A 100,029-nucleotide genomic window follows, 5' to 3' on the forward strand; every position below is an offset into this window, starting at 1 on the left:
AGCTCCAGCAGGAGCGTCGAGCGAAGCTGAAGCTCGAAGAAGTTCTGGCCTCGCAGAGCAAGAGAACCCTCGACACAGCCTTTCAGCGGGTCAGCGGCGATCTATCAACCGCTTTGAAGAAGCTGGAAGCAGAAAAATCCAAGGCAGATGAGGAGGTCAAAAAGTTTGAAGACCCTGATCGTCTGGCTCAAGTTCGCAAGTATTTTTCGTCGCAGGTCTCGAGTTTGTCCAACTTGGTCGATGTCCCTACGGACGAGCAGATCGGCGATCCCAAACCTGGGGCGCGTGCTCAGTCAGGAGGAAGCTCCGCGCCTCGCTCCATGTTGGCTGTGCACCTGGCCATGCTTGCGACGAACGCTGAATGGGGGGACTCCCCGCTCTTTCCATTTGTTGTCGATACCCCTCAGCAGTCGGGTCAGGACGATCCCAATCTGACAAAGATGGTCGAGGGTTTGGGAAGGGCTGCAGGGGTTCACCATCAAGTCATATTGGCCGCCGAACGCCTGCCTGAGAGTGCACAACTGGGGGACTTCCATACTGTCGGACTTACACAAAAAAGAGGGATTCTCTCCAAGGAATCTTTTGACGAGGCCGTGGCACGGCTCCAAGGGCCTCTGGTCGCATTGCGAGAGAGCCTAAAGCCTGTGGTCGAAGCCGTGTGAAGAATGGGGTTGGTATGCAATCGATAGCTAGCGTGGTTATGCGATGACCGAGCTGCGGTCTGGATGAGCATATGCAAGAGCCACCGAATGAGGTCGACGAGTAGGTATGGTATTGGGCTATGAGCTTCGGAAGGAAGCATTGCGCCTAGGGCTTCACCAACTGAATTGCCCCGGTCTATCTAGACACTTTTGAGCCAACGTCCGGAAACGGATGCAACGGACCCTGGCAAGGCAAAGCCGAATGTCTCAGATCAGCCTGAAGCAGCTTGCAGCTGCTATTTCTCGTCGCTACGTTCTATTCGCTTGGCACTGAGGCGTGGTCTACGCGTTAAAAATAGCATTACGCATCACCGGCGGTGTGCCGCTCTTCACGCAGTCTTTCTTGCTGCAGATGCAGACAATTTAGCCAATTCGCTCGAATCGAAAGCCTCCCTCCTTGATGTGCACATCAAAGTACAAGCCGTGGGATGCGGCAGCCATCAGACCCGCATGGAGGCGTTCAGGAACATTGAAGTATCGATATACCCCGCCACTGACAAACTCGATCTCAAGAGTTTGGGCGGGAAGGCTGTATCCAACTGCTTGAATGCTAGAGGAAGTGACCGCTGCTCGGATCATAGAGTGGCACCAGTTGATCGATGAATGGCCATCTTACAGATGGCGACTTACTTCTATCTGTCCCGTCGCGTGAAGGCCACGGCCCTTGTTGAACGAACCCCAAACAACTAGACCGTGGGCCCGAACCTGCACAGCAAGTGTCCGTTGTTGTCCGGCACATGCACCCCCTTTGAATTCAGACGATCAAGAGTTCTCCATTCAAAAGGACCAGAGTCCGTAATATCTTTCGCTGACGAAAAAAATTTATAGCCTAATCATTGCACCGCGGGTGCAATCTGATTTCTAACAAATGTCTCTAGCGCGATGGAGACGAGTATGAGCGCCCTACTCGTAGCTTGGTTTCTTACTGGGATTCCAGGACACCAGCAACATCATCTGACGGCCTCTCTAGCCAAGTTAAAAGGCGTCCAAGCACATAGCTTGGACGCCTCATTACTAGGGATTACCGTCTTCCCCAAGACGAGCACAACAAAGCACTCAGTAGGCACGCCATCCGTTGTCAGTCTTGCGCATCATGGCCTTGCCGGTCATGTCAATGTCATTGATATCGAGCCATCCGTCAGAGGAGTCAGCTCCGAGACCAATATTGAGTGTTTGCCGGCCGTGAAATCCGCTGACAGGCGCCACATCCTTGATGGTCTCTTCGCATCCTGCTAAGTAGTACTGGCTGATCTTGTATGAGACGTTCCCGGCAACTTTGGCTTGGCGCATGAACTCCTCTTTTTTCTTCTCTATTTCTCGGCCCTCACGCTGCAGGTCGGCAAACTCCTGATTGCGCCTTTCCGCCAGTGCTGCGCTAGAGCGTGTGAGGATGTCATCGATGGAAGAGTTGAAAGACTGCAGCATCTTTTTCTCTTTCTCATAAGTACCCGCCAACGACTTGTACTCCGACGGGTTTTTCAGGGCAAGGGTGTACGAATACTCCACCACATGGACATCAGCCAAAGTCGAATGCGGATAGCCATTGGTCTTCTTGGCGTTGGTGATTTTGATGTTCTTGCAGCCCTGGATCTTGGACTCCAGAAGAGCTTTTACATCCGAGGTTTCTGGGATTTTGCTGGCGCCACAAGCAGCAAGGCTCAAGACAGACAGCGATACGAGGACGAGTACTTTCATTTTTTCCCCAATTGTTGAAGTAAATATTTGCTGATAGATCGCCCTCAGGCGTACATACCGAAGTTGACCAAGAAGCAGACGATCCAGACAATGAAATAAGCAATGCTCTGCTTCGTTGCTTTTGCGCGTTGGTAGAGATAGACCGGAACAATCCACAGCCAGCCTTTGAACTTGCTGGTGTTGTGACCCGCCTTCGTGAGAAGCTTTTCATCAAAAATGGCCAGGGCAATGTTTAAAAACAAGGTCACGAACCAGAGCGTTCCGTTATTCATGGCGCTCTCCACAGCGGAGTCATCACCTCTATAGACAATCTCTGCCAGGCCCCACTCAAGGAATCCCCCAAGCAGGGGCGCAAAGGCCAGGGTCCACACCACTTTGTTTTTGATGTGCTCGCCGGAAAGCGGCGGCGGGCTTGTCATGTCCAGGTGCACCCGCAAATCGGTGTTCTGGACGGCGGTCCAATCGGCAAAGCCCTGCTTCCACACGGGCGTGCTGCCCGAGAGTGTGGATGCGCGTATGAGCTGAGCGATGGCCTCTTCTGTCACTGGGCCTTTTTTCTGACCGTTATCTTCATAGAACCACTGGATAGGTTCTGCTTGAGATGCACTCATGTTTTTTCCCTCAGGGATTGATGTGAAATGAATTGCAGCTGGGCTGCATACGCAGGCCAGTTCCAACAAAGACACGGCAGCCCTCCTAGCCTGCCGATATAGAGCTCGCACCATATGTGAAGCAAACTCATCATATATAAACGAGAGAAAGTCCAATGGGTTGACCACCCGACCCACAATTGCAGTGCCAGAGCCAAGAATCACGCCATATGTGATGCAAACTCCGTAGATACAAATGTATCAGAAACAGATGCTTGGAGGGATGTCAGCCAAACCTACTCCCCCCTCACATCTGCCCGATCCCGAGAACCTGCGCGATGTTCTCGCCTATTGGATTCGGCTCAAGCGCGTCGACAAGGGATGGTCGCAAGAGAGGTTAGCCATGGAGTGCGAGCTGGACCGCACCTACGTCTCGGCAGTGGAGCGATCTCGTTGGAACGTTTCGCTCTCCAACATCGAGCGCATGGCGCAAGCCTTGCAGGTGGAGCCATGGACACTGCTTAAGCCACCAACCGAATCGCCACGCGCGAAGTAGTTTCTTTTAGCAAGCAGCGAGGGATGCATCGGCTGCAGGCCCGGCAGTTATGCAGCCAGTCAATCGCCCGTGCATGACTTCACCATCGACACTGCAGATCTTCCAGCTCCCATCGGGCAGTGCATGCGCTCTGGCCCCAAACCCGCTACCCCATGGCGCAGGCCAATGCGGTCCGACCACCAGCAGCGCAGACAAGCCGTTATCTCCTACCCGCGCTTCTGTACCCACCATCCAGACCCAGCGCACGCGAGAGGGAACAGATGGTCTTGCAGTTGCTTCAAAACGCAGTAAGGCGCACCCTTGCTTCTCTATCGTTGCGACCAGTTCGTCGATAAAGCGACCAGGAGGTCCTTCAGCCTCATCGGTATTCAACTCCCGCGCATCGCAACTGGGTAGCAGGGCTTGCAGCATCTCACTTGGCTCAGGACACGGAGACCGCAGCTTAGGAAGCTGCGGGCTGGTGCGAGATTTTTGGCCCATGAGAGTAGAACACTGGCGCACACACCACCATGCCCCTTGCGGATCCAATTCCCGCGTCTCCCTCGAGGATGGCTCCCACAGGTCCATGGCCTTCCAGCGCCACTGCCCTGTCCTCGCTCGAACTTGAGACTCCCAGATGCTGTTAAACCGTAGCCCTGCCATATAGCGGTGCTGCAGCTGAAAGCTCGCTGCAGAGTCAGCGCCTGCATCAGTGATCGTTTGAATGACCATCACTATCTCCTTGTGCCCCACCTTCATTGCGTGGATAGAACTCCTGCAGCACGTCGCCCACTTCTTCTGCCGTTTCCTCAAAGAGGCCTTGCGCATATCCCTTGCGGGCTGCGGTATCCAGCGCTGCTTGGTTCAGGCCTGCGCGCTGCGCGCGCTCTGCCACTTCCCGCGCTTGTGCCACAGCGGCCTCCAACCCCATGCCCTCCCGCACACACAGATCCACGTAGTAGATCGCTGTACGGTGGGACTGTGTCGTGGACTTACCTCTGAGGCGCAGCTCCAGGGGTAAGTAGGCCAGCAGCCCGCCAGAGAATGCTTGCAGATACTGCATGCGAGCCATCAAGGTTCGGACGGTGTTGACGCCGGTGGTACGCAAGACGAAGGTACTGCAGTCATCACTGGGATAGTCAACATGGTCAATGCGCACATGGAAGCGCCCAAACAGCTTGCAGTTTCCCTCCATTCCTAGCGCGCAATGGTCGGGTCCTGGACAAGGGTGAGATTCCATCACGCCCTGTTTGGCCCGCTTGCAACTCTCGCCATCCCCTACACAAATGGGCCGCGCTGTCGCCCGGTCAAACATGGTGTACGACGCACGCAGATTTAAGCTTGGGTCATTGAACAAGAGCCGCACCGGAATGCTGCGCAGCTTGGGAGCGGGCAATGCCGCGTTAGCTGGCTCAACTGAAGGGATGGATCCGGGACCAGAGCCAGCCCCCGCTGCGGGATGTGCTGCAGCGGCTGCAGCAGCTGCAGATGCACCCTGCTCTTTGGCGCGTCTTGCCATCTTGCTTTGCAATGTCGGTTTGGGGCACGGTCTGCTTTTGGCTTCGTGCTCCTGCATGCCTTGCTGCGCCGCAGCCTCTGCCGCTGGAAGATCAGTGCGACTTGTACGTTGAGCCAGCTGCCCGCGCAATAGCCCATCGATGGGATGCAGCACCCAGCCGGCGCGATTTTGCACCTGGGTCGTGATGGTGAATTCATCATCCTTCTCGGGCAAGCGTTTGCCATTGCGTTCAACCATTTTGCCGATGGCAATCCGCCCCAGAACGGGCGGAGTCATCATCAGTCCATGAATCATGGTGTTCTCCTGTCATAAAAGAACAGCCCCTGCTAGATAACAGGGGCCGTAGAGTCGCGGGTGCGTTTGCTGGAGGTGTGTGCAAGATCACGTAGAGGACCATTGCTGATCGCTCACAACATCTCTTGCATCTCGTTAGTCGCCGCGCTCTCATGCCCCGGCGGTCTGCACCAGAAAGCGCCTGGAGCCAGGCTTTCGCTGCATGTAACTGGCAGCGAGGTGGGGATGGTCTTGCTGGAAGCGCGTAGCGTCAAAACTCTGGCCATCCTTGCTGCGTTTCCAGCTGATGGATCCGCTGCTAAAGCTCGCGCGTGACGCAGTCCCCATGCGCTGCTGGATCTGGTGCTTGAGCAGTGCCTCTTGCGCCTCCCAGTCACTCATCCATTGCCGGATTTCAACAAGCTGATTGAATGCATGAATTGCCGGAATATCCTCCGACAAGTCCACTGTTTCTCCGCTGTCCTGTGGGTAGAGACACCGCAGCGCTGTATCTGCGCTTTCAGAGGCATCAGCGGGCGGCTCTTCGCCCCTGTGGACCCAGCCCCAGAATTGCTCCTCCAGCGCAATGAGCTGCGCGATCATGGTCTCATCGCGCTCGATGCGGTGGACCTGCAACTCCTGACCGCCAATCAATACCGCGACGTCTGCAGCTTGTTTGCCCGTGACAGCCAGCTGGTGCATGACCTGCAGCTGGACATATTCCGGCACACCATCCCTCCAGAGCTTTGCGCCGTTGATGCCAGCCGTTTTGCACTCCAGGATCTGGACATCTGAAGCACCAACCACTTCGCGGTCAATATTGGCCAGCATCCAAGGAATGCGTGGATGGCCGAGCACGGCATTGACACGGCGCACGCGGTTCCCAGTGCGCTTGGTGTAGTGGGCGGCAACGATGGGTTCGAGCAAGGTGCCCCAGTACATGGGTGATGTCTCATCGTGGGGATCCACGGCAGGCAGCATTTCCGCCTTGCCAGTCTTGTGCATCCACAACTCGAGCTGAGACTGGTAGGGGTTGAGGCCCACTGCTGCAGCAGCGTCTGAGCTGCCGATACCCTGACGCCGGACGTCAAGCCAGGTCTCCCTGGGCATGTTTCGGGTGGACACGAGTCGCAAGGCTGGGCGGTTTGATCCATGGCCTGCGCCAGGATTGCGTTCAGGGGGATTCACAGGATCAAGCGGCTGGCCCTGTCCAGCGGGAAGAGAAGTGATTGGCATAAGAGTGCTCCATTTCCAAACATTCCCGCCAATGCACAGAAGCCCTCACCGCAATGGCGAGGGCTTCTGTGCTTGGTGCGCGGGAAGAAATTGCTGATGGTGGATGAAAAGAACTGGCAAAAGGCTGAGGTGGATGCTGAGAGTAAGGTTCTGAGCAGTGCGTCAGCCCTCGACCTGGTAGTCTCCAAAAATCCATCAAGCCACCAATTGCAGCGCGTGCTCCAATGCGCGCAGCTTGATCGCAGCGCCCTGGCCAAACCATGCACTATCGAGGCGGTTGTCCTGGCTGCGTGCGCGCCGCTCGTGATCGACATACTCGGTGATTGAACACAGTAGGCCCCAAGCAGTACCTTGGGCTGCAGACTTGGTGGCGCCCCTGCCATGGCCGTCGTAAAGCATTTGCGCCTTTTGCAAGGCACGCTCGTTGGTGAGGCCACCCTTCCCTTTGACGAGCGACGCAGATTTGTCTGAATCGCACAGCACCTTGAGGAAGAAGTTCATGGACTCATGGCTCTTGACCTTGCGCTCTGCCAGAGTGCGAATCTGGTAGATGAAGCTGTCCCACTGACCCACCGCAATACCCAACTGGCGTTTAACGGCCTGGGCATCGAAGCTGGTAGAGTGCGGCACCTTCACAGCATTCACACCGCCTTGCAGTGCAATGGCTAAGGTGTTGTTGCAGACCACACGCACCGTGGTGGGCATGGCGACCGTTGCCAAAGTACCATCGCAGGAAGTTGCCAAAAGCAGATAGCCATTGACCTGGTCATCGCCTTTGAGAGCGACTGACTTGCCAGTCCTGGCCAGTGCCCAGAACTTGCGCCCAGCCTTGAGTACGCCTGCTGTTTCGAGCTCATACCCCGCGACCTCGGTGAGATCGCGGTAGAACTCCAGCACATCGCGCGGCTGGACCACCTGGTACCGGTTGCTGACTACCGACAACGGTGCCTTGGTATCGCTGCGGTAGAGCACCTTTTGCTCTGGGTATTCCATGGGTTCGCCATACAAGGATGACGCCGCATCCTGGCCTTCAGTGGCCAGATAACGAACAGGCGTCTCCAGGATCTGCCACTGCATGCCAGCAGCTTGCGCCCAAACTTCGAGAGGCTGCTTTTGCGGGAGAGCGTGGCCCAGTTGGTGCCAAGGGGTTTGGCCGGTATAGGCCATGGTTTCGATGAGGTGGGACATGGTGGCTGACTCCTTGGTTTAAGCACGAAATGAGTGGTTGCAGTCGAGGCATTGGTGGTTCTCGAGATAGATCTCATCAACCTTCTCGCCAACGCTTCCGCCGATCTCTCGGCCGATGGCGGCACCTGCAACGATGCCTACGATGCCGCCTACAGCGGTGCCAAACACCGTGCCAGCCGGGCCAGCAACAAGTCCTACGCGCGCACCAAGTGCAGCGCCCTGTACTGCATTGGCGAAGCCCGCCGCAGTGCCTGCGATGGCGCCCACGTTCTGGCCAACTTTCTTAGCGGTGGATTTGGTTCGTGTAGAGATGGAATGGCAATGGGGACATCGGATAGTCATGAATGCTCCAGGCATAAAAAAGCGCCCCTGACAGGAAGTCAAGGGCGCTAAAGGGCAGAAGAAATGAGGATGGATGTAGGGGTAAGATCAAGGAGATCTGTTCTTGTATCTTGACAAGGATATATGACTGAGAATTTTTTGGATTCTGATCGTTGAAATCTCAGGCTTCGGGCAAACGCATGCACTCTTGCTTGATTCGCAGTCTAAGTTTTCGTCCACCCCTCCGAACTGCCAAGAACGAGTCATTACTGTTCATTCTTACCCTGGCCACCGACGCTTGCTGTAGTGTGCACTTGAGATTTCCACCCTGCATTTAATGCGCAGGTTGCCACGGCTAAACGTCAACATAATGGGTACATATTATCGAGCACTGTGAACTTGACGTGTCAAGTTAGCCTTGGTAAATACTACCAATTCGGCCTAATCACTCAGAACCTCGAAACTCAAAGTCTCGTCATCCATGAGTGGGCTCTGCAAGTCGCCCACAACGGCAAAGTACTCGAAATCAAAATTTGCTCCAGCCGATCTCGCTCAGCGACACACACTGTCGCACCCTCTTTTTACAGTCCTCTCAACAGCATAGTTTGACCGCAGCGCACTTCTTAGTCGATAGCTGCCCTTGCCTGCTGTTTCCGCCTTGCAAAGGCGGCCATCTACTATCAAGGAGGACTCATGAGAGGACAAATTCTCGTTTTCAACGAGCATAAGCAGACCGGCGTCATCGCCGCAGAAAACAGCCAACGGCTGATGTTTCCTATCAGCAATTGGCAGGATGTCGTACCGCCCGAAGCAGGCATGGCCGTTGAGTTCACCCTCAACCAGAATGGAGAACCCCAGCAGATCCAACTGGCCCTGCCGCAGCCGACAAATACTTACTCTGCTCAGCCCAAGCTAAAAGCGCAGCACCCCAAGCGTAAGCCCGTGCTCACCTTGTGGGCCCTGTTTGTCGGTTGCCTGGGCGCTCATCGCTTCTACATGGGAGCTTGGGGCTGGGGTCTGGCACAGGCGCTGGGAGTACTTATTCTTTCTGCCATCTTCGGCGCCATCCACCCGTCGCTCGGTGCTTTGCCTTACCTCGCCGTACTGGTGCTGACCTGGGTCGAAGTAGTTCGCTACATCTGGATGAGCGATGCGGCGTTCGAAACCAAACTACAGGCCTACCAAGCCAAGCGCCCCGGAGCCTTTGGATTCTTCTGGTAAGCAGAGCGGCCCATGCAGAAGCCTCCCAACCCGCCACATCAGGAGTTACCGCATTCCGGCCTAGGGATTGCTTCATTTGCCGTCAGCCTGGCTGGGAGCCTGGGGATGTTTGGCCTGGTCGTTGCGGCAACAGTCGCCGACGCCACGCAGCCCGGCAGTCTGGACACCGACACCTTGCTGGCCGGCATGATCGGCTTGCTCATGCTGATGACCGCATTGGCCCAGGTGGTCGCGTTGGGCTTAGGCATTGCCAGCCTGACGCGAGTCGGGTGCAGCAAAGTCTTTGGTGTTCTGGGCACAGTATTTGCATCCACATCCCTGCTCTGCACCCTGCTGATTTTCGTCGGTGCAGCCTTGGAAACTTGACCATGCACTTCTCTTACCCCGCTTTGTGGCGCATCGCTGCCACTCTGCTCAAACTGTTGGTATACGCCGTGGGATCTACCTCAACCCGTGCCGAGGACCTGGAAGGCCTGCTCGAACGTGGCGCCCGCTATTCGGTGCTGTCGTTTGGCAGCCGAGGATCAGGCGACCTGATCGGCTAAGCCTTTGCCAACGACTCGTTAGCAGGCAGTGTCATTATGACCAACTGTTTGCCGGACCTGCGCTGCATCGCTGAAGGCACCATTACTAAGGAACCAACTGATCGACGTACGCAAGAGCTGGAGTTCGAGCAGACGCCCGCGGGCTGGTGGCACGTCGTACGTGCACGCAACGCCTATATGCAGCCCGGCCTGCCGATGGACGAATGCGAATTAACAACCCGCCTGGGCCTCCTGAGAGTCAACGACAAACAACAGCTACTGTTCAACGGCCGCCCTGCAATGGCTGGCAATCACCGCCAACAGACAATTGCCAGACCAGAATCGCCCCCCGCAATGTCCGATGCGTCTTCCACAAGGGCACGTCTGCAGGCCTGGGGGTCAGACTTCTCGAGCCGTTGGCGCAACCAGCTGTTGGCAGTACTAGGGCAGAGCGGCCCCGACGATGCTCCCGTCACTGCACCTATGCAAGCCATGCCTGCCACACAGGCCCACAGCACGGCCGAAGCCATACAAGAGAACACTCCCCTGAGCATCGTGGCTCACTTGGAAATTAAAGACCGCGAGATGGAGCTGCTGCAGAATACTTGAGGCACCGCTTGGCCAGCCCTCTATGTGTTCCGCCCCCATCTCGGCGCTAGGTATTGCTGTCACCGCGGATTTCGGCACCTAATCGGACGTTGCGGCGAGTACGTATCTGCCCCACAACCCTGGTGCAGCGCTCGAACCCATGGTCACTATGACCAGCATTCTCGGCTCATCCGAGTCACACAAGCACAAAAGCATGCACTGATGCGAGCACACCGCTATGTTTTACGCAAAGGGCAGGCGCAAGAGATGAGTAGCGGCTTCCCTCAGTCCTGAGCCACTTTCTGTCGCTGCATGCGCCGATCCACATCGATCAGCACATCGGCGGCTTTCACATCCAGTGCCGCACACAGCCGCATCAGCATGCGCACGCTGGGGCTGTTGCGGCCCAGTTCGATAAGGGACAGGTAGTTGCGGTCCATCTGTACACGTAGCGCCAGCTCCGCCTGGCTCCAGCCGCGCTCGGTACGCAGCTTACGCAGCGCCTGTCCCAATGCCTGATCGACCACATGTTCCATGTCTCAAGAGTGCGACAGGCTGCGCCGAAGAATTCAGCATATATACTGCAAAATAAGAGATTCAAATTATTGCAACTATTTCTTTTCTGTTTCCCCTTCATTGAGACACAACCTGTCGGAGCCGATTCGTAAACTGCTTGTCAACGTCTCACAAACCACAACCGATGAAGCACCGTTCCTCTCCAGCGCCACGGCCAAAAACTGAAAAACTCGCCTGGCGCCTCAGTCACATCATTGCCCGACTGCACCAAGGCGATGTCATCGACAAACATCTATTGGCACGCGAGTTCGGCGTGGACGTCCGTACCATCGAACGCGATTTAAACGAACGCTTGGATGGCATCGCTGAACGCAATAAGGAAGGGCAGTGGCAGCTCACCCACAGCGCGCGCAGCACCATCCCAGCCAACCGGCTCACTGACTACGCCCGTTTAGCGGGCACGGATAAGCTCTTTCCAAATGCCAGCCTGAGCTATCTACTGGATCAACTCAGCCGTCCCAATACGCCGCACCCCTTGCATGTACAGCCCTTGCCAGCCGAAGACCTGAGCGCTCATCGCGCAGTCTTCGAGCAACTGGAAGTGGCCGTTCAGGCGCGCCATTCCTGCGCCTTTACCTACAAAGGCAAGGCTAGGCAAGTGGAGCCTTACCGGTTGATCTACAAGACTGGGGTTTGGTATCTGGCTGCGACCGAGACAGGTCGGCTTAAGAATTTCAGCGTGGCCCTGATCGAGTCATTACAGGTAGATAAAGGCAGCCGCTTTATCCCGATCAAGAAGCACCAAGACTACATCAATACCAAGGATGATGTGTGGTTTACCGAAGAAACCACCGAGGTGCTGCTTCGCGTGAGTTCCGAGGCTGCTCACTACTTCGCCCGCCGCCCACTGCTTCCTCAGCAGCAGCAACGCGCGGACAGCGATGGTTCATTACTGGTTACCGCCCACATTAACCACCCGCAGCAGTTGCTTCCCATCGTGCGCCATTGGTTGCCACACGTCCGCATCGTGCAACCCATGGCTTGGCATGAGACGCTGGTTGCAGGGCTGCAACAAGCCTTGACGCAATGGGGTGAAAGCACAAGCCCCCATGTGGCCTAACCATTCAACTAATCCAGAGCGCATATGGCATTTCTCATCTTTGGACTGATCGGGCTATTCCTGGTTTGCTGCCTGTTCTACGGCATTTATTCCGGCGTCGGAGCCATCGTGCGCGGCACCAATCGGTCACCCGCCGCGCTATGGCAGTCCCCACGGCCCAGCAAGCATGCGATACCGGCCGATGTGCTTCGGGCATCGCCACATCTCTTCCCCGTCGACGAGCTCAAGGCGCTCTTCGAGTTGCATCAAAAAGGCGCCTTGACACGCGAAGAGTTTGAGCTGATGAAAAAGCACATTGTTTCTGATGCTTCTCATTCGCACGGAAAGTGGACGAGCTAATAGCACACACGTCGCAGCGCACTTAAAGCTGGAATTTCAAGAATCAATAAAAGTTGCATAAGAGCGAAAAGCTGCTACTAGCCCACTCTGACGATACTTCTCTTTTCCCATTTTTTCGCCACTCTCCATCAACAGAAAGGTTCAAGCCATGCCACTTCCACTCATCATCGGCGCAGCCGCCCTAGCAGCTGCAGCGTACGGCGGCAAAAAAGGCTATGACGGCTATCAGAAACATTCCGAAGCCGACGAAATCGTCAAAAATGCTAAAGACCGCTATGCTAGAAAAAGAGCAGAGTTTGATAAGCAAGAGAGTGACACCCAATATGCGCTCAAATGGCTGGGCGAGCTTGAGCTTCAAATCGGCAAGAGCTTTGGCGATTTCAAAACCCTAGCCGATGCCTTACTCAGCAAGCTGAACACGAATCGTCAGGACAAGCTGGAAATTCACATTCCTCAGCATAAGCTGCAAAAAATTGAAGGCTACAGCTATTCCGCTATTGGTGTTCTTGGCAGCATGGCAGGTGCTGGAGCAGCCGGCGCCGCGGCCGGCTTCGCGGTTTACGGTGGTGTGATGGCACTCGGAGCTGCCTCAACCGGCACGGCCATCTCGTCCTTGGCAGGAGTGGCCGCAACCAACGCTACGCTGGCTGCTCTCGGAGGTGGATCTCTCGCAGCTGGAGGCCTTGGTATGGCTGGCGGCACAGCCATTCTTGGAGCTGCCGTTGCAGCTCCCGTATTGGCTATTGCAGGTTGGGCTTATGACAGCCATGGCGAAGAAGCGCTAAAAAATGCACGCAACGCCAGTGATCAAGTGACCAACGCCGTCAGCAAATTGAGCGCAGCCGAGGAATCCCTTAACAATACGGAGGAATGTGCACGCAAGGTCAGGCGCGGGCTGACATCTATCTATGCACAGTTCAATGGCTACTTCGACAATCTCAAGCAGCTCAATTGCTTCATCGAAGACCTCAAGGGACGCAATGTCGATGTCGACGCCGAAATCAACAAACTAGGAGATTCCATTCTCCAGATTATTGAAAACGGCTACGCACTTGCCGCCATTTTGACCGATGTCATCACCACACCTCTTTTCAAGTTGAAGGAAGTCAATGGCACTGTGGTCAGGGACGAGAACGGCGTTCCAGAAATGGCTAAGGATAGCGACGGCTCCATGATCTTGAACGTCGACGCGGTGGACAAAGCGCTAAGCCAAGCAGACACAGACGCACAAAAATTCGCGAGCGTTTGATTTTCAATAGAAAGGGGAGTTCCAAATATCCCCTTACCTAACCTTCTAGACACCATCATGCAAGCAACTGCCATAGACTTTCCTTGGGCTACCGAGCTGGAAAAAAGCGTCATTCATGCGCTCACCACCAGTTTCGGATTGGATTTTTTGCTATTCAAAGACAAGGATGGAGGTGACGTCAATACCATTCACAACGCCCGGAATGGCGTTTATGCAACTTCAGAGGAGCATGAACGCTTCCAGCAAAAAGAAGCATACGACAGAAAAAAATCGAACTTTGATAAGCATGAAAATTTCATCGCAAAAGGCAGAGAAGACAAAGCTCTACAAGAAATAGGAATTCTACAGGATGGATATACAGGAAAAATAATAGCCAATAAGAAAGGCATTCGCCACCTGGATCATGTGATTTCTGCGAAGGAAATCTATAACGATGCAGGTCGCGTATTGGCAGATTTAGATGCTGTAAACTTGGCAAGCCATGGGAGCAATTTTCAATCGACCCACGCGAGCATCAACACCTCTAAAAGCGATCTTTCGGTAGAGGACTTCCTTAGCAAGCTTCCCGAAAGAATTGAACGAGCTGAAGAGGGATTGGCGGCTGATCAAAAGCGTCTCGCGTTTATGCCACGAGATACGCCTCAACAGAGACACGAGGCGCAAGGCCTTGAGGATTCGATAAGAAAGAACGATGAAAAGATCAAGGCGCTTAAATCCGTCGATCCAGCATCTATGAGAAAAAAGGACCAAGCGGCCAGAAAAGAGTACAATAGTCAAATTAATCAAAAATATTACACCAGCAGTAAATTCTTGGGATCGGCACTTCAAGAAGCTGGCACCGCAGGAATAAAAATGGGCGTCCGGCAGATGCTCGGTCTTATCTATGCAGAACTTTGGTTCGAGCTGCGCGCAAAAATTCCTGAAATCGTGGACCGTTCGCGGAAGAGCTTCTCACTTGATGGCTTCCTTATCGACATCAAAGCAATGCTAGAAAGTTTATGGAATCGCATTCAAGCGCGTTTCCGTAGTTTCTTGACTACATTCAAGGATGGCATTTTTTCTGGCATCTTGGCCAGCGCCACAACCACTGTATTCAATATTTTTGCTACCACCAGCAAAAGTGCGGTAAAAATTATCCGTGAGATGTGGGGACAATTAGTCAAGGCGTTCAAAATACTAGCCTTCAATCCAGACAACCTGTCTGCGATTGAGCTTACCAAGGCTGTGTTACAGATTCTCTCGGCTGGTGTGGCGACCATTATCGGCTCGCTGATCTATGCAGAGCTGGTACCTTTGCTGCAATTCCCATTTGGCAACGATATCGCAGCGTTCCTCGGTGCGTTGACCACGGGCCTCATCATAGTGGGGTTGCAGTACGTACTGTTGTACAGTCCCATGATGCAGAAGCTGTGGTCTGTTGTAGATAACAGTACGTATGTCTATACGGTTCGTGAGTTTCAGGCCATCAATGCCGAGTTGGACCGATACCTGGGCGAACTCGCACGCATTGAATTCAATCTAAATGCAGAGGAGCTTACACAATTTGCACAGGAGCTGGGTACCTGCAACGACGAAATCGAACGGGGACTGATCTTAAGGGAAGAAGTGGCCAAGCGAGGTATTAAGTTACCATTCGAAATGGGCCAGTCGGTGAGCACTCGCAAGTGGCTGGGATCGCTCGCTAAGTGATTCCCGAATTTCCGTGTACCCAGTGCGGCCTGTGCTGCCAGCATGTGCACTTGAGCCATGCAACCCAGTTTCTGGACAGCGGCGATGGAACATGTAGGCACTACGATAGCTTGAGCAAAGGGTGCTCCATTTATGCCGAACGCCCGGACATTTGCCGGGTGGATCGGCAGTACGTATTGCACTACGTGCAGCAATACAGTTGGAAAGAATTTGTAGACTTGAATCTACAGGTGTGCCGTCACCTTCAGTCGACTCAGATAGTTAGCAGTACCCGAGACTTATAGCGGCCCCTCCGGCAACAGGTTGTCATCCCTGCAGTCCTACATGTTTTGTGCTCTTACGCACGTAATCGCTACAAAAGAAAAAAGCACACCAGTAGGCGATTGCCCCATGGTGTGTTGCTATCGAGATCTTACGCCCATGACAATGGCCGCCCGTGAGCATGTATTGAAACCGCACTCGGACAAATCATTCCTTCAAGTACTCAAATAAAACACAGCCGGGTAGGCCACGTTTCTTATCCACGAAGATCGTCCAAAAACTCTGACGCGGGGGCGGCGCTCGTTACAAGCAGCCTATCCCGCGCCCGTGTGCAGGCCACGTGCAAGAGGTTGCGTTCGGTGTTGTAGACATTCTTCAATGTCGGCATCGTCCGTGATTGCCTCGACGCGTTCCTGCAATGGAATCACCTCGTCATTGAAGGCCATCACAACCACCGCACGGAACTCCAACCCTTTTGCCAGGTGCATGGTGCAGACACTGGCTTGTCCATTTGTTGTCTCCACATACTCGTCAAGTACGCTGAACGGAATGTCTGCCGCTATGACGGCTGCCACCGCTGGTGAAATTTGAGGCTCTGACCTAACGAAGACGCCCAACTCGTGTGGGGCCAGTCCCTCCTTTACCCGCTCAATAAGCCATGCATTAACCGCCTTGCACTCAGCCACCTCAGACTTGAATGAACGAATGTCTGGAAATGGGCTGTTGAAGACTGAAACCGTGCCGCGACGGTCTTCGGCGATGCCGTCGACGTCTGAAACATCACGTCAAGGATATATTGCTGAAACTTTTTTATTTATGAGTCTGTTCTTGAATCCCCGGCAGTCTTTAGCCAAGCAAGGCGAAAAGACCGTCCAAGCGATGAAATCGCCATTGCCAGAAAAGCTGCACCTACAGCAACATTCGAAAGTGCCGCTTGTCAGCGTCTGAGGATTTAAAGATCCGGTACTCCATCCCGCTGGCCACCGCAATCTGCTGGGCGAAGTCCTTCTTGGCTTGTACCACGGCATCCTCGATCTGGTTATCGGCCTTCACCTCGACGATTACATACTTCAGGCTGCCGTCCGACTCTTCGCGCTGGAAGATGAAGTCGGGGTAATAGCTGCGGACCGTCCGAGAATCCGGGTCGATGTACTGGATGAAGAAGTCGGACTGGCCGTGGGTCAGCATGCCGGTGAAGTAGATTTTCTTCACGCGTTGTTCACGCAGCAGATCCCAGAACAGCCAGTTTTCCGAGCCGGAGTCGAAGCAATAGGTGTCGAGGTGGAAGCTCTTGGCGCGCTCATCGTCCTTGATTTGCGTGTCATGCATCCGCACGATCTTGTCCTTGGCCGCCGACACCTCGTAGTAGCCGTTCGGGGGCACCTTGATCAGATCAACCTCGTATTCGTCCTTCTTCTCGTACTCGTCAAGCTCAAATAGCAAGCGGAACAGGCGTGGGATGATCTCTTCGTACAGCAGCTCATTGAATTCGTTAGTGATGGCCACCAGTTCACCGGTGCCCTCCTTGGTCGCGTCGAGCAGCTCCTCGATCTCCAATGGGCTACGGTTGAGATAACGGGACACCTCAGCCACTAGCGTCATGGGTGAGAAGGTGCGCTTCTCGCGGCGAGAGGTCAGGTCAAAAGTGCGGCTACCGGAAGCGCGCGCCGCAGCGGCGGCGGTTAGGCCGTCTTGCTGTGTTTCGATCAGACGGTACTTTTCGATCAGCTCGTTCCACTTCTCCCGGTTTGCTCGTTCGGGCATCAGTTCCTGTCCATGATCCGGCTGCTTCTCGCGCATCTGGAAGAGCTTGCGCACGCGCACCAGCTTGATCTTAACCGGCGGCTCGACCGCGCGCACTTGCACACGCTCCTTCTCCTTCCCTGTTTTTTGCAGTTCGTCAGCGCTGATACGAAAGTTTTGCTGCAGCTCGTCGTTGAGCGTATTGAGATTGTCGTCAGAGAGGAATACGTGGCCGGTGTGCTGGGCCTCACCGATGGCACGCAGGCAGCGCATCGTAGCTTGGAGTACAAACACCTTGGACTTGGGCTCGCGGAACAGGCCCACGCCAAACAGCGAGCGGCAATTCCAGCCTTCGCGGCCCTTGTTGACCAGTAGAATGAATTGCTTTTCCGAGCTTTCGGTGTCCAGTCGGTTGAACTCGCGGATATCGTCGTTGGTTGTGATCTTGCTGTCGCCCACGTTCACCAGGATGCGCGAGGTCGGAATGCCGTGCCTGAGCAATGCATGCTCGACAGCGGGCTTCAACTCTTCCATCAACTCTTCCACAGTGGCTGCAAAGAAAGCCAGCTTTGGGGAGAGCCCTTCGGGCCGAAGACCGTCCGTCTCCCTCAGGAAGTTTTCGATGGCGATGTCGACAAACTCGTCGGAGCGGGTGTTAGCGTAGCCGTGCAGCGTCACCTTTTTGAGGAAGCCCTTGTCGATGGCCTCCTTCAGGCCGTAGGCGTAGATCACTTCTGGCAACACCTCGCGCCCCACGTAGGGTGTGCCGGTGTAGTTGTAGCAGGCCACCACGCGCGTGCCCGCAGCGTTCAGGCTGGCAGCCAGAACGTCGATAGTAGTGCGCAGGCTGGTGTCCGTTTCTTTGGCCCCAACGCCCATGTCCTTGGCCAGCGCCTTGCCGAAGGCGTGGTGGGCCTCGTCCACGTAGATTCCGAGCTGTTCCAGGCGGCGCAGCTTCTCGAAGCGCTGGTTGGTAGTCAGTTCGCCTTCTTCCTCTGGCTGATCGAAGTTGTAGAGGTCAGCGGCGTCGGCATAAACGCCGTTGACGGCCAGAGTTTCGCCGGTCGCGCCGAACAGCTTGGTGGCAGGCGTTTTTTCCTTGTGCTGGCGCTTGAGGATGATCTTCTGCGTGTTCGAGACAATGATGTTGAAACGCGAGCGATCCAGCGTATCCAGTGAGGTACCCGCTTCTTCGAGATAGTGAAAGCGCAGGTGCGTGGTCAGGAAGTTGGCGTACTCCGGCGGCACCACGCGGGTCAGGTCGAAGGCCTCAATTTCCTTGAGCGACTGCAGCACCGTCTTGTCTGGCGCAAACACCAGTGCGTTGTGGCAGTAATGCACGTCCTTCGGAAATTTGTTGGCCAGCAAGAACTCATAGAAGATGCAGGTCGCCATCAGGATGGTTTTGCCGGTGCCCATCGTCAGCGCGAAGATGTAGTTGGGGTAGGTGCGCGAGTTCTTGCGAATCTTCTCGAACAGCACTTTGTAGGAGTTAAGCTCCAGCTCGTCGGACTCGCCAAACTGGAACATCTCCTGTCCAGCGGTGCCGAGGAAGGAGCCGAATTTGCGGCCATCGAACTTGCCGCTCCGCTCGTACCACGCCTTGAAGATCTCCTCAACCTTGGCGTTGCCGAGAAACTCTTTCAGGAAAACGTAGGTTTCCAGCGCCTCGAACTGCGGCTGACGCAGGAAGGCCTTGGGATTCTTTTCTGGGTTGTTGAAGTCGAGGTACTTGCGCGTCAGCTCGCGGTAGCTCTGGCGCAACTTGCCCCGGTTGTCCTGGTGAAATTGCCAGAGAAAGCGGAAGAAGGCGAAGTCCAGCGACGCGCTGGCGCTGCTGGCCCCCTTGCTGTTTGCCTTGATGGCTGTGCGCTTAGTCGCCATGGCTCACGCTCCCTTCCCACGATTCAGAGAGCAGATCGGTGATCTTGATGCGGATGGTGCCCGCATCTTGGGGCACGGTGTACGCGCCCTTGACCAGACTGTTCTTACCCGGGAGGTCCACCACCGACGGTTGCAGCACCGCGCCGTCGTAGTTCCAGTCGATCAGCACTGACTCGACCAGCTCTTTCCAGTCCTCGATCGATTCCTTTTGCAGCGAGAGCTTTTGCAGCAGGTTCATCGGGTAGAACTTCGCGATAACCAGCTCGCCGTTCTCGATAACAACCTTGGCCTGCGAGTCGCGCTTGAACTCCAGATCGGCCTTGTCGCGCAAGATATCCACCACTTCCACAGCTATCTTGAAGGGCTTAGCGGCCAGCTCCAGTTGCGCGGCCAAGTCTGGCTCGTGGCCCATGCAGACGAGGGTGATCTTCTCGACTGGACGGTTTGGGGACTCATTCTGCTTGCGCTCCCAAGCCTTGTAGTCGAAGCCCGCAATCAGCTCGTTCAAGTCAGCGCGGGTGGAGATACGGTTGACGGGCATGATCTTTACCATGCGCCCGTCCTTCTCGCCGTCAAACACGGTGCTGAATTCGAGCTTCTGCACTTCCAGCGATTCGATCAGCAGCTCTTTGGCCTGAACGGGGTTGCGGAAGATGTCGTAGTTGTTGACGTTGTGAATCTCAAATCCAGTGAACACACTTTTTCCGCCAATTACGGTTTTTTGGCGAAGGCCATCAACGGAGGCAATCAAACGTTTAGTCGACGACTGAACTGCGCCCAAATTGATGTCGGCCGCAATAAACCGCCGATCAAGCTTCTGTGCGACGACCGCCGTAGTCCCGGATCCGACAAAGGTATCAAGGACGATGCCGCCAGCAGGGCATGCGGCAGTAATGATTCTCTCCAGCAACTGCTCCGGCTTTCGGGTTGGGTAATCTGATCCGCCCTTCATGCGGCCACAGTCAGTCCAGATTGTTTGCAACAGGCGGCCATTGCTCTCTTCATGAAAAAACACCTTGCAGCGGGTCGAGCCCTTTTTGGGATCGCGTAAATACAACTCTCCACGCTCCAACGCTTGATCCATCTCCTCAGGAGTCGCGTAAGTCCAAACGCGATTAGGTGATGGTCTTACTCCGCGCCATTCAAATTGCCGCTTTGGGTCCTTTCCCTTGTAGGTGGTGTTTTCCACCTTGAAACGCCTGCCAAGGTTTGCAGTCTCCTCTGAGTAGTCCAGCACTTGCCCATCATCAAGAAGTACCAGGCTATATTCGCTGAGTGCTGAATCGGAGAGATCGCTAGCAGCTGCTTGCCAGTCGTAGAACACCTTTTCCTTTTTCTTGGCAACCCAGAAGATGGTGTCATGAATAATCCCAAGCCTACTCTTGGCATCATTGTGAGGATCGGTTCTCTGCCAGATGACCTCATTCAGAAAATTTGCAGAGCCGAAAATTTCTTCTAGCAAGCAGCGAATGTGATGACTGCGGTGCCAATCGCACTGAACCCAGATGCTCCCTTCGTCTGTAAGCAACTCCCGAAGCAGAACAAGCCTCTCGTGCATGAACTGGAGGTATTCATCGTTGCTCCATAAATCTCCGTACTGCTTCTCTTCAAAAGCGGCCATGTCACCTGTCACGGTGCTACCTTGCAGGTGAATTTTTTTGCGGTAATCGGCTTTCGAGTCAAATGGCGGATCGATATAGACCATATCGACCTTGCCACGAAACTCCTTCAGCAAGTGGCTCATCACCTGCAGGTTGTCGCCCCAAAAAATCTTGTTGCGCCAGCCATCCACTTCCTCGCCGTGGACTTCCTTCAGTTGCGCCGGGTAATACTGCGTCGAAGTGAACGGACGCTTGCCGCGCCAGTTGAGCATCGGGTAGCCCTTGATCGGTTCGAACTCGTACTTTTCGACGTTGGTGGTGCTGCCATCGGGCGTGGTCAGTTGTAGGCGCTCCTGCGCGGGCGAAGTTTTGCTCATTTGTCGTTATTCCTGAATTTCCAATTTTTGTTGTCGCAGTAGGCGCGCATGTCGCAGCTCTGGCACAGCTTGGCCGGGCGTGCAGTAATGGCGTAGTCCTGCCGTTCGATGCGCTCCACGATGTCGTCAAAGCGCACGATGGTCTTGCCGATGGCGCGGTCGTCCTTGCTGAAGGAGACGTATGGGTTCCCGCCGTCCTCGCCTGTGTAATACAAATGCATCCGGCTGACCTTCTGGCCGGTGCGCTCCTCGACCAGATGGGCGTATACCTCCAGCTGACTCTGGTACTGGCGCAGTCGCTCCCGATCCTTCTCCATGTCGGGCTTCTTCTCCGACTTGAAGTCGATGATCTCGACCGTGCCCTGTTCACCGCGAATCAGGTCAACGCTGCCCTTGAGAATGTACTGATCCTTGACCAGTGAAATCTCGACCTCGGCTTCTTTGATGCGATCCCAATTGCCGTTCTCGCGCTCGTAGTAGCGCAACACGTGCAGCAGCGCTGCCTGCTGCGAGCTCGGCGCAAGGTATACGCGCTCCTTCTTCGAGAGCAGGGCGTAGTTGGCTGCGAACCAACTCTTGATGCCGTCGAAGGTGATGGTGCGCTCCTCGCCGCGCAGCACGGTTTTGTGGATGTCCTCGATGGTTTGATGCACCAAGGTACCGAACAGCATCGGGCTTTCGCGGATGGCGGCGAACTCCAGTTCCTTGAAGAAGCGGTACTGCTCGGCGCAGTTCTCGAACACGGTGATGTCCGAGGTGAACGAGTATTCGCGCTTGAGGTTGATCTGCTTGACCGCCTCGTAGGTCAGCGCCGAGAGATCAACATCGCGCCAGCTCGGCACCTCGTAGAACAGGCGATCGAAATACTTCGACGGCGATTTGCCCCGGCCTTGCTTCTCCTGCGCCGCCAGCACGAGCAGGTTCTGCGCACGCGAGAAGGCGGTGTAGAACAGCCGCCAGAAGTCGAAGTTCTTGATGTGGTCCAGAGGCTCGAAGCGTTCCTTCGAGAGGTAGTCGCCATCCTCCAGCAACACATCCAGCGCACCGTATTGCTTGCGCGGCACCGCCTCCAGCGAGCCGCACACCACCACCGGGAACTCCAGTCCCTTCGACTGGTGGACGGTAAGGAACGACACGCAACCCTTGGGCGCGTACTCGGATTCGTCTTCGTACTCGCCAATGCCGCCGTCCCGCAGAAAGCGCAGGAACTGGTTGAACAGGTCGCGGATGTTCTTTTCCAGCCACTGCGGGTTCAACACGCTAACGAAATGCAGGTACTCGAACTTGGTGAGCAGCTTGGAGAAAGTGCCGAGGTTGCGTGCCGCGCGCCCCTTGTCCACGCCCTGTGCGGCTTCTTCGGTGAGAAAGCGAGAGAACAGCGGGAATTGGAGCAGTTGGTAGAACAGGCCAGAGAAGGCGTAGTCGGTGTTCTGCGTGAGTACGGCGTGGCGCTTGGCCAGCGGGCGTGCCCAATCCAGCAGAGGCTTGTTCTCCGGCTTGCGCAGCTCGTCGGTGAAGGGCTTGAAGCAGAGCTGGTCGTAGTAGTCCCAGATGTCCAAACGCACGCCTTCCGCCCACGCACGAACCTTCGGGAACTGCGGGAACAGGAAGATCAGCGCGCCAATCATCAGGCGGACTTCCTCACGCTCGAAAAACATGTTCGAGCGGGGCGAGAACACGGGCACGCCCTCGGCTTCGAGGAAGCGCGCCAGCGCCACCACCTTGTCGTTCTTCACCGAGCGGAACAGAAAGGCGACCTGATTCCAGTCCGCCAGCTTGCCAGACGCCTTCAAGCCGTTGAGGAAGGCCAGCACCTCGGCGTGCCAGTTGGTGGTGTCGCCCTCGTCGTCGCTGGCGGCGAGCCGCACCGCCGTGGGCATGTCTGGGAAGTCGTCATCGCGCGGCAGGATCTGCTTATCGAAGCGGAAGGATCGCGTACCGTCGTCCCACACCTGCTCCTTCATCCACTCGTTGTAGAAGCGAATGATGTCCGGGTGCGAGCGGTAGTTGACGGTCAGCTTGACCTGCTTGCACTGGCCGTTGTCGAACAGCGCGGGGTACTCGAGAATGTTGCGGATGGTTGCGCCGCGAAAGCGGTACAAGCCCTGATCGTCGTCGCCGACGACGCAGAGATTCATCTTCTCGCCAGCCAACAGCAGGAGGATACGCTCCTGAATGGTGTTGGTGTCCTGGTACTCGTCTACCATCAGGTAAGACAGCTTCTCGCGCACCTGCGCCAGCACTTCGGGGTGCTTTTCCAGCAGTTGTAAGGCTTCGTACTGGATGCCGGAGAAGTCGAGCGAATTGTTCTCGTGCAGCAGCTCCTGATACTTGGCGAAGCACGCGGCCAGCGCTCGGATTTCCACTTCGGGTGCAATGGCCAGTGTCGTGACGTCGAGCGCCTCCTCGCTGACCTTGTTGAGCCACTTGAGCAGGTTTTCCGACTGTGCCCAGCGACCTGTCTGGTCGTCGCCCATGACGAGCTGGGCGTCTGGTAGTTCGCGGAAGCCCTTGATGCGCTGGTATAGGAAGTATTGCTGGTCGAATTGGTCGAACAGCGTGAAGCTGCGCTTGAGTCGGGTGTACTCGCGAAAATCCTCCAGCAGCCGCAGGCAGACGGAGTGAAAGGTGCCGAGGTACATCTCGTTCAGGTTGAACTTAATACCCAGATCGGTCAGCCGGTTGGAGATGCGCGTGGTCAGCTCGCGTGCGGCCTTGTCGGTGAAGGTAACGACAAACAGCGATTCCGGCGCGACGCCTTTCTGCGTGATGAGATAGACGATGCGCTCGACCAGCGTGAAGGTCTTGCCAGAACCGGGACCCGCGATGATGAGCACCGGCCCATCGGTGGCGAGGATGGCTTCGAGCTGCTGTGGGTTGGCCTTGGACTGAAGAGCGGCGCTGGTCATTCCGCTCCCTCGTCGTCATCCGCCATCACCTTGCCGATACTGCTGGCAATCCACTGATCCAGGTCGCCGCGACGGAAGCGCCACGTACCACCGAGCTTGAATGCCGGGAGCTTGCCGCTGGCGGCCAAGCGATAGACCGTGCGCTTACCTGCTTTCAGATAGGCGGCAACCTCGTCAATAGTAAGAATCTCGTCCGACTGGTCGCTCATCGGTTTTCCCATGTCATCTGCGGCGCTTGGTTTGATGAAACATTTTGTCATAATAGTTTATGAATGGCGAACTTGAGCAAACTTGGCACCAGAACCGGTGCCTGACCTAGAGGAACGGCCGTGCAATCGAACTACGAGGCAATTTGCGAGGAGAACCAGCGGCGCTACGGTACCGACATCGGGCGTATCGGCCCGATGCTGCTCGCCGACCGGTACGACGACCGGACACACTTCATCTTCGAACTACTCCAGAACGCGGAAGACGCCCTCGGCCGGCGCGGCGATCTGAATGGGCCTCGCAAAATCACATTTGATCTGACGCCGACGCGCTTGACGCTATCCCACTTCGGCAGGCCGTTCGATGAGGCCGATGTCCGAGGCGTATGTGGCATCGCCGAAAGCACGAAGGATAAGTTCTCAATTGGCCGGTTCGGCATCGGCTTCAAGTCGGTCTACACGTTCACCGCCCGCCCGGAGATTCACTCGGGCGACGAGGATTTTGCCATCGAGAACTACGTGCAGCCGAAACAGGCCGACCGCACGGAACGAAGGGCGGATGAAACACAGATTGTCCTGCCTCTGAAGTCGGGCGACGGCACCGCGCAGAAGGAGATCACAGCGGGCTTTCGGCATTTGGGGCCCGGCGCGCTGCTGTTCTTGCGGAACATCGAAGAGATCAATTGGAGCGTCGAACGAGGTGCGTCAGGATTCTACCTGCGCAACAGCCCAGAGGCGCTTGGCGACAACGTCCACCGCATCACCGTAATTGGCCAAGAAACCGGCAGGCCCGAGGTCGATCAGAACTGGCTGGTGTTCCACCGCAACGTGTTCTCGGCCACGCAAGAGAAGGTCGGTCGCGTGGAAGTCGCCTTCTCGCTGGTTGCGGTCAAGGATGCGCCGGGCAGCTGGTCGGTACTGCCCGTGGCAGCATCGCCTTTGGTGGTGTTCTTCCCGACCGTGGTGCCGACCCATCTTGGCTTTCTCGTGCAGGGGCCGTATCGCACGACGCCCAGCCGCGACAACATTCCTCGCGGCGAGCCGTGGAATCAGCATCTGATCAAGGAGACGTCCATCCTGCTGGTAGAGGCGATGCGCTGGATGCGTGACAATGCGATGCTGGACACATCAGCCTTGCGCTGCTTGCCACTCGACCGTGAGAAATTTCCTGCAGAGGCGATGTTTACGCCCATCTTCGAGACGGTCCGCAAGGCGTTGTTCAATGAGCCGTTGCTGCCGCGCTTCGATGGGGGCTTTGTCGCCGCCTCGCAGGCGAAACTGGCGCGGACGCAGGAGCTGCGCGAACTGTTCCGCCCGGAGCAGATTGAGGCGGTGTTCGGCTCCAAGGCAGCGGCATGGCTGACGGGTGACATCACCCCGGATCGACAGCCGGAGATTCGCACCTACCTGATGCAGGAGCTGAACGTTGCCGAGGTAACGCCAGCCACATTGGTTCCTCGCCTGACCAAGGCGTTCCTTGAAGACCAGTCCGATGACTGGGTGCGAAGGCTCTATGAGTTTCTGAGTGGCCAAGAAGCAGCTCTGCGTCGCGGCCTCGACAAGATTCCATTGATTCGCCTTGACGATGGCACTCACGTCGTCGCGCGCGAGAATGCGGTAGCCAAGGCATTCCTGCCGAGCGCCCTCAAAACTGGTTTCCCGACGATCCGACCATCGGTATGCGCATCGGCGGATGCGCGCAGCTTCCTCATTGCACTCGGCCTCACCGAACCAGATCAAGTCGATGACGTGGTGTTGAATGTGCTGCCGAAGTACCAGCAAAGCGAGGTCTCACTGGATGACTACGCTGCCGACATCGAACGAATTCGTGGGGCCTTCGGCACCGATTCTTCAGCACAGCGCGAAAAGCTCCGTCTGGCACTGCGAGACACCAGTTTTGTTGTCATTGCCGATACGGGAGATGGTCAACGGTACATCGCCAAACCGGGCGACATCTACATCGCGACCGAACGCCTTAAGCAACTTTTCGCCGGTGTTCCGGGTATCCACATCGTCAACGACGAGTACGACTGCCTGCGCGGTGAAGCGATGCGCGAACTGCTTGAAGCGTGCGGAGCATTGCGGTACCCGCGGCCAGAGAAAGCGCCTGCTGAACATCACGAGAGTGACCGGCTGAAGGAGCTTCGCATTCGCGCGGGCCATGCGGAGACTTCGGGGTATAGCGACCGCGTGGAAGACTGGACACTGCAAGGCCTTCAAGGCCTACTTGACTATCTTCCAGGACTCACGAAGGAGCAGCGCGTCGAGCGTGCCCACCTGATCTGGGAGAGCTTGGGTGACCTTGAAGAGCGGCGCGGACGAGGTATCTTCGAAGGGTCATATACGTGGTCGCACAACGGCAAATACACGACGAGCTTTCCAGCGGCATTTCTTCGCACACTTAATGAGTCAGCATGGGTACCCAGTGCGAGCGGCGAACTTATGCCACCGAGCCTCGTAATGTTCGACAGCCTGGGCTGGAAGTCCAATCCCTTCCTGCTAGCCAAGATTTTTTTCAAGCCGCCAATCATCGATCAACTTGCCAAAGAGGTAGGCATCGATCCAGCAGCTCTCGATCTGCTTAGGAAGCTCGGCATCACCAGCGTGGATGACCTAACTTCCCGGTTGGGTATCACGAATCCCCCACCGGAGTCTGAGCCAGCACCTGAATCGAAGGCCGACGCTCCGCCCGATGGAGATGTGTACGAAGGTGCGAAAGATTTGTACGGCGATGGCATGCCGGACATTCCTCCCGGCACTTCTGACCCTGATGGCGGCGACGGTGCGACGGGTGGCGCAAGGCGCGGCGGCCAAGTGGAAACTAGCACCGGGACGCCACGCGGTGGCGGGCAGGGCAACGGCGGGACACACGGCAGCTCAGGCGGCGGCCACGCCGGTGGAAGCGGCAAGGGCAGTGGCACCAGCGGCGGCGGGCAAGGGAAGCGGTCGCCTAGCTCAGCTGGCGGAAGGCCGTTCATTTCCTACCTCGGCGCTCATCCCGACGACGAGGAATCCGATCCAGATGGTCTCGATCAGGCAGCAAGAATGAAGATTGAGGATCAGGCCATCGCTCTTATCATCTCGCTCGAGCCTGGACTGAAACGCACTCCCGACGGCAACCCCGGTTTCGACCTATTCGAGGTCAACGGCAGCGGCGAGCAAGTTCGGTGGGTCGAGGTCAAATCGATGACGGGTAGTCTGGAAAACCGGCCCGTAGGACTGTCCCGCACGCAATTCGACTACGCCCGCGCGAAGGGCGACGCGTACTGGCTGTACGTGGTCGAGCACGCAACTGACCGAAAGGATGCGCGGGTGCTCAGGATCCAAAACCCCATTGCCTACGCACGGACCTTCACGTTCGACCACGGCTGGGCCCAGATCGCCCAAACGGAACCACCAAACTCGCCTCCACCGAAACCATGACCGATCTAACCCTCCTCGACACTAGTGGAGGGGGTCAGTGTCCCCAGCAAAGGCTCTGCCAGATCGTCATTGCGTCGGATGCACGCGTGTGTCTTGATCGTGCTGCTGAGCCATTCGTATTCACATAATCCACGAGCACATTGACGGCAAAAGACACCAGGTACTGGGGCTAGGCATCCTCCAGATGCAAAACCAGTGTGGCCGAGGCCATCAACGCTGGAATCTGCAGAGCAATCACCGCCAAGCACCCCACCATACCTAGGCTTTTACTTCGTGCTTCAAACGCAATTGATCCAAGTAGTCGGCCCACTGCTGGACCATTTCAAAGCGCTTTGCCAAATATTTCGTACGGTTGTAGCTTCGACCGTTGGAGTCCTTCACCATATGTGCCAGATTTGCTTCAATCGCCAAAGGATCAAGATCCAGTTGGTCAACGAGCATGGTGCGCGCACTTGCGCGGAATCCGTGCCAGCTCTGCTCAGTCCCAAATCCGAGACCATACAACGCGCTTCGCACGGAGTTATCTGACATTGGGCGCTCATGGTCACGCTGTCCGGGAAAGACGTAAAGACTACGCCCTGTCAGCTTCTGCAAGTCTCGCAGTAGCTCCACGGCTTGCGTTGGCATAGGCACTACATGCGGCTCACCGTTGGCTTTTTCCTCCACCGTTCGCTTCATCTTCGCGCTCGGAATCGTCCATGAGGCAGCATCCAAGTCGAGCTCAGTCCACTCCATCATGCGCAAGTTTCCGGGGCGTTGATAGAGCATTGGCGCCAGCAACAGCGCTGTACGGACAATCGGGCCACCCTTGTAGGCATACATAGCCCGAAGCAATTCACCAAAACGCTGCGGCTCAACAATTGCCGGGAAATTCTTGCCACGATAAGGCAGCAATCGACTTTTCAAGCCTTCCGTGATGTCCCGCTGATCCTTTCCAGCAGTTGGAAGCCAGTAACGCCATATTTGACGAACAAGCATCAGGCCTCGATCTGCCGTTTCGATAGCACCCCGCTCTTCTACTTTCTTCAGAACGGACAGGAGCTCTATTGGCTCAATGCTTTCCATTTGTCGATCACCGAGCCATGGAAATAAATCTCGTTCAAGCTGGCGCTTTGTACGTTCGGCGTGGCTGGCACTCCATGTCCCTACTTGTTTGGCGTGCCACTCCAACGCCACAACCTTGAACACGCTTCCGTCAACTGCCAAGCCCTTGAGCTTTTCCATTTTGCGAGCCAGAACCGGATCGACACCTTCCGACTTCTTCAATTTGGCAATATCTCGCGCCTTGCGAGCCGCCGTCAGGGAGACTGTCGGATAGCTGCCCAATGCAAGCTGCTTTTCCTTATTTTGGATTCGATACTTGTAGAACCACCGCTTAGAGCCATTCGGACTCACCTGCAAGTAAAGCCCTCCGGAATCAGCAAATCTCGCTTGTTTACGATCAGCAGGGCAACTGGCATTTCGGCATTGCACATCGGTCAACATGGTGTGTGAACTCACTTGGCTAGGAGGTACAACGCCTACCTGTTACGCACCCCACGGGGGTACGAGCGAGACGCCAGAAGGCCCATGTGGCATGGTTTAGCGTCAATCAGGGGGTACATATTGGCTAAAGTATATGCAAAAATATGGTTGCACCCCCACCCATACCCCCATCACCCTTCGGCTGCCAGCGAACAATAATGAACTATCGCGAACTATAAACCATTGATTTAACAAAGAAAAAAGGCGTTCACTGAACTTCAGTGAACGCCTTTGAACGTTGTGGTGGTGGAGCTGGCGGGAATTGAACCCGCGTCCGTCAGCCTTCGTCGAGCAGATCTACATGTTTAGTGTTCTGGTTTGAATCTCGCCTGCAAAGCCGCGCAGACACACGCTGCATTGCAAGCCAGTACCCTTAGATCTTGCCATCTACCAAGGTACCCGGTAGACGGCCAGCTGATGTAAATTCCCTTGCAGCCGGGAGGTATTGCTACCCCCTTGCCCAGCCCATCAACATGCTGTTGCAAGGCTCACCGGATTTAAGCGGCGAGTGCGAAACGTTCGTCGTTTGCAGTTAGTTTTTTGAACGGAGATTTACGAGCATCATTCAAGCTCGACATGCACCACACCGATCCCGAACCCACGTCGAAACCAGGACAGCCCCATGGCATCTATTTTAGGCCAGTTTCAGACGTTTCAAGAGTTCGTGTGGAGAATTGATGACATCGTCGGCTTCCCAGTGCGCGACCGACTGCTTTTCGCCCAGGTAGCCGTACACGGCTGCCACGGTATGCATGCCGGCCGCCTTGCCGGCAATGATGTCGCGCTCGTCGTCGCCGACATAGACGCAGTCCTGCGGAGCCACGCCGATGCGGCGCGCTGCTTCCAACAGCGGCTCCGGATGCGGCTTGGCATGCGGCGTCGTGTCGCCACTCACCACCGCACCGGCGCTGGCAAACAAGGCCATCTGGCGCGACAGTGGCTCGGTAAAGCGCTTGGACTTGTTGGTCACCACGCCCCAGTGCAACTGGCGCGCCACAATGCTGGCGAGCATGTCGGAGACGCCGTCGAACACGGTCGTGTCCTGCGTCATGCGGCGTTCGTAGTTCTGGAAGAACTCCTCGCGCATCGTGGGAAACTCGGCATCTTCGGGCTGCATGCCAAAGGCCACGCGCAGCATGCCCCTTGCGCCCGATCCGGCAAACGGCCGGTAGTCGGCCATCGGCAACGACGGCAAGCCCCGGGCTACCCGCATCTGGTCTGCTGCTGCGCCCAGGTCGGGTGCGCTGTCAATCAAGGTTCCGTCCAGGTCGAACAGAATGGCGCGTATCGATCTTTGCATCAGCCGGGCTTTCGGGTAGCGATCATGTAGTTGACGCTGGTGTCCTCATTGAGCCAGTAGCGCTGCGTCAGCGGATTGAACTGCAGGCCCTTGCTGTGCTGCTGCACCAGGCCGGCACTGCGGCAGTAGTGGGCCAGTTCCGAGGGACGGATGAACTTGGCAAACTCATGCGTGCCCTTGGGCAGCATTTGCAGGATGTATTCCGCACCCACAATCGCCAGCGCAAAGGCCTTGGCATTGCGGTTGATTGTGGAGAAGAACACCCATCCACCGGGTTTGACCAGGTCATGGCAGGCCTGAACCACCGATGCCGGATCGGGCACATGCTCGAGCATTTCCATGCAGGTGACGGTGTCGAAGCTCTCGGGCTGCAGCTGTGCCAGGGTTTCGACAGCGATTTCCTGGTAGCTGATATTGGGAGTCTGCGCTTCCAGTGCATGGAGCTGGGCCACGCGCAGCGCCTTGGTGGCCAGGTCGATTCCGGTCACGGTGGCGCCTTTGCGCGCCATCGAGTCACTCAGAATGCCGCCGCCGCAGCCCACATCGAGCACCTTCTGGCCATTCAGTGGGCTGATGCCATGGATCCATTCCAATCGCAGTGGATTGATCTGGTGCAAGGGTTTGAAGTCACTGTCCGGATCCCACCAGTGCATGGCGAGTTCGGAAAACTTGGCCAATTCGGCCGGATCGGCATTCACAGTCTGGTTCATGGCCTGATTGTCCACCATCTGCAGCCGGATTCGGGCATAAAAAAAGCCCCACGAATGGGGCTTTTTGCGCAGGGGCAGAAGAATTACTTCTGGGTGCCCACCACTTCGATTTCCACGCGACGGTTCTTGGCGCGGCCAGCTGCAGTCTTGTTGTCTGCCACTGGTTGCTTTTCGCCCTTGCCTTCGGTGTACACGCGGCTCTTGTCGATGCCCTTGGACACCAGGTAAGCCTTCACAGCTTCAGCGCGACGCACGGACAGCTTCTGGTTGTAAGCATCGGAACCGATGGAGTCGGTGTGACCCACAGCGATGATCACTTCCAGGTTGATGTTCTTCACCTTGGAAGCCACATCGTCCAGCTTGGCCTTGCCTTCTGGCTTCAGCACCGACTTGTCGAAGTCGAAGAATGCGTCAGCAGCGTAGGTAACCTTTTGGGTCTGAGCGACTGGAGGAGCCACTGGAGCAGGTGCAGGAGCAGCTGGAGCAACAGCAGGTGCTGGAGCAGGTGCAGGAGCAGCCTTCACCAGGGCACCGTCGCAGCCTTCAGCAGCGGTAGCAGGGGTCCAGTTAGCATCGCGCCAGCACAGTTCGTTGGTACCGTTCTTCCAGACCAACTCACCGCTGCCGTTTTGCCAGTTGTCAACAACGTTGCCGCCGTCAGCAGCCTTAATTTGTGCTCCAGCGGCGGTTGCAAGCGCTGCAGAGGCAAACAACATCGCCACTTTGTTCAGTTTCTTCATGGTTCTCCTCTTGGGGAAAAAGCCGCAGCCGCGCTGCGAATCAAGACGTCGTCAGTGACCATCACCAAAAACGTTCTTACTTATTGTGCCATAGGCGTACCGGATCGCCATAGTTATCTGTAGCGCCAACGGTAAGACAAAAGCGCTTTGGGCCTAGAATGTTGCCGACATGCAACATCAGCTTGCGCCTAAAATGCCTCTTGTACTTCGTCACCCTATGCCAGCACTATGACCCAGTTTGCTAAAGAAACATTGCCGATCAGCCTGGAAGAGGAAATGCGCCGCAGCTACCTCGATTACGCGATGAGCGTGATCGTCGGCCGGGCTCTGCCAGATGCCCGAGACGGCATGAAACCGGTGCACCGCCGGGTTCTCTATGCGATGCATGAGCTGAACAACGATTGGAACCGCCCTTATAAGAAGAGTGCGCGTATTGTCGGTGACGTCATTGGTAAGTACCACCCGCACGGTGACAGCGCGGTGTACGACACCATCGTGCGCATGGCCCAGGATTTTTCGCTGCGCCATATGCTGGTCGACGGTCAGGGTAATTTCGGGTCGGTGGACGGTGACAGTGCTGCGGCCATGCGTTATACCGAAATCCGCCTGTCCAAGATCGCCCATGAGATGCTGGCCGATATCGACAAGGAAACCGTCGACTTTGGCCCGAACTATGACGGCTCGGAGAGCGAGCCGCTGGTGCTGCCCGCGCGCGTGCCCAATCTGCTGATCAATGGATCGGCCGGTATTGCGGTGGGTATGGCCACCAATATTCCTCCGCACAACCTCAATGAAGTGGTGGATGCGTGCCTCCATCTGCTGCACCACAGCGATGCCACGGTCGATGACCTGATGGAAATCGTGCCCGCGCCCGACTTCCCCACGGCCGGCATCATCTACGGCATCAATGGCGTCAAGGAAGGCTACCGCACCGGCCGGGGCAAGGTGGTGATGCGCGCCAAGGTGCACTTTGAAGATATTGACAAGGGCCAGCGCCAGTCGATCATCGTTGACGAACTGCCCTACCAGGTCAACAAGAAGACCTTGCAGGAGCGCATGGCCGAGCTGGTGCACGAGAAGAAGATCGAAGGCATCAGCCACATCCAGGACGAGTCGGACAAGTCCGGCATGCGCCTGGTGATCGAGCTCAAGCGCGGTGAAGTACCGGAGGTGGTGCTCAACAACCTGTACAAGCAAACCCAGCTGCAGGACACCTTCGGCATGAACATGGTGGCGCTGGTCAATGGCCAGCCCAAGCTGTGCAACCTGAAGGACCTGATCAAGGTCTTCCTGGAGCACCGCCGCGAAGTGGTGACGCGCCGTACCGTCTATGAGCTGCGCAAGGCACGCGACCGTGGCCATGTGCTCGAAGGCCTGGCTGTTGCCCTGGCCAATATCGACGATTTCATCGCCATCATCCGCAACGCCCCCACCCCACCGGTGGCCAAGGCCGAGCTGATGGCCAAGAGCTGGGACAGCAAGCTGGTGCGCGAGATGCTCACCCGCACGCGCACCGATGGCGGCGTCGTCAATGCCGACGACTACCGCCCGGAAGGCCTGGAAGTGGAATTCGGCATGCAGCAGGATGGCCTCTACCGCCTGTCCGAGACGCAGGCGCAGGAAATTCTGCAGATGCGTCTGCAGCGCCTGACCGGCCTGGAGCAGGACAAGATCGTCGCCGAGTACAAGGACATCATGGCGGTCATCGAAGACCTGCTCGACATCCTGGCCAAGCCCGAACGTGTCTCGACCATCATCGGCGAAGAGCTGGTGGCCCTGAAGACCGAGTTCGGCCAGACCAAGCTGGGCGCACGCCGCAGCCAGGTGGAATACAGCGCGCAAGACCTGTCGACCGAAGACCTGATCACCCCGACCGACATGGTGGTGACCCTGTCGCATACCGGCTATATCAAGAGCCAGCCGCTGAGCGAATACCGCTCGCAAAAGCGCGGCGGGCGCGGCAAGCAGGCCACGGCGACGAAGGAAGACGACTGGATCGACCAGCTCTTCATCGCCAACACGCATGACTACCTGCTGTGCTTCTCCAACCGCGGTCGCCTGTACTGGCTCAAGGTCTGGGAAGTGCCTGCCGGCTCGCGCGGCTCGCGTGGCCGCCCCATCGTCAACATGTTCCCGCTGCAGGACGACGAGAAGATCAACGTGGTGCTGCCGCTGACCGGCGAGTACCGCAGCTTCCCGGCCGATCACTATGTCTTCATGGCCACCCGCATGGGTACCGTCAAGAAGACCTCGCTCGACGAATTCAGCAACCCGCGCAAGGCCGGCATCATTGCCGTGGGCCTCGATGATGGCGACGTGCTGATCGGCGCGGCACTGACCGAAGGCCGGCATGACGTGATGCTGTTCAGCGACGGCGGCAAGGCCGTGCGCTTTGATGAAAACGATGTCCGCCCGATGGGCCGCAATGCGCGCGGCGTGCGCGGCATGAACATCGACGAGAACCAGAACCTGATCGCGATGCTGGTCGCAGAGCAGCACCCTGCGGAAGTCGAGGCTCGCAAGGCCAAGGATGCGCTGGACAATCTGCAGATCCGCGACAAGGAGCTGCAGGACGCCCAGGCCCCGGCTGCCGATATCGAAGCACTGCGCAAGCAGATCGAAGAGGCACGCGCTGCGCTGGAAGCGGCTGACCTCGCCGCCATTGCGGCACTGGGCGAGATGCCGCGTGAGACGCTGCACAGCGTGCTGACTGCCACCGAAAACGGCTACGGCAAGCGCACCTCGATCGCCGAGTACACGCGCCACGGCCGAGGCACCAAGGGCATGATTGCGATCCAGCAGTCGGAGCGCAACGGCAAGGTCGTGGCTGCCACCCTGGTGAGCCCGGATGACCAGATCATGCTGATCACCGACACCGGCGTGCTGGTGCGCACCCGGGTGGCCGAGATCCGCGAGATGGGCCGCGCCACGCAGGGTGTCACCCTGATCGGGCTGGACGCTGGTGCCAAGCTGAGCGGCCTGCAGCGCATCGTGGAGAACGATGCACAGGCTGACGAAAACGCCGAAGCTGCCGATGGTGCAGAAGCGGCGGACGGCAACGACCTCCAGAACCCCGCAGACGGCTCCTGAGCCCCCACCGAAAAAGCCATGTTGCGACATGGCTTTTTCCTGCCCATTTTTGCTCCTTTTTTCATAGCTATCACTGCTCGCTGCGCGAGCCAACGAGGCCTTCCATGCAACGCCCCTATAACTTCTCGGCCGGTCCGGCCGCCATCCCTGAAGACGTGCTGCAGCAAGCAGCCAGCGAGATGCTGGACTGGCGCGGCAGTGGCATGAGCGTCATGGAGATGAGCCACCGGGGCAAGGAGTTCATCTCGATCTGCGAGAAGGCAGAGGCCGACTTCCGCCAGCTGTTGGCAGTGCCGCAGAACTTCCACATCCTGTTCATGCAAGGCGGTGGCCTGGCGGAAAACGCCATCGTGCCGCTGAATCTGTCGCAAGGCGGTGCGGTCGATTTTGTCGTGACCGGCAGCTGGAGCCAGAAGTCCACCAAGGAAGCGGCCAAGTTCTGTAACGCCGCCGTGGCTGCCACCGGCGAAGCCCAGGGCTTTACCCATATCCCCGACCCCGCCAGCTGGAAGCTGCGTGGCGATGCACGCTATGTGCACATCTGCAGCAACGAAACCATCAATGGCGTGGAGTTCCAGCAGCTGCCCGATCTGGCCAGCCTGGGCTGCCAGGCGCCGCTGGTGATCGACTTCTCGTCGCATGTGGCGTCGCGCACGGTGGACTGGAGCCGCGTGGGCCTGGCCTTTGGTGGTGCGCAGAAGAACCTGGGCCCGGCAGGCCTGACCCTGGTCGTCGTGCGCGATGACCTGCTCGGCCACGCGATGGCCATGTGCCCCAGCGCGTTCAACTACCGCCTGGTGGCAGACAACCAATCGATGTACAACACGCCGCCGACCTGGGGCATCTACATCGCCGGCCTGACCTTTGAATGGATCTTGCGCCAACAGGAAGGCGGCGCCAGCGGCGTTGCCGCGCTGGAGGCCCGCAACACCGCCAAGGCCGAGCTGCTCTACCAGGCCATCGATGGCTCGCAACTCTACGAGAACCGCGTCGCGCGTGACTGCCGCTCGCGCATGAATGTGCCCTTCTTCCTCAAGGACGAATCGCGCAACCAGGCTTTCCTGGATGGCGCCAAGGCGCGTGGTCTGCTGCAGCTCAAGGGCCACAAGTCCGTGGGCGGCATGCGCGCCAGCATCTACAACGCCATGCCACTGGCCGGCGTGCAGGCGCTGGTGGACTACATGCAGAGTTTTGAAAAACAAGGCTGATCCGCAGCGTCCCCGGTTTGTACCGGGAAACACTCTTACGTTATCCTTACTGGTTGGCAGCCTTCTGAGGCGCTGCCCGCACTGCACACCCAGGCCATCATGAGCACTTCACCCCAAGCGTCCCCTGAACTCGCCGCGCTGCGCGTCCAGATCGACAACCTCGACACGCAACTGCTGACCCTGCTGAACCAACGCGCACTGGTCGCCGAACGGGTGGGCGAGCTGAAAAAACGCGAAGGCACGCCCTTCTTCCGCCCGGACCGGGTCGCCCAGGTCATCCAGAAGATCGAGAACGCCAACCCCGGCCCACTGAAGGCGGCCCATGTCTCGGCCATCTGGCGTGAGATCATGTCCGCCTGCCTGGCGCTGGAGTCACCCCAGCGTGTGGCCATCCTGGGCCCAGCGGGCACCTTCTGTGAAGAGGCAGCGATCCAGTACTTCGGCGGTGCCGCCGATATCAAGTACTGCAACAGTTTTGAAGAAGTCTTCCACTCCACTGCCGCCGGCAGTGCGCAGTTTGGCGTCGTCGGTGTGGAGAACTCGAACGAAGGCGTGGTCACCCGTTCGCTGGACATGTTCCTGCATACACCCTGCCACGTCGTGGGCGAGGTGAGCCTGCTGATCCGCCACAACCTGATGCGCACGACCAACTCGCTCGATGGCATCGAGGTCGTGGCCGCGCACCCCCAGGCGCTGGCCCAGTGCCAGGGCTGGCTGTCCAAGCACCTGCCCCATGCCGAGCGCCGCCCGGTCGAGAGCAATGCCGAAGGCGCGCGCCTGGCGGCGCTGCACCCCCACATTGCCGGCATCGCCAGCGAGCGTGCCGCCCAGCAATACGGCCTGCACATCATCAGCCACGCCATCCAGGATGACGCCTACAACCGTACGCGCTTTGCCATCATCTGCCTGCCCCACACCTTGGCCACGCCAGAGCCCAGTGGCAAGGACTGCACCAGCCTGGTCGTCTCGGTACCCAACCGCCCCGGCGCCGTGCATGAGCTGCTGATGCCACTGAGCAAGCATGGCGTGTCGATGACGCGCTTCGAATCCCGCCCGGCCCGCACTGGCCAGTGGGAATACTATTTCTATATTGATCTGGACGGCCACCCGTCGCAGCCTCATGTGGCCAAGGCCCTGGAAGAGCTGCGCGGGCTGTGTGCGTTCTACAAGGTGCTCGGCGCCTACCCTGTCGGGAGTTGAATCGGTGAAAAAGTTTGAACATATGGCGCTGATCGGCTGCGGGCTGATGGGCGGCTCATTTGCCCTCGCAGCCAAACGGGCGGGGCTGGTCAAACGCATTGTCGGCTACAGCAAGTCGCCATCCACCACCAGCCGCGCGCGCCAGATGGGCGTCATCGATGAAGAGGCCAGCTCGGCCCTGCAAGCCGTCTCGGGCGCCGATCTGGTGCTGCTGGCCATCCCGGTCGCATCGACCGAGTCCACCTTGGCCAACATCAAGCACCTGATCAACCCCGACACCCTGGTGATGGATGTCGGCTCCACCAAGATGGATGTGGTGGCTGCGGCGCGCCGCGCGCTGCGCGACCGCTTTGGCTGCTTTGTGCCGGCCCACCCCATTACCGGCAAGGAAGTGTTTGGCGTCGACCATGCTGACGTCAACCTCTACCGCGATGCCCAGGTGGTGCTCACCCCGACCGAGTTGACCAAGGTGGCCCAGCTGCGCCAGGCCGAAGCCATCTGGAAAGCGATTGGCAGCCATGTCACCAGCATGGCGCCCGAGCAGCATGATGCAGCGCTGGCCGCCAGCAGCCACGCGCCGCATCTGGTGGCCATGGCCTACATCAACTCGCTGCTGTCGCAAGACGGTGCGCACCGCATGCTGTCGCTGGCCGGACCGGGTTTTCGCGATTTCACCCGCATTGCTGCGGCCGAGCCGCAGATGTGGCGCGACATCTTCCTGGCCAATCGCAGCGAGATCCTCAAGCAGATCCAGTCGCTGCAGCATATGCTGGGCAGCTACGAAGCGGCGTTGCTGACCGACGATCAGCCCGCACTGGAGCAGCTGCTGCGCGAAGCCAGCAGCACGCGCGCCCAGTGGAAGCAAGGCAAGCTCTACACCCCCGAGTCGCTCTCCAAGCACAAAACCACCGTCTGATCCGCCTACCAAAGGTGCCGGCGCAGCCGGTGGACCGATAATAGCCAGTGGCGCTGCCTGAGAACACGGGTAGCGCCACCTTCTTTTTGTGACCACTGCGCCGCCTGCACTGCAGGCCAGGCGCCACCATCCCACCGCAGAGCCCGCCATGTTCTCCACTGCATTTCTCGATATCCCCGCCTTGCAAAGCGCCCATGGTGAAGTGCAGCTGCCCGGCTCCAAGAGCATCTCCAACCGGGTGCTGCTATTGGCCGCATTGAGCGCGGGCACGACCACCATCCATGACCTGCTGGACTCCGACGACACCCAGGTGATGCTGCGCGCGCTGGAGCAACTGGGCTGCGCCGTGGTGCGCAGCACCGATCCGGCCCACCTCAACAGCTACCACATCACCGGTATTGCCGGCCAGCTGGCGCCTGCGCTGGCGGCCCGCAGCACCGCGCTGTTCCTGGGCAATGCCGGCACGGCCATGCGGCCGCTGACCGCAGCGCTGGCCCTGCTGGGCGGCCACTTCGAGATGAGCGGCGTGCCCCGCATGCACGAGCGCCCCATCGGCGACCTGGTCGATGCGCTGCGCCAGCTGGGCTGCCAGATCGACTACCTGGGCAACGACGGCTTTCCGCCGCTGCGCATCCAGCCGGTAACAGCCGCGCAGCTGCAGCTGAACACGCCCATCACCGTGCGCGGCGATGTCTCCAGCCAGTTCCTCACCGCGCTGCTGATGGCACTGCCCTTGGTGGCCACGCGCCAGGACATCGTCATTGAAGTGGCCGGCGAGCTGATCTCCAAGCCCTATATCCATATCACCCTGGAGCTGCTCAAGCGCTTTGGCATCCAGATCAAGAACGAGCAGTGGCAGCGCTTTACCGTGCTGGCCGGCAGCCGTTACCAGTCCCCGCACGAGATCCATGTCGAGGCCGATGCCTCGTCGGCCAGCTACTTCATCGCGCTGGGTGCCATTGCTGCCAGCAAGGGCAGCAAGCCCAATGCGCAGGGCGGCACCTCCACGGTGGACCGTGTCGTCAAGGTCATGGGCGTGGGCGCGCAATCCATCCAGGGCGATATCCGCTTTGTCGATGCCGCGCGCGCGATGGGCGCTGCCATCACCAGCGGCCCCAACTGGCTGGAGATCCGCCGGGGTGCCTGGCCGCTGCAGGCCATCGACATGGATTGCAACCACATCCCCGATGCGGCGATGACCTTGGCGGCAATGGCGCTGTATGCCAACGGCACCACCACCTTGCGCAATATTGCCAGCTGGCGCGTCAAGGAAACCGACCGTCTGGCGGCGATGGCCATCGAGCTGCGCAAGCTCGGCGCCGTGGTCGAAGAAGGCGCGGATTATCTGCGCATCACGCCGCCGGCCAACCGCGAGGCCTGGAAGCCCGCCAGCATCCACACCTATGACGACCACCGCGTGGCCATGTGCTTCTCGCTGGCCGCCTTCAACCCGGCCGGCCTGCCGGTGCGCATTGAAGACCCCAAGTGCGTGGCCAAGACGTTCCCCGGTTACTTCGAGGCCATGTTCTCGGCCGTGCGCGCCGTGCCCGGCTCGGTCCCGGTGATCTGCATCGACGGGCCCAGCGCCTCGGGCAAGGGCACGGTGGCCTCGGCCGTGGCACAGCAGCTGGGCTACCACCTGCTCGACTCGGGCGCGCTCTACCGCATCACCGGGCTGGCGGCCCTGCGCGCCGGCATTCCGATCGATGCCGAGCATGCCAGCCAGATTGCCGCGTTGATTTCGCAGATGGATATCCAGTTCGGCGCCGACCAGCGCGTGCGCCTCGATGGCGAGGACATCAGCCTGGCCATCCGCAGTGAAGAAGCGGGCACCAACGCCTCCCTGGTCTCCGCGCTGCCCGCCGTGCGCCAGGCGCTGGTACAGGCCCAGCACGATTTTCGCCAGCTGCCGGGCCTGGTGGCCGATGGGCGCGACATGGGCACCGTGATTTTCCCGCTGGCCCCTTTGAAGGTCTACCTGACGGCCAGTGCAGCCAAGCGCGCCGAGCGCCGCCATAAACAGTTGATTGAAAAAGGAATACCAGCTACAATAGCCGACCTTCGTGCTGACTTGGAGGCCCGCGATGCGCGCGACATGAACCGCGCCACCGCCCCCTTGCATGCAGCGCAGGATGCATTCTTGCTGGACAACTCCGAGATGAGCGTGGACAACGCGGTCGCTCAGGTGCTGTCCTGGTGGGAAAAGCGACAGCCGTTTGGCAAAGAACAGGCCTGAAGCGCCCCGCGCGCCTCGCACCTGCCTTTGGCGCCGGTGTTACCCGCCCCTGCAGCCTTCTACTGGTGGATCTAGCCGCCATGGGTTGCCGGGTTGTTTAACTTTGAACCCCGTGGTGTCACAACCACACAACCTGCACGGCCAGCCTTAAAAACGTCAGCAATGGTGCTGCCGGAAACCTGCCCGTGTCTAAGGAAATACATGTCTGAATCTTTTGCCGCCCTTTTTGAAGAGTCGTTGACACGCACCGAAATGCGTCCTGGCGAAGTGATCACTGCTGAAGTCGTGCGCGTTGAGCACAACTTCGTGGTGGTGAACGCCGGCTTGAAGTCCGAAGCCTATGTGCCAATCGACGAATTCAAGAACGACCAGGGCGAAATCGAAGTCCAAGTGGGCGACTTCGTGTCCGTGGCCATCGGTTCCATCGAAAACGGCTACGGCGACACCATCCTGTCGCGCGACACCGCCAAGCGTCTGGCTTCCTGGCTGGCCCTGGAAAAGGCGCTGGAATCGGGCGAATTCGTGACCGGCACCACCTCCGGCAAGGTCAAGGGCGGTCTGACCGTTCTGGTCAACGGCATCCGTGCCTTCCTGCCAGGCTCGCTGATCGACACCCGTCCGATCAAGGACCTGACCCCTTACGAAAACAAGACCCTGGAATTCAAGGTCATCAAGCTCGACCGCAAGCGCAACAACGTGGTGCTGAGCCGCCGCGCTGTGGTGGAAGCCTCGATGGGCGAAGAGCGCGCCAAGCTGATGGAAACCTTGAAGGAAGGCTCCATCGTTCAAGGCGTGGTCAAGAACATCACCGAATACGGTGCGTTCGTGGACCTGGGCGGTATCGACGGCCTGCTGCACATCACCGACATGGCATGGCGCCGCGTGCGTCACCCATCCGAAGTGGTGACCGCTGGCCAGGAAATCACCGCCAAGATCCTGAAGTTCGACACCGAAAAGAACCGTGTCTCGCTGGGTCTGAAGCAAATGGGCGACGATCCATGGATGGGCGTGTCGCGCCGTTATCCATCGAGCACCCGTCTGTTCGGCAAGGTCACCAACATTGCCGACTACGGCGCGTTCGTGGAACTGGAACCAGGCATCGAAGGTCTGGTGCACGTGTCCGAAATGGACTGGACCAACAAGAACGTTGCTCCTTCCAAGCTCGTGACCCTGGGCGACGAAGTCGAAGTCATGGTTCTGGAAATCGACGAAGACAAGCGTCGTATCTCCCTGGGCATGAAGCAGTGCAAGGCCAACCCATGGCAGGAATTCGCGCAGAACACCAAGCGCGGTGACCGCGTCAAGGGCCCGATCAAGTCGATCACCGACTTCGGCGTGTTCGTGGGCCTGGCCTCCGGCATCGACGGTCTGGTGCACCTGTCTGACCTGTCGTGGAACGAAACCGGCGAAGCCGCAGTTCGTAACTACAAGAAGGGCCAGGAAGTGGAAGCCATCGTGCTGGCCGTGGACGTGGACCGTGAGCGTATCTCGTTGGGCATCAAGCAGCTCGACAGCGATGCATTCACCACGTTCGCTACCGTGAACGACAAGGGCCAGATCGTGACCGGCAAGGTCAAGTCTGTGGATGCCAAGGGCGCTGAAATCGACCTGGGCGACGACATCGTCGGCTACCTGCGTGCCTCCGAAATCTCGGTGGACCGCGTGGAAGACGCACGTTCCGTGCTCAAGGAAGGCGATGAAGTGACCGCCGTGGTGACCAATGTGGATCGCAAGAGCCGCAGCATCTCCCTGTCCATCAAGCAGAAGGACCACGCTGAACAGCAAGAAACCATGGCTTCGCTGTCGCAGCAATCGTCCAAGGAAAATGCTGGTACCACCAGCCTGGGCGCACTGCTGCGCGCCAAGCTGGACGCCGACAAGTAATTGACGGCTCCGCTACCGGCTCATGCCTTGCCAGCCTTGGTATAGTCGGTAGCTTGCAGACAAGGTGGGCGCCCAGTGCGCCCACCAACGCTTTGACTATTTGATTCACGAAGATTCCACATTCGTATGACCCGATCCGATCTGATTGAAGAGCTTGCCGCTCGCTTCCACCAGCTGACACAGCGGGATGCGGAGCAGGCCGTCAAAACGATTCTGGAGGCCATCGAAGACTCGCTGGTACGCGGACAGCGCATCGAGATCCGTGGCTTTGGCAGCTTCACCATCACCCACCGCCAACCCCGCCTGGGCCGCAACCCACGCAGCGGCGAAGCCGTGCAGGTGCCCGCCAAGCGCGTCACCCATTTCAAGCCCGGCAAGGCCTTGCGCGAATCGGTGGACGACCCCAGCAACATCCTGACCTCGACCGCCAGCCCCAAGAACAACGACGAATAAGCGCTGGCTGAACCACCCGGATGGCCCATCTGCCCCAGGCAGTTAGAAGCCAAACCAACGAACGCTCCTTAAGGAGCGTTTTTTATGCCCGCCATTCCCCACGCTGCACTGATGTCACCGAGGTACCTGTGCAGCATGCTGCGGATCGGCGCCAGCGCTATGCTGCGCTATTCCACCGTCGACCTATGCCGCAGCAACACCGACCCGGCCGCCAAAACCACGATTTGGATCAAAACCTGGCCCGGCACCCCAACCGGCGCCAATGGCTGCAAGGCCTGGGCGCCTTGGGCCTGGCCGCCCAGTTGCCGGCCATCGCGCAGGCGGGTAGCGATGCCCCGCTGCCCATGGCGCCTTGGCCGGTCTCGGAGCAGCTGTTTGGCCTGGGCGTGGCCAGTGGCGAGCCCGATGCCAGCAGCGTGGTGCTGTGGACGCGGCTGCTGCCCAGTGCCAGCACACCTCTGCTGCGCCCGGTGGAGGTGCACTGGGAATTGGCCCATGATGCGCAGTTCCGCCAGATCCTGCGCCGGGGCGAGGCCATGGCCAGCCCAGACGGCGGCCACAGCGTGCATGTGCTGGCCCAGGGCCTGGAGGCCGGCCGCTGGTACTACTACCGCTTTCACTGCCAGGGCCAGACCAGTGCCACCGGCCGCACCCGCACTGCGCCTGCCGCCGGTGCTGCGGTGGCGCAGCTGCGCCTGGTCTATGCCTCCTGCCAGCGCTGGGAACATGGCTACTACGCCGCCTGGCGCCATGCCCGCGAGGACGATCCCGACCTGGTGGTCTTTCTCGGCGATTACATCTACGAATATGCCTCGCCCGCATCTGCGGCCAAGCAAAAAAGCAGCCATCTCGCGCGGCTGCAGCCGCTTGTCCATGCCGCAACACTGCAGGATTACCGCGACCGCTATGCGCTGCACAAGAGCGATCCGGATCTGCAGGCCATGCATGCCCACTGCCCCTGGCTCGTGACCTGGGACGACCACGAGGTCGAAGACAACTATGTGGGCGACTATGGCGTGGGCAAGACCCAGGCCTTTGCCGCCAAGCGCATGGCCGCGTACCAGGCGTTTTACGAGAACATGCCGCTGCGCGCCTCAGTGGCCTGCAAACAGGCGGGCCTGGCCCTGCCCCCAGCCCACACGCCGCTGTACCGCCAGCAAAGCTGGGGCGCGTTGGCCGATATGTGGGTGCTCGATGCACGCCAGTACCGCGATGCCCAGGCCTGCCGCGCAGCGACAGAAAAAAGTCCGGCCTCGGTCAAGGCCGCAGACTGCGCCGATCTGGCCCGCAACAGCCGCAGCTTTCTGGGCTGGGAGCAAGAGCGCTGGCTGGCGGCGCAGCTGGCGGGCAACCGCGCGGACAAGCCCCAGAGCCGGCGCTGGAGCGTTATCTGCCAACAAACCCTGTTGGCCGCGCGTAACTTTGCCAGCGGCCGCAGCAGCGCCGATACCTGGGATGGCTACCCCGCCGCGCGCCAGCGGCTGCTGCGCGCGGTGGCTGAGGCGCAGCTGCGCAACACCGTGCTGCTGGGGGGCGACATCCACCAGAACTATGTCTGCCGCATCCAGGACCTGGAGAGCGCCACCCCAGAGCGCGTGCTGGCCAGCGAATTCTGTGGCACTTCGATCAGCTCGCACTCCGGCACCACCCAGGCCCGGGTCGACGCCATCGTGGCCCGCAACCCCCATGTCATGCTGGCCCGCTGCGATGAACGCGGCTATGGGCTCTGCGATATCACCCCCAAACTCTGGACCACCCATCTGCGCGTCATTGACCAGCCGCAGTACGCGAACAGCGGCGCACACACCTTGGCCCGCTTTGTGGTGGAGGACCAGGTGGCTGGGCCGCAATGGGCCTGATCCTGTAGTCCTGCGCGGCCAACATTCTGCAACGTCCCAGCCGCTCTGTCCGCTACGCCTGCGGCGGCAAAGCGGTTAGCATGCCAGACATTGCCGCCACAACAAGGAGATCGCCATGCCACGACTGTCCCCGGGGTCACGCACCCGCCGCCCGCATCTACTGCCATCCCGCACGACGACCAGCCGCTGGCCGCTGTCTCTGGCAGCAGTGGCGACGGCAGCGCTGCTGGCCGCCTGCAGCAGCCAGCCCCAGCTGCAATACCAGCCCCCGTCCGCCTCTGACCAGCCCGAAGGCAGCTCTGGCTGGACCGACAAACCCGGCTGGGCCACCGAGCAGTACGCGGTAGCTGCTGCCAACCCCTTAGCCACCGATGCCGGCTACCAGGTGCTGCAGGCCGGGGGCTCGGCGATCGATGCAGCCATTGCGGTGCAACTGGTGCTGGGCCTGGTCGAGCCCCAGTCGAGCGGCATCGGTGGTGGTGCCTTCTTGCTGCATGCACAAGGCAGCCAGGTCGAAGCCTATGACGGCCGCGAGGTCGCACCGATGGCGGCCGATGAGAACCTGTTCATGCGCGATGGCAAGCCCATGGCCTTCCACGACGCCGTCGTGGGCGGCCGCTCGGTCGGCGTGCCCGGCGCCATCCGCATGCTGGAGATGGCGCACAAGGAGCATGGCAAGCTGCCCTGGGCGAGCCTGTTCGAGCCCGCCATCCGCCTGGCTACCGATGGCTTCAAGGTCAGCGCACGGCTCAACGCGCTGACTGCGCAGGAAAAGTTTCTGGGCCAGGATCCGGTGGCCAGCGGCTATTTTCTGGATGCCCATGGCAAGCCATGGCCCGTAGGCCATCTGCTGAAGAACCCCGAGTACGCCGCGGTGCTGCGCGATATCGCCCAGCACGGCTCCAAGGCCTTGCTGGAAGGCCCGGTGGCCGAGGCCATGGTGCGCAAGGTGCAAGGCCATGCCACCAACCCCGGCAAGCTCAGCCTGGCCGATCTGGCCGCCTACCAGCCCGTCAAGCGCCAGGCGCTGTGCAGCGATTACTCGCCCAGTGCCGCTGGCGCCCCGGCCAGCCAGCCCGCATCCACCCGCAGCTACCGGCTGTGCGGCTTTCCGCCCCCCAGCTCGGGCGGCATCGCGGTGGCGCAAATCCTGGGCATCATGGCCAACACGCCGGCCGGGCAAATGGGCCTGGACGCCGGCGGCCTGCCCAGTGCCGACTGGCTGCACCTCTACGCCGAGGCCTCGCGCCTGGCCTTTGCCGACCGCAACCAGTACGTTGCCGACCCGGCCTTCGTCGGCGCACCCGCCGGTGACTGGTCCAGCATGCTGCGCCCGGACTACCTGGCCCAGCGCGCCCGGCTGATTGGCGCGCGCAGCATGCAGCAAGCCCAGCCCGGGCGGCCAGGCAGCGTTCAGCTGGCCTATGCCAGCCAGCCCTACCAGCAGGAATACGGCACCAGCCACATCAGCATCGTGGACCGCTACGGCAACGCCATCGCGATGACCACGACCATCGAAGACCAGTTCGGCTCGCGCCAGATGGTCAACACTGGGCGGGGTCTGGCCGGCGGCTTCCTGCTCAACAACGAACTGACGGATTTCAGCCTGGCACCGCGAGATGCGCAGGGCCAGCCCATCGCCAACCGGGTCGAGCCCGGCAAGCGCCCGCGCTCGTCGATGGCACCCACCCTGGTGTTCGACAAGGCCACCGACCGTCTGGTGATCAGCGCCGGCAGCCCAGGCGGCGCCTGGATCATCCACTTCACCACCAAGACCTTGTACGGCATGCTCAACTGGGGCTTGATGCCGCAGCAAGCCATCAACCTGCCCAACTTCGGCAGCCTCAACGGCCCCACGGTGCTGGAGGAAAAGCGCTTCCCCGCTGCCACCGTGCAGGCCCTGCAGAACCGTGGTGCCGAAGTCAAGGAGCAGAACCTGACCAGCGGCCTGCAGGCCATCTCGCGGGGCGAAGCCCATGGCAAGTCCTGGTGGTTTGGTGGTGCTGACCCACGCCGTGAGGGCATTGTGATGGGCCAGTAAGCGGGCCGCATGGGGTGGACAACGGGCCGCTTGCGGCCCGTTGGGGTGTCTGGCCATCAAGGATCGCTACACCTGGTCACATTGGCTGCGGGCTGTGCATTGCCGGGGTTGCGAGCCGCCCTCTACAATGCGGGCTCCACGCAAGACGCAGCATCCAAGCACTACACAAGCTGCGCCAACACAGTTTCAAACCGCAGAGGGGAAAACAGATGAAAAAACTAGGCATCGGCATTGCCGCAGCCGTGGCCGTGCTGGCCGCGGGCGGAGCCACCACCGGCTACCTGGTGGGCAACCGTATCGAAGAAGGCTTTGCCACCGCCGCCAAGGAGTGGAGCAAGCCGCCGCTGCTGGTACAGGTGCAGGATTACCAGAAAGGCATCTTCTCATCGACCGCCCACACCTTGTGGACGGTGGATACCGGCGAAGAAAAGCTGCAGTTCACCGCCCAGCATGACATCAGCCACGGCCCGCTCCCGATTGCGCACCTGGCCGAAATCGTCTCCACCTTTGCGATCAATCCCGATGCCCCGCCTGAGTGGGTGGTGGCCTTCAAGGACAAGGCACCGCTGGTCTGGAAGAGCAAGGTGGGCTGGTCCAAGAGCACCCAGAACGAGGTGACCTCGCCCGCCTTCAATGGCGAATTCGGTGGTGACAAGCTCGCATTTGGCGGCTTCAAGTCCGATTTCGAGATGTCCTCCGATTTCAGCCGCATCAAGGGCGATGCATCGATGCCCAGCCTGCTGGTGCAGCCCAAGCCCGGTGAGGAAGATGACGGCCAGACCGCCGATATGCTGATGAGCGGCAACACCATGCGCTTTGACATGCACCAGCCCAAGGGCCAGGAGTTCATGGTGGGCAGCATCGAATGGGCGTTGGCCAGCCTCAAGCTCACCCCCAAGAGCGGCGAAGGCCCAGCCGAGCTTGCCGATCTGAAGCTGGCCGCAGACACCCAGCTGCAAGGCGAGGTGGTCAACACCACCATCAACACATCGATCAAGTCCTTTGTGCAGAAGGACCACAAGATCGACGACATGGTGATGGACCTGGGCCTGCACAACCTCGATGCCGGCTGGCTGAACCAGTTCACCAAGGAGTCGCAGAAGATTCAGGGCGATCCGCAAGCCATGCAGATGCTGCTGATGCAGGGCATGCAGCAGCTGCTGGCCCGCAAGCCCGAGCTGGAGGTCAAGCGCATCAGCTGGCGCACCGCCGAAGGCACGGCCGAGGTGGCCGCATCGCTGTCCTACCAGGGCGATGCCGCCAAGCCGCTCAACCCGATGACCGATTTCAAGGCGCTGCTGCGCCTGGACATGCCCAAGCCCGTGCTGCAGTCGCTCTACGCCAGCAAGGTGCGCGAGACCTATGTGCTGGAGAACGAAGGCTCGGACGACATCGATGACAAGCAGATCGACAGCGCCGTGCAGCAGGATGTGGACGCGCGCCTGGCCGGCCTGGTGGACGCGGGCTTGTTGGTGGACAACAAGGACCGCATGGCCAGCGAGCTGCAATGGACCGATGGCAAGCTGCAAGCCAATGGCAAGCCGCTGGACCAGAACGGCATGATGGGCCTGCTGTCCGCGATGCCCTGAGCGGCGGCAAACGGCGAAAATCAGCGAGGCCAGCAATGGCCACTGCAAAAGACAAGCCCGCCATCTTCCACGATGGCGGGCTTGTCTTTTGCTGCTTTGGCGACGCGGCACACGGGCCGCTGCGCCGGATTACTCGACGAACTCTTCGTCGCCGGTCAGGCTTTGCTGGCGCAATTCATCGTCCTGGCGCAGGTAGGATTTGATCAGGTCAAAAAAACTGTCGTAGAAGGTGGCTGAGCTCACGGTCTCGCTGGCCACCTTCACCATCGAATCGTTGCCGGCGGAAAAAGGCAGCGACAGCGAACCCAGGGCACCGACTCCCACGCTGGCAGAGTTGCTGCTCTTCTTGAGGTTGTAGGTGTCCTTGAGCGCCGACACAAAGCCCAGGGTCACCTTGCCGTCCTTGCTGTCGGCTGCGCAGACCACGCGAATGGTGATGATCTGGTGGTTGTCCGTGGCGGGCTGGAAGCTCTTTTGCCCCTCCACCTCTTTGCCCTTGGCCACATTGATCAGGTAGCCCTGGCTCAGCAGCGCACGGCGGGCGGCCTCGCAGGCCCGCTCGGGCGGCGCATCAAAAAGGCGCGAATAGGTGGACGACGATCCGAAGGTTTCGTGGGCTACGACGTTGTAGCGATGGCTGTCGGTGTCGCGGTCGAGGCTGCCACAACCCGAGACCGCAAGCGCCAGTGCCGCCACCAACGACCAGCCCGCCAAAGGGCGTTGAAGTTTGCAGCGGGTGGATGCAGCAAGTAAAAGTAGGTCTGAATGCTTGCCCAACATGAACGAAACGAACTCCCGAAACAACATGATGACCTGGATGACAGAGACAGGCCCAAGCGCACCACTGTAATGGATAGAGCCGGTGCAGCCTGTCAGCCAACGTCTGTATAGCACGCCCGGTGCGAAGGGCAAAGCGGCATGCTACCAGCCGTGTCCCCGGGCGCTTATAGCGGCGCTCTGGTTTACCAAATTTTGCATATTATGCGCGGCATTTGCCCAGGATGGAAAAGCACAACGCGCTATGCTTTTAAAAGCACATGCCACCACCTAGAACAACACCCATGCCCATGCCAGAACCTGCCCGCCCTACCGAGTCACCGCGCCTGCAGCGCCGCCTTTTGCTGCAGGCCGGCAGTGGCCTGGCGCTGTTGCCCTGGCTGCCCAGCGCACAGGCTGCGGCAACCGATGGCTGGCCTGCCGACTCCCGCGTTCCCGGGGGTGTGGCGCGTCTGTCGCTGGGCCCTGCGGCTGAGCGGCCGCAGGCCTATGCAGGCGATATTCCGCTGCTGGTGCTGGGCGATGCCATCGAGTGGACGGCGCTCGTCGGCATACCGCTGTCGGCCGCCACGGGCCCGGCAGAGATCAAGCTGCAAACGGCCAGCGGGCCACGCAGCATCGCTTACACCGTGCGCGACAAGAAATACAGCGAGCAGCGCCTGAAGGTTGCCCCCAAGACGGTCGACCTGTCTGCCGCCGACAATGCCCGCTATGAGCGCGAACGTGACCACCAACAAACGGTGATGGCCACGTTCAGCACGCCGCTGCCCGCGCAGATGCAACTGCCGGTGCCGGTGCCCGGCCGGCGCTCGAGCTCCTTCGGGCTGCGCCGGGTGTTCAATGGCCAGTCACGCAATCCGCACAGCGGCATGGACATCGCAGCGGCCACCGGCACGCCGGTCAAGGCGCCCATCGATGGCAAGATCATCGATGTGGGCGACTACTTCTTCAACGGCCACACCATCTGGATGGACCACGGGGGCGGCTTTCTGACGATGTACTGCCACCTGAGCGCCACCCAGGTGACCGTGGGCCAGAGCGTACGAGCCGGCGAAGTCATCGGCAAGGTCGGCGCGACCGGCCGGGTGACCGGCCCGCACCTGCACTGGGGTGTGATGCTCAACCGCAGCATGGTCGACCCTGCGCTCTTCCTGACAGCCTGACAGCCCGCCTGTGGTTATCCCAGATATCTGTGGGTCAGCATGTGGACAAGGCTCTGGACAAGATGGCAACCCATTGACTGGCTTCGATATTTTTCATGCGCCTAAGTTTTAGGCAGACACGGCTGCGACAGCCCGCATGGACTGGCTGCCAAGCGACAAGCTTGGCCTACATCCGCGCCTGCAGGCAGCCTCTACGATGGCAAGCTGAGATCGTAAACACGTTCAAGGTTTGCTTTCACCCACTGCAGCGCGCGCCCAGTGCGCTGCCTCTAATAAGGAAAACTTCATATGCAACGTTGGAAACTGATGAGCCTCAGCGCCGCGGCGGCCATGGCCCTGGCCGCCTGCAGCAGCAACCCATCGTCCACGCCTGCGGCACCTGCCCCAGGCAGCACCGCACCCGCCATGAACGCATCCTCCGCTGAAAAAACCCTGCAGGCCTACCACTGGGATCTGGAGCGTGCCGAAGACCAATCCGGCCGCCCACTGCCTGCCTTCACCGCACTGGCACCGAAGAAGGTGCTGCGCCTGGGCTTCAGCGGCGATGCCAAGACGGCGCACCGCGTGAGCATTGGCAACCTCTGCAATGTCATGGGCGCTGGCTACCAGCTCGATGGCGACAAGATCAGCATCACCAACCCGATTGGCACGATGATGGCCTGCGAGCCACCCCTGATGCAGCTGGAGCAAGCGGTGAGCGCACAGATCACGCGCGCCGAGAGCCTGCGCATCAGCCAGGACAACAACGCACCGCGCCTGACCCTGCAGTTCAACGATGGCAGCCGTTGGCTGTTGAAGTCGGTGCCCACCAACGAAACCAAATATGGTGGCGCGGGTGAGACCATGTTCTACGAAGTCGGCCCCCAGACCAAGCCATGCAACCACGGCGTTGCCAAGGGCGTGCAATGCCTGCAGGTGCGCGAGCTGCGTTATGACAGCAATGGCCGCAAAACCGTGGCCGGCGATTGGCAGCACTTCTACGGCAACATCGAAGGCTACCAACACGAACCCGGCTACAGCAATGTGCTGCGTGTGAAGCGCTACACCATTGCCAACCCGCCTGCTGATGCCTCGCGCTACGCCTACGTGCTGGACATGACCGTCGAGACCGCCAAGGCCCCTTGATGGGGCAAGCGGGTGCTGCTGACAGCGCCCGCTTACTCACCTGACATGGAGGTTTGGCAGCCCGCAGCTATCGCAGGTTAAAAGCGTCAAGCTCCATCTTCATCCCCCGCCCCCAGTCGCCCAACAGCGGTGACTGGGGGTTTGGTTTTTGCAGGCCGCATTGATGGGCGCGATGCCCGCGCACCGATGCCCCGCTTTTGGGCATGGCCTGCTTGCCGCATGGATAAGCCCAACTCTTATATAAGAGTTGGGCAGGCATGGCAGAATGGCGCCACAAACACCTATAGCCACTCAGCGGTTGCAGCAGCTGTATCTCTGCAGGCTGCGCCCCACTCCATGCCAGCGACCACTCACCCTGCCCCTCCGCCGCTGCTGCGCGACCAGCACAGCGGCTTTCTTATTTTTTTGATAGCGCGGGTCTTCGCTGTCGGCGCCACCCAGATCCAGGCCGTGGTCGTGGCCTGGCAGGTCTATGACCTCACGCGCAACCCCATGGCGCTCGCCTTTGTCGGCCTGGCGCAGTTCATTCCGATGCTGCTGCTGCTCTTGCCTGCAGGCGAGCTGATTGACCGGCTGCCGCGCAAGAAGGTGCTGGCCACCAGCTGGGCGCTGGGCAGCGTCTGCAGCGCGCTGCTGCTGTGGCTGTCGGGCCATGGCAACGCAGGGGTGGCCGGCATCTATGCGGTGCTGGTACTGTATGGCGCCACACGGGCCTTCTCAGGCCCGGCGCTGCAAAGCCTGTTGCCGCAATTGGTGCCGATGGCGCTGTTGCCCAAGGCCATCGCCACCAACAGCGTGGTGATGCGCTGCTCGGCCATTGGCGCGCCGATGCTGGGCGGGTTTTTGTATGCGGCTGGCGGGGCGGTGTGGACCTATGGCGTCTGCATGCTCGCATTTGCGATCGGCACCGGGCTGCTGCTGCGCGTCAAGGTGCTGTATGCGGCGCCCAAGGCCGCCACCGAGCCGGGCGCTGCACGCGACACGATCTGGCAGCGCTTTGGCGCGGGCATCCGCTTTATCTTTGGCCGCCCCATGGTGCTGGGCACCATCTCGCTCGACCTGTTTGCCGTGCTGCTGGGCGGCGTGGTGGCACTGCTGCCCATCTATGCCCATGAGGTGCTGCACACCGGCCCCGAGGGCCTGGGCCTGCTGCGCAGCGCCATGGCCATCGGCGAAGTTTGTGCAGGCCTTTACCTGAGCAGCCGCCCCTTTGGCACCCACGTGGGCCGCCGCATGATGCTGGCGGTGGCCGTGTTTGGCATCGCCAACCTGGTGTTCTCGCTGTCGCACTGGCTGTGGCTGTCCTGCCTGGCGCTGGCCGTCGCCGGCGCTGCCGACATGGTCAGCGTCTACGTGCGCGGCTCGCTGCTGCAATTTGCCACACCCGACAACATGCGCGGCCGGGTCAACGCGGTCAACATGCTGTTCATCGGCTCGTCCAATGAGCTAGGCGAATTCCGCGCTGGCAGCAGCGCCGCCCTGCTCGGCGCCGTGCCCGCTGCGGTGGCGGGTGGTCTGTGCTCGCTGGCGGTGGTGGCGTTGTGGACGCGGCTCTTCCCCAGCCTGTGGAAGGTGAACCGCTTCGAAGATGCGCAATATCAGTCTGCGGGCCGCTAAGACCGGGCGTTACTGGCCCCTCAGAGCGCATCGACCGGCAGCTTGAGAAAGCGCCGCCCCTGAGCATCGGCATCGGGCAGGCGGCCTGCGCGGATATTGACTTGCACCGAGGGCAGCATCAGCTGCGGCATCGCCAGGGTTGCATCGCGCGCCTCGCGCATCGCCACAAAGGCCGCCTCATCCACGCCATCGTGCACATGGATGTTGTGCGCACGCTGCTCGGCCACCGTGCTGCACCAGGCGGCAGCGCGGTCGGCTGGTGGGTAGTCATGGCAGACATACAGCCGTGTTTGCGGCGGGTACGCCAGCAACCTGCCAATGGATTGGTATAGCGCACGCGCATCACCGCCGGGAAAGTCACAGCGCGCGGTGCCCACATCGGGCATGAACAAGGTATCGCCCACAAAAATGGCTGCCACTGCACCTGCAGCCTCTACCGCATAGGCCAGGTCCGCCGGGGTATGGCCGGGCACACCGAGCGCACGAATGCGGGTTGCGCCCAGCGCCAGTACATCGCCATCGCTGAGCAGGCAGTCAAAGTCAGCGCCTTGCGGGGCAATGCAGTCTTCCATGCCGTAGATACCGCCAAATACCTTCTGCACCTGCGTGATCTGCCGGCCAATGACCACCGGCGCGGCGATGCGCACTGCCCCTGCGGGCATTCGTGTGCGCAGCCACTGCGCGGCAGACAGGTGGTCGGCATGCGCATGGGTTTCCAGCACCCAGCGCAAGGTCAGCTGCTGGGCCTGCAGGTAGTCGGCAATGCGCTGGGCCGATGCAGTGCTGGTACGGCCACTCTTGGCATCAAAGTCCCAGACCGGGTCGATGACGGCGGCCTCACCGCTGGCCGCATCGTGCAGCACATAGCTGACGGTGCCGGTCACCGCATCAAAAAAGGCCTGAACACCAAAAGAAGTGGCAGAGTGCATGGTCAAACACATTCACACAAAACAATATATCTTTTAATATAATAAAAACCACCCTGTTCGGCAAGCCCGCTGTACCAAGTCTTCTGCCCATGTCCGTAAATACCAAGGCCGCTCCCTCTCCCGACGCCATGCGCGAGGCCGCGCAGCATGCCGTCTCTGCCCTCAAGCTGCTGGGCAATGAAGACCGCTTGTTGCTGCTCTGCCACCTCAGCCAAGGCGAATGCTGCGTCAGCGATATGGAGGCGCAGTTGGGCATTCTGCAGCCTACCTTGTCGCAGCAACTGGCGGTGTTGCGGCGCGAGAACGCCGTCAGCACCCGGCGCGAGGGCAAGAACATCTTTTACCAGGTGGCCGATGCGCGCCTGCTGGCGCTGTTGCAGACGCTGTATGCACAGTACTGCCCGGCCGCCTGAAGCAGCGCCGTCAACTTCCATAAAGAAAGCCTTTCATGTCACTCGATCTGTCTGCCTTTACGCCGCTGACCGCCCTCGCCGGCGGTGCCTTGATTGGCCTGGCTGCCGTGCTGCTGCTGCTGTTCAATGGCCGCATTGCCGGCATCAGCGGCATCGTGGGCGCGCTGCTGCCACCGCGCCCCCAGCGCGGCGCCTGGCGCCTGGCCTTTGTGCTTGGCTTGCTGGCGGCCCCTTGGCTTTACCAGTGGTTTGCACCGCTGCCAGCGGCCGCCAGCCCTGCCGCTTGGCCGCTGCTGGTGCTGGCCGGCCTGCTGGTGGGCTTTGGCACGCGCCTGGGCTCGGGCTGCACCAGTGGGCATGGCGTTTGCGGGCTCTCGCGCCTGTCGCTGCGCTCCCTGGTTGCCACCTTGGTCTTCATGGCCACCGGTTTCGCGACGGTGTTTGTGGCGCGCCACGTTTTGTAAGGAGAGAACGATGACTATCCTCATGGCAGCCCTCGCAGGCCTGGTCTTTGGCCTGGGCCTGCTCGTGTCCGGCATGGCCGATCCGCAGAAGGTGCTGGGCTTTCTGGATATTGCCGGCACCTGGGACCCTTCATTGGCGCTGGTGATGGGCGGCGCAATCGCACTGGGGCTGCCCGGTTTTGCACTGGCCCGCAGGCGCAGCCGCAGCCTGCTGGGCGCGCCCATGCAATTGCCCGCGCGCCAGACAATAGATGCCCCGCTGCTGTTCGGCTCTGCGCTGTTTGGCATTGGCTGGGGCCTGGCCGGCTACTGCCCCGGCCCGGCGCTGGTGGGGACGGCGGCGGGCCTGGGTTCCGCAGCGATTTTCAGCGCGGCGATGCTAGCAGGCATGCTGTTGTACGGGCTGTGGTCAAACCGGTCTTGAAACCCGGCCACTATAAAATCCATAGCTGAACATCCCAGCACCATCGCTCCACCTTCCCCCCTCCCCGCGCTCCCATGTCTCTCGCCATCGACCCTGCTGTTGCGCATGCCCATGCCCAGGACTGCCCCCTGCCCGTGCTGTGGCGCGACGAGCACCTGGTGGCCATCTACAAACCCGCCGGCTGGCTGGTGCACCGCACGGGCCTGGATGCGGGCGAGACGCGCTTTATCGTGCAGACTTTGCGCGACCAGATCGGCCAGCATGTGTTTCCGCTGCACCGGCTCGACAAAGGCACCTGCGGCGTGCTGCTGCTGGCGCTGCATGCCGAGGCAGCCAGCCGCACGCGCAGCCAGTTTGAAAACCACCAGATGGACAAGCGCTACCTGGCCATGGTGCGCGGCTGGGCACCGCTGCATGCGGAGGTGGACCACGCACTTCGCCCCGATGACGCCCCGGAAGATGCGCCCGCGCAGCCGGCCCAAACCCGCTTTGCGCGCCTGGCCACGCTGGAGCACCCCGAGGCCTACGAGAGCCGCTTTGCCGGCACCCGCCTGTCCTTGGTGCAAGCCGAGCCGCATACCGGGCGCCGCCACCAGATCCGCCGCCACCTCAAGCACATCGCCCACCCCATCATTGGCGATGCGACGCATGGCAAGGGGCCGCTGAACCGCTGGTGGGCCGAGCGCCTGGGCCTGCAGCGGCTGTGGCTGCATGCCTGGTCGCTGTCCTTGCAGCATCCCTATACCCAGGCGCCCGTGCATATCGACAGCGGACTGCGCTGGCCGAACGCCGAACCGGCAGCTGGCACTTGCGAGCCGCCATCGCACCCCAGCCTGCAGCAATGGCAGGCGCTGCTGCGCAGCCCGGACTGGTTGCACGACGACCCGGGAATGGCGCGCTAGCAGCTGCGCCAAGACCAAGGGCGCACATTGTTTTTCTGATGCGCGCACACTCACGCTGTGCAAAATCAACCAACAACAACTTCTCCCGCCCGCCCGGGCCCAGCCGCTTCCGCCACAACGCTCAGCCCTGCCGTGCTGCTGCTGATGGCCACGGCCTGCGGCCTGTGCGCAGGGGCCAACTACTTCAACCAACCGCTGCTCAACTCCATCGCCCATGCGCTGCAGGTGAGCGAGAGCACGGCCGGCATTCTGGTCACCTGCGCCCAGGTGTCGTATGCCATTGGCCTGCTGTTTCTGGTGCCGCTGGGCGATATGCTGGAGCGCCGCAAGCTGACCGTGGGCCTGATGCTGCTGGCCGCACTGGGCCTGCTGGTCAGCGGTTTTGCCGGCCTGATGCCCTCGCCCTTCATCGCGCTGGTGCTGGGCACCTTGGTGACCGGCCTGTTCTCGGTCGCGGCCCAGGTGCTGGTGCCGATGGCCGCCAGCCTGGCGCCGCGTGAATCGAGTGGCCGCGCCGTCGGCCTGGTGATGAGCGGCCTGCTCACCGGCATCCTGCTGTCACGCACCGTTGCCGGTCTCCTGTCGGCCGTGGGGGGCTGGAGCCTGGTCTACAAGGTCGGCGGTATCGCGATGGTGCTGGTGGCGCTGGCCCTGTACCGGGTGCTGCCCAAGGTGGCACATAGCGGCGCACGCCTGCCCTACGGCCAGGTGCTGGGCAGCATGGCCACGTTGATCCGCACGCAGCCCCGCCTGCGCACCCGCACCTTGCTGGGGGGCCTGGCCTTTGCGTCGGTCAGCGTGCTGTTTTCTACGATGGCCTTGATGCTCGGCGGCCCGGAGCACGGCTTGAGTGATTCGTCGATCGGCCTGATTGGCCTGTCCGGTGTGGCCGGTGCGTTGATGGCCAATGCCGCAGGCCGGCTGGTCGACAAGGGCCTGGAGCGCCCGACCACCGCCTTCTCGGTGCTGCTGCTGGTCGTCAACTGGGCGCTCTTGTGGTACAGCCAGCACTCCGTATTTCTGTTCATCGCCGGCATGCTGGTGATCGAGCTGGCGCTGCAAGGCACCCATATCTGCAACCAGAACGTCATCTACCGGCTGGCCCCCGAAGCGCGCTCGCGCATCAATGCCTGCTATATGACGGGCTACTTCATCGGCGCATCGGCTGGCTCGGCCATCGGCGCCTGGGCCTGGCACCACGGCGGCTGGACGGGCGCTTGCATCGCCGGCGCGGTGCTGGCCCTGCTCAATGTGGCGGCCTTGCTGGCGGACCGCAGGCTGTCCCATCCGGGCGCAGCGGCATCCCAGGCCAGCGCAGCGTGAAGACTCGCCTGCGACTGTCCGTTCGGCCATGTTGCCGGCAAGCGCTGGACTGATACGAGGACAATGGTAGGCTTGCAGTCCCTGCATGGCGGTCCGTCGCCGCCCGCATCGATACGAGAGAGAGACCATGTACCTCGACCAGCAACAAGCCCCCAATATCAACCAGCTCACCGCATTCCGCCGCGATCTGCACATGCATCCGGAGCTGAAGTACGAAGAGAACCGCACCGCCGACAAGATCGCAGCCTATCTGACGGCGCTGGGCATCCCGATGGTGCGCGGCCTGGGCACCACCGGCATTGTGGCCAGCATCCATGGCCGGGGGCGCGATGCCAGCAACCCCGGGCCTGCCATCGGCATCCGTGCCGACATGGACGCGCTGCCGGTGCAGGAGACCAACCAGTTCGGCCATATCAGCCAGTACCCGGGCCGCATGCATGCATGCGGGCACGATGGCCACACGACGATGGTGATGGGTGCGGCCGAGCTGCTGGCCGGCCAGCGTGATTTTGACGGCACCGTGCACCTGATCTTTCAGCCCGGCGAAGAAGGCGGTGCCGGCGCCCGCGCGATGATGAACGACGGGCTGTTTACCCGGTTTCCCTGCCAGGCCGTGTTTGCGCTGCACAACTGGCCTGCGCTGCCGCAGGGCCAGATGGGGGTGCGCGTGGGGCCGATCATGGCGGCCGCGCTGCGCTTTGAGATTGTGGTGCGCGGCCGGGGCGGCCATGCGGCCTTGCCCCACACCACGGTGGACCCGATTCCTGTCGCCTGCTCCATCGTCGGCCAGCTGCAGACCCTGGTCTCGCGCGGCACCGATCCGCTCGATGCGGCCGTGCTGACCGTCGGCAAGATCGAATCCGGTACGGTGGAGAACATCATCCCGGATGAGGCGCGCATCTATGGCACCTGCCGCAACCTGACCCTGGCCTCGCAGCAGTTCCTCATCGATGGGCTGCACCGGGTCTCCAGCCACATCGCCGAGGCGCACTTTGCCAGCGCCGAAGTCATCATCAAACCCGGCTACCCCAACACCACCAACCACCGCAAGGAAGCGCTCTTCATGGGCGAAGTGATGCGCGAGATGGTGGGCGCCACCCATGCCCACACCGATGTGCTGCCGGCCATGACGGCCGAGGACTTTGGCTTCATGCTCGAAGAAGTGCCCGGTGCCTATGGCTGGATCGGCAATGGCGCCGATGGCCAGCCTGGCGTGGGACTGCACAACCCGGGCTATGATTTCAACGACAACAACATCGCCCTGGGCGCCAAGTTCTGGGATCGCCTGGCACGCCGCTGGTTCGATACCCAGGCGCAGCGCTAAGGTCCCATTGCTGCAAGGGCACGCACATCCGCAAGCCCTTGCGGCCATGATCTGGAGCCCGTTTTGCAGCGTTCAGCCACCCTCTCGCCCCTCCCCCACCGCCGCGCACGCGGCCTGCGCCTGCTGCCACCGCTGCTGCTGGGCCTGGTCTTGCTCGCCGGCGGCCATGCCGCCCAGGCCCGCACGCCTGCAGCAAGCTCGGCCACGCCAGCACCGCAGCTGGCACCAGCGGACAACCCCTCGTGCCCGGTGCCAGCCGCCAAAGATCCTGCGGTCTACCAGGCGGAATCGCGCAAGCCCCACCCGGACCGGGGTGTGCTGTGGGAACTGCGCAAAGGCGATGATCTCGCCTATCTCTGGGGCAGCATCCATGTAGGCCAGCTGCCCTGGATCTTTCCCGGCCCGCGCACCGCGCAAGCGCTGCGCGCAGCCCCTGCGATTGCGCTGGAGCTGGACCCGCTGGACCCCGCCACCCTGAAGGCGCTGACCGAGGCGATGCGCGAAGACAATGACCGGCAAAAGCTGGTCATGCGCCAGAACCCCGAGCTGCAGACACGCATGGGCCGCATGGCCTTCGAATCATGCGTGGACCAGACGACCTGGCACACCAATGCCGCCACCCTGGCCCGTCTGATCGCCCTGGGCATGCAGGACATGGCGCGCAGCGGCTACCACCCGGCCTACGGCATCGACCTGAACCTGGCAGCGATGGCGCATGCCGTCGGCAGGCCGGTGCAGGCGATCGAGACGGCGCAGGAGCAGTTGCTGGCCATGGGCCTGGGCGGCGGCGGGGTGCCCGCGCAGCTGGCCACGCCCGACGACATCCGCAAGGCGCTGAACGACATCGACAGCGGCAAGAACCGCCAGGTCGCCCAGCAGCTCGCGACCTATTGGGAAAGCGGCGACCTCGCTGGCCTGCAGCAGCTGATGCAGGACTGCCAATGCCTGGGCGATGTAGGCATGCAAGCGGCGCTGCTCGATACCCGCAACCAGCGCATGGCCGAGCGGCTGCCGGCGATGATTGCCGCGCAGCCCAATCTCTTTATCGCCGTGGGCATGCTGCACATGGTGGGCGACAACAACCTGCTGCAGCTGCTGCAAAAGCAGGGCTTCACGGTGCGGCAGTTGACGGGCAAGGGGGCAGATGCCGCAGCGGTTGCCGGCACGCCAGCCAAGGCCCGGTAAGCGCAGACCAGCGCCCATAAAAAACGCCGCCTGCTTTGCAGCGGGCGGCGTAAAAACATCTGCGTCAATGCTGGCGTACTCAGGCCATGTGGGGGCGCTGATCGTGCCTGGCCAGCATCTCTGCATAGGGCTCCAACACCCATTTTTGTTCGGCGGCGTCCGGGATCTGCGCCGCACTGGCGAGCACCACCTGGCCATGCTCGGCACACAGCTGCGCCATCGCGGCCGGGCTGATCAGGCCCTCCCGCAGCAGCAAGGCGGTCATTGCCATCAGCAAGGCGTTGTGCTGCACCAGCAGGTCCTGCGCACGCAGCATCTGCGCTTGCAGCAAGGCTTCGATACCGGCATTGGTGGGTGCCACTTCGGTATTGGTGTTGTCGCCCGGCTCCTGGGCCACATCGGTGCGCGACAGGCGCGCACCAAAACCCAGGTGGCGCAGGTAGCGTGCCGCGTCCGCCGTGGCCTGCCGGATGTCCTGCTCGGCGCCCGTGGTACAGGCCTCCTGGCCGAACACATGGCGCTCGGCCGCACGGCCGGCCAGACCCACGCAGACCATGTCCAGCATATTGCGCCGCGAGGTGGCCTGCAGCTCGGTAAAGCTGTTGTAGCCGCCTTCGAAGGTCGCGATATTGATCTTGAGCTCCTGCGGGGTGCGGCCAAACAGCAGCGCATAGACAAGACCATGGCCCGCCTCATGCACCGCCAGCAGCGCGCGGAAATCCGCGCTGGTGCGCTGCTTGACCTTGTTCAGATCCAGCGGCACCGCAAAGCACTGCTGCCGCACCTCGGGCGCATCCGGCAGCGCCAGTTGCACCTGCAGCTGGGCTGCGCCAGCGGCCATCTGCACCTGCAATGGCTGGCCGGCCTGCGCGCCCTGCTCCAACGCCCACAGCGCCGCATCCACCAGCGCACTCGAGAGGATCGTGTGCACTGACGAGAACAGCGGCCGCGTCCCCTGGGTGGGGAAGACGGCGTTCTGGTAGATCTGCGCCAGCACATCGTGGCCGATGACAAAGCGCAGCCCGCAGTTGGCCTCGATGCCCTGCACATAGTTGTGCACCGTGGTCGCAATCAGCTGCTCGTAGGCCGCACGGCTGAACGACGGGTAGATCACATGCTGGTTGCCCAGCCGCGCGATCTGCTCGGGCTTGAAGCGCTCGGCCAGCGCACGCTTGACATCGATCAGCGACAAGCGGCTGGTGAGCCGGTGAAAAATGTCGGCGTCGGTGTCGCAGTCTTCGACGCGGCTGGCCGACTCCGTGTACATCTCATCGAGGTTGCCACAGACAAAGACCAGCAGCTTGCTGTAATCGGTCTCCCAGGATTGCTGGGAGCTGCGAAACTGGATCAGCAATTGGTGAATGTAGTCATTGCTCCACTGCATGATCTCGAGCAACGGCGCATCGAGCTTGAGGCTGCGCTTGAGTGCCTGCGCGTCCCAGGCATCGATCTTGTAGCGCATCTTCTGCTTTTTGTGCCGCTCCTGCGCATCGTCCTCGTCGGCCCGTTCGGCGTCGTAGAGCGCGTCCGCCAGCTTGCGCTCGATGCTGTGCAACTCCGACAAGGCAGGCGGCAGCTTGCCATCCGACAACAAGGCCCAGACATCCTGGTAGCGCTCGACCTTGCTGTCATCGCCACGGCTGCTCACCGTGCGGTAACGCTGGAACTCATCGAGCACCAGGATGCCGGGCGCAGCTTCCACCAGCCCGGCACTCTCGAGCGTGCCGGAGATGGTCGATGCGCCATAGCTGTCACCGTTCTGGCTGAAGCCGTCCATCTGGACTTCGACAAAGCGATCATAAAAACCCAGCAGCTGCGCCAGGCGGCGCGTCAGCTGGGTCTTGCCCGTGCCTGTCAATCCCCACAGGCACACGATCACGGGGCGGGTAATGAGCTGGGGCATCACATACCAGGCGCGCACAGCGCCCGTCACACGGTCAATCACGTCATCAATACCGATCAATTCGGTTTTCAGCTGGGCCGCAATGGCCTGCAGGTTTTGCTGACGCTCATGCATCTGTACGCGAAGCAATAGCTCCGGGGAGGTTTTCATTTCTTTCATCTGATGGTTCTCTTCATCCGGCGCGGCCGCTCAATCCCCGCAGTCGGCGCGGCGCGTCATCTGTTGCAAGGCCATCCGGTCGGCACGGCGCTGGGCGCCTTGGCTGCGGATGTGCTTGCCCGCAGCGCCGGACAGACGCCGCTGGGCCATGGCCTTGGCAACAGGGTTGAAAGGAGTGGCATCGGCCACGATCAGCAACGCCATAGGTTGCTTCATGCGGCGCAAGGCCTTGACCCGGCCCTCTTCAAAGGCGCGGGAAACAGTTTTTGCACTCATCTGTGCGGTTCCTCAGGGGCCTCGCGCGCCCATGGCCTGGTGGCTGGCGCAGCAAAAACCCCAAAACAAAAAGCCCCGGCGCAGTAGCCAGGGCTTTTGTCGATCCCGGCTGCAATGTGCAGGCGGCGATCTGGGCCAAGGCTAAACCATATGAACATGGTTTAGCCGGGGCAGAAACCGTGTTCAGTGGAGAGGGTTGAACATGAAACAGGACATAGCAAAAACTCCCAATGGTGCGCTGCAGAAGGTCGTTCGTTACTGCAGCGATAAGAAGACGAAGGGTGGACTATAGCGGTAATTTGTTAATTACGCAAGCCCCATATGCAGGCTGTTGCATAAAACTGACCGTCAACCGCTGGCTTCGGCCTCTTTTGCGCGGCTTTTTGCGCATAAAACGCGGCAACGCGCCAACGGCGGCCAAAACCGCCGCTGGAGCGATACGCGGATTAGTAGCGCTTGCGGCCAGCCTTGCGGTGCTTGGCATGTTCGGCCTTCTTGGCCTGCTGCAAGGCCTCGGCCGCCTCGCCGGCAGCGCGCCATTGCTCAAACTCTGCCGGGGTCTCCAAGGTAATGCGGCCCAGCATCTGCGTGCGAAAGTCGGTGATCAGCAGCTCAGCCGCCTTTTGCATGTTGATGCGTCCGCCACTCATCACCGCGCCGCGCTTCTTGCCGATGAGGGTCAGCAGCTCGTCATCCGCGAGCGCCGCCATTTCTTCGTCATCGAGACCGAGCTTATAGCGCTCGTCCAGCTGGCGCGCATAGTGCTTTTGCAGGTACAGCAGCAACTCCAGCGCCACCAGCTCGTCGTCATAGGCATTGCGGCCCACCGACCCGCAGGCCGCCAGGTTGTAGCCCGACTCCGGCACGATGATCTTGGGCCAGAGCATGCCGGGGGTGTCCCAGAGGTAGAAGTCATCGGCCAGCACAATGCGCTGCTCGTCCTTGGTCACACCGGCCTCGTCACCGGCCTTGGCTTGGCCCTTGCCGCTCATGCTGTTGATCAGGGTGGACTTGCCCACATTGGGCACGCCGCAGATCAGCACACGCATGGGCTTGGCCAGGCCGCCGCGCCCGGGCGCCAGCTGGCGGCAGGCTTCCACCAGGCGCTTGGCCGGAGCGGGCTCGCTGGCATCGAGCGGCAAGGCCTTGGTTTCGTGCTGGGCCTCGTACCAGGCCACCCATTGCGCGGTGCGGCTGGCATCGGCCATGTCCTGCTTGTTGATGATCTTGAGCGTGGGCTTGTGGCCGGTCAGCTCGGTCAGCGCCGGGTTGGCGCTCGATCCTGGCATGCGCGCATCCAGCACCTCGATGACGACATCGATGTCTTTGATGCGCTCGGCAATCAGCTTGCGCGTCAGGTGCATATGCCCGGGGAACCATTGGATACTCATACTCTTGCTTTCGGGGGGAATGGCAGGCAGGCGGTGCGCAGGCAGGCGCGCTGTGCCGGATAATGCTGCCATGTCTTCTTTATCTCAACGCCAGTGGGATGCGCAGCGCAAATCCGATCAGGACCTGCTCATCAAAGGCATCATCTTGGTCTTGATAGGGCTGGTGATCGTGGTCTCGCCCTATGTCGCTCAGGGCGATATTGTGCAGGGAGTTTTCGCCAAGGCGCCGGCAGTGGGTTGGTTTTCCCTGGTATTGGGCGCGGCTTTTGTGCTGCGCTTTGGCCTGCGCCGCAAGGCCGTGCCTCCCAGGCCCGAGCAGTGAACCCGGCCATCCCCCGCATCCAGCCACTGAGCAGCTTGCGGGAGGCGCGCCAGTGCTTTGCCGCGCTGCAGGCCAGTGCCAGCGCCCGGCAGATCAGCCTGCGCGAGCCGCCGGCAGCGCCCACCACCTGCTGCGGCCGGGGCTGCAATGGCTGCGTCTGGGAAGGCTTTTTTGCCGCTGCGATGTACTGGCAGGAATGCGCGCTGGAAGCGCTGCAGCCCTAACGCCGCTGGTCCGCCAGAACCCTCAGGTCGATGAGGCCTGCGCAGGCTCGGCCTGCACAGGAGGCAAGGTCTCCTCACGCGCCAGCAACTGGCGGATCTGCGCCGCATCCTGTTGCAGCTGGCTGGCCAGGATGCGTGCAGTAGCCAGGCGCCGCATCAGCCAGGGAATGAGTTGGTCGCGGTCTTCGGGGCCCGGCACACGCTCGGGCGCCGGCATCTTGGCGGGGCGCGGGGCCTCGCCTTCTACAACGGCCGGTTGCTGAGGCGCCTGCAGCAGGCAGGCGTCGATGGTGGCCGCCGTGTCCTTGAGCTGCTGCACCGCAAACGGCGACGGGGTCTGGCCCCGGCGCATCATCAGCATGATCTTGACCGAGGACATCTGGCCCAGCAGCTGGTAGCAATGGGCCTGGAACAGCTCCAGCGCCTGCAGCGGTGGCTGCACGGCGCGCGGCTCCTTGAGCGAACGGTCGACGGCCTGAATCAGTGCAGACAGGCTGTCGTAGGCCTCGCGCCGGGCCAGGCGCCAGGCCAGCTCGGGGGCATTGTCGACGGCCTGCAGCTGGTCCACCGCCAGCGAGGTGCTCGCATGCGCCGCCTGGGCCTTGAGCACGCGCTGCACCAGCGCCGGCAGCTGCGAGCGCTCCCAGGACGGCAGCACGTAGGCGAAGGCCCAGGCAATGCCGGTGCCGATCAGGGTATCGACCACGCGCTCGAACATATGGAAGGTGGTGCTGCCACCGGCATGCAGCATATGGGCCTGCACCAGGCCCAGCACCGTGGCGCCCATCGCGGTGAACAGGTAACGGCGCAGCGCAAAGCCGTGCGACACGCCCTGGGCCAGGGTCAGGCACAGAATCAGGCCCAGCGGTGACAGATGCGCCGACAGGATGGCCAGTGCCGCCACGCAGCCCAGCAAGGTGCCCAGCACCCGCACCGTGCGCCGCTCCAGGGTCTGCGCCAGGCTGCCGCGCAGCACCACGACAATCGTCAGCAGCACCCAGTAGGCGTGGGCATTCCAGGGCAGGACCTGCACGACCAGGTAGCCCACCGCAATGGCCAGCGCCGCACGGATCGCATGGCGCAGCGGAGGTGCATCCCAGCTCATCAGGCCCTTGAACGGCGTCCAGGACCAGGCAGTGGGGCTGACAAACATCTGCCAGCTGGCGCGCACCACGGCCAGATCGGGCTCGATCTCGTCGCGGCCCAGGCCGATCAAACGGTTGACCTCTTCATGGATGCGCACAATGCGTTCGCTCAGCTCACGCGACAGCGCCTGGGGCGACACATCCGTGTCGTAATGGTCGGGCAGCGATTCCTCCAGCCGCTGCACCGGCATCTGGCTGGCCATCTGCATCGGGCGCAGCAAGGCATCCAGATTGCTCATCGGCCGGGGCTTGCGGCCCAGCAGCAGGCTGTCGGCCAGGTGCACCACCTCCATCGCCAGCGCACGCAGCATGGCCTGCTGGGCCAGCAGCATCGGCGCCTGCTCGGGCGCCTTGCGCAAATGCTCCAGGTCCAGCTCGCAGGCCAGCAGGTGGTCGCGGATCTCCAGCATCTGCATCAGCATGCCGGCCAGGCGCTGGCGGCGTGGCGTGCGCGGGCTCTCCAGCACAATGTCGCGGGCGGCCTGCAACTGGTCTGCAAAGGCCGCGTGCCGGGCCATCAACTGGCCCATGTGCTGCAGCGGTGCACTCCCCCGCGAGAACTTGCCAAAATTGCGGTCTGCCAGGTTGTCGCCATAGGCCTCGCCGTCGACCGTCTCGCCTTCCAGGCCGACATGGCGGGCCGCCTCGGGCAGCACCATGCGGGCCTGCTCCAGCATCAAGGCAGCGAGCGACAGCACGGTATCGGCAATGAACTGCACGCGGTAGCGGAAATTGAGCAAGGTGTTGGCGATGACCGCATACACCAGGAACATGCCGGCACCGATGCTGAAGAACATCGTCGATTCGGCCGCTGCGGCCAGCAGCTGCCCCTCGGCTGGCTTGGGCACCGACATGCCCAGCACCATGGCCAGCACCACCGCAATCGCAATCGGCGCGCCGCGCTTGCCCCAGGCCATCCATAAAAAGCCCAGAAAGGTCGACACCACGGCCACCAGGCCCAGCAGCACCAGGTGCTGGTGCATCAACTGCACCATGAAAAACAGCGGCGCGCCCAGCAAGGGCGCGGGCAGCATGCGCCAGAACTTGCCCCGGCGCGGGGCTGGATTGTCGACAACGATGGTGACGATGACCCCAACCGAGGCCGCCGCCGCATGCTGGGTGCCCCAGATCAGTTGCACCAGGGTTGTGACCAGAAAGAGGCCCAGCGCCACTTCCAGCCCGTTGAGCACATAGTGGTTGAGCAGGCCACGCTTGAAGGTGCGCCAGCTGCGGTCGGAAGAGAAATGCGCCATGGAACAACAATACGAGAAATCAACACCGAATGATGTCGGACAAATGATAGCCAACGCGGAAAGCTATCAAATCAGAAGCACCCAGACTCATGCAAACGTTTGCATTCTGACCGCATCCGCTGCGGTATGCCAGCCACAAAAAAGCCCGCATCAGCGGGCTCTGGGGCAGCAGACCGGTCAGGACACGACCAGGTGCTCAGGCGACATATAACACTGGCGCCATTCCTCAAACGGGCCCGTGTCGGCCGCTTCCATGTCTTTTTGGGCCTGGATCGATTCGGCCGCCCGCTGCTGGTACTTGGCTGTCAGTGCATCGTTCCAGGGGCGGGCCAAGGTCTGCTCGCGGGCCCATTGCGACTGGGCAGCGCCAAAGGCCTTGAACGAGGCGCCGAACTGTTCGCTGACCGCCGCCAGCACCTGGGCCGAGGGTGTTTGCTCAGGGTGGGCCAGCAGATGCTGGGAGTGCTTGAGCGCCTGGCTGTAGTCGGTGGTGCCATGGGCCTGGTCCAGCGCCGCGGCAATCGGCTGGCAGGCTTGCAGAACCTCCTGGGCCCAGTCGGTCAGCAACACCTCCTTGCCTTGGCGCTGCAGGTGCAGGCCAGGCTCACGGCCGCGCTCGGCCACCATGTGCTGGTTGTGCTTCATCTCGGCGATTTCAGCCGGCGAATCGGGCGGGCTGTCGCTCAGCAGGCAGTGCAGCAGGAAGATGTCGAGCAAGCGCATGGTGGGGGCGGAGATGCCCATGCTGTCGAACGGATTGATGTCCATCAAGCGCACTTCGACGTATTCAACCCCACGCTCGCGCAGCGCATGCAGCGGGCGCTCGCCGCGCTGCACGGTGCGCTTGGGGCGGATGGTGCCGTAGAACTCGTTCTCGATCTGCAGCAGGCTGGTGGCCAGCTGGTTGTACTCGCCACCGGGATTGAGGATGCCCACCTTTTCATAGGCCGGATAGGGCTGGGTCAATGCACCGTAGAGCGAATCGGCATAGCCCTTGAGGTGGTTGTAGCTGACGTTGATGGATGCCTGGGCATCGCTCTGGTAACCCAGGCGCCCCATGCGCAGCGAGGTGGCATGCGGCAGGTGCAGCGCGCCCTGGCCGTCGCCCAACGGCTGCAGCTGGTGCGGGCGGCCCTGCACGAAACAGGGACAGAGCACCGGCGAGGCACCAAAGAGGTAAAGCAGCAAAAAGGCCTGGCGGCGGAAATTGCGGATCAGTCCGAAGTATTCCTCACTGCCGACGCCGGGCAGCGACCAGTTGTAGTGGATGCCCGAGATGGTCTGCATGCGGCGGCCATAGCGGTGGCCCAGGCCCATGCGGTAGATGCTTTTGGAGCGGCCGATGTGCGAGGTGCCGAAACGGCCCAGCGGAATGTTCTCATCCGACGGCAGCGAGCAGGGCATGCTCGAGATCCACAGGCGCTCGTCGTTGGTCTGCAGCACCTGGTAGACGTACTGGTGCACCTCGGCGAGCTCGTCGAGGCAGGCCTGCACCCCTTGGTGCACGCCGGTGATGATCTCGATCTGCGACTCGCTGAAATCAGTCGTGATGCTGCTGTGCGTGAGCGCCGAGCCCAAGGCAGCCGGGTGCGGCGTGAGGGCCAGCGCGCCGTCATCGTTCACGCGCAAGCCTTCTTTCTCGATGCCGCGACCCATCTGCAGCAGGCGCTGCGCGCCAATGGCATCAATACGTTGTTGGATATGGTTCATCTGCGTTGTTCTTGTCAAAGCCGGGCTGCACGATAGCAGGTTGCCCGGCGACTGGCAGAGTATTGCACGCTCAGCCTGACCGGCCTTCGGGATTTAACCCAGGGACTGACGCATGCCCCGGCAAGTCATAGTAAGAAGCTGTTGCAATCGCGCTATCTGTTGCTTTATGCGCAAGCTCAGTGCAGCTTTTGCTGTGCCTTGCGGATTTCCAGATCGCCTTGCACAAAACCGTTGTCCGGCACGATGTCGCCGCGGCGGTCGGTCAGCTCGGCCCACTGCTGGGCCAGGTGGCTGTCCATCTCATCCACCGGCACACTGTCGGCGCTCAGGTGGACCCCGCGTGTCATCGTGATGTGCGCGGCCTCGAAACTGCCCGCGCCCGCGCAGACAATGGCCCGTGTCGGTGCGCTCTCGTGCACCAGGGCCAGCATCGCGGGGCTGACCAGCTCGGGCCGCAGCGCACGCAGCATCTCGGGCGCCAGCAGGCCATCGGTCATGCGCGTGGCAGCCGTCGGCGCCAGCGCATTCACATTGATGTTGTACTTGGCCCCTTCCAGCGCCAGGGTCTGCATCAGGCCCACCAGCGCCATCTTGGCGGCGGCATAGTTGCTCTGGCCGAAGTTGCCAAACAGGCCCGACGACGAGGTCGTCATCAAGATGCGGCCATAGTTGGCCGCCTGCATATGGGGCCACACGGCCTTGCAGCAGTGCACGCTGCCCATCAGATGCACTTCCAGCACCGCGCGGAAGTCGTCCATCTCCATCTTGGCAAAACTCTTGTCGCGCAAGGTGCCGGCATTGTTGACCAGCACATCCACCTGGCCCCAGCGTTCCATCACCTGGGCGACCATGGCCTGCACGGCCGGCCAGTCGGTCACCGAGGCATGGCTGGCCATGGCGACGCCGCCCAGCGCCTCAATCTCGCGCACCACCTTCTCGGCAGCGGAGGAATTGCCCTGCCCGTCCACCGCGCCACCCGGGTCATTGACCAGCACCTTGGCGCCGCGCCGGGCCAGCGCCAATGCATGTTCACGCCCCAGCCCGCCGCCGGCCCCCGTCACAATCGCTACCTTGTCGCTGAAATCCAGACCCATACATTCGCACCTTTACGCCATGCGGGCGCTTTTGGCGCCCAATATTGGAAGAGGCCTGCTGCCTCTGATGCATTCGCACTGTACGTGTTCACATTTGCTTTGCACGGCGCTTGGGCGACAGACGCGGGGGAGACAACGCCGGCCGAGGCCGGCTACACGCTAGGGTTATCCCGAAAATGGCTGAACAACCATGTGGATAAGTGGCCATCGCGGGCCATTTAACCCGCTAAGCCCATGTTTTTATTAGCCACGTGTTACATTGCCCGCAATTTCAGCAAAACTGGCCTCATCCTTGCTTTCCAGCATCCATGCTTACCACACATGGCTGGGCAGCTATGCTTTTGATACAGGCTCCACTTTCCACACCGCCATGCCCATCACCCCCGAGCTCTACAACGCCCAGATCGACAATGAAGACATCCAGGTCGATGCCTGGGCAGATACGCCGCTGCTGCAGTCGCTGGAAGAAGGCGGCGTGGACTGGCCCAGCTCCTGCCGCAATGGCACCTGCCGCACCTGCGTGGGCCGGCTCAAATCGGGCAGCGTCCACTATGAGATCGAGTGGCCCGGGCTCAGCGCCGAGGACAAGGAAGCGGGCTGCGTCCTGCCGTGCGTGGCCTATCCGGATGGCAATGTCGTGCTCTTGCGCGGCGAATACTGAGCGCTGCCCGACAGCCAGGCTCGGCCGCAATTGACCCGGCACGCTAGTCCCCAGAAGCGGCAAAGCCGCCCAGCAGGGGAGCAGCTGGTCTAAAATTGGGGTTTTTACTGTCTGACCTGCTGCAGATCTGCGGCCAGACCTGACACAAGTTCTTTAAAGGCATTCCATGAGCAGCCCCCTGATCCCTGCGCCGATCTCTCCGGTGGAGGACATTGTTGCCGAGATGCGCGCTGGCCGCATGGTCGTTCTGGTCGATGAAGCCGACCGCGAAAACGAAGGCGATCTGGTGCTGGCCTCCGACCATGTCACGCCGGAAGCCATCAACTTCATGGCCAAGTGGGGCCGGGGCCTCATCTGCCTGACCTTGACCCGCGAGCGCTGCGAGCGCCTGCAGCTGCGCCAGATGACCGCCAACAACGGTGCGCCGCTGTCCACCGCGTTCACCGTCTCCATCGAGGCGGCCGAAGGCGTGACCACCGGTATTTCCGCCGCCGACCGCGCCCGCACCGTACAGGCTGCGGTGGCACCCAATGCCCAGGCCAGCGATCTGGTGCAACCTGGCCATATCTTCCCGTTGCAGGCAGTCGATGGCGGCGTGCTGATGCGTGCCGGCCATACCGAAGCCGGCTGCGACCTGGCGCGCCTGGCAGGCTGCTCGCCCTCCTCCGTCATCTGCGAAGTGATGAAGGACGACGGCACGATGGCCCGCCTGCCCGATCTGCAGCTGTTCTGCGCGGAGCATGGCATCAAGATCGGCACCATCGCCGACCTGATCGAATACCGCAGCCGCCACGAATCGCTGGTCGAGCGCATCAGCAGCCGCCCGCTGCAAACGGCGCATGGCGAGTTCACCGCCCACCTCTACCAGGACCATGCCAGCCACGCCGTGCACATGGCCCTGGTCAAGGGCAGCGTGCAGGCCGACAGCGATGTGCCCGTGCGTGTGCACGAGCCCCTGTCGGTGATGGACCTGCTCGAGGCCGGCCGCGCAATGCACAGCTGGACCCTGGACGCCAGCCTGGCCTACCTGCAGCAGCAAAACTGTGGCGTCGCCGTGCTGCTCAACTGCAATGAAAGCGCCTCACAGCTGATCCGCCAGTTCGACGGCAAGGCACGCGCCGCGCAAGCCCCCGAGCGGGGCCGCATGGACCTGCGCACCTACGGCATTGGCGCGCAGATCCTGCGTGACTGCGGCGTGCAGAAGATGCGCCTGATGGGCGCCCCCCGCCGCCTGCCCAGCATGGCCGGTTACGGGCTTGAGATCACCGGATACATCAACAAGGAATAACACATGTTTGGAGCAGAAAAAGGCAGCGCAGTAAACCTGGACGGCAGCGCGCTCGCCATCGGCATGGTGCAGGCCCGGTTCAACGAAAGCATCACCGACAGCCTGGCCCAGGCCTGCCTGCAGGAGCTGGCCGCGATGGGCGTGCAAGCCGAGAACATCCGCCATGTCAAAGTACCCGGCGCACTCGAAGTGCCCGTGGCACTGCAAGCCATGGCCGAATCCGAAGAATTCGATGCGCTGATCGCGCTGGGCTGCATCATCCGCGGCGAAACCTACCACTTTGAACTGGTGGCCAACGAATCGGGCGCAGGCGTCACGCGCATCGGGCTGGATTTCCAGATCCCCGTTGCCAACGCCATCCTCACCACTGAAAACGAAGCCCAGGCCATTGCCCGCCAGGTCGACAAGGGGCGCGATGCCGCCATCGTCGCCGTCGAGATGGCCAATCTGCTGAAAACACTATGAACGAAAACGACCAGAACGCGCCCTCCTCCAGCCCGCGCCCTCCGCGCCAGGCCCGCAAGGGCCTTACCTCCACCGGCGCGCGCAAGGCTGCCTCCAAGTCCACCCGCAGCCGCTCGCGTGAGTTCGCGCTGCAGGCGCTCTACCAGTACATCCTGAGCGGCAACAGCGCCACCGAGATCGACCTGTTCACGCGCGACCTGGCAGGTTTTCACAAGGCCGATGCCGCCCATTACGACGCGCTGCTGCACGGCTGCATCGAATCGGCCGAGCAACTCAATGCGCAGATCGTCCCGCACCTGGACCGCAAGATGGACGAGATCTCGCCCATCGAGCATGCCTGCATGTGGATTGGCGTCTATGAGTTCCAGCACTGCCTGGATGTGCCATGGCGCGTGGTCATCAACGAGAGCATCGAGCTGGCCAAGGAGTTTGGCGGCACCGACGGCTACAAGTATGTGAACGCGGTGCTCAACGCGCTGGCCCCGAGCCTGCGCGCCGTTGAGGTGGCTGCCGACCGCAACAACGCGGCCTGATCGCGCTGACAACCGATGCCCATGCCTGCGCGCTGGCATCGGTTTTTTCTAAGGGCTTAGCCGCCGCCAGTTATACTTTTGATAGCACACTCTGTGCTGGCCCATATGCCGCCAACGCTGTGGGTGCCCTCTGATCCAAGCCGAAGACCATGAAAATCGCCACCCGAGCCGAGCGCATTGAGCCGTTTTATGTGATGGAGGTCGCCAAGGCCGCCCAGGCACTGGCGGCCCAGGTGGCGGGCAGCGCGGAGCCGATGATCTTTCTCAACATCGGCGAGCCGGACTTCACCGCACCACCGCTGGTGCAGCAGGCCGCCGACCGTGCCATCCGCGAAGGCCGCACGCAATACACCCCGGCGCTGGGCATCGAGCCTTTGCGCCAGGCACTGTCCGACTGGTACCAGCAGCGCTTTGGCGTCGATGTGCCGGCGCGCCGCATCGTCATCACCGCCGGCGCATCGGCGGCCTTGCAGCTGGTCTGCCTGTCGCTGATCAACGCCGGCGACGAGATCCTGATGCCCGACCCCAGCTACCCCTGCAACCGCCACTTTGTCAGTGCGGCAGAAGGCCGGGCCGTGCTGCTGCCCACCACGGCCCAAGAGCGCTTTCAGCTGAGCGCCGACAAGGTGCAGGCCGCCTGGAGCGAACAAACCCGTGGCGTGCTGCTGGCCTCGCCCTCCAACCCCACCGGCAGCTCGATTGCGCCGCAGGAGCTGCGCCGTATCCATGAGGTGGTCAAGGCCCGCGATGGCGTGACCATCATCGACGAGATCTACCTGGGCCTGTCCTATGACGAGGCCTTTGGCCAGACCGCACTGGCGATCGATGACAACATCATCTCGATCAACAGCTTCAGCAAATACTTCAACATGACCGGCTGGCGCCTGGGCTGGGCGGTGGTGCCCGAAGCGCTGGTGCCCGTGGTCGAGCGCGTGGCGCAGAACCTGTTCATCTGCGCCAGCACCATTGCCCAGCATGCGGCATTGGCCTGTTTTGCGCCCGAGAGCATGGCCGAGTACGAGCGCCGCCGCGCCGAGTTCAAGGCCCGGCGTGATTACTTCATCCCGGCGCTTGAAGCACTGGGCCTGCCCGTGCCGGTCGCACCCGATGGCGCCTTCTACGCCTGGGCCGACTGCAGCGAGGCTGCCAGGAAGCTCGGCGTGGAAGGCTCCTGGGACTTTGCCTATGCGGTGATGGAGCGGGCCCACCTGGCGATCACCCCGGGGCGCGACTTTGGCAGCCATGACACCGGCCGCTTTGTGCGCTTTTCCACCGCCAACTCGATGGAGCAGCTGCAAGAGGCCATTGCCCGGCTGCGCAAGCTGCTGGCCTGATGATGACCGCTGCGCGCCGCTCTCTGTCAGCATCCTCGCACGAGGATCCGCGCGGCACTGCGCTGTTTCTTCGTTATAGAGCCAATTTGAAAGGCTATATCCATGGCCTTTGAGTTCCCCATCCGCATTTACTGGGAAGACACCGATGCCGGCGGCATCGTCTTCTACGCGAACTACCTCAAGTTCATGGAGCGGGGCCGCACTGAATGGCTGCGCTCGCTGGGACTGGAGCAGCAGCGCCTGCGCGAGCAGGTCGGCGGTATGTTCGTGGTCAGTGAAGCGACTATCAAATATTTACAACCTGCTCGCCTGGACGATGAACTCATCGTCACCGCAGAACTCCAAGATGCGGGGCGCGCCTCCATGCAGATCACACAGCGGGTGCTCTTAAAACAGAAGCAACCAACAGATACACCTCAACTGCTGTGTGAGGGCACAATTCGTATCGGCTGGGTCGACGCTGTCAGCATGCGCCCGGCAAGAATTCCTCAAACCCTGATCCAAACCATCTCATGAATTCCCAAGAAATGTCCATTGCCAGCCTGGTCTTGCATGCCAGCTGGGTGGTGCAACTCGTGATGCTGATCCTGGTGGCCGCCTCGGTCGCCTGCTGGGCCACGATCCTGCGCAAGGTCGGCATGCTCAAAGCCATCAAGAACAAGAATGAGACCTTCGAGAGCGACTTCTGGTCCGGCTCCAGCCTCAACGAGCTCTACCAGAACGCGATGCACAACGTCAAAGCCTGCGGCCCGATGGAACGCATCTTTGCCAGCGGCATGCGCGAGTACCAGAAACTGCGCGAGCGCCACATCACCAACCCCGACACCTTGCTGGACGGCACCCGCCGTGCCATGCGCGCGAGCTTCCAGCGCGAGATGGACGAGATCGAATCGGGCCTGTCGCTGCTGGGCACGATCGGCTCCGTCTCCCCGTACGTCGGTCTGTTCGGCACCGTCTGGGGCGTGATGCACGCCTTCACCGGATTTGCCAGCATGGAGCAGATCACCCTGGCTACTGTTGCGCCCGGCATTGCTGAAGCCCTGGTGGCCACTGCGATGGGTCTGTTCGCGGCCATTCCCGCCGTGACCGCCTACAACCGCTTCTCCAGCGGCATTGACCGCATCGCCAGCCAGCAGGAAACCTTCATCGAAGAGTTCTCCAACATCTTGCAGCGCAACCTGGGCGCCCAGCCGCTGCACGCAGCGCACTAAATACAAAGGAAACAGCCATGCCGGCCGTAGCCTCCCGCGGTAAACGCAACCGCCGCACCGTCAACGAGATCAACATGGTGCCCTTCATCGACGTGATGCTGGTGCTGCTGATCATCTTCATGGTCACCGCCCCCATGCTGACGCCGGGCGCCATCAACCTGCCCAAGGCAGGCAAGAGCGAGCGCCCGCCCACCAAGAACATCGCCCATGTCCTGCTGGACAAGGACGGCTCGATCCAGCTCAAGACCGGCAATGTCACGCAGACCGTGGCCGCTGGCGATCTGGCCGACCGGGCCAAGGCCTGGCAAGCGGACAACCCGCCTGAGGACAGCGCGATGCTGATCGTGGCGGACAAGGACCTGACCTACCAAAAGGTGATCGATACGATGTCGACCCTGCAGAAGGCCGGTGTCAAACGTGTTGCCTTGCAAGTGGCAGGCGGCAGCCAGTAAGAAGAGTCGCCATGTCCCCTCGTCAAGAGCGCGATCAGCTTGCTCCACCCCGTCCACCGTCCCGGACCAAATCCTGGGCGGTGGCGACTGCCGCCCACCTGTTGGTGGTCGTCGCCCTGCTCTGGACCGTGCGCAACCCGCGCGACAGCGACCAGCCCTCGGTCGAGGCCGAGCTATGGGCACCCACCAATGAGCAGGCTGCGCCCGCACCACTGACGCCGCCCCCACCGCCTCCGCCCGTGGCACCGCCACCACCGGCACCGGTGCCGCCGCCTCCCCCACCCGCACCCGCCCCGGCCGTGACCACGCCCAAACCCGTGGCCGCCGTGCCGGACGAGGATGACCGCGAGTCCGAGATTGCGCTGCGCAAGAAAAAGGAGCAGGAAGCCAAGCAGCGCGAGCAAAAGGAGCGTGAACTGGCTCAGCGCAAGGAAGCCGAGCGCAAGAAACAGGCCGAGCAGGACAGGAAGGAGCGCCTGGAAGAAGAGCGCCAGGAACGCCTGCAAAAGGAAAAGGACGCCCGCGAAAAAGCCGAAAAGGCGGAGCGGGACCGCAAGGAAGCCGACCGCAAGAAGCAGGCCGAGCAGGACAAGAAGGACCGTCTGCAGAAGGAAAAGGACGCCCGCGAGAAGGCGGAGAAGGACAAGGCCGAACGCGAGAAGGCAGAAAAAGCCAAGGCAGAAGCCGACGCCAAAGCCAAAGCTGCAGCCGACGCGAAGGCCAAGGCTGCCGCCGATGCCAAGGCCAAGGCCGCTGCAGACGCCAAGGCCAAGGCAGCAGCGGACGCCAAGGCCGCCGAAGCCCAGCGCCAGGCCAATCTGGCACGCATGGCGGGCATGGCCGGTGCGGCAGGCGCCAGCGGCAGCAGCCAGGGCGGCTCGACCTCGGGCACTGCCAGCGGTCAGGGTGGCCCATCGGCCGGCTATGGCGGCAAGGTGGCCGCCAAGGTGCGCCCCAACATCACCTTCCCGGATGACATTCAGGGCAATCCGCGGGCCGAGCTGGAAGTGCGCGCCGCCCCGGATGGCACCATCGTGGGTGTGCGCGTCACCAAGTCCAGCGGCAACAAGGCCTGGGACGATGCCGTCGTCCGTGCCATGCACAAGACGGAAACCCTGCCGCGCGACACCGATGGCCGGGTGCCTTCCAGCCTGGTCATCGGCTTCCGCCCCAAGGACTGAAGACCTGTTCGTCTTCCTGAAAAAAATGCCCTCGGCCACCTTGGCCGAGGGCATTTGTCCTTTGAAAGGAAGCGTGCAGGCACCGCCCTTGCGGGCGCCCGCCATGGAAGGTGTTTACGCGCTCAGGTCACCATGTAGCCGCCATCGACCGGCAGCACCACCCCGGTCATGAAACTGGCTGCCGGCGTGCAGAGGAACACCGCTGCCTGCGCCACATCCTGCGGGGTGCCCCAGCGCCCCAGGGGCGTGCGCGCGAGGATGGGGCCTGAACGGGCCGGGTCGTCCTGCAGCGCCTGGGTCAGCGGCGTCGCAATCCAGCCCGGGGCAATCGCATTCACCCGGATGCCGTCGGCCGCATAGGCAATCGCGAGCGACTTGGTCAGCTGGCCAATGCCCCCCTTGCTGGCCGCATAGCCGGGCACCAGGCCGCCGCCGAAGAAAGTCAGCATCGATGCGGTGTTGACAATGCAGCCGCGCCGGGCACGCAGCTTGTCGCGCGTGGCGGTGCAGACCCGCATGGTGCCGGTCAGGTTCACCTCCAGCACGCGCTGGAAAACCTCCACATCGTGCTCCAGGCCGCGCTTGATGATGCCCGCGCAGTTGAAGACGATGTCGAGTTCGTCCAGATCGGCCAGCGCCCCATCCAGATCGGCCTGGCGGGTGACATCGGCCTGGCGCACTTCCACCCCGGCGTCCAGCGTGCCGTCGCCGTCGCCCAGGCCCAGCGCAATCACCCGCGCGCCCAGCGCGGCCAAATGGTTGGCAATCACCGCGCCAATGCCTTGGGTGGCACCAGCCACCAAGGCAGTCTTGCCTGTCAACAGGTCTTTCTGGTAGGTCGTAGTCATCACTCGCATCACTCGCTTGGGGCTCAGTTCTTCATGTCCAGCAGTTTGATCAGGTCAGCGAAATAGCTCGCGTCCTTCATCATCTGGTTGCGGAAACCCTGGTCGTCGGCATAGACAAAGCCCAGGTTCTGCTTGGCCAGCACCTCCTGGAAGGCGGGCTCATCCACCGTCTTCTTGGCGGCCGTCTTGAGGTAATCCAGCACATCGGCCGGCAGCTTCTTGGGGCCGGCAATGCCGCGCCAGGTGCCAATGCTCAGGTCGATGCCCTTTTCCTTCAACGTGGGCACCTTGTCGAAGTTCTTGACGCGCTGGTCGGCCATCACGGTCAGCATCTTGAGCTTGCCTGCCTGCAGCTGCTGGGCCACTTCGGCCGGGCTCACCGCCACCGCATCGACGTGGCCGCCCATCAGCGCCAGCACGGCCGGGCCTGCCCCCTGGAATGGAATGTGGTTGAACTTGATGCCGGTCTTGTCGCCCAGCGCGGTGGCTGCAAAGTGCCAGATCGAGCCATTGCCGGCGTTGCCCACGCCCATCTTGCCGGGCTCCTTCTTGGAGGCGGCGAGGAACTCCTCAATCGTGTTCCACGGCGCATCGGCGCGCACGGTGATGGCGGCCGGGTCGGCGTTGAACTGGATGATGGGCTGCACATCGTCGTACGAGAACTTGGCCAGTCCCATCGGCTTGAGGGTGACCAGCTCCACCGTCACCACGGCCAGCTTGTAGCCGTCGGGCTTGGCATTGATCATGTCGGTCCAACCGATGGCGCCGCTGGCTCCGGGTTTGTTGATCACCACCACGCTTTGCGGAATGTGCTTGCGCGCCGCCTCACCGAAGGCGCGGGCCACGCCGTCGGTGCCGCCACCAGGCTGGAAGGGCACGATCAGCTCGATCTGGCGCGCCGGAAAGTCCGCCGCCGCCGCCCAGCCGCTGATGCCCATCAGCACAGCGCTGGCACCGGCGGCGACAAAGCCCATGGCGCTGCGGCGCGTTTTGTTCATGTTCATACCGTCTCCTGCTTTTTACTTTGTCGTGCAGTTTCAATAGGTCGCACGTCCACCGGATACATCAAACACCGCGCCTGTGCTGAATGAGCAGGCATCCGACGCCAGCCATAGCACCTGGGCGGCAATCTCCTCGGGCTCACCCAGGCGCCCCATCGGACTCTTGGCGACCATCGTGGCCACATGCTCGGGGGCCATCTGCTCCAGAATCGGCGTGCGCACCGCCGCCGGCGCTACCGCATTGACCAGCACACCACTGCCCGCCAGCTCCTTGCCCAGCGACTTGGTCAGCGCCAGCACCCCGGCCTTGGCCGCGCTGTAGGCCGATGCATTGGGCGTGCCTTCCTTGCCCGCGAGCGACGCGATGTTCACCACCCGGCCATAGCCCTGGGTGCGCAGCACCGGCACCACGGCCTTGCAGACGTTGTAGACGCCTACCAGGTTGATCGCAATCACCCGCTGCCAGACAGCATCGTCAAACGCATCCAGTGCCATCGTGGGCCCGGTGATGCCGGCGCTGTTGATCAGCATGTCCACACGGCCCAGGCGGGCCAGGGTCTGCGCCAGCGCAGCCTGGATGCTGGCTGGCTCGGTCACATCGACGCGGCAGAACAGCGCGTCGCCGGCGCCTGCCGCGGCAGGCGGCTGCAGATCCCAGACCGCCCCCCGCGCGCCCGCCTGCTGCAAGGCCTGGACCAGGCTGGCACCAATGCCGCTGGCGCCGCCGGTCACCACGGCCACCCGGCCGCCAAATTGGTAGCTGCAATCGGCCATGTCAGCGAATGAACTGGTTCGTGTAATCCGCGCCCAGGCCAACGGCCTCGAAGTGCTTGCGGCACATCTCTATCTTGGTGAACACGTCCTCAAAGCCCATGCCCTTGCCCCAGGGATCGGTGTAATACATGACACCGTTGACCTGGAAGTAGGTGATCATTTCCTCGCAGTCTTCGGGCACGTACAAGGTGTGGGTCTCGCCGGGGGGTTCGAACACATAGCTGCCTTCCTTGGCCCACCAGTCGTGTTCCAGGTATTTCCAGCGGCCCTTGAGCACAAAGCCATGCACCGCCTGCGGGTGGCGGTGGCGGCTGAGCACGCCGGACTTGCGCACCTTGAGCAGGTTCATCCAGTAGCCCTGGCTGGCATTGAGGCACAGGGGACGGAACCAGACATTCTCCGCCTGCGGCACCCACAGCCGGTCATCGGTGGGGATGGCGCTCTCCACCACGATTTCGGGCAGCGCATCGGGCGGGTTCGGGTACTGGTAGGGCATCAAGGGGGTCTGGTCGGGGCTTTCTACGGGCATTTATCCACCATATGGACAGAAGTTCATAATATGGATAATTGTAGGGATCACCGCAAGACCTGCAGCCCAGGCAAACCCCAGGCCTTGGCGGGCACAGACATGTTGGCGACAGAGACCCGAGTGCATCAGCGAGCAAACGGGCACAAAAAAGCCCGGCTGTGGAGCCGGGCTTCAGTGTGAAGAGGCGCAAGCCAGTGCGCGATCAGGAATCCACCCAATTGACCATGCCGCTGAATGCCGTCACCAGCACGATGATGCCAAACACGATGCGGTACCAGGCAAACGGCACAAAACTGTTGGAGGCGATATAGCGCAGCAGCCAGCGCACGCACAGCCAGGCACTGATGAAAGAGAAGATGAGACCGGTCGCGAACATGGGGATGTCGGCCATCGACAGCAGTGCGCGCTCCTTGTAAAGGCTGTAGACCCCCGCGCCGATCAAGGTGGGGATCGCGAGGAAGAACGAAAAGTCGGTGGCCGCCTGGCGCGACAGGCCCATCAGCATGCCGCCGATGATGGTCGAGCCGCTGCGGCTGGTGCCGGGGATCATCGCCAGACACTGCACCAGGCCCACCTTGAGCGCATCGAGCGGCGTCATCTCATCGACGGTCTGCACCCGCACATGGGCGGACTGGCGCTTTTCGGCCCAGAGGATGACAAAGCCGCCCAGGATAAAGGTGGTGGCCACCACGACCGGCGTGAACAAATGCGCCTTGATGTACTTGCCAAACAACAGGCCCAGCACCACCGCCGGCAAAAAGCCGATGAAGACATTGAGCGCAAAGCGCTGCGCCTGGCGGCTCGATGGCAGTGCTACCACGGTGCTGCGGATCTTTTGCCAGTACACCAGGATCACCGCAAAGATGGCACCGGTCTGGATCGCGATGTCGAACACCTTGGCCTTGGCATCGTCGAATCCCAGCAGGCTGCCCGCCAAAATCAAATGCCCTGTCGAGGAGATCGGCAAGAACTCGGTCAGCCCCTCCACCACGCCCATGATGGCGGCTTTGATCAACAGCAAGGTGTCCACAACAGTCTTTCCAAAAAATCGGTGTGCCGATTATCCAGCGGCCCCACACGCGCCACAGCGCTGGGCCCGTAGCGCGCACGAAAATTTACACAATGCGGCGCCCTCCCCTGCCTGCCCGCCTGCTATGGCGCCGGCAACGCCACGACCTGCACGGCCCCGCCTGCCGGCAGCAAGGGCTCGTAATGCGCCAGCACCAGGTAGCGGCCCTGGGCCGCCAGTGGTGGGGCTGCCGCTTGCAAGGCCTCGCGCAGAAAACTCAGCGCCGGTTTGTCCAGCCCCGACGTAGGCTCATCGAGCAGCACCAGCCGGGCGCCACTGGCCAGGCCCAGCGCGATGACCAGCTTGCGCAGACTGCCGGTGGACAGCGCCAGCAAAGGCTTGGCGCCATGCGGGGTCAGATCAAAGCCCGCTTGCCATTGCCCAAAAAGTGCCTCATCCCAGCCCGGGCAGCCGCGGCGCATCTGCGCGATCCAATCCGCCACCACCGTCGTGCCGGCTGGCATCGTGGCGGGCAGGCGCGGCTCATGCCAGAACACCGCGCCAGCGCTGTTGAGCGCCTGCACTGTCTGGCCATCGATCCGCAGACTGCCACCGCTGGCCTGCAACTGCCCGGCCAGCAATTGCAAGGCGGTGGTCTTGCCGGCGCTCAAGCCGTCGACCAGCTGCACCAGGCCGGGGGCGGCCTGCCAGTGCCAGCCGGCCAGCAGCGGGCCCGCTTGCGGGTATGAAAAATCCAGCGCATTCCAATCCAGGCTCATAAGGGTATCCGGCTTGCTTGCTTAACTCCTAAAAACATAGCATAAAATAGCGCCATATCGATGAAAACCCCGCACATGCTCGACTATTTGTACTTTGACACCAGCGATGACGGCGAAGGCATCAGCAGCCTGGATGCGATGGCCTACGCCAAGGCCGCCCAATGGCCTGCGCTGGCGGCTGAAGTCACGCAGCTGCTGGCCTGGTGCAGCGATGCCTTTGGCGCCCCCGGCGCGCTGGAAGATGGGCATGCCTGGGATCTGGACCTGCAGCTGCAAAGCGATGCCGGCGATGCGCTGGCCTTGCGCTGGGATGCACGGCAACGCCAGCTGCTGGCCCCCCAGGCCGCGCAGCAGCCCGCACTGCAGCTGAGCCTGACCCTCAGCGGCCCCGATCCCTTTGCCCAGCAGGTGACCGCGCAGTTTCTGGGCGATGGCGACTGAGGCTGCGTCCCCTATGCAGCCAGCATCAGGTCCAGGTTCTGCACCGCGGCACCCGATGCGCCTTTGCCGAGGTTGTCAAAAATAGCCGCCAGCAGCACCTGGCCCTGCGCCTCGTTATGGAAGACGCTGAGCTGCATCGCATTCGTGCCGTTGAGCCGTTGCGGATCCAGCTGCGTGAGCGCTTTGGCCTCGTCCAGCGACAAGACCTGCACATCGGGCGCCTGCGCATAATGCCGCGCCAGGCAGGCCTGCAGTGCGGCGGCATCCACACCGGGCGGCAGCAGGCGCAAGGCCAACGGCACCGTCAGCACGATGCCTTGGCGATAGTCGCCATAAGCGGGCACAAACAGCGGGCGCGCGGCCAGACCGGCGTGCAGCGCAATCTCCGGCGCATGCTTGTGCGCCAGCTCCAACCCATAGACCTGGAAGGCCGGTGCCGGGCTATCGCCGCCGCCCTCATGCGCCTCCACCCCAGCGCGCCCGCGCCCGGAGTAGCCAGACACCGCATGCACGCTGACGGGATAGCTCGCAGGCAGCAGCCCGGCCTGCACCAACGGCAGCAGCAGGCCCACCGCGCCGGTCGGGTAGCAGCCCGGGTTGCTGAGGCGGCGGGCTTGCGCAATGCGCGCTGCCTGCGCGGCCGACATCTCCGGAAAACCATACACCCAATCGGCCTGGGTGCGGTGCGCCGAACTGGCATCGATCACCCGCAAGGCAGGGTTGACGATGGACTGCACCGCCTCGCGCGCAGCGGCATCCGGCAGGCAGAGGATGGCGATATCGCAGGCATTGATAGCTTCGGCCCGGCGCTGGGCGTCCTTGCGCTCCGCTGCAGGCAAGCTCAGCAGGCGGATACCGGAGCGCCCGCGCAGCCGCTCATGGATTTGCAGACCGGTGGTGCCCTGGTCGCCGTCGATAAAAACAAGAGGAGTGCGCATATGCAGATGACTTCCGAGAATGCGGGCGCTGGCCCATCGATGAAGCCGCTATGTTCCTCCGCACCCTAAAATAATGAAAGTTGAATTTCACAAACCAGACATTCAGATTTTCTGAATTTGGAGCCGCGATGCGAGAAATCAGTCTGGACCGTTTGCGCACCTTGGTGGCAATTGCCGACCAGGGATCGTTCATCAAGGCCGCCTACCGCCTGCACCTGGCACCCCCCACGGTCAGCCTGCATATCGCCGAGTTGGAGGAGCGCATTGGCGCGCCGCTTCTGTCGCGCAAGCGTGGCCAGGTCAGGCCCTCGGCCATTGGGGAAGTGCTGGTCGCACGCGCCCGCCGCCTGCTGGGCGATGCCGAGCATGCGTTGAGCGACATACAACGCCAGGTGCAAGGACTGGAAGGGCGGGTGCGGCTGGGCGCCTCGACCGGCGTCATCGCCCATCTGCTGCCGCAGGCGCTCGCCGTGCTGCGCGACCAGCATCCCGGCATCGACGTGCAGATCAGCGTCCAGACCTCGGAAGAAACACTGGCGCGGCTGGCAGATGGCAGCCTGGATGTGGGGGTGACCGCCCTGCCCCAGCCCGCCGTGGCTGGCCTGGTGATCAAACCCTGGCGCCGCGATCCTGTGATGGCCTTTGTGCCTGCCGATTGGAAAAGCCCAGCCCGCATCACGCCCCAGTGGCTTGCCAGCCAGCCCCTGATCCTCAACGATGCCAGCACACGCCTGTCAGGCCAGACCAGCGAATGGTTTGCCGCCGGCGGCCACCACCCGGTGCCACGCATTGCACTGAACTACAACGATGCCATCAAGAGCCTGGTCGCCGCCGGCTACGGCGCCACCTTGCTGCCGCACGAGGCCACTGCCCCTGCGCCGGATGCGCGCATCGCCATGCGCCCGCTGCGCCCAGCGCTGTGGCGCCGGCTGGGCATGGCCCACCGCGCCGGCTATGTGGAGCCTTCCACCCAGCATGTGCTGGATGTGCTGTGGGGGCTGCGCCTGCGGTGAGCGGCACACCGGCAAGGCCGGGCTGAAAAGCCAGGCCTGTGCAGCGGCCCAGCCGCCAAGTCACTCGCGCGATCAACCGGTCCTTGCACTGCCTGGCGCGATGCGCTTTGGGCGCTGCGCCAGCCGCATGCGGCCCGCATTCATCAGCAGCATCCCGGCAATCGCCGCGCCACCGCCACGCAGCAAGGAAGCCGTGACCGGCTCAGCCAGCCACAGGCTCGACAGCAGCATGCCAAACAAGGGCACCAGCGACATATAGGCGGCCGCTGCCCCGGCGCCCAGCTCCTGCACGCCCTTCAGGTACCAGGCATAGGCCAGCGCGGTGGCCCCCAGCGCCAGCGCGACCAGGCTGTACCACACCTCGGCGCGCACATGCACCAGGCCTGCCCAGGCGCTTGGTCCCTCCGCCACCAGACTGGCGCCCAGCAGCAACAGCGCGCCGATACTGGCGGTCGCAGCCGTCGTGGTGAGCGGATCGATGCTGGCCAGCACCAGGCGGCCCAGCAAGGTATAGCCCACCCAACAGGCCGCGCAGCCCAGCAGCAGCCACTCTCCAGCCCCCGCAGCGCTACCCTGGGCCCAGCCCCTATGGCCACCGCTCAGGGCATACAAGGCGCCGCCCACCGCCAGCCCCAGGCCGATAAAAATGGGCAGATTGATACGTTCGCGAAACAGCAAAACCGCAAACAGCATCGTCAGCACCGGGTTGAGTGCGACCACCATCGCCGCTTTGCCGGCAGGCACAGTTTTGAGCGCCAGCAAGAAGAACAGCGAGTAGCCCAGTACGCCCACCGCCGACGCAGCCGCCAGCCCGAGCCACTGCCGCCACGCCAGATGCCACAAACGGCCCATGCGCCCGGAATGGCCTAGCCACAGCAGCAGCACGGCACTGGCCAGCAAAAAACGCAGACTGGCCGCAGCCAGCGGCGGCATGGCCTGCGCCACAACGCGGCCCCAGGGCCAGGATGCGCCCCACAGCGCCGCCATGCCGATAAGACCCAGATGGGTGGAGTATTTGGAGGAGTTCATGCGCTGTTACTATCCGCTAATCACGATTGATGGTCGAATGAGCAAATACTCATAGTCCATGTACCTGTTTTCCGCCATGACCTTCACCCAGCTCCATGTGTTTGCCACCCTGGCCAAGGTGGGCAGTTTTTCCCGCGCCGCAGCGGCGCTCGGCATCTCGCAAAGCGGGGTGAGCCATGCGATCAAGCAGCTCGAGGCTGCTTGGTGCGTCAGCCTGTTCAGCCGCGACGGCGCAGCGGTCAGCCTGACGGAGGTCGGCAGCCGCCTGCTGGTGCGCGCCCAGGACATGCTGCAGCAGCAAGAAGCACTGCTGCAGGAAGCACAGGCTGCGCAGGGCGTGGCACGCGGGCGCCTGCATATCGCGTCGTTTGGCGCGACCTCCTCGCTGCGCCTGCTGCCGCAGTTGCTGGCAGCCTTTCGGCAGGCGCATCCGCTGGTCGAGGTGCATATCGAAGAAGCGGTGGACAGTGTGGTGCTGCAATGGCTGCTGGAGCGCCGCGTGGAGCTGGGCTTTGTGGTCTTGCCCGATGAGCGTTTTGACACCGTAGCGCTGCTCGAAGACGAGCTCGTGGCCGTACTGCCTGCGGCGCACTCCCTGGCCCAGAAGGCCAGCATCAGCGCGCTGGATTTCCATGGCCAGCCATTTATCCGCACCTCCGCTGGCTCGGGCCCCCGGGTCGATGCCTTTCTGGGCGAGAAGGGCTCGGTGCCCAACACCTTGTACCGGTTTGAACAACTCAGCTCGATGATGGGCTTTGTCGCCCAAGGCGATGCGCTGACGATTGCCGCGCGCCTGGCACTGCCTGCGCCACCGGCCGGCGTCGTCTACCGCCCGCTGGCGCCGCGCAACCACCGCCACATCGCGCTGGCGGCGCTGCGCTTTGACCGGCTATCGCCCGCAGCGGCAGCCTTCGTCGAGTCCACCCGAAAAGCCCGCAAGCGCCTGGTGATGGAATAAAGCGCCTGGGTGCCAGGAGCAGGCCAGTTACTCCCCGCTCAGCGCAATCACCACGGCCGAGGGCTCCACCGTCACCTGCACCGCAGAACGCACACGCAGCGACGATGCCTGGCGGCTGAAACCCACCAGTTGCATGCCGGACTGCAGGCGCACGGCCAGCTCCTGGACCGTGCCACCCCGCGTGGCACGCGTGACGGCGCCCTGCCAGCCATTGCCGCCCGGCGCCAGCGCGGTGGCCCCGGACGCGGCCTGCACCGTCACTGCGGTGGCCTTGCACATGGCCAGCACCGGTAAGCCCTGGCGCAGGCCCAGCAGCTGCGCGCTCTCGTCGGTGATGTGGGATTGCAGCCCAAATTGCGCCCCGGCAGCGGCGCCCTGCAGCTGGACCTGCACCAGCGGGCCGCTGCGGCTGAGCTGGGCCACTACGCAGGGCCATTGGTTGCGCATGCTGGTCATCACCTGCAAACGCGCCAAGGTGGTGGCGACGGAGATGCCTGCAGCCCCGGCAGTGCGCGCCTGGGGGTCTGCGGCCACCGGCAGTTGCCGCGCATGCTCCAGCTGCACATGCAATTGCTCGCGGGCCTGGCCCATGGCATTGGCCGCTTCGAGCAGCAGCAACGCATCGGCCGTGAGCTGGGCGCCCCCGCCGCCCCTGCCACCCACGCTGCGCTGCACCAGCTCCACGCCTGCCAGGTTGGACAAGGTATCCAAGGCTTGCCAGGCCGCCTTGTAGCTGATGCCCACGCGGCGCGCGGCCTCCGAGATGGAGCCGCAATCCTGGATATGGCGCAGCACGTCGATGCGGCGGTCAGAGCGCTTCTCGGAGAGCGCGGCGGAGAGCGATGCTTGGGGAATCATGGCGCGAATCTTCGCATGCTTTACCACCCGGTGCAGATGCCGATATCGCCACACCAGACATGCAGTGCGCGCAATAGCGTGGCAACCCGGAGGCCTATGCCCCCCCACCATTTGGCAGGTCCCCGCAATGTCGTTACACTCGCGCTATTCATTAACAGAATAGCGACCTGATGACTGCCATGACCGTGCACCGCCTTGCCCCTCTCGCCCTGTCCCTGTTGGCAGCCTTCGCAACCGGTGCCCATGCCGACGAAGTCTCGGTGGCCGTCGCTGCCAACTTCACAGCGCCGATGCAAAAGATTGCCGCCGCGTTCGAAAAGGACAGCGGCCACAAGGCGGTGCTGTCGTTTGGTGCCACCGGCAAGTTCTATGCGCAGATCAACAACGGCGCGCCATTTGGCATTTTGCTGGCCGCCGACGACACGACACCGGCCAAGCAGGCCCAGGAAGGCAAGGGCGTGGCCGCCAGCCGCTTCACCTACGCGATTGGCCAGTTGGTGCTGTGGAGCAAACAGGCCGGCTATGTGGACGACACGGGCGCCGTGCTCAAGACTGGCGACTACCGCCACATTGCCATCGCCAACCCCAAGCTGGCCCCCTACGGCCTGGCCGCGATGGAAACGCTCCAACACCTGGGCCTGACCGACGCGGTGACGCCGAAGATCGTGCAAGGCGAGAACATCGGCCAGACCTACCAGTTCGCAGCCAGCGGCAATGCCCAGCTGGGCTTTGTGGCGCTGTCGCAGGTGATGGAAGACGGCAAGCTGCGCGAGGGCTCGGCCTGGATCGTTCCATCGGCCATGCATGAACCCATCCGCCAGGACGCGGTCTTGCTCAACAGCGCCAAGGACAATGCTGCCGCTACTGCCTTGATGCAATACCTCAAGGGTGACAAGGCGCGCGCCATCATCCAATCCTACGGCTACGCGTTTTAAGAGACGGGTGGAGAACGCGGCCCGCCCGCACGCTGGCCGGTCCTGGTCAGCCAGACGGAAGCTGAGCGGCCAGCCTTTATGCCACCCGCGAGCCAGCGGCTTCAGCGCGTTGGCCCGGCTACACATTCCGCTTGCCGCGCCCGCGCTGTGCGTGCACCATGGGCGCAGCGCCCTCCCCCTTGTTGCCACCTTGCTAGCCCCCGCCTGCCGTGAGTACTTCCTTTCTCAGCCCCGACGATTGGGCCGCCATCTGGCTGACGCTCGAGCTCGCCAGCTTCACGACGATCTTGCTGCTGGTGCTGGCCACGCCGCTGGCCTGGTGGCTGGCGCATACGCCATCGCGCTGGCGCGGCCCTATCGGTGCGGTGGTGACGTTGCCGCTGGTGCTGCCCCCCACGGTGATTGGCTTCTACCTGCTGGTCACGATGGGCCCCAACGGCCCGCTGGGCCAGCTCACCCACGCGCTGGGCCTGGGCTATCTGCCGTTTACCTTTGCCGGGCTGGTGGTGGGTTCGCTGGTCTATTCGCTGCCCTTCGCAGTGCAGCCGCTGCAGCGGGCATTCGAGGGCCTGGGCCGCCGCCCATTGGAAGTGGCCGCCACCCTGGGCGCAAGCCGCATCGACAGCTTCTTCAGCGTGGCGCTGCCGCTGGCGCGCCCCGGCTTCATCACCGCTGCCGTACTGACCTTTGCCCATACCGTCGGTGAGTTCGGTATCGTGCTGATGCTGGGCGGCAATATCCCTGGCAAGACGCGCGTGGTTTCGGTACAGATCTATGACCACGTGGAAGCACTGGAATACACCCAGGCGCACTGGCTGGCGGGTGGCATGGTGGTGTTTGCCTTTGTGGTGCTGGTGGCACTGCAATGGCTGCAACCCCGGGACAAGAACCACGCGAGCCCGCTATGACGCAAGTCCAGAACACTGATAACGGCATTCACGCGCGCCTGCAGCTGCAGCGCGCCTCGTTCCAGCTGCAGGTCGATCTGCAGCTGCCCGGCCAGGGTGTCACCGCGCTGTTTGGCCCCTCGGGCTGCGGCAAGACCAGTTGCCTGCGCGCCATCGCCGGGCTGGAACGCGCCCAGGGAGAGGTCACCGTCAATGGCGAGCGCTGGCAGGACGACGACGGCCACCACTGGCTGCCCACGCACCAACGCGCGCTGGGCTATGTCTTTCAGGAGGCGAGCCTGTTCCCGCACCTGAGCGCCCATGACAACATCCGCTACGGCCTGCGCCGCACACCGGCGGCGCGCCAGCGCGTGCAACTGGAGCGGCTGGTGGAGCTGCTGGGCATCGGCCCGCTGCTGGCGCGCAAGCCCGCGACCTTGTCGGGTGGTGAGCGCCAGCGGGTGGCCATTGCCCGTGCACTGGCCACCAGCCCGCGCGTGCTGTTGATGGACGAGCCGCTGGCCGCGCTGGATGCCGAACGCAAGGCCGAGGTGCTGCCCTACCTGGACCAGCTCAGCGCGCAGCTCCAACTGCCGATTCTTTATGTCAGCCACTCGATCGACGAAGTGGGCCGCCTGGCCGACCAGGTGGTGCTGCTGCAGGCGGGCCGTGTGGTGGCACAAGGGCCGGTGGCAGAGCTGCTGAGCCAGCTTGATACACCGCTTGCGAAAACCTTGCCCGATGCACAGCAGGCCAGCATCCTGGAAGGCCTGGTCTGCGGCCACGATACGCAGGACCACCTGTGGTCGCTGCGGATACCGGGCCAGCCCCCACAGCAATTGCACTGGACGCAGGCCGATGCCCACTACCAGCAAGGTGAGCGCGTGCGTCTGCGGGTCATGGCACGCGATGTCAGCCTGTCGTTGATGCCACAGGCGGGCAGTTCCATCCTCAACAGTCTGCCGGCCGTGGTGACGGCAATGCAGGCCAGCAGCCCGGGCCAGGTGCTGGTGCAGTTGCGCCTGGCGCCAGGTGGCGCCGACGGCGCGCCCCATCTGCTGGCACTGGTGTCTGCCCGCTCGGCGCGCCTGTTGCAGCTGACGCCGGGCCTGCTCGTGCATGCCCAGCTCAAGGGCGTTGCGGTCTTGCGCTAACCGCCAGAGCCTCTGGCGCCTGGCGCCAACAACAAAAAAAGCCCGGACGCATCCGGGCTTTGTCGTTCCAGGTGGGGCCGTTTAAGGGGCCAGCACCACCTCCACGCGGCGGGCTTGGGCATTGTTGCCAGCGTTTTCCACCGCTTCGGGCTTCTTCAGCTCCAGCTTGTCTTCGGTCACGCCCAGGGCCAGCAGCGCGTCACGCACGGCAAAGGCGCGTTGCTTGGCCAGCTCGGCGTTCTTGTCCGCGTCGCCGGTGGCATCGGTGTAGCCCGAGATAACCGCACGTTGACCGGCTTTGACGCCAGCGATCACGTCCACCAGCGCTTCGTTGGCGCCCGCAGCCAGCTCGGCCTTGGCGGTGGCGAAGTAGAACTTGACCACACCGTTTTCGATGACCACGGCGGCGGCATCGTCGGCAACCACGGCAGCGCCGTTGGCAGCAGCAGCGCCGGCCGCGCCAGCGGCGTTGGCCGCCTCAGCAGCACGTGCGGCGGCGACGGCTGGAACGGTACCGCCCAGCACCGCACCGCGCTTGGCGCCATCGGCCGTGGCGGTCACGGCGGCGTTGCCGGACTTGGCACCATGGATGCCCTTGTAAGCACCGAACCAGACGACACCCAACACCACCAAAATGATCAGGGCAAAAACCAGGCCCAAGGCAAAGCGCTCATCACCGTCATTATTTTGCGAAGAACTCACGGTCAGACTCCAGGCACCCGTAGTGCGTAAAAAGACAGAAAAGGAAAATGTTTTGGCAGCAGGCCAGGCCCCCAAGAGCTCCGCCGCTACTGCCAGGTACGCGCGAGATTGTACATGGCAGCACCGCGCCTGCGTGTCGAACCGGCAGCGGCGGCGAACGCCCCCAGCGCCGGCGATCTACGGGTCTGACCGGTAGCGAACGCCCGCCAGTCGCTTGAAAATAGATAGCAGCACATGCCGACACCATGCCGCCCCACTAGTAGTTACCCTTGATTTTGCGGCAGGCGCACAAAAAAATTTTCTTCCTTGCTCCTGTTCACAACATCGACGCATCAATTTGTAGGGCAAAAGGCATAGTTATTCGTAAAATCAGTGCTTTTCGAAAAAGTGCATTTGCTTACCAGCATTGAGCACTTATTACAGGACTAGCCAACCATTGGAGACACCATGCAGGCTTTACTCGCCCTATCCAGGGCCATAGACAGGCTCAACGCCTTCGTCGGCAAATATTCGATATGGCTGATCTTTGCCGCCACGTTCATCAGCGCGGCCAATGCCATTGTCCGCAAGGCCTTTGACGCCAGTTCCAACGCTTTTCTGGAAGTGCAGTGGTACCTGTTCGCGTGGTCCTTTCTGCTGGCCGCCGGCTACACCTTGCTGCACCGGGAGCATGTCCGCATCGATGTGATCAACTCGCGCCTGTCCAAGACCAAGCAGGTCTGGATCGACATCATCGGCTTTGCGCTGTTCCTGACGCCGCTGTGCCTGACCATTCTGTGGCTGAGCATGCCCGTGGTCATTCAGATGTACCAGTCCGGTGAAATGTCCGGCAACCCGGGCGGCCTGATCCGCTGGCCGGTATGGGCAGCCATCCCCGTGGGCATCACCTTGCTGATGCTGCAGGGCCTGTCCGAGCTGGTCAAGCGCATCGCCTTTTTGACCGGCGACGGCCCCGATCCAATGGGCAAGCTCAGCGACAAGAGCGCCGAGGAAGAGCTGGCAGAGGCACTGCGTGCCGAAGCTGAAATCAAGCAGGCGCAGGCCGCCGCAGCCCAAGCTGCCGCGCGCCAGGTCTAAGGCCGGCCAGAGGACCTCACATGGACTTTATCGTTACCAACTACGCCCCGATCATGTTCGCGGGCCTGATCGTCTTCCTGCTGCTCGGCTTCCCGGTGGCGTTCAGCCTGGGCGCTGCCGGCCTGATGTTCGGCTTTATCGGCATTGAGCTCAATGTCTTCCCCTCGTCGGTGATGGCCTGGCTGCCCCAGCGCCTGATCGGCATCATGGCCAACGACACCTTGCTGGCCGTGCCCTTCTTCACTTTGATGGGTTTGATACTGGAGCGCAGCGGCATGGCCGAGGACTTGCTCGACACGGTGGGCCAGGTCTTTGGCCCGATCCGGGGCGGTCTGGCGCTCGCCGTGATCTTTGTCGGCGCACTGCTGGCCGCCACCACCGGCGTGGTGGCCGCATCGGTCATCTCGATGGGCCTGATCTCGCTGCCCATCATGCTGCGTTATGGCTATGACCGGCGCCTTGCATCGGGCGTGATTGCCGCGTCGGGCACGCTGGCCCAGATCATTCCCCCATCGCTGGTGCTGATTTTGATGGCCGACCAACTGGGCAAGAGCGTGGGCGACATGTACAAGGGCGCCTTCATCCCCGGCTTCATGCTGATGGGTCTGTATGTGTTGTGGGTCGCGTGTTTGGCGATCTTCAAACCCAAGATGGTGCCAGCCTTGCCTGTTGAAGCCCGCATCTACCGCGAAGCCAATGGCAACGCCGGCTACACCTCGCTGATCGTCGTGATGGGCCTGTCGACCATTGTGGCGATCTTCCTGGCCAACCATATGGCGGACATCCACACCTGGTGGGAAGGCAAGCTCGTCACCGATGTGGCCACCGACGAAAAGATCGTGACGGCCATGTGCGGCGGCACCTTCATCGCCTTCGTGATCGCGTCGATCAACCGCATCTTCAAGCTGGGGCTGCTGTCCAAGCTGGCCGAGCGCGTGACCTTTGTGCTGATCCCGCCGCTGCTGCTGATCTTCCTGGTGCTGGGCACCATTTTCCTGGGCATTGCAACGCCCACCGAAGGCGGCGCGATGGGTGCGATGGCTGCCCTGATCATGGGCTTTGCCCGCAAGCGCCTGAACATGAACCTGCTCAAGCAGGCGCTGGGCTCAACCACCAAGCTCGCCAGCTTTGTGATGTTCATCATGATTGGCGCGACGACCTTCAGCCTGGTGTTCCAGGCCGCTGACGGCCCCAAGTGGGTCGAGCACCTGCTGACCAGCCTGCCAGGCGGCCAGACCGGCTTCCTGATCGTGGTCAACATCATGATCTTCTTCCTGGCGTTCTTCCTGGACTACTTCGAGCTGTCCTTCATCGTTGTGCCGCTGCTCGGCCCGGTGGCCGACAAAATGGGCATCGACCTGATCTGGTTCGGTGTGCTGCTGGCGGTCAACATGCAGACTTCGTTCATGCACCCGCCCTTCGGCTTTGCACTGTTCTTCCTGCGTTCGGTGGCGCCTGACAAGCAGTATGTGGACCGGGTCACGCACAAGGTCATCGAGCCGGTGACCACGATGCAGATCTACAAGGGTGCCGTGCCGTTTGTGCTGATCCAGCTGGTCATGGTGGGTGTGCTGATCGCCTTCCCCGGCATCGTCACCGGCGCATTGGATAAGCCGGTAGCCGTCGATATGCAGAAGGTCAATGAGCAGATGATGAACCAACTGGGCAATGCGGACGGCGGCTACGGGGACAACCCGTTTGCCATCCCGGATGCCCCTGCCGATGCAGGAGCAGCAACCGGTAGCGATGCAGGTGCAGTGCCAGCACCTGCCGCAGAAGGCTATGGCTCGGACGACCCGGCCAAGGCCCTGCAGGACTCGTTGGGCACCGCCCCCGCTGCCGAAAGCAAATAAAGGGCTCCCAGCCCATCCCCCCGAACCCTGGCTTGCCAGGGTTTTTTTATGGCTGCCTGCAGCGGGGCCCAGCCTCTTCTATGCGCCGGCTGCCCGCCCCCCCTGCAGCCCCTCTGAATACGCCAGCGGAGCACCAGCACCTGCCTGTGCCCCACAGACGCAAAAAAGCCGCAGCAAGCTGCGGCTCTCACCTTGCACTGCCAAGCCTCAAAAGGCCCGGCGCCAGCGGCTATCAGGGCAGTTTGACCTGGGCCATGTACTGGTTGAATGGGTACTCGGAGAAGCGGTTCCACAGGATCTGGTCCTTCTGGAAGGCGCGCATGTCCTGGTGGATCTTCTTGAACTCGGGCGAGCGGGCCTCATGCTCGGCAAAGGTTTCCATCGAAGCCTTGAAGCCAGCGTCCATCAACTCCTTCGAGAAAGGCTTGAGCTGGGTCTTGTTGGCGACCAGGTTCTTCAGCGCGATGGGGTTGAGCACCTGGTACTTGGCGGTCATGTCGGCCGCTGCCACGCGGGTGGCGGCGTCCAGGATGGCCTTGTTCTCGGGCGACAGCGCGTTGTACTTCTTGATGTTGATGAAGAACTCCAGATCGGCCGAGCCTTCCCACCAACCGGGGTAGTAGTAGAACGGCGCGACCTTGTTGAAGCCCAGCTTTTCATCGTCGTAAGGACCGACGAATTCCACGGCGTCCAAGGTGCCCTTTTCCAGCGCCTGGTAGACGTCGCCGGCAGGCATGTTCTGCGCCACCACGCCCAGCTTGGCCATGGCCTCGCCGAACACGCCGCCGCCCATGCGCATCTTCAGGCCCTTCAAGTCGGCCACGGTCTTGATTTCCTTGCGGTACCAGCCGCCCATCTGCGTGGTGGTGTTGCCGGCCGATGCGGTCTTGAAGTTGTACTTTTCAAAGAACGCGTCGAGCAGCTTGCGGCCGTTGCCGTGGTCCTTCCAGCCCGCCATCTGCAGGGTGGTCAGGCCAAAGGGCACCGCGCAGCTGAACGCGAAGATCGGGTCCTTGCCGGTGAAGTAGTAGGCGGCCGTCTGGGCCATGTCGATGGTGTCGCCCTGCAGCGCATCAACCACGCCGAACGCGGGCATCAGCTCGCCTGCGGGGTGGACCGAGATTTCAAACTTGCCGCCCGACATGGCCTTGACGGCCGAGGACAGCTTCTCGGCAGAGCCGAAGATGGTGTCGAGCGACTTGGGGAAGCTCGACGCCAGGCGCCAGCGCACTGCCGCCTGCGCATGCACCGCCGGCGCTACGCCAGCAGCCAGCACGCCAGCAATACCGGCATTTTTGATAAGCGAACGACGATCCATGTATGTCTCCAAGTATTTGTAGAAAGTAAAGGTAGCTATCCTGCCATAGGCAAGAGCCGCTTTGAGCTTTGCAAATTGTAGAAATGGTTGCAGTAGTGACTTCAGCGGGTTTTCCCCAGCGTAGAACCCAGGATTTTGTTCGCATTGCGCCACAAGCGAGGCAGAACCAGCAGCGGCGCCGGCGCAGCGCTTTCCCAGGCAACAAAAAGCCCGGTACACCATGACCGGGCTTGCCGCTATGCGCCAGGCGCGGGCCTGGCGGCAGATCAGGCGGCAGCGCTCTGGCCGGATGCGGCCTGCGGCACCGCAAAGCGCTCGCGAATGCTGCGCTCGATACCGGCGGCATCAAGGCCCTGCATGGCCATCAGCTTGACGGGGTCGCCATGCTCGATAAAGACATCAGGCAGACCCAGCTGCAGCACCGGCACATCGATGTGCAGTTGCTGCAGCGCCTCGAGCACGGCGCTGCCGGCACCGCCCATCAGGCAGCCATCCTCGACGGTGACCAGGGCCTCATGGCTTTGCGCCACCTGCTGCAGCAGCTCGGTATCGAGCGGCTTGGCCCAGCGCATGTTCACCACGCTGGCGTTCAGCGCCTCACCCGCCTGCAAGGCCGGGTAGAGCAAGCTACCAAAGGCCAGGATGGCGATGCGCGGACGGCCCGCAACGGCCGGCTGGGCCTGGCGGCGGATCTCGCCCTTGCCAAAGGGCAGGCCCTCCAGTGATTCGAGCGGGGCCACACCGGCCCCGGCGCCGCGCGGGTAGCGCACCGTCACCGGGTGGTTCTGGGCAAAGGCGGTGCTCAGCAGCTGGCGGCATTCGCGCTCATCGGCCGGGCAGGCCACGCTCATGTTGGGAATGGCGCGGGTAAAGGCGATGTCGTAATTGCCGGCATGGGTGGCGCCATCGGCACCCACCAGGCCGGCACGGTCCAGCGCAAACACCACGGGCAGGTTTTGCAGTGCCACATCGTGGATCAGCTGGTCATAGCCGCGCTGCAGGAAAGTCGAGTAGATGGCAACCACGGGCTTGAGCCCTTCGCAGGCCAGACCGGCGGCGAAGGTCACGCTGTGCTGCTCGGCGATGCCGACATCGAAATAGCGCTTTGGAAAGCGCTTTTCAAACTCGACCATGCCCGAGCCTTCGCGCATCGCCGGCGTGATCGCCACCAGGCGCTCGTCCTGCGCTGCCATGTCACACAGCCAGTGGCCAAACACCTGGGTGAAGGTCGGCTTGGGTGGCGTCGCGGGCTTGACCAGGCCGATGGCCGGGTCGAACTTGCCCGGGCCGTGGTAGGCCACCGGATCGGCCTCGGCCAGCTTGTAGCCCTGGCCTTTTTTGGTCACCACATGCAGAAACTGCGGGCCCTTGAGCTGGCGAATGTTTTCCAACGTCGGGATCAGCGAATCGAGGTCATGGCCATCGATGGGGCCGATGTAGTTGAAGCCGAAGTTCTCGAACAACGTGGCAGGCACCACCATGCCCTTGGCCTGCTGCTCCAGGCGCTTGGCCAGCTCCAAGAGCGGCGGTACCTGCTTGAGCACGCTCTTGCCCACGTCGCGCGCCTTGGCATAGAACTGGCCGCTCATCAGTTGCGCCAGGTAGCGGTTGAGCGCACCCACCGGCGGGCTGATGCTCATGTCGTTGTCGTTGAGGATCACCAGCAAGTTGGCATCACTGACCCCGGCGTTGTTCAGCGCCTCGAAGGCCATACCGGCAGTCATCGCCCCGTCACCAATGATGGCGACGGCCTGGTGATCGCTGCCCTTGATCTTGAAGGCCTCGGCCATGCCCAGTGCCGCCGAGATGCTGGTCGACGAGTGGGCCGTGCCGAACGCGTCGTATTCACTTTCGCTGCGCAGCGGGAATCCCGAGATGCCGCCCCACTGGCGCAGCCCCTGCATGCGGTCGCGCCGGCCCGTCAGGATCTTGTGCGGGTAGGTCTGGTGGCCCACATCCCAGACAAAGCGGTCGTGGGGCGTGTCATAGACGGCATGCAACGCGATCGTCAGCTCCACCGTGCCCAGGTTGGAGCTCAGGTGCCCCCCGGTCTTGGACACGCTCTCGAGCACAAACTCCCGCAGCTCACGCGCCAGCGTCTTGAGTTCGGCGCGCGACATCTTGCGCAGATCCGCCGGATCGTTGACGGTGGCTAGCAGGGGAAAGGTCTTCGTGGACATACTATGGTTTGGTCACTTGCTACGCATACCTCGGAAGCATCCGCGCAGTTTTTTACTGGAATGGCAAGGGGCTATGTTAGCGCCTTGACGCCGGTTAAGCGGTCACAGGCGCATTTGGCCTACTCAATGGCTGCGGCGCACCACCATGTCGGCGAGCGCCGCCAGCGCAGCCGTCTGCGGCAGGCCGCTGCCCGCCAGCGCCTGCTGGGCCTCGGCCAGCAACTCATGGGCGTAGTCACGGGCAGCCTGCAAGCCCATCAGCGACACATAGGTGGGTTTGCCGTGGTCGGCATCCTTGCCGGCCGTTTTGCCCAGCGTCGCAGAGTCGGCCACCACATCGAGCACATCGTCGATCACCTGGAAAGCCAGCCCCAGCGCGGCGCCGTATTGCTGCAGCGCGACCAGGGCCGCGCCCTGGATACCTGCGCAGGTAGCGCCCATTTCGACGCTGGCCTGGAGCAGCGCACCTGTCTTGAGCTTGTGCATCTGCTGGAGCTGCTCACGGCTGAGCTGCTTGCCGACGCTGGCCAGGTCGATCGCCTGGCCACCAGCCATGCCGTTGTAGCCTGCCGCCAGCGCCAGCTGCCGGCACAGGCGCGCCTGCACTGCATCGGGGATGGCACTGCCTTCGGGCACCAGCAGTTCAAAAGCCAGCGCCTGCAATGCGTCGCCGGCCAGCAGTGCCTGGGCCTGGCCGAACTGCACATGGACCGTTGGCTTGCCTCGGCGCAGCACATCATCGTCCATGCAGGGCATGTCGTCATGCACCAGCGAGTAGGCATGGATCAACTCCACCGCACAGCCAGCGCGCAAGGCCGCCTCGGCGGGGCCTGCGGCCAGGTTGCCAGCGGCCTGGGCCGCTGCCAGCACCAGCAGCGGGCGCAGGCGCTTGCCGCCATCGAGCACGGCGTAGCGCATCGGCTCGCCCAGGTTGGCCGGGGCATCGGCAGCAATCCACAGTGTGAGGGCATCCTCCACGCGGGCAAGTTCCTGGCTGCACCAGAGTGCAAAATTATCGTGCGGTGATGTCATTGTTAGCGCTTATTCCTCGCTGGTCCAGGGCTTGAGCTGGCCCTCATCCAGTACTTTGATCTGGTCCTGCACCGCTTCGAGTTTGCCCCGGCAAAAGGCCAGCAGCACAGCGCCCCGCTGGTAGGCGACCAGCATGTCGCCCAATGGCAGCTGACCCGATTCGATGCGGGCGACCAGGCCTTCGAGCTCCTGCAGCGCACTTTCGTAGTTGTCGGGTTCGGGCAGGTCCGGCGTGGCAGACGTCTTGGGAGCAGTGGCCTTGGGCATGGGCAAAGAGGGCAAACAGCTTGCCCTGGTGCATGGATGTAAAGGCTCGATTTTAGGCGCAGCAGAAGCACACGCGGGCGCAGCCGCCGCCGCCCGCCTGACGGCGGACCCCAGGCCGGGGCCAATTCCCACAAAAGATCCCGGCGATCTATTGTGAAATATGAGGCCACAGCTATCAATTTGATAATATTGCCAGCCTGTCGATGGGGGGATGAAACGTGGCCGGCCGAGGTCACCATGGGTCAATTCACGCATGGACGGAACGGGAATAACCCCACTGGGTATAATCCCATTTTTCGCGAAACCGGCCATCCTTTGTTGTTGCTGCCGGTTTTATTTTTTCTCAGCGTGCGCACACGCACCCTCCCTGTGGGGAGTCTTTAGGTCAGGTCACCCATGTCTGATTTAAGTCTTCAACTGCAGCAGGCCGCAAGCCAACTTCCAGTTTCAAGCTACTTTGATCAAGCGCTGTTCGAGCGCGAGATGCAAACCATCTTCCAGAACGGTCCCAAGTATGTGGGCCACCAGCTGGCGATTCCCGAGATTGGCGACTACTACGCCCTGCCCCATGAGAAGGAAGGGCGCGCGCTGGTGCGCAATGCTGCGGGCCAGGCCGAGCTGATCTCCAACGTCTGCCGCCACCGCCAGGCGGTGATGCTGAAGGGCCGCGGCTCGCTCAATCACCAGCAAAAAGGCAGCGCCGGCGGCAACATCGTCTGCCCGCTGCACCGCTGGACTTACAGCCCCAGCGGCGAGCTGCTGGGCGCGCCGCATTTTGCCCAGGATCCCTGTCTCAACCTGAACAACTACAAGTTGCAGGAATGGAATGGCTTGCTGTTCGAGGACAACGGCCGCAATATCCAGGCAGACCTCGCCAACATGGGCCCGGCCGCTGCACTGAATTTTGACGGCTTTGTACTCAACCATGTCGAGATGCATGAGTGCAACTACAACTGGAAGACCTTCATCGAGGTCTATCTGGAGGACTACCATGTCGGCCCCTTCCACCCCGGACTGGGCAATTTCGTCACCTGCGACGACCTGAGATGGGAGTTTGCCAAGGAGTACTCGGTGCAGACGGTGGGCGTGGCGCCCACCTTTGCGAAGCCCGGCTCGGACATCTACAAGACCTGGCACGAGGTGCTGCTGAACTACCGTGACGGAAAAATGCCCGAACACGGCGCAATCTGGCTGACCTACTACCCGCACATCATGGTGGAGTGGTACCCGCATGTGCTGACGGTCTCGACCCTGCACCCGCTGAGCGTGGACCGAACCCTGAATGTGGTGGAGTTCTACTACCCCGAGGAAATCAGCGCCTTCGAGCCTGAGTTTGTGCAGGCCCAGCGCGCCGCCTATATGGAAACCGCCATCGAGGATGACGAGATTGGCGAGCGCATGGATGCCGGCCGCAAGGCCTTGTATGAGCGCGGCGACAACGAAGTCGGCCCCTACCAGAGTCCTATGGAGGACGGCATGCAGCACTTCCACGAGTGGTATCGGGGTATGATGCAGGCCGCTGTTCCAGACAAGTGATCTGCCACAGTCAGGCACTCCCAACTATCTAGACCGGTCTAGACCTATATAGCTGTCAGGGACGCTTTGCATAACCCTCGCCAAGCGGGATGGATGCGGATCGGGATGAGACGCAGCTCGGGATGTCGCCAGCAGGGGGGTGTTTCATGCGCGATGAACGCCTTGCTCACAGGCCCATCGATTACGACCAGACAGTCGACGAAAG

The 100,029-nt window shown here is 61.7% G+C and carries 90 protein-coding genes and 1 other RNA gene (1 of these 91 running past the window's edge); 52 read left to right on the forward strand and 39 right to left on the reverse strand.

Going from position 1 to position 100,029, the window contains the following annotated elements; translation table 11 throughout:
- On the forward strand, window positions 1-662 hold the 3' end of the coding sequence (locus ACHWUQ_RS19885) for a hypothetical protein (protein ID WP_394682210.1). It extends 1,063 nt beyond the left edge of the window; the window shows 662 of its 1,725 coding nt (coding positions 1,064-1,725); its start codon lies beyond the left edge, outside the window; its stop codon occupies window positions 660-662.
- Window positions 663-1,064: 402 nt separating this feature from the next.
- On the opposite strand, the gene ACHWUQ_RS19890 is transcribed toward ACHWUQ_RS19885, so the two are convergent.
- The 3 genes from ACHWUQ_RS19890 to ACHWUQ_RS19900 all read right to left on the reverse strand — a co-directional run bounded on the left by ACHWUQ_RS19890 (window position 1,065) and on the right by ACHWUQ_RS19900 (window position 3,082).
- Window positions 1,065-1,280, reverse strand: coding sequence for a KTSC domain-containing protein (locus ACHWUQ_RS19890; protein ID WP_394682211.1), 216 nt, complete (start codon window positions 1,278-1,280; stop codon window positions 1,065-1,067).
- A 477-nt stretch (window positions 1,281-1,757) separates the two neighbouring features.
- Window positions 1,758-2,396 (reverse strand): hypothetical protein, encoded by a 639-nt coding sequence (locus tag ACHWUQ_RS19895; RefSeq protein ID WP_394682212.1) that lies wholly within the window; start codon window positions 2,394-2,396, stop codon window positions 1,758-1,760.
- A gap of 44 nt (window positions 2,397-2,440) precedes the next feature.
- Window positions 2,441-3,082, reverse strand: coding sequence for a DUF4339 domain-containing protein (locus ACHWUQ_RS19900; protein WP_394682213.1), 642 nt, complete (start codon window positions 3,080-3,082; stop codon window positions 2,441-2,443).
- A gap of 187 nt (window positions 3,083-3,269) precedes the next feature.
- On the opposite strand from ACHWUQ_RS19900, the gene ACHWUQ_RS19905 reads away from it, so the two are divergent.
- Window positions 3,270-3,542 carry a helix-turn-helix domain-containing protein gene (locus tag ACHWUQ_RS19905; RefSeq protein ID WP_394682270.1) on the forward strand — a complete coding sequence of 91 codons (273 nt, stop codon included), beginning with the start codon at window positions 3,270-3,272 and terminating at the stop codon, window positions 3,540-3,542.
- A 688-nt stretch (window positions 3,543-4,230) separates the two neighbouring features.
- On the opposite strand, the gene ACHWUQ_RS19910 is transcribed toward ACHWUQ_RS19905, so the two are convergent.
- The 4 genes from ACHWUQ_RS19910 to ACHWUQ_RS19925 all read right to left on the reverse strand — a co-directional run bounded on the left by ACHWUQ_RS19910 (window position 4,231) and on the right by ACHWUQ_RS19925 (window position 8,079).
- The gene (locus tag ACHWUQ_RS19910; RefSeq protein WP_394682214.1) at window positions 4,231-5,334 is read right to left on the reverse strand and encodes a phage capsid protein; all 1,104 of its coding nucleotides are present in this window, start codon (window positions 5,332-5,334) and stop codon (window positions 4,231-4,233) included.
- A gap of 150 nt (window positions 5,335-5,484) precedes the next feature.
- The gene (locus ACHWUQ_RS19915) at window positions 5,485-6,549 is read right to left on the reverse strand and encodes a YqaJ viral recombinase family protein (RefSeq protein WP_394682215.1); all 1,065 of its coding nucleotides are present in this window, start codon (window positions 6,547-6,549) and stop codon (window positions 5,485-5,487) included.
- Between the two features lie 195 nt (window positions 6,550-6,744).
- Complete coding sequence (locus ACHWUQ_RS19920; RefSeq protein ID WP_394682216.1) at window positions 6,745-7,737, reverse strand: DUF932 domain-containing protein; 993 nt, start codon at window positions 7,735-7,737, stop codon at window positions 6,745-6,747.
- An 18-nt stretch (window positions 7,738-7,755) separates the two neighbouring features.
- The gene (locus ACHWUQ_RS19925; protein WP_394682217.1) at window positions 7,756-8,079 is read right to left on the reverse strand and encodes a hypothetical protein; all 324 of its coding nucleotides are present in this window, start codon (window positions 8,077-8,079) and stop codon (window positions 7,756-7,758) included.
- A 672-nt stretch (window positions 8,080-8,751) separates the two neighbouring features.
- Here ACHWUQ_RS19925 and ACHWUQ_RS19930 point away from each other — a divergent pair.
- The 4 genes from ACHWUQ_RS19930 to ACHWUQ_RS19945 are packed head-to-tail and all read left to right on the forward strand — an operon-like array spanning window position 8,752 to window position 10,412.
- On the forward strand, window positions 8,752-9,279 hold the full coding sequence (locus ACHWUQ_RS19930) for a TM2 domain-containing protein (RefSeq protein ID WP_394682218.1): 528 nt from the start codon (window positions 8,752-8,754) through the stop codon (window positions 9,277-9,279).
- A gap of 12 nt (window positions 9,280-9,291) precedes the next feature.
- A complete protein-coding gene (locus ACHWUQ_RS19935) occupies window positions 9,292-9,645 on the forward strand; it encodes a hypothetical protein (protein WP_394682219.1) in 354 nt (117 codons plus the stop codon).
- A 2-nt stretch (window positions 9,646-9,647) separates the two neighbouring features.
- Window positions 9,648-9,824, forward strand: coding sequence for a hypothetical protein (locus tag ACHWUQ_RS19940; protein WP_394682220.1), 177 nt, complete (start codon window positions 9,648-9,650; stop codon window positions 9,822-9,824).
- A gap of 36 nt (window positions 9,825-9,860) precedes the next feature.
- Window positions 9,861-10,412 carry a hypothetical protein gene (locus tag ACHWUQ_RS19945; RefSeq protein WP_394682221.1) on the forward strand — a complete coding sequence of 184 codons (552 nt, stop codon included), beginning with the start codon at window positions 9,861-9,863 and terminating at the stop codon, window positions 10,410-10,412.
- 263 nt (window positions 10,413-10,675) lie between these two features.
- Here ACHWUQ_RS19945 and ACHWUQ_RS19950 read toward each other — a convergent pair whose 3' ends face one another.
- Window positions 10,676-10,927: a helix-turn-helix domain-containing protein gene (locus ACHWUQ_RS19950; RefSeq protein WP_394682222.1), complete on the reverse strand. Its 252-nt coding sequence runs from the start codon at window positions 10,925-10,927 to the stop codon at window positions 10,676-10,678.
- Window positions 10,928-11,091: 164 nt separating this feature from the next.
- Between ACHWUQ_RS19950 and ACHWUQ_RS19955 the strand changes: the two genes are divergently transcribed.
- The 5 genes from ACHWUQ_RS19955 to ACHWUQ_RS19975 all read left to right on the forward strand — a co-directional run bounded on the left by ACHWUQ_RS19955 (window position 11,092) and on the right by ACHWUQ_RS19975 (window position 15,588).
- Window positions 11,092-12,027: a helix-turn-helix transcriptional regulator gene (locus tag ACHWUQ_RS19955; RefSeq protein WP_394682223.1), complete on the forward strand. Its 936-nt coding sequence runs from the start codon at window positions 11,092-11,094 to the stop codon at window positions 12,025-12,027.
- A 24-nt stretch (window positions 12,028-12,051) separates the two neighbouring features.
- Entirely contained in the window at window positions 12,052-12,366 is a 315-nt protein-coding gene (locus tag ACHWUQ_RS19960) for an SHOCT domain-containing protein (RefSeq protein WP_394682224.1), read from the forward strand.
- A gap of 148 nt (window positions 12,367-12,514) precedes the next feature.
- A complete protein-coding gene (locus ACHWUQ_RS19965) occupies window positions 12,515-13,615 on the forward strand; it encodes a chemotaxis protein (protein ID WP_394682225.1) in 1,101 nt (366 codons plus the stop codon).
- Window positions 13,616-13,672: 57 nt separating this feature from the next.
- Complete coding sequence (locus tag ACHWUQ_RS19970) at window positions 13,673-15,304, forward strand: hypothetical protein (RefSeq protein ID WP_394682226.1); 1,632 nt, start codon at window positions 13,673-13,675, stop codon at window positions 15,302-15,304.
- Entirely contained in the window at window positions 15,301-15,588 is a 288-nt protein-coding gene (locus ACHWUQ_RS19975; RefSeq protein WP_394682227.1) for a YkgJ family cysteine cluster protein, read from the forward strand. Before ACHWUQ_RS19970 ends, ACHWUQ_RS19975 begins: the two co-directional genes overlap by 4 nt.
- 886 nt (window positions 15,589-16,474) lie before the next feature.
- On the opposite strand, the gene ACHWUQ_RS19980 is transcribed toward ACHWUQ_RS19975, so the two are convergent.
- The 4 genes from ACHWUQ_RS19980 to ACHWUQ_RS19995 are packed head-to-tail and all read right to left on the reverse strand — an operon-like array spanning window position 16,475 to window position 24,288.
- Window positions 16,475-19,192 (reverse strand): TnsA endonuclease N-terminal domain-containing protein, encoded by a 2,718-nt coding sequence (locus ACHWUQ_RS19980; protein WP_394682228.1) that lies wholly within the window; start codon window positions 19,190-19,192, stop codon window positions 16,475-16,477.
- A complete protein-coding gene (locus tag ACHWUQ_RS19985) occupies window positions 19,182-21,170 on the reverse strand; it encodes a site-specific DNA-methyltransferase (RefSeq protein WP_394682229.1) in 1,989 nt (662 codons plus the stop codon). Before ACHWUQ_RS19985 ends, ACHWUQ_RS19980 begins: the two co-directional genes overlap by 11 nt.
- The gene (locus tag ACHWUQ_RS19990) at window positions 21,167-24,079 is read right to left on the reverse strand and encodes an ATP-dependent helicase (RefSeq protein ID WP_394682230.1); all 2,913 of its coding nucleotides are present in this window, start codon (window positions 24,077-24,079) and stop codon (window positions 21,167-21,169) included. Before ACHWUQ_RS19990 ends, ACHWUQ_RS19985 begins: the two co-directional genes overlap by 4 nt.
- Entirely contained in the window at window positions 24,076-24,288 is a 213-nt protein-coding gene (locus ACHWUQ_RS19995) for a helix-turn-helix domain-containing protein (RefSeq protein ID WP_394682231.1), read from the reverse strand. Before ACHWUQ_RS19995 ends, ACHWUQ_RS19990 begins: the two co-directional genes overlap by 4 nt.
- Window positions 24,289-24,408: 120 nt before the next feature.
- On the opposite strand from ACHWUQ_RS19995, the gene ACHWUQ_RS20000 reads away from it, so the two are divergent.
- Window positions 24,409-27,708 carry a sacsin N-terminal ATP-binding-like domain-containing protein gene (locus ACHWUQ_RS20000; protein WP_394682232.1) on the forward strand — a complete coding sequence of 1,100 codons (3,300 nt, stop codon included), beginning with the start codon at window positions 24,409-24,411 and terminating at the stop codon, window positions 27,706-27,708.
- Window positions 27,709-27,966: 258 nt separating this feature from the next.
- Here the strand turns inward: ACHWUQ_RS20000 and ACHWUQ_RS20005 are convergent, their stop codons facing one another.
- From ACHWUQ_RS20005 to ompA, 5 genes are all read right to left on the reverse strand, one after another.
- Window positions 27,967-29,193: a tyrosine-type recombinase/integrase gene (locus ACHWUQ_RS20005; RefSeq protein WP_394682233.1), complete on the reverse strand. Its 1,227-nt coding sequence runs from the start codon at window positions 29,191-29,193 to the stop codon at window positions 27,967-27,969.
- A gap of 283 nt (window positions 29,194-29,476) precedes the next feature.
- Window positions 29,477-29,854, reverse strand: a transfer-messenger RNA (tmRNA) gene (gene ssrA / locus ACHWUQ_RS20010).
- Between the two features lie 12 nt (window positions 29,855-29,866).
- Entirely contained in the window at window positions 29,867-30,532 is a 666-nt protein-coding gene (gene gph, locus ACHWUQ_RS20015; RefSeq protein ID WP_312409629.1) for a phosphoglycolate phosphatase, read from the reverse strand.
- Window positions 30,532-31,242 (reverse strand): bifunctional 2-polyprenyl-6-hydroxyphenol methylase/3-demethylubiquinol 3-O-methyltransferase UbiG, encoded by a 711-nt coding sequence (gene ubiG, locus ACHWUQ_RS20020; protein ID WP_312409631.1) that lies wholly within the window; start codon window positions 31,240-31,242, stop codon window positions 30,532-30,534. Before ubiG ends, gph begins: the two co-directional genes overlap by 1 nt.
- An 83-nt stretch (window positions 31,243-31,325) precedes the next feature.
- Window positions 31,326-31,982, reverse strand: coding sequence for an outer membrane protein OmpA (gene ompA / locus ACHWUQ_RS20025; RefSeq protein ID WP_305852716.1), 657 nt, complete (start codon window positions 31,980-31,982; stop codon window positions 31,326-31,328).
- 228 nt (window positions 31,983-32,210) lie between these two features.
- Here ompA and gyrA point away from each other — a divergent pair, with 228 nt between their 5' ends.
- The 10 genes from gyrA to ACHWUQ_RS20075 all read left to right on the forward strand — a co-directional run bounded on the left by gyrA (window position 32,211) and on the right by ACHWUQ_RS20075 (window position 48,458).
- The gene (gene gyrA, locus ACHWUQ_RS20030) at window positions 32,211-35,072 is read left to right on the forward strand and encodes a DNA gyrase subunit A (RefSeq protein ID WP_394682234.1); all 2,862 of its coding nucleotides are present in this window, start codon (window positions 32,211-32,213) and stop codon (window positions 35,070-35,072) included.
- A gap of 104 nt (window positions 35,073-35,176) precedes the next feature.
- Window positions 35,177-36,280 (forward strand): 3-phosphoserine/phosphohydroxythreonine transaminase, encoded by a 1,104-nt coding sequence (serC, locus tag ACHWUQ_RS20035; protein ID WP_394682235.1) that lies wholly within the window; start codon window positions 35,177-35,179, stop codon window positions 36,278-36,280.
- 99 nt (window positions 36,281-36,379) lie between these two features.
- A complete protein-coding gene (gene pheA, locus ACHWUQ_RS20040) occupies window positions 36,380-37,480 on the forward strand; it encodes a prephenate dehydratase (protein WP_394682236.1) in 1,101 nt (366 codons plus the stop codon).
- A 22-nt stretch (window positions 37,481-37,502) separates the two neighbouring features.
- Window positions 37,503-38,396, forward strand: a complete 894-nt coding sequence (locus tag ACHWUQ_RS20045; protein ID WP_239812664.1) for a prephenate dehydrogenase/arogenate dehydrogenase family protein — start codon at window positions 37,503-37,505, stop codon at window positions 38,394-38,396.
- Between the two features lie 148 nt (window positions 38,397-38,544).
- Complete coding sequence (locus ACHWUQ_RS20050; protein WP_239811408.1) at window positions 38,545-40,632, forward strand: bifunctional 3-phosphoshikimate 1-carboxyvinyltransferase/cytidylate kinase; 2,088 nt, start codon at window positions 38,545-38,547, stop codon at window positions 40,630-40,632.
- Between the two features lie 201 nt (window positions 40,633-40,833).
- A complete protein-coding gene (gene rpsA, locus ACHWUQ_RS20055; RefSeq protein ID WP_021027334.1) occupies window positions 40,834-42,516 on the forward strand; it encodes a 30S ribosomal protein S1 in 1,683 nt (560 codons plus the stop codon).
- 126 nt (window positions 42,517-42,642) lie between these two features.
- A complete protein-coding gene (locus ACHWUQ_RS20060) occupies window positions 42,643-42,969 on the forward strand; it encodes an integration host factor subunit beta (protein ID WP_021027333.1) in 327 nt (108 codons plus the stop codon).
- 224 nt (window positions 42,970-43,193) lie between these two features.
- Entirely contained in the window at window positions 43,194-44,828 is a 1,635-nt protein-coding gene (locus ACHWUQ_RS20065; RefSeq protein WP_394682237.1) for an alkaline phosphatase D family protein, read from the forward strand.
- Between the two features lie 115 nt (window positions 44,829-44,943).
- The gene (locus ACHWUQ_RS20070) at window positions 44,944-46,869 is read left to right on the forward strand and encodes a gamma-glutamyltransferase family protein (RefSeq protein ID WP_394682238.1); all 1,926 of its coding nucleotides are present in this window, start codon (window positions 44,944-44,946) and stop codon (window positions 46,867-46,869) included.
- 209 nt (window positions 46,870-47,078) lie between these two features.
- Complete coding sequence (locus ACHWUQ_RS20075; protein WP_394682239.1) at window positions 47,079-48,458, forward strand: YdgA family protein; 1,380 nt, start codon at window positions 47,079-47,081, stop codon at window positions 48,456-48,458.
- Window positions 48,459-48,587: 129 nt separating this feature from the next.
- On the opposite strand, the gene ACHWUQ_RS20080 is transcribed toward ACHWUQ_RS20075, so the two are convergent.
- On the reverse strand, window positions 48,588-49,172 hold the full coding sequence (locus ACHWUQ_RS20080; protein WP_239811403.1) for a DUF2242 domain-containing protein: 585 nt from the start codon (window positions 49,170-49,172) through the stop codon (window positions 48,588-48,590).
- 347 nt (window positions 49,173-49,519) lie between these two features.
- Here ACHWUQ_RS20080 and ACHWUQ_RS20085 point away from each other — a divergent pair, with 347 nt between their 5' ends.
- The 3 genes from ACHWUQ_RS20085 to ACHWUQ_RS20095 all read left to right on the forward strand — a co-directional run bounded on the left by ACHWUQ_RS20085 (window position 49,520) and on the right by ACHWUQ_RS20095 (window position 53,140).
- A complete protein-coding gene (locus tag ACHWUQ_RS20085) occupies window positions 49,520-50,398 on the forward strand; it encodes a peptidoglycan DD-metalloendopeptidase family protein (protein ID WP_394682240.1) in 879 nt (292 codons plus the stop codon).
- A 288-nt stretch (window positions 50,399-50,686) separates the two neighbouring features.
- Window positions 50,687-51,523: an META and DUF4377 domain-containing protein gene (locus tag ACHWUQ_RS20090; RefSeq protein WP_239811401.1), complete on the forward strand. Its 837-nt coding sequence runs from the start codon at window positions 50,687-50,689 to the stop codon at window positions 51,521-51,523.
- 336 nt (window positions 51,524-51,859) lie between these two features.
- Window positions 51,860-53,140, forward strand: a complete 1,281-nt coding sequence (locus ACHWUQ_RS20095) for an MFS transporter (RefSeq protein ID WP_394682241.1) — start codon at window positions 51,860-51,862, stop codon at window positions 53,138-53,140.
- Window positions 53,141-53,160: 20 nt separating this feature from the next.
- Here the strand turns inward: ACHWUQ_RS20095 and ACHWUQ_RS20100 are convergent, their stop codons facing one another.
- Complete coding sequence (locus ACHWUQ_RS20100) at window positions 53,161-54,069, reverse strand: MBL fold metallo-hydrolase (RefSeq protein WP_394682242.1); 909 nt, start codon at window positions 54,067-54,069, stop codon at window positions 53,161-53,163.
- A gap of 89 nt (window positions 54,070-54,158) precedes the next feature.
- Here ACHWUQ_RS20100 and ACHWUQ_RS20105 point away from each other — a divergent pair, with 89 nt between their 5' ends.
- The 7 genes from ACHWUQ_RS20105 to ACHWUQ_RS20135 all read left to right on the forward strand — a co-directional run bounded on the left by ACHWUQ_RS20105 (window position 54,159) and on the right by ACHWUQ_RS20135 (window position 60,104).
- Window positions 54,159-54,482, forward strand: coding sequence for an ArsR/SmtB family transcription factor (locus ACHWUQ_RS20105; protein ID WP_394682243.1), 324 nt, complete (start codon window positions 54,159-54,161; stop codon window positions 54,480-54,482).
- Between the two features lie 35 nt (window positions 54,483-54,517).
- Entirely contained in the window at window positions 54,518-54,946 is a 429-nt protein-coding gene (locus tag ACHWUQ_RS20110) for a YeeE/YedE family protein (RefSeq protein ID WP_394682244.1), read from the forward strand.
- Between the two features lie 10 nt (window positions 54,947-54,956).
- Window positions 54,957-55,370, forward strand: coding sequence for a DUF6691 family protein (locus ACHWUQ_RS20115; RefSeq protein ID WP_312525408.1), 414 nt, complete (start codon window positions 54,957-54,959; stop codon window positions 55,368-55,370).
- A gap of 74 nt (window positions 55,371-55,444) precedes the next feature.
- Window positions 55,445-56,272: a pseudouridine synthase gene (locus ACHWUQ_RS20120; protein WP_394682245.1), complete on the forward strand. Its 828-nt coding sequence runs from the start codon at window positions 55,445-55,447 to the stop codon at window positions 56,270-56,272.
- Between the two features lie 132 nt (window positions 56,273-56,404).
- Window positions 56,405-57,595, forward strand: coding sequence for an MFS transporter (locus ACHWUQ_RS20125; protein WP_394682246.1), 1,191 nt, complete (start codon window positions 56,405-56,407; stop codon window positions 57,593-57,595).
- Between the two features lie 127 nt (window positions 57,596-57,722).
- Window positions 57,723-58,919, forward strand: coding sequence for a M20 aminoacylase family protein (locus ACHWUQ_RS20130; protein WP_312525413.1), 1,197 nt, complete (start codon window positions 57,723-57,725; stop codon window positions 58,917-58,919).
- A 63-nt stretch (window positions 58,920-58,982) separates the two neighbouring features.
- The gene (locus tag ACHWUQ_RS20135) at window positions 58,983-60,104 is read left to right on the forward strand and encodes a TraB/GumN family protein (protein ID WP_394682247.1); all 1,122 of its coding nucleotides are present in this window, start codon (window positions 58,983-58,985) and stop codon (window positions 60,102-60,104) included.
- A gap of 79 nt (window positions 60,105-60,183) precedes the next feature.
- Here ACHWUQ_RS20135 and ACHWUQ_RS20140 read toward each other — a convergent pair whose 3' ends face one another.
- From ACHWUQ_RS20140 to ylqF, 3 genes are all read right to left on the reverse strand, one after another.
- Window positions 60,184-62,157, reverse strand: coding sequence for an AAA family ATPase (locus tag ACHWUQ_RS20140; protein WP_394682248.1), 1,974 nt, complete (start codon window positions 62,155-62,157; stop codon window positions 60,184-60,186).
- Between the two features lie 39 nt (window positions 62,158-62,196).
- Window positions 62,197-62,442, reverse strand: a complete 246-nt coding sequence (locus ACHWUQ_RS20145) for a hypothetical protein (protein WP_312409661.1) — start codon at window positions 62,440-62,442, stop codon at window positions 62,197-62,199.
- 446 nt (window positions 62,443-62,888) lie between these two features.
- The gene (gene ylqF / locus ACHWUQ_RS20150; protein WP_394682249.1) at window positions 62,889-63,833 is read right to left on the reverse strand and encodes a ribosome biogenesis GTPase YlqF; all 945 of its coding nucleotides are present in this window, start codon (window positions 63,831-63,833) and stop codon (window positions 62,889-62,891) included.
- 70 nt (window positions 63,834-63,903) lie between these two features.
- On the opposite strand from ylqF, the gene ACHWUQ_RS20155 reads away from it, so the two are divergent.
- Together ACHWUQ_RS20155 and ACHWUQ_RS20160 are read left to right on the forward strand one after the other, a co-directional pair.
- On the forward strand, window positions 63,904-64,155 hold the full coding sequence (locus ACHWUQ_RS20155; RefSeq protein WP_021027316.1) for a hypothetical protein: 252 nt from the start codon (window positions 63,904-63,906) through the stop codon (window positions 64,153-64,155).
- Complete coding sequence (locus tag ACHWUQ_RS20160; protein WP_394682250.1) at window positions 64,152-64,379, forward strand: oxidoreductase-like domain-containing protein; 228 nt, start codon at window positions 64,152-64,154, stop codon at window positions 64,377-64,379. The genes ACHWUQ_RS20155 and ACHWUQ_RS20160 overlap by 4 nt, the downstream gene beginning before the upstream one ends.
- A 22-nt stretch (window positions 64,380-64,401) precedes the next feature.
- Here ACHWUQ_RS20160 and ACHWUQ_RS20165 read toward each other — a convergent pair whose 3' ends face one another.
- The 3 genes from ACHWUQ_RS20165 to ACHWUQ_RS20175 form a co-directional block, all read right to left on the reverse strand.
- A complete protein-coding gene (locus tag ACHWUQ_RS20165) occupies window positions 64,402-66,777 on the reverse strand; it encodes an FUSC family protein (protein ID WP_394682251.1) in 2,376 nt (791 codons plus the stop codon).
- Window positions 66,778-66,954: 177 nt separating this feature from the next.
- The gene (gene gshA / locus ACHWUQ_RS20170) at window positions 66,955-68,487 is read right to left on the reverse strand and encodes a glutamate--cysteine ligase (protein WP_312409669.1); all 1,533 of its coding nucleotides are present in this window, start codon (window positions 68,485-68,487) and stop codon (window positions 66,955-66,957) included.
- Window positions 68,488-68,663: 176 nt separating this feature from the next.
- Window positions 68,664-69,581, reverse strand: a complete 918-nt coding sequence (locus ACHWUQ_RS20175; protein WP_394682252.1) for an SDR family NAD(P)-dependent oxidoreductase — start codon at window positions 69,579-69,581, stop codon at window positions 68,664-68,666.
- Window positions 69,582-69,951: 370 nt separating this feature from the next.
- Between ACHWUQ_RS20175 and ACHWUQ_RS20180 the strand changes: the two genes are divergently transcribed.
- From ACHWUQ_RS20180 to tolA, 9 genes are all read left to right on the forward strand, one after another.
- On the forward strand, window positions 69,952-70,242 hold the full coding sequence (locus ACHWUQ_RS20180) for a 2Fe-2S iron-sulfur cluster binding domain-containing protein (RefSeq protein WP_239811386.1): 291 nt from the start codon (window positions 69,952-69,954) through the stop codon (window positions 70,240-70,242).
- A gap of 166 nt (window positions 70,243-70,408) precedes the next feature.
- Window positions 70,409-71,530: a bifunctional 3,4-dihydroxy-2-butanone-4-phosphate synthase/GTP cyclohydrolase II gene (ribBA, locus tag ACHWUQ_RS20185; protein ID WP_394682253.1), complete on the forward strand. Its 1,122-nt coding sequence runs from the start codon at window positions 70,409-70,411 to the stop codon at window positions 71,528-71,530.
- Window positions 71,531-71,533: 3 nt separating this feature from the next.
- Window positions 71,534-71,995, forward strand: a complete 462-nt coding sequence (gene ribH, locus ACHWUQ_RS20190; RefSeq protein WP_394682254.1) for a 6,7-dimethyl-8-ribityllumazine synthase — start codon at window positions 71,534-71,536, stop codon at window positions 71,993-71,995.
- On the forward strand, window positions 71,992-72,528 hold the full coding sequence (nusB, locus tag ACHWUQ_RS20195) for a transcription antitermination factor NusB (RefSeq protein WP_312409675.1): 537 nt from the start codon (window positions 71,992-71,994) through the stop codon (window positions 72,526-72,528). Before ribH ends, nusB begins: the two co-directional genes overlap by 4 nt.
- 149 nt (window positions 72,529-72,677) lie before the next feature.
- Complete coding sequence (locus ACHWUQ_RS20200) at window positions 72,678-73,862, forward strand: pyridoxal phosphate-dependent aminotransferase (RefSeq protein WP_394682255.1); 1,185 nt, start codon at window positions 72,678-72,680, stop codon at window positions 73,860-73,862.
- Between the two features lie 102 nt (window positions 73,863-73,964).
- Window positions 73,965-74,378, forward strand: coding sequence for a tol-pal system-associated acyl-CoA thioesterase (ybgC, locus tag ACHWUQ_RS20205; RefSeq protein ID WP_239811382.1), 414 nt, complete (start codon window positions 73,965-73,967; stop codon window positions 74,376-74,378).
- Complete coding sequence (gene tolQ, locus ACHWUQ_RS20210) at window positions 74,375-75,073, forward strand: protein TolQ (RefSeq protein ID WP_133858039.1); 699 nt, start codon at window positions 74,375-74,377, stop codon at window positions 75,071-75,073. Before ybgC ends, tolQ begins: the two co-directional genes overlap by 4 nt.
- A 17-nt stretch (window positions 75,074-75,090) precedes the next feature.
- Window positions 75,091-75,525 (forward strand): ExbD/TolR family protein, encoded by a 435-nt coding sequence (locus ACHWUQ_RS20215; RefSeq protein WP_133858040.1) that lies wholly within the window; start codon window positions 75,091-75,093, stop codon window positions 75,523-75,525.
- An 11-nt stretch (window positions 75,526-75,536) separates the two neighbouring features.
- The gene (gene tolA / locus ACHWUQ_RS20220; protein WP_239811381.1) at window positions 75,537-76,706 is read left to right on the forward strand and encodes a cell envelope integrity protein TolA; all 1,170 of its coding nucleotides are present in this window, start codon (window positions 75,537-75,539) and stop codon (window positions 76,704-76,706) included.
- A 122-nt stretch (window positions 76,707-76,828) separates the two neighbouring features.
- Here tolA and ACHWUQ_RS20225 read toward each other — a convergent pair whose 3' ends face one another.
- The 6 genes from ACHWUQ_RS20225 to ACHWUQ_RS20250 form a co-directional block, all read right to left on the reverse strand.
- Window positions 76,829-77,554 carry an SDR family NAD(P)-dependent oxidoreductase gene (locus ACHWUQ_RS20225; protein WP_239811380.1) on the reverse strand — a complete coding sequence of 242 codons (726 nt, stop codon included), beginning with the start codon at window positions 77,552-77,554 and terminating at the stop codon, window positions 76,829-76,831.
- 23 nt (window positions 77,555-77,577) lie between these two features.
- Window positions 77,578-78,552, reverse strand: coding sequence for a Bug family tripartite tricarboxylate transporter substrate binding protein (locus ACHWUQ_RS20230; protein ID WP_373448828.1), 975 nt, complete (start codon window positions 78,550-78,552; stop codon window positions 77,578-77,580).
- 39 nt (window positions 78,553-78,591) lie between these two features.
- Window positions 78,592-79,329: an SDR family NAD(P)-dependent oxidoreductase gene (locus ACHWUQ_RS20235; protein WP_394682256.1), complete on the reverse strand. Its 738-nt coding sequence runs from the start codon at window positions 79,327-79,329 to the stop codon at window positions 78,592-78,594.
- A 1-nt stretch (window position 79,330) separates the two neighbouring features.
- Complete coding sequence (locus ACHWUQ_RS20240; protein WP_133858044.1) at window positions 79,331-79,858, reverse strand: 2,4'-dihydroxyacetophenone dioxygenase family protein; 528 nt, start codon at window positions 79,856-79,858, stop codon at window positions 79,331-79,333.
- Window positions 79,859-80,060: 202 nt separating this feature from the next.
- Entirely contained in the window at window positions 80,061-80,888 is an 828-nt protein-coding gene (locus ACHWUQ_RS20245) for an undecaprenyl-diphosphate phosphatase (protein WP_230771421.1), read from the reverse strand.
- Between the two features lie 122 nt (window positions 80,889-81,010).
- The gene (locus ACHWUQ_RS20250) at window positions 81,011-81,646 is read right to left on the reverse strand and encodes an ATP-binding cassette domain-containing protein (protein WP_394682257.1); all 636 of its coding nucleotides are present in this window, start codon (window positions 81,644-81,646) and stop codon (window positions 81,011-81,013) included.
- A 60-nt stretch (window positions 81,647-81,706) separates the two neighbouring features.
- On the opposite strand from ACHWUQ_RS20250, the gene ACHWUQ_RS20255 reads away from it, so the two are divergent.
- A complete protein-coding gene (locus ACHWUQ_RS20255) occupies window positions 81,707-82,087 on the forward strand; it encodes a hypothetical protein (protein ID WP_394682258.1) in 381 nt (126 codons plus the stop codon).
- Between the two features lie 11 nt (window positions 82,088-82,098).
- Here the strand turns inward: ACHWUQ_RS20255 and argC are convergent, their stop codons facing one another.
- On the reverse strand, window positions 82,099-83,025 hold the full coding sequence (argC, locus tag ACHWUQ_RS20260; RefSeq protein WP_394682259.1) for an N-acetyl-gamma-glutamyl-phosphate reductase: 927 nt from the start codon (window positions 83,023-83,025) through the stop codon (window positions 82,099-82,101).
- A 128-nt stretch (window positions 83,026-83,153) separates the two neighbouring features.
- Between argC and ACHWUQ_RS20265 the strand changes: the two genes are divergently transcribed.
- A complete protein-coding gene (locus ACHWUQ_RS20265; protein WP_394682260.1) occupies window positions 83,154-84,038 on the forward strand; it encodes a LysR family transcriptional regulator in 885 nt (294 codons plus the stop codon).
- Window positions 84,039-84,110: 72 nt separating this feature from the next.
- Here the strand turns inward: ACHWUQ_RS20265 and ACHWUQ_RS20270 are convergent, their stop codons facing one another.
- Complete coding sequence (locus ACHWUQ_RS20270) at window positions 84,111-85,067, reverse strand: DMT family transporter (RefSeq protein WP_394682261.1); 957 nt, start codon at window positions 85,065-85,067, stop codon at window positions 84,111-84,113.
- Window positions 85,068-85,143: 76 nt separating this feature from the next.
- Here ACHWUQ_RS20270 and ACHWUQ_RS20275 point away from each other — a divergent pair, with 76 nt between their 5' ends.
- Window positions 85,144-86,025 (forward strand): LysR family transcriptional regulator, encoded by an 882-nt coding sequence (locus ACHWUQ_RS20275; RefSeq protein WP_394682271.1) that lies wholly within the window; start codon window positions 85,144-85,146, stop codon window positions 86,023-86,025.
- A 27-nt stretch (window positions 86,026-86,052) separates the two neighbouring features.
- Here ACHWUQ_RS20275 and ACHWUQ_RS20280 read toward each other — a convergent pair whose 3' ends face one another.
- Window positions 86,053-86,883: a TOBE domain-containing protein gene (locus tag ACHWUQ_RS20280; protein WP_394682262.1), complete on the reverse strand. Its 831-nt coding sequence runs from the start codon at window positions 86,881-86,883 to the stop codon at window positions 86,053-86,055.
- Between the two features lie 179 nt (window positions 86,884-87,062).
- On the opposite strand from ACHWUQ_RS20280, the gene modA reads away from it, so the two are divergent.
- The 3 genes from modA to modC all read left to right on the forward strand — a co-directional run bounded on the left by modA (window position 87,063) and on the right by modC (window position 89,859).
- Complete coding sequence (gene modA, locus ACHWUQ_RS20285; protein ID WP_394682272.1) at window positions 87,063-87,818, forward strand: molybdate ABC transporter substrate-binding protein; 756 nt, start codon at window positions 87,063-87,065, stop codon at window positions 87,816-87,818.
- A gap of 209 nt (window positions 87,819-88,027) precedes the next feature.
- Window positions 88,028-88,726 carry a molybdate ABC transporter permease subunit gene (modB, locus tag ACHWUQ_RS20290; protein ID WP_394682263.1) on the forward strand — a complete coding sequence of 233 codons (699 nt, stop codon included), beginning with the start codon at window positions 88,028-88,030 and terminating at the stop codon, window positions 88,724-88,726.
- Window positions 88,723-89,859 (forward strand): molybdenum ABC transporter ATP-binding protein, encoded by a 1,137-nt coding sequence (gene modC / locus ACHWUQ_RS20295; protein ID WP_394682264.1) that lies wholly within the window; start codon window positions 88,723-88,725, stop codon window positions 89,857-89,859. The genes modB and modC overlap by 4 nt, the downstream gene beginning before the upstream one ends.
- Before the next feature lie 81 nt (window positions 89,860-89,940).
- Here the strand turns inward: modC and ACHWUQ_RS20300 are convergent, their stop codons facing one another.
- The gene (locus tag ACHWUQ_RS20300; RefSeq protein ID WP_239811367.1) at window positions 89,941-90,561 is read right to left on the reverse strand and encodes an OmpA family protein; all 621 of its coding nucleotides are present in this window, start codon (window positions 90,559-90,561) and stop codon (window positions 89,941-89,943) included.
- 447 nt (window positions 90,562-91,008) lie between these two features.
- On the opposite strand from ACHWUQ_RS20300, the gene ACHWUQ_RS20305 reads away from it, so the two are divergent.
- Both ACHWUQ_RS20305 and ACHWUQ_RS20310 read left to right on the forward strand, forming a co-directional pair.
- Entirely contained in the window at window positions 91,009-91,638 is a 630-nt protein-coding gene (locus tag ACHWUQ_RS20305; protein ID WP_230771442.1) for a TRAP transporter small permease subunit, read from the forward strand.
- Between the two features lie 20 nt (window positions 91,639-91,658).
- Window positions 91,659-93,491 carry a TRAP transporter large permease subunit gene (locus ACHWUQ_RS20310; protein WP_394682265.1) on the forward strand — a complete coding sequence of 611 codons (1,833 nt, stop codon included), beginning with the start codon at window positions 91,659-91,661 and terminating at the stop codon, window positions 93,489-93,491.
- A 232-nt stretch (window positions 93,492-93,723) separates the two neighbouring features.
- On the opposite strand, the gene ACHWUQ_RS20315 is transcribed toward ACHWUQ_RS20310, so the two are convergent.
- From ACHWUQ_RS20315 to ACHWUQ_RS20330, 4 genes are all read right to left on the reverse strand, one after another.
- Window positions 93,724-94,809 (reverse strand): TRAP transporter substrate-binding protein, encoded by a 1,086-nt coding sequence (locus ACHWUQ_RS20315; RefSeq protein WP_133858059.1) that lies wholly within the window; start codon window positions 94,807-94,809, stop codon window positions 93,724-93,726.
- 266 nt (window positions 94,810-95,075) lie between these two features.
- A complete protein-coding gene (gene dxs / locus ACHWUQ_RS20320; protein ID WP_312409708.1) occupies window positions 95,076-96,989 on the reverse strand; it encodes a 1-deoxy-D-xylulose-5-phosphate synthase in 1,914 nt (637 codons plus the stop codon).
- 123 nt (window positions 96,990-97,112) lie between these two features.
- Window positions 97,113-98,021, reverse strand: coding sequence for a farnesyl diphosphate synthase (locus ACHWUQ_RS20325; protein WP_312461967.1), 909 nt, complete (start codon window positions 98,019-98,021; stop codon window positions 97,113-97,115).
- A 9-nt stretch (window positions 98,022-98,030) separates the two neighbouring features.
- Window positions 98,031-98,288, reverse strand: coding sequence for an exodeoxyribonuclease VII small subunit (locus tag ACHWUQ_RS20330; RefSeq protein ID WP_394682266.1), 258 nt, complete (start codon window positions 98,286-98,288; stop codon window positions 98,031-98,033).
- 396 nt (window positions 98,289-98,684) lie between these two features.
- On the opposite strand from ACHWUQ_RS20330, the gene ACHWUQ_RS20335 reads away from it, so the two are divergent.
- Window positions 98,685-99,824 (forward strand): aromatic ring-hydroxylating dioxygenase subunit alpha, encoded by a 1,140-nt coding sequence (locus tag ACHWUQ_RS20335; protein ID WP_239811362.1) that lies wholly within the window; start codon window positions 98,685-98,687, stop codon window positions 99,822-99,824.
- The last annotated feature ends 205 nt before the right edge of the window (window positions 99,825-100,029 follow it).

The sequence above is a fragment of the uncultured Comamonas sp. genome (genome assembly GCF_964277875.1).
GTDB lineage: Bacteria > Pseudomonadota > Gammaproteobacteria > Burkholderiales > Burkholderiaceae_C > Comamonas > Comamonas sediminis.

Excerpts from the sequence above, each read along its gene's own strand:
- ACHWUQ_RS20225 (WP_239811380.1), bottom strand. The coding sequence starts at position 77,554 with ATGACTACGACCTACCAGAAAGACCTGTTGACAGGCAAGACTGCCTTG.
- modA (WP_394682272.1), top strand. The coding sequence starts at position 87,063 with ATGACCGTGCACCGCCTTGCCCCTCTCGCCCTGTCCCTGTTGGCAGCC.
- ylqF (WP_394682249.1), bottom strand. The coding sequence starts at position 63,833 with ATGAGTATCCAATGGTTCCCCGGGCATATGCACCTGACGCGCAAGCTG.
- ACHWUQ_RS20090 (WP_239811401.1), top strand. The coding sequence starts at position 50,687 with ATGCAACGTTGGAAACTGATGAGCCTCAGCGCCGCGGCGGCCATGGCC.
- ACHWUQ_RS20100 (WP_394682242.1), bottom strand. The coding sequence starts at position 54,069 with ATGCACTCTGCCACTTCTTTTGGTGTTCAGGCCTTTTTTGATGCGGTG.
- modC (WP_394682264.1), top strand. The coding sequence starts at position 88,723 with ATGACGCAAGTCCAGAACACTGATAACGGCATTCACGCGCGCCTGCAG.
- ACHWUQ_RS19895 (WP_394682212.1), bottom strand. The coding sequence starts at position 2,396 with ATGAAAGTACTCGTCCTCGTATCGCTGTCTGTCTTGAGCCTTGCTGCT.
- ribBA (WP_394682253.1), top strand. The coding sequence starts at position 70,409 with ATGAGCAGCCCCCTGATCCCTGCGCCGATCTCTCCGGTGGAGGACATT.
- ACHWUQ_RS20075 (WP_394682239.1), top strand. The coding sequence starts at position 47,079 with ATGAAAAAACTAGGCATCGGCATTGCCGCAGCCGTGGCCGTGCTGGCC.
- ACHWUQ_RS20155 (WP_021027316.1), top strand. The coding sequence starts at position 63,904 with ATGTCTTCTTTATCTCAACGCCAGTGGGATGCGCAGCGCAAATCCGAT.
- ACHWUQ_RS20140 (WP_394682248.1), bottom strand. The coding sequence starts at position 62,157 with ATGAAAACCTCCCCGGAGCTATTGCTTCGCGTACAGATGCATGAGCGT.
- ACHWUQ_RS20175 (WP_394682252.1), bottom strand. The coding sequence starts at position 69,581 with ATGGGTCTGGATTTCAGCGACAAGGTAGCGATTGTGACGGGGGCCGGC.
- ACHWUQ_RS20050 (WP_239811408.1), top strand. The coding sequence starts at position 38,545 with ATGTTCTCCACTGCATTTCTCGATATCCCCGCCTTGCAAAGCGCCCAT.
- ACHWUQ_RS20255 (WP_394682258.1), top strand. The coding sequence starts at position 81,707 with ATGAAAACCCCGCACATGCTCGACTATTTGTACTTTGACACCAGCGAT.
- ACHWUQ_RS20305 (WP_230771442.1), top strand. The coding sequence starts at position 91,009 with ATGCAGGCTTTACTCGCCCTATCCAGGGCCATAGACAGGCTCAACGCC.
- ACHWUQ_RS20325 (WP_312461967.1), bottom strand. The coding sequence starts at position 98,021 with ATGACATCACCGCACGATAATTTTGCACTCTGGTGCAGCCAGGAACTT.
- ACHWUQ_RS19890 (WP_394682211.1), bottom strand. The coding sequence starts at position 1,280 with ATGATCCGAGCAGCGGTCACTTCCTCTAGCATTCAAGCAGTTGGATAC.
- ribH (WP_394682254.1), top strand. The coding sequence starts at position 71,534 with ATGTTTGGAGCAGAAAAAGGCAGCGCAGTAAACCTGGACGGCAGCGCG.
- rpsA (WP_021027334.1), top strand. The coding sequence starts at position 40,834 with ATGTCTGAATCTTTTGCCGCCCTTTTTGAAGAGTCGTTGACACGCACC.
- ACHWUQ_RS19915 (WP_394682215.1), bottom strand. The coding sequence starts at position 6,549 with ATGCCAATCACTTCTCTTCCCGCTGGACAGGGCCAGCCGCTTGATCCT.
- gyrA (WP_394682234.1), top strand. The coding sequence starts at position 32,211 with ATGACCCAGTTTGCTAAAGAAACATTGCCGATCAGCCTGGAAGAGGAA.
- ACHWUQ_RS20270 (WP_394682261.1), bottom strand. The coding sequence starts at position 85,067 with ATGAACTCCTCCAAATACTCCACCCATCTGGGTCTTATCGGCATGGCG.
- ACHWUQ_RS20085 (WP_394682240.1), top strand. The coding sequence starts at position 49,520 with ATGCCCATGCCAGAACCTGCCCGCCCTACCGAGTCACCGCGCCTGCAG.
- ACHWUQ_RS19970 (WP_394682226.1), top strand. The coding sequence starts at position 13,673 with ATGCAAGCAACTGCCATAGACTTTCCTTGGGCTACCGAGCTGGAAAAA.
- ACHWUQ_RS19920 (WP_394682216.1), bottom strand. The coding sequence starts at position 7,737 with ATGTCCCACCTCATCGAAACCATGGCCTATACCGGCCAAACCCCTTGG.
- ACHWUQ_RS19945 (WP_394682221.1), top strand. The coding sequence starts at position 9,861 with ATGACCAACTGTTTGCCGGACCTGCGCTGCATCGCTGAAGGCACCATT.
- gshA (WP_312409669.1), bottom strand. The coding sequence starts at position 68,487 with ATGAACCATATCCAACAACGTATTGATGCCATTGGCGCGCAGCGCCTG.
- ACHWUQ_RS19925 (WP_394682217.1), bottom strand. The coding sequence starts at position 8,079 with ATGACTATCCGATGTCCCCATTGCCATTCCATCTCTACACGAACCAAA.
- ACHWUQ_RS20130 (WP_312525413.1), top strand. The coding sequence starts at position 57,723 with ATGTACCTCGACCAGCAACAAGCCCCCAATATCAACCAGCTCACCGCA.
- ACHWUQ_RS20330 (WP_394682266.1), bottom strand. The coding sequence starts at position 98,288 with ATGCCCAAGGCCACTGCTCCCAAGACGTCTGCCACGCCGGACCTGCCC.
- ACHWUQ_RS20250 (WP_394682257.1), bottom strand. The coding sequence starts at position 81,646 with ATGAGCCTGGATTGGAATGCGCTGGATTTTTCATACCCGCAAGCGGGC.
- ompA (WP_305852716.1), bottom strand. The coding sequence starts at position 31,982 with ATGAAGAAACTGAACAAAGTGGCGATGTTGTTTGCCTCTGCAGCGCTT.
- ACHWUQ_RS20235 (WP_394682256.1), bottom strand. The coding sequence starts at position 79,329 with ATGGCCGATTGCAGCTACCAATTTGGCGGCCGGGTGGCCGTGGTGACC.
- ubiG (WP_312409631.1), bottom strand. The coding sequence starts at position 31,242 with ATGAACCAGACTGTGAATGCCGATCCGGCCGAATTGGCCAAGTTTTCC.
- ACHWUQ_RS19985 (WP_394682229.1), bottom strand. The coding sequence starts at position 21,170 with ATGAGCAAAACTTCGCCCGCGCAGGAGCGCCTACAACTGACCACGCCC.
- tolQ (WP_133858039.1), top strand. The coding sequence starts at position 74,375 with ATGAATTCCCAAGAAATGTCCATTGCCAGCCTGGTCTTGCATGCCAGC.
- ACHWUQ_RS20200 (WP_394682255.1), top strand. The coding sequence starts at position 72,678 with ATGAAAATCGCCACCCGAGCCGAGCGCATTGAGCCGTTTTATGTGATG.
- ACHWUQ_RS19965 (WP_394682225.1), top strand. The coding sequence starts at position 12,515 with ATGCCACTTCCACTCATCATCGGCGCAGCCGCCCTAGCAGCTGCAGCG.
- argC (WP_394682259.1), bottom strand. The coding sequence starts at position 83,025 with ATGCGCACTCCTCTTGTTTTTATCGACGGCGACCAGGGCACCACCGGT.
- dxs (WP_312409708.1), bottom strand. The coding sequence starts at position 96,989 with ATGTCCACGAAGACCTTTCCCCTGCTAGCCACCGTCAACGATCCGGCG.
- ACHWUQ_RS20005 (WP_394682233.1), bottom strand. The coding sequence starts at position 29,193 with ATGTTGACCGATGTGCAATGCCGAAATGCCAGTTGCCCTGCTGATCGT.
- ACHWUQ_RS19910 (WP_394682214.1), bottom strand. The coding sequence starts at position 5,334 with ATGATTCATGGACTGATGATGACTCCGCCCGTTCTGGGGCGGATTGCC.
- ACHWUQ_RS20115 (WP_312525408.1), top strand. The coding sequence starts at position 54,957 with ATGACTATCCTCATGGCAGCCCTCGCAGGCCTGGTCTTTGGCCTGGGC.
- ACHWUQ_RS20095 (WP_394682241.1), top strand. The coding sequence starts at position 51,860 with ATGCCAGCGACCACTCACCCTGCCCCTCCGCCGCTGCTGCGCGACCAG.
- ACHWUQ_RS20145 (WP_312409661.1), bottom strand. The coding sequence starts at position 62,442 with ATGAGTGCAAAAACTGTTTCCCGCGCCTTTGAAGAGGGCCGGGTCAAG.
- tolA (WP_239811381.1), top strand. The coding sequence starts at position 75,537 with ATGTCCCCTCGTCAAGAGCGCGATCAGCTTGCTCCACCCCGTCCACCG.
- ACHWUQ_RS20070 (WP_394682238.1), top strand. The coding sequence starts at position 44,944 with ATGCCACGACTGTCCCCGGGGTCACGCACCCGCCGCCCGCATCTACTG.
- serC (WP_394682235.1), top strand. The coding sequence starts at position 35,177 with ATGCAACGCCCCTATAACTTCTCGGCCGGTCCGGCCGCCATCCCTGAA.
- ACHWUQ_RS20105 (WP_394682243.1), top strand. The coding sequence starts at position 54,159 with ATGTCCGTAAATACCAAGGCCGCTCCCTCTCCCGACGCCATGCGCGAG.
- nusB (WP_312409675.1), top strand. The coding sequence starts at position 71,992 with ATGAACGAAAACGACCAGAACGCGCCCTCCTCCAGCCCGCGCCCTCCG.
- ACHWUQ_RS19950 (WP_394682222.1), bottom strand. The coding sequence starts at position 10,927 with ATGGAACATGTGGTCGATCAGGCATTGGGACAGGCGCTGCGTAAGCTG.
- ACHWUQ_RS19990 (WP_394682230.1), bottom strand. The coding sequence starts at position 24,079 with ATGACCAGCGCCGCTCTTCAGTCCAAGGCCAACCCACAGCAGCTCGAA.
- ACHWUQ_RS20165 (WP_394682251.1), bottom strand. The coding sequence starts at position 66,777 with ATGGCGCATTTCTCTTCCGACCGCAGCTGGCGCACCTTCAAGCGTGGC.
- ACHWUQ_RS19935 (WP_394682219.1), top strand. The coding sequence starts at position 9,292 with ATGCAGAAGCCTCCCAACCCGCCACATCAGGAGTTACCGCATTCCGGC.
- ACHWUQ_RS20180 (WP_239811386.1), top strand. The coding sequence starts at position 69,952 with ATGCCCATCACCCCCGAGCTCTACAACGCCCAGATCGACAATGAAGAC.
- pheA (WP_394682236.1), top strand. The coding sequence starts at position 36,380 with ATGAGCACTTCACCCCAAGCGTCCCCTGAACTCGCCGCGCTGCGCGTC.
- ACHWUQ_RS20275 (WP_394682271.1), top strand. The coding sequence starts at position 85,144 with ATGACCTTCACCCAGCTCCATGTGTTTGCCACCCTGGCCAAGGTGGGC.
- ACHWUQ_RS20060 (WP_021027333.1), top strand. The coding sequence starts at position 42,643 with ATGACCCGATCCGATCTGATTGAAGAGCTTGCCGCTCGCTTCCACCAG.
- ACHWUQ_RS20335 (WP_239811362.1), top strand. The coding sequence starts at position 98,685 with ATGTCTGATTTAAGTCTTCAACTGCAGCAGGCCGCAAGCCAACTTCCA.
- ACHWUQ_RS20280 (WP_394682262.1), bottom strand. The coding sequence starts at position 86,883 with ATGATTCCCCAAGCATCGCTCTCCGCCGCGCTCTCCGAGAAGCGCTCT.
- ybgC (WP_239811382.1), top strand. The coding sequence starts at position 73,965 with ATGGCCTTTGAGTTCCCCATCCGCATTTACTGGGAAGACACCGATGCC.
- ACHWUQ_RS20045 (WP_239812664.1), top strand. The coding sequence starts at position 37,503 with ATGGCGCTGATCGGCTGCGGGCTGATGGGCGGCTCATTTGCCCTCGCA.
- ACHWUQ_RS19995 (WP_394682231.1), bottom strand. The coding sequence starts at position 24,288 with ATGAGCGACCAGTCGGACGAGATTCTTACTATTGACGAGGTTGCCGCC.
- ACHWUQ_RS20265 (WP_394682260.1), top strand. The coding sequence starts at position 83,154 with ATGCGAGAAATCAGTCTGGACCGTTTGCGCACCTTGGTGGCAATTGCC.
- ACHWUQ_RS19980 (WP_394682228.1), bottom strand. The coding sequence starts at position 19,192 with ATGGCGACTAAGCGCACAGCCATCAAGGCAAACAGCAAGGGGGCCAGC.
- gph (WP_312409629.1), bottom strand. The coding sequence starts at position 30,532 with ATGCAAAGATCGATACGCGCCATTCTGTTCGACCTGGACGGAACCTTG.
- ACHWUQ_RS19960 (WP_394682224.1), top strand. The coding sequence starts at position 12,052 with ATGGCATTTCTCATCTTTGGACTGATCGGGCTATTCCTGGTTTGCTGC.
- ACHWUQ_RS20310 (WP_394682265.1), top strand. The coding sequence starts at position 91,659 with ATGGACTTTATCGTTACCAACTACGCCCCGATCATGTTCGCGGGCCTG.
- ACHWUQ_RS19940 (WP_394682220.1), top strand. The coding sequence starts at position 9,648 with ATGCACTTCTCTTACCCCGCTTTGTGGCGCATCGCTGCCACTCTGCTC.
- ACHWUQ_RS20315 (WP_133858059.1), bottom strand. The coding sequence starts at position 94,809 with ATGGATCGTCGTTCGCTTATCAAAAATGCCGGTATTGCTGGCGTGCTG.
- ACHWUQ_RS20120 (WP_394682245.1), top strand. The coding sequence starts at position 55,445 with ATGTCTCTCGCCATCGACCCTGCTGTTGCGCATGCCCATGCCCAGGAC.
- ACHWUQ_RS20110 (WP_394682244.1), top strand. The coding sequence starts at position 54,518 with ATGTCACTCGATCTGTCTGCCTTTACGCCGCTGACCGCCCTCGCCGGC.
- ACHWUQ_RS20240 (WP_133858044.1), bottom strand. The coding sequence starts at position 79,858 with ATGCCCGTAGAAAGCCCCGACCAGACCCCCTTGATGCCCTACCAGTAC.
- ACHWUQ_RS19905 (WP_394682270.1), top strand. The coding sequence starts at position 3,270 with ATGTCAGCCAAACCTACTCCCCCCTCACATCTGCCCGATCCCGAGAAC.
- ACHWUQ_RS20215 (WP_133858040.1), top strand. The coding sequence starts at position 75,091 with ATGCCGGCCGTAGCCTCCCGCGGTAAACGCAACCGCCGCACCGTCAAC.
- ACHWUQ_RS20230 (WP_373448828.1), bottom strand. The coding sequence starts at position 78,552 with ATGAACAAAACGCGCCGCAGCGCCATGGGCTTTGTCGCCGCCGGTGCC.
- ACHWUQ_RS19930 (WP_394682218.1), top strand. The coding sequence starts at position 8,752 with ATGAGAGGACAAATTCTCGTTTTCAACGAGCATAAGCAGACCGGCGTC.
- ACHWUQ_RS19955 (WP_394682223.1), top strand. The coding sequence starts at position 11,092 with ATGAAGCACCGTTCCTCTCCAGCGCCACGGCCAAAAACTGAAAAACTC.